This window comes from Janthinobacterium sp. GW823-FHT03B06, assembly GCF_058796955.1.
On the sequence record NZ_JBXAJE010000002.1, the window covers coordinates 1 to 97652 of the forward strand.

The following is a 97652-nucleotide window of genomic DNA, read 5'->3' on the forward strand; positions in this document are numbered from 1 at the left end:
TGGTGCGGCTGGCAGGAATTGAACCCACGACCCCTTGGTTCGTAGCCAAGTACTCTATCCAGCTGAGCTACAGCCGCGCAGGCAAACATTATAGCGTATTCATTTCGCTTTGAAAAGTTCGATTTTTCAATCGCTTAGCTGATTTTGCAGAATACCGCCCCGCATGATCGACTACCTTTTCACTGCCAAAAAGCTGACGCCTTTTTATCGCAGGGCACTTCTGCTTCCACAGTCGCGTCCAGCGAATCGAGGAGTTGCTGCCTCGAAAGAAGCGGGATTATAGGGACTGCTTTCCAGCCTGTCCAGTGCTATCTGCAGGCGGCGCGCAAGCGTGCGGTGGCGGTGCCCCGCTTGGGGCTACAATACCAGCCAGACAGGGGCGCTCTTGCCTCCCCGGATGCATGACGGCGGACATTGAGCATCATGACCTATTTAACTGAGCTTAGCGACGGCGGCCCGGCGGGACAAGCGCCCGTGCGGCAGATTCATTGTTGCAGGATTTCCGATGGCCAAGCATGACCGCGAGCAAGATCTGCTTCCCCCATCAGCGCCGCTGAGCCTATCGGACGAGCGCCTGTCCAACTTGCTGGAAGGTATTACCGACGGCTTTTGCCTGCTCGACCGCGACTGGACCATCCGCTACCTCAATACGCGCGGCGCCGCCATGCTGGCGCCGCAACACGCGCCTGGCACCTGCCTGGCGGGGAAGAACCTGTGGCATGCCTGCCCCGCCCTGCATGGCACGGAACTCGAAACCCAGTACCGGCGCGCCATGGCGCAGCAGCTCAGCTGCAGTTTCGAACTGCCGTATCCGCCGCTGGGGCGCTGGCTGGAAGTGCGCATCTTCCCTTCCAGCGAAGGCTTGACCACGTATATCCAGGACATCAGCCAGCGCAAGGCGGCCGAGGAAAACTTGCGTCACAGCGAGGAAGACTTGCGCGCACTGGCCAATTCCATCCCGCAACTGGCCTGGATCGCCAGCTTCGATGGCACCATTGCCTGGTACAACCAGCGCTGGCACGACTACACGGGCACCACTGCCGAACAGATGGCGGGCGACGGCTGGAGCATCGCCTATGACGCGCAGCACCTGCCTTCCATGCTGCAAGCCTGGAAGGCCGCCTTGCGCGAGGGCACGCCCTTCGAAATGGAGTTCCCCATCCGCGGTGCCGACGGCCAGTACCGCTGGTTCCTGACGCGCGCCAATCCCGTGCGCGACCGGGGCGGCCAGCTGCTGCGCTGGTTTGGCACGAGCACCGACGTCGACCAGGTCAAGCGGGCGCAGGAAGCCTTGCGCGATGAAACGCGCGTACTCGAGCTGCTCAACAATACGGGCGCGGCCCTGGCCAGCACCCTCGACTTGCCGGCCCTGCTGCAGGAAACCGTCGATGCGGCCACGCGCATCAGCGGCGCGCGCTTCGGCGCCTTTTACTATGATGATGCGGGCGATATCCACGACGATCCCGACGCCCTGCCCGCGGCACGCGCCGTCAACGGCATCAGCCTGCGCCAGGCCGATGCCATCGCCACGGAACTGCGCCAGGGAGCGGCCATGCGCCAGAACGACTTGCTGGCCGCGCCCGACGCCAGCGCCGGCGGCGCGCCGCCGCTGCGCAGCTGCCTGAGCCTGCCCGTCAGCTCGCGCTCGGGCCTGCTGCTGGGGCGCTTGCTGCTCGGCCATCCGCAAGCGGGCATGTTCAGCGCGCGCAGCGAACGCATCGTCTCGGCCATCGCGGCCCAGGCCGCCGTCGCGCTCGACAATACGCGCCTGTACGCGGCCGCCACGCGCGCCGCCGAAGAGCGCAAGGTGCTGCTCGACAGCGAACGCGAGGCACGCGCCGACGCCGAGCGCACGAACCAGCTGAAAGACGATTTTCTCGCCACGCTGTCGCACGAACTGCGCACGCCGCTGTCGGCCATCCTGGGCTGGGCGCAAGTGCTGCGGCGCGGCACGCGCGACCAGGCCGACCTGCATCGCGGCCTGCAAAGCATCGAACGCAATGCGCGCGCGCAGGCGCAACTGATCGAAGACTTGCTCGACATGAGCCGCATCACTTCCGGCAAGGTGCTGCTGGACCTGCAAACCATCGTGCCCGCCAGCATCATCGCCTCGGCCATCGAAACCCTGCGCCCGGCGGCCGACGCCAAGCACATCGCCATCCACAGCAACATCGCCAGCGATGCGGGCAGGATCACGGGCGACCCCAGCCGTATCCAGCAAGTGATCTGGAACCTGCTGTCGAATGCCCTGAAGTTCACACCGCAAGGCGGCCGGGTCGAGATCGGTGTGCGCCGCGAGGCAAGCCGCCTGGCCATCACGGTGAGCGACAACGGCGTCGGCATCAAGAAAGACTTCCTGCCCCACGTGTTCGACCGTTTCCGCCAGGCCGACGCCTCCACCACGCGCCGGCATGGCGGCCTGGGGCTGGGACTGGCGATCGTCAAGCACCTGGTGGAGCAGCATGGCGGCACGGTCACGGTCAGCAGCGCCGGCGACATGCAGGGCGCCAGCTTTACCGTGCGCCTGCCCCTGGGGACGCGGACCGCGCCGGCGCGGCCAACGGGCGGCGACTTGCCCGCCAGCCATGACTTGCGCGGCGTCACCGTCCTGCTGGTCGATGACGAGGCCGATGCGCGCGAACTGACGGCGCGCATCCTGCGCGACAGCAACGCTGAAGTGCATGGCGCCGGCAACGTGGCGCAAGCGCTGCAACTGCTGGACCAGGTACACCCGCATGTGCTGGTCAGCGACATCGGCATGCCCGACGCCGACGGTTTCGACCTGCTGGCGCAAATCCGCGCGCACGCTTCCCCTGATGCGGCCCGGCTGCCCGCGCTGGCACTGACGGCGTTCGCGCAACCGCAGGACCGCCAGCGGGCACTGGCCAGCGGCTTCCAGGCCTGGGTCTCGAAACCGCTCGACCCGGCCGAACTGCTGGCGGCCGTGGCGCAACTGGCCGCAACGCGCTCCCTCGCGCAGCGTCCTGAAGAGGGCAGCAATACGCCGCCCTAAAAAGATGATGCAAAGAAATACATGATGCAGTACAAAATGACTATTTTCATGGGCTAGCCTTCCTACTTTCAGACGCGGCTCTGTCCTACAAGCAACTAAGCTAAAGTTTGCTACACTGAAATGCAGAAACGCACCTGCACGGCAGGCTGGAGATGGCGGCCTGGGCCGGCGAGAACGTCAGAAGCGAGCTCAAGCGCTGTTGTGCGCCCTAACTTGTTGCAAGGCGCTACTATCTTCCCCACTGCCGTCAGCCCATCATCTGCGGTGGAAGCCAGCGTTGCATAGACCGTATAACCGAGACCTTACATGCCCAGCCAAGATGAGATTTTGAAAGCCAAAATTTTGGTCGTCGACGATTCACCCGACAATGTTGACCTGATGCTGGAAATCCTGCGCGATGCCGGCTACACCAATGTGACGGCCACCATGCGTCCGGCCCAGGTTTGCCCCCTGCACCGGGAGCATTGCTACGACCTGATCTTGCTGGATCTGCAAATGCCGGAACTCAATGGTTTCCAGGTCATGAAAGGCTTGAAGGAAATCGAGCATGGCGGCTACCTGCCCGTGCTGGCCCTGACGGCACAGCCGAGTTTCAAGATCGCCGCCCTGGAAGCGGGCGCGCGCGACTTCATCAGCAAGCCCTTCGACCTGATGGAAGTGCACAAGCGCATCCACAACATGCTGGAAGTGCGCCTGCTGTACAAGGAACTGGCGCAATACAGCAAGCAGCAGCAGGAACTGGCGCTGCACGATCCGCTGACGGGCTTGCCGAACCGGCGCCTGCTGGAAGACCGCATCGAGCATACCTTGCAGCAATCGGCCCGCAGCCGCGGCAAGTCGGCCATCCTGTACCTGGACCTGGACGGCTTCAAGGCCATCAACGACAGTTACGGCCACGGCTATGGCGATGAAATCCTGAAAATGGTGGCGGCCCGCCTGGTGAGCGCATCGCGCAAGGAAGACACTGTGGCGCGCATCGGCGGCGACGAATTCGTCATCGTGCTGGGCAACCTGGCCGGCAAGGGCGACGCACGCGAACCGGCCGCCAAGCTGATCGAAGTCATTTCCGAGCCGTATTTCATCAACGACCTGACCCTGCGCCTGTCGACCAGCATCGGCATCGCCATCTACCCGGACGACGCCAGCACCGTCGAATCCCTGCTGGGCGCGGCCGACACGGCCCTGTACGAAGCCAAGCGTGCCGGCAAGAACCGCTTTTGCTGCATCCCGCACGAGGTGATCGCCTCGCAGGTGAATATGCAAAAAAACAACATTCCGTCGATCGCCTGAGTTTTTACGCGCACCGCACATGAAAAAAACCGGCAAGCCACGTTGATGGCTTGCCGGTTTTTTTCATGAGCACGATGTTTTATTTCTTGCCAGCTGTCACTTCATGCTGGCCCGCATGCTGGTGGTCCGTTTGTGCATCGACGGTTTCCGGCGGTACTTCGATGCGCGTGATGCCGGCATCAACGGAGATCGGGTCGCTGGCGGGGAAGGTCATTTCCACGGCGTCGTCAAGCAACTCTTCCTTGGCCCGCTCTTCGCCGCTCATGCCTTCTTCATCGGCCAGGATGGCCAGCGCGCTGGCCCATTTCACGAAATTAAGGTTGGACAACTCGCGTACGGTGGTCACGCCAAACGCTTGCTGCAAGGCCTTCGCATCCTTCGCGCTGACGCCGCGCAAGGCGCTGATGGGGGCATTGACGATGTCGCGGAAGCTTTTGTCGAGGTATTCCTTGTCGACGATGGTTTCGATATTCATGGCATGTCCTTTCGTTTCGGTAAACGGGCCTGTACTGCACCCTGCGCCGCGGGGCGGCTATGCTGCATGGAAAAATGCACAACCCCACTATGGCAGCGTGTGGCGTCCCGGTATGTGCGCAGCCGTACGTAAAGACGGGAACAACTTCCTGCTGGCGCAAACAGAAATATTGCCTATCATATAAAAATGATGGGAGGAGATTAAAATTGCCGAAAAGACAGAAATTTTCCATCCATGCGCCCCGCGATGAAATCCTCATGTATGATCCACAACTTGAATTTGGTCCACCTTTCACCATTCACGGGGCGCTATGTCCGCACAAACAGATCCGAACAAGGAAGCGGCCCAGGCCGATGCGGAACGCGCCGCCGATCTCAGCGAGTTGCTCGGTCATGTCAACACCAGCTGGGACAATGAACGGCGCGCCCTGTCGCGCCAGCTGCACGACAGCCTCGGCTCGTCGCTGACGGCGCTGACCATGCACCTGTCGCTGCTGACGCAAAAAATGCCGCAGGAAGCGGCCTTGCTCGACCGCGCCGCGACCATGAAGCAATTGCTGCTGAATGTCATCGAGACCAACCGGCAAATGCAGATGAAGCTGTGGAACGACAAGCTGGAGTTTCTCGGTGTGAATGTGGCGCTGGGCGAGCTGGCTGCGCAATTTGCGGAACAGCACAAGATCACCGTGCGCTGCAGCCTGCCCGAAGATGAACTGATCTGCCCGCGCAACGTGGGCGTGGCCCTGCTGCGCACCCTGGAAGAGGCGCTCAGCAATATCGCCGCGCACGCGCAGGCAAGCGAAGTGGATATCATCATCGACGACAACGACGAGGCGCTGATGATGACCGTCAAGGACAACGGCAGCGGCTTGCCGGCCAGCGTGCCCGTCGAAATGAGCAAGCATGGCCTGCGCGCCGTGCGCGAGCGCGTGCATTACCTTGGCGGCAGCCTGAGCCTGACGGCGAATCCGCAAGGCGGCATGGCCCTGACTGCCGTCTTGCCGCGCATTAGCCCGAAAGAATAATCCCTGCCAGACAGCATCGGGCCGGAACATCGCCGGGCGCCCTGCCCCGCTCAACGATACAACGAGGAAACCGCATGCAACGACTGATCCCCACCCTGCTGGCAGCGCTGCTGGCCATGGGAGCCGCCCAGGCCGCCGACAAGACCGTGCCGCCGCCGGAAACCGTGGACAAGCTGGCCTGGCTGGCCGGATGCTGGAACGTCGACGGCGCCGAACCCGGTTCCGGGGAACAATGGAGCACGGCCGCCGGCGGCACCATCCTCGGCACCAGCCGCACCGTCAAGGGCGGCAAGACGACGGCCTTTGAATTCGTGCAGATCCGCCTCACCGAACCGGGCCAGCTGGCCTACATCGTGCAGCCGTCGGGCGAGCCGCCCGTGATTTTCAACCTGCTGCGCCAGGACAAGCCGAATGAATTCATCTTCGCCAACCTGGACAATGACTTTCCGAGCCGCATCACCTACCGCCATGACAGCGAGCGCATCTTACACGCCAGCATCACCGGCACCTTGAAGGGCAAGCTCACCACCATCGCCTTCCCCATGACGCGGGGCCGCTGCGAAGCGGCGCCCGTCGCGCGCGGCAAATAAAAAGGGGCCGCAAGGCCCCTTGTTTTGTTACGGCGCAAACTGCTTAATGCAGCTTGACCTGCGGCGAGCTGCGCTTGATCAGGAAACGGCCCATGGCCATGACGGCCGTGCGCACGGTGCCCAGCACGGCGTTGTGGTGCATCAGGTGCAGGCTCACATACATCATGCGCGCGACAAAGCCTTCGACGAACCAGCTCAGGCCCTTCAGCGACCCCATCAGGGTGCCGACCGAGGTGGTGCGGCCAAACGACACCAGCGAACCGTAGTCCAGATATTCGTACGGCCTGGTTTGCGGCGGCTTGCCCTTCGCCTGCAGCAGGAACGTTTTCAGCAGGTAATCGGCTTGCTGGTGGGCAGCCTGGGCGCGCGGCGGCACCAGCTTGCCGTCGGGACCCGTACAGGCGGCGCAATCGCCCAGCGCGAAGATATTCGCATGGCCCTGCACATTGAGCATGCCCGTCACTTCCAGCTGGCCAGCGCGGTTGGTAGGCAAGCCCAAAGTGGACAGGAATTCCGGCGCGCGGATGCCGGCTGCCCACACGCAGATGTCGGCCGCATAGCTGGTGCCGCTGGCCACCGTCACCTTGTCGGCTTCGATCGTGGTGACGCGCGTATCGGTCACCACCGTGATGCCATGCTGGTGCAGCAGTTTCGAGGCGGCGATGGAAACGCGCTCGGGCAGCGGCGCCAGGATGCGCGGCGCCCCTTCGAGCAGGGTGATGCGCACATCCTTGATGGCGTTGAGATTCTGGAAACCATACGCGGCATACACGCCGCTCGCTTCGCGCAATTCGGCCGCCAGTTCCACGCCCGTCGCGCCGCCGCCGATGATGACGATGTCGACACCGGGATGGCCCGCGTCGCCCTGGCGCTGTTCAGCCATGGCCAGCAGTTTCAGCAGCGTCAGACGGAAACGTTCGGCGTCTTCCGTGGCATTGAGGGAAATCGTGTTTTCCTGGGCGCCGGGTACGCCAAAGTAATTCGAGGTGCTGCCCACGGCCAGCACCAGCTGGTCGTAGCTGACCTGGCGCTGCGGCAAGAGCTGCTCATCCTTGTCCGTGGCGATGGCGCCCACGGTGAGGCTGTTCGACGCTGCGTCGAGCCCGATCAGGGGACCATAGACATAGGTAAAACCATTGTCATGCGCCAGCATCTGGTACGACAGGCCCTCTTGATGAATGTCCAGGGTGCCGGCCGCCACTTCATGCAGTGACGGCTTCCAGATATGGTACAGGCGGCTGTCGACCAGGGTGACCTGGCCTGGGCCGAGCTTGCGGCTGAGTTTGCAAGCCAGCTCCAGGCCGCCTGCACCTCCTCCTACGATAACGATTTTACTATGCAAAGATCCTCCTGCTTGTTAATCCCTGTGCCCGTTGCCGTTGCCGTTGCCGTTGCCGTTGCCACGACCATTGCCATTGCCATGGCCTTTGCCCGGCTTGTCATCATGCTTGTCGCGCTTGTCATAGTGCTTGTCATGCTTGTCGTCATGACGGTCGCGGTCGCCGTAATCGGGACGGCCATGGTCGCCATGCTGCTGGCGGTAGCGGGGCACATATTGGTTGTTATACCAACCATCTTGGACGAAATATACCTCTTGGTTACAGGCATTATACTTGCGGCAGTGCTTGGACCAGTGTTTCGCATGGCCGGGCGGTACGCGCAGGTAGATCGGGGCGGCCGAATAGTATTGCGGGCGCTGCACGATGACGGGTTGGGCGTAGATCAATTGCGGCGCGGGATAGTCGCCTATGTCGATGCGGCCGTAAAAGCCTGGCTGGCCAACGGTGACGGAAACCTGGGCAACGGCGGCGGTACCTGCCGACAGCAGGACGGCGGCGAGAATGAGGGTTTTCATGAGGACACTCCTTTTATCAGTTATGCCGCAATTGTAGACCTTGTGTGACTAACTGTTTGTTCGCAAGGACACATAAGGAATCCCGTCGCAATCTCACCACAGTTTGCCCAAAGGCACTACCAAGCCGCTGAACAGCGACCAGTCCGGCGACGCCGCCGTCAAGCCACGCGCCATGCCGATATCGATGGCCAACCGCGGCGTGGGGCTGTAGGTGGCAGCCAGCAGCAGCTGCGCCGTGGCTGGCGCGCCGCGCAGGCGCGTGCCCGACACTTCCGCCGTGGCGCCCCAGCGGTCGCTGACGGGCGTGGAAAAGGAGGCCGCCCAGCCCGTTTGCACCCTGCCCGTGCCAGGGTCGGAAGCCCCCAGGCGCGTGGCGTTCAGGTTGGCGTCCATGTGCACGGCGCCCAGGTCGCGGCTGAAAATACCGTTCAACGAGACGTCGCTCTTGCCGCTGCCGATGCTGTCCTTGGCAGTGGGCAACTTCCAGCCCAGTTCCAGGCCCAGCGCCGTGGCGCTGTCGAGCAAAAAGGCGCCTTTGAGCACGACCGTCGTGTCGCCCACGCCCGTCTCGCGCCGGCCCGTGTCATCGCGCGCGCGCACGAAGCCCTCACCTTCGAGCAGCACGCCCCATTCGGGCGTGAACGCCAGCTTGAACGTGTACGGCAAGCTGGCGCGGCGCGCGTCGTCCGTTTTCGACAGCAGGCCGCCCGCCTCGAATTCCAGCTGGCCCGGCACGGGCAGCTGGGCGGGACTGGCCACCGATGGACGATAAGGCAGGACGGGATCGCCCTCCTGCGCCTGCGCCAGGGGCGCCAGCGACAGCAGCAACAGGGAAAAACTGAAGGAGGACAGGAAAGAAGATGGCATGGGGAACCCGGAAGTGGCAAACGCGCAATAGCGACAGCCTACCACCGCCGCGCCGATCGCGCCCAGTCCAGCCGCCGTCAGGCCAGGCGCCGCACGCCCGGCCTGGCCGCCGGCGCGGGCCGGCGCAGCGGCGTGACGTTGCTGGCCGCCGGCACGGCGATGCGTTCGGCCTGGGCATGCAGACGGAACACGCCCACCAGTTCCGTCAGGGTCTGCGCCTGGTCCTGCAGCGATTCGGCGGCGGCTGCCGCCTCTTCCACCAGGGCCGCATTCTGCTGCGTCACCTGGTCCATCTGCAGCACGGCCTGGTTGACTTGCTCGATGCCGGCGCTTTGCTCGGCGCTGGCGGCCGTGATTTCCTGCATGATATCGGCCACCTGGCGCACGCTGGTCACCACCTCATCCATCGTCCTGCCCGCGTCATGCACGAGTTTGGAGCCGATTTCCACCTGTTCGACGGAGTCGCCGATCAGGGTCTTGATTTCCTTGGCGGCACTGGCAGAACGCTGGGCCAGGCTGCGCACTTCGGATGCCACGACGGCAAATCCCCGCCCTTCCTCGCCCGCCCGGGCCGCTTCCACGGCCGCGTTCAAGGCCAGGATATTCGTCTGGAAGGCGATGCCATCGATGACGCTGATGATGTCGACGATCTTGCGCGACGACGCATTGATCGATTCCATGGTCTGCACCACCTGCCCCACCACGGCGCCGCCCTTGCCGGCCACATCGGACGCGGCGCCGGCCAGCGCATTGGCCTGGCGCGCATTGTCCGCGTTCTGCCGCACGGCCGAGGTCAGCTGTTCCATCGATGACGCCGTTTCTTCCAGCGAACTGGCCTGCTCTTCCGTGCGCGACGACAAGTCGAGGTTGCCCTGGGCGATTTCGCTCGAGGCCGTGTTGATGGTATCCGTACCCGAGCGCACCTGGCTGACGATGCCCACCAGCTTGTCGCGCATGGCTTTCATGGCGAACAGCAGGCTGGCATTGTCATGGCTGGCCGTGCGGATATCGATGGTGAGGTCGCCCTCGGCGATGGCGCCGGCGATCCTGACGGCGTACGCCGGTTCGCCGCCGAGCTGGCGCGTCAGTCCGCGCGTGATCAGCGCCCCCAGCGCCAGGCCGGCCGCCATGCTGCCCAGCACCAGAGCGATCATGAAGCTGCGGCTGGCCTGGTACACGCCCGAGGCCTGCTCGGAAGCCGCCTTGGCGCGCTCTTCCTTCTGCAGCGAAAGTTTATCCAGCATACCGTCGAGTTCATCGGCATGCTGGCGCGTCTTGTTGAGCAGTTCGACCAGTTGCGCGCTGCGCTGCGCCAGCGGCTCGGCCGCCGCCAGCGCCAGGGCTTGCTGCATGGTGGCAATGTACTCCGCTTCGACAGCGGCGAAGCGGGCAAACAATTCCTTGGCGGCCGACGTGACGAACAGCGGCTGGGCCTTGGCCAGATAGCTTTTATTTAACTCGAGGAATTTGCCGATGTCGGCCTGGCGCGTGGCGCGCTCCTCGGCGGTCGTGGCCAGCAAGAAATTGCTGCGCGCGCGACCCACCTTGATCAGGGCGATATTGGCTTCCTTGATGTACGACAGCCCCAGCAATTCATGGTTGTACATCTGCCCCGCCATGGTATCGATCTTGCCCATGTTGAAGATGCCGATGCCGGCCACGATGGCCCCCATCAGCGCGACGCAAAAGAAGGCAGCGAGCAGGCGCGTCCCCACTTTCATTTTACTCAACATGTTTCCTCCCAGACAAGACGGTAGCCAATAATTTAAGCTATGACTTGAATATAAGGAAAAAACTGTCACTAAAATGCTCGGATTGTCACTAACCAACAATTCCTTGATACAAAGCAACATGCCCCGGGGCGTGCCATGTTAGCAATCCCCGGGAGAGCGTCAATGGCCGCTGTGCCCGCCTGGCTTGCGCACCGTCATTTCCACGCCGCTTTTTGCCGCCGGCTTGCCCGCGCCCTGGCCCCGCACCGGTTCCGGCACGGCGCCCGTCCATTCATAGGCCACGCTGCCGGCCGGGTGCTTGTACCAGCCCGGGTCGCGGTAATCGCCCGGTTTCTGATCCTTGCGCACCTTGACCGTGGTAAACATGCCGCCCATGCCGATGGCACCGAAGGGACCGTCGCCGGCCATCATCGGCAAGGTATTGTCGGGGATCGGCATCTGCATCTCGCCCATGTCGGCCATGCCCCGCTCGCCCATCACCATGTAGCCGGGCACGAGCTGGTTGATCTTCGCCGCCACGCCCTGATGGTCGACGCCGATCATGGTGGGCACGTCGTGTCCCATGGCATTCATCGTGTGGTGCGACTTGTGGCAGTGGAAAGCCCAGTCGCCGAGGTCCGTTGCCGTGAACTCGACGGCGCGCATCTGGCCCACGGCGATATCGGTCGTCACTTCGGGCCAGCGCGATTCGGGGCGCGTCCAGCCGCCATCGGTGCCCGTCACCTCGAATTCATGGCCATGCATGTGGATCGGGTGGTTGGTCATGGTCAGGTTGCCCACGCGCACGCGCACCTTGTCGCCCTGGCGCACGACCATGGGGTCGATGCCGGGGAAGACGCGGCTGTTGAAGGTGAACAAATTAAAATCCGTCATGGTCATGATCTTCGGCGTGTAGCTGCCCGGGTCGATGTCGTAGTTGCTGAGCAAGAAGACGAAATCGCGGTCCACCTTCATGAAGTTCGGGTCTTTCGGGTGCGTGACCCAGAAACCCATCATGCCCATGGCCATCTGCGTCATTTCGTCCGCATGCGGGTGGTACATAAAGGTGCCGGGCCGCCTGGCGACGAATTCATACACGAAAGTCTTGCCAGGAGGAATGCCCGGCTGGGTCAGGCCCGTGACGCCATCCATGCCGTTGGGCAAGCGCTGGCCATGCCAGTGCACGCTCGTGTGTTCCGGCAACTTGTTGGTGACGAAGATGCGCACGCGGTCGCCCTCCACCACTTCGATGGTGGGACCGGGCGACTGGCCGTTGTAGCCCCACAGGTTCGCTTGCATGCCGGGCGCCAGTTCGCGCACGACGGGCTCGGCCACCAGATGGAATTCCTTGACGTTGTTGTTCATGCGCCAGGGCAAGGACCAGCCATTCAGGGTGACGACGGGGTTGTACGGACGCCCGTTCGGTGGCGGTGGCGGCGCTTTCGTGTCCGCGCCAGCCATGCTGACGGCTTCCGGCAGGGACGCCGCACCGACTCTGCTCACCGCTGCCGCACTGAGGGCGACGGCGCCCGCATTCATGAAAAAATTTCTACGTGTAATCATCATTATTCCTTGTTGGCTGGGCCGCTGCCATTGATGGCGCCTTGCAGTTCGGTTTGCGCGATCCAGAAATCGCGCTGGGTTTCGATGGCGCTGTTCACGCTGGCGACTTGCTCGCGCGCATCGGCCAGCAGTTCGAACACGCTGGCCAGCATGCCGTTGTAGCGCAGCAATACTTCATGCGAGATCGTCTTGCGCAGCGGTACCACTTCATCGCGGTAATGGCGCGCCAGGTCGTAGGCCGTGCGGTAGCTCGAATACGCTTCGCGCACTTCCGAGCGGGCCTTCACCGCCGTGCCCGCCGTGCGCTGCAGCGACTGCTCGTACAGCGCTTGTGCCTTGGTGTTGCGCGCCGCGCCCCAGTCGAACAGCGGCAGTTCCAGCGATACCTCATAGCCGTTTTCGCGCGGCGCCCCGCTCGTGCTCTTGTTGGTATAAGCCACGTCGAGCACATTGATGAAACCCGTCACCTTGGACAGGCCCAGTGCACTGGCCGTGGCATGGGCGTCAAGTTTGCTCATCTGCACGTCGAGGCGCTGCTCCATCGCCTGCGCCTCGATATTGCCAGGCTCCGCCGCCTGGGCCGGCAAGTCGGGCAGGCGCGACGGCAAAGTAAAGCTGGTCTGCTTGCCCCACAGGCCCAGCAAGCGCGTCAGGTGTTCGCGCGTCACCAATGCCTGGTGGCGGGCGCGGGCCAGGTCGCCGACGGCGTCCGCATAAAACACTTGCTGGCGCGCCTGGTCGAGGCGGCTCCAGTTGCCCGCCTGCCGCAGGCGCGTGGCCAGTTCGGCGCCCGCCTCGGCCGACAACAGCGCCCGCTGCATGAACGCTTCCGTCTGCACGGCGGCCACGGCATTGAAGTAGGCGCGGCGCGTCTCAAGCGCCAGCTGCACGGCGCTGCTGGCCGCCTGCAGCTTGGCTTGCTCGAAGCGGCCCCGCTCGATATTCACGCGCATCGGCATGGTCAGCAAGCCCGCCAGGTCGAAGCTGACGCCCCGGTCGATTTCATTGCCGTGGCTGCCGTGCGAGCGGCCGAACGACAGGCCCGGGTTGCGCAAGCGCCCCGCCTGCACCAGGTCCGATTCGGACGCGCCCAGTTCGGCCAGCGCCACTTTCATGCCGTGGTTGTTCATCAGGGCGATGCGCACGGCGCTGTCGGCGTCCAGGGGCTGGGCCAGCAGGGAAGCCAGCTTTTCCTCGCCGCCCTTGTCCGTCAATGCCGCAGGGGCGCCCGTGCGGGCGTCTGCCAGCGCGGACACGGCCTGCATGCCGCCATCGGGGCTGAAGCTGGCGCAGCCGCTGAGCAGCAAGGCGGCCGCCAGGGCCAGCGGCGTGAGGCAAGTTGATTTTGTAAAACGTGCCATCTCAGTGTCCCTCATGCTGGTGTTGCGGGGCGGGCTGGGCGGCCGGCTTGGGGCCGGGCTTCTCCATCGGCATCTTGTGGCCGTCCATCTTGTGGCCGTCCATTTTCATCATGCCCATGTGGCCGCCGGCCTTGCCGACTTTCTCGTTGACGGCGCGCCAGGTCTGATCGGGCGTGGCGTCGTCCTCGGCGGCGGGACGGTAGCCGGCAAAGGCGGAGCGGTAGGTGGCGGCCGGCACGGGCGCTTGCGCCTCTTGCGGGGCGGATGGGGGCCGCGATTGCGCGGCGGCGTCCAGCGGCAGCGAGGCAAGCGTAACGCCGGCGGCCAGCGCGAGGCTGAATAATTGCTTCATGGTATTCCTTGAATGACGGGGTATGGCGCGGCGGGCGCGCGACGGGAACGCTGGCGCGACCGGTACAAGCTGCAAAATCAAGATGCAGGGACGTGCGACGGCGGCACCGCCAGGTTCAACGGGCGGTCAGGCGGAGCGCGTGCTTCTCGGGGGACGTTCAGGGCCGGAGGGGATATGCCCGGCGAACAGGGAATCGGGCGCCAGCGCCGGGGGTGGCGCGCGCAGGGTCAAGGCGTGTACGGCAGGCATGCCGGGCGGCGCCGTGGCGCCCACCGTGCAGGCGCCATGGTTGCTGCAATCGTGGCCAGGGTGGCCGGCGCCGCCATCGTCCATGGCCATGTGCAGCGGCTGGCCTTGCATCTGCATGTCGCCCATGTCATGGCACTGGGGCACCTGCATGGCCTCGACAGCGACCGTGACCGCTGCCGCCCGCTCGTCCACGCAGCAGCTGCGCATGGCCGACGCAAAGCCCTGCAAGGGCAAGGTGACGGCAAGCAGCCAGAGCAGCGAGCGGGCGAGAAAGCGGAAAAAGGCACGGTTCATGGCACGACTATAAACCTTCCCACATGAGGAAGGTCAAGTGCCTATTTGATCTCGCCGGCCATGCGTCAGCCAGATGACGTAGACGCCGTAATAGCCCTGCCCTTCCAGGATGAGCTGGCCATCGGCAAAATAGATTTTCTCCACTTTATTGACGGTAAAGTACGCGCGGCCATCGGCCGCCTCCACGTCGCCCAAGCAACGGGCGCGGGGCCGGCGGTAGCCGCTGGCGCGCCCGATGGCCCACATCAGGTCGCCGATCATGAAGTCGTCAATCATTTCGGTCAGCAGCGGCCGGTGACCCGCCAGCATGGCCGTGATGTCGGGGTAACCGGCGTCCCTGAGCTCGGGCAAGTCGCTTTCCTCGTACTGCAGATCGTCTTCGCGGCAATCCTGCACGAAACTGTTGAACTGTTCGTCGAGCAGTCCCGCCAGCGCCGCTTCCGGCACGCTCAGGCGGAACGGGTGCAGCGGCAGCACGCTGTGCTGGCCGTAATTGAGTTCGCGGCAGTCGAGCAAGGCCAGCGGGTGGGGCTGATCACGGACCTCGCAGCGGATGCCAAGTTCTTGCTCAAACGTCATCAATATTCACCGTTGCCATGCACATTGTCCCCGTTGTACACCATCAGGGCCATATGGTAAGCGCTGTCGGGCAAACGGGACAGGCTCAGATGCAACAGAAAACAACGGATCAGTTCATCCCGCGCGGCACGCCTGTCAGGCGGGTTCCGTGATGCCCACGCAATTGCGCCCGTTTTCCTTGGCCACGTACAGGGCCGCGTCGGCGGCCAGCAGCACGGCGTCCGTGCTGCGCTCGCCGTGCGACGATGCCACCACGCCCAGCGAGACCGTGATGGCGCCCGCGCCGGGAATCACGGCGGCGGCCACCTTGGCGCGCAGGCGCTCGGCCACCTGCATGGCCACGTCCAGGTCGGCATCGGGCAGCAGCATGATGAACTCGTCGCCGCCATTGCGGCACAGAACGTCGGCATCGCGCGAACAGGCGCGCATCAGCTGCGCCAGGCGCAGGATGACTTCATCGCCCACGGCATGGCCCCATTTATCGTTGACTTGCTTGAAATGGTCGATATCGATGGCGATGACGGAAAACGGCCGCGCCTGCGCCTGCCAGACGTCGAGCGCCGCCGCCATGCCGCGCCGGTTCGAGAGGCCCGTCAGCGGGTCCGTCTCCACGTCGGTCTTCAACTTGCCGATCCTGTTCTGCAACAACGCCAGGCCCTTCAACAAGGCTTTCTTGATCTGCGCCGCCTCCACATACCAGGCACGGATGGAGGCGATGTGCTCGCTCGTACCGGGCACATCCATGCGCCGCGCCCCCTCGGCCAGTTGCATCAGGGGCCGCGAAATCAGGCTGGCCAGCCACCAGATGAATGGCAAACTCAGCAAGGCGATCGGCAGGGAATGCCATACGGTATTGGCCATCAGCTGGTTCAGCGGGGCCAGGGTCATGGCCGTGGGACGCTGCGCCACGATGCCCCAGCCCGTCGACGGCATGACGGCGTAGCCGGCCAGCATGTCCACGCCCAGGCTGTTATGCATGCGCCGGTTGCCGCCGCCCCGCTGCGCGATGATGGTGTCGATGACGTCATTGCTGCCGGCCACGTGGCCCAGGCGCTCAGGATCCGGGTGGTACAGCAGGCGCCGGTTCTGGTCGACCACGTACAGGTAAGAGCCGTCGCGGTAGTAATGCTGGCCCAGCATGGTGTACAGGATGTTTTTCTGTTTCAGGTAGATGCTGCCGCCCACATAACCGAGGTAGCGGCCATCCTTGCCAAGGATGGGATGCGAGATGAACACCACCAGATTGCCGACCGAAGATATGTACGGCTGCGTGACCAGCGGGCGCCGTTCGCGCAGCGCCTGCGCGGCGCCGGCCGAGTCGAGCGTGCGGTTTTTCAGGGCCAAGGTTTCCGGCGACACGCCCAGCACCTTGCCCTGGGCATCGACGATGAGCACGGAATTGAAACTGTTCGTCTGCAGGCGCAGGCGCTGTGCCTCGTCCGTCAGCCATTGCTCGTCGTCCATGCGCGCGGGCAGGCTGCCGGCGCTGTAGGCCAGCTGCTGGCGCGCCGACTGCAGGAAATCCTCAGCCGTGCTGGCCAGCTTGCTCGCGTAGGCGTGGTTCGCTTCCAGGGTGGTATCGATCAGCAGCTGGCGCTGCACGCTATAGCTGGCATAAAAGGTGTTGGCCAGGGACACCAGGGCGCTGGCAAAGGCCACGAGCACGATCAAACGGCGCAAGTTCATGCGCGGAACAGGTTTAGTCCACATGGAGTCGGCAGGAAATTGGAAAGTATTGCGCTACAGAAAGGGCGCATTATACCGAGACAGCCGTGCCAATATTGAAATCCTGGCATCGTTGGTCAAAGAATGTGAACAAGCGGCAACGCTGAGCGCTGCCGCCTTGACTTGCATCAAGCGTGGAATCAAGCGTGGATGGCGTGCTTGCGGACCCAGTCCACGTAGCGCTGCATCCAGCCCTGGAAGAAACCGAGGCTGGCCGGACCGATGCCGCCGTGCTCGTCAAACAGGCCGTCCTTGGCCTGGATAAACATTTCAGGCTGCCCCAGCAGCGGCACGTCCAGGTAGGCGAGCACATTGCGCAAATGCTGCTGCGCCAGCGCCGTACCGGTGGCGCCCACGGACACGCCGAGCACGGCACCGGGCTTGCCGCCCCACACGCTCTGGCCATACGGACGCGAGCCGTGGTCGAGGGCGTTTTTCAGCACGCCGGGGATAGAGCGGTTGTATTCGGGGGTGAGGAAGAGCAAGGCTTGCGATGCGGAAATGTCGGATTTGAGGCGCAGCACCTGCTCGGCCTGCGCGCCATCGTCATCCTGGTTGTACAGCGGCAAGTCGCCGATTTCAATGTGCTTGAAGGAAAACTCGGGCGGCGCCAGCTTGATGATGGCGTCGGCCAGCTTGCGGTTGAAGGAATCCTTGCGCAGGCTGCCGACGATGATAGCAACGTTATATTGACTCATAGAAATCCCCGATGATGGTTAAAAAAAGCCCTGAGGTGCGATGCACGTCAGGGCTATCTTGCCACACAATCATCGGTTTCGCGCTGCTTAGCGTGCGAAACCAGCGCACCTGAAAAAATGCTCAGGGCTAGGCGCCTTGCCGAAGACATTACGAATGTACGGCAAGGCAAGGCAACAACGCCATGGGCGTTTTGGCAGGTGCGCTAACGTGCCAGGCCCCGGTACTCGCGGTAGTAGCGCCCGCCCAGGTTCGTCAATACCTCGTAGCCGATGGTATTGGCCATGGCCGCCACGGCATCGACCGGATGTTCGGCGCAGATCAGGTCGACCAGGCTGCCCGGCGCGACGCGTTCCTCGGCGATGGCGCTCACGTCCAGGGTGATGGAATCCATCGAGATGGCGCCGATCTGCGGCACTTTCACGCCATCGACAATGGCCAGGCCCTGGTTGCTCATGCTGCGCAGCCAGCCATCGGCGTAGCCGACGGAAACCGTGGCCACCTGGCGCGGCTCGCTGGCCGTGTAGCGGCGGCTGTAGCCCACGTGGTCGCCGGCGGCGATCGTGCGTGTCTGCAAGACCTTGCCTTGCAGCCGCACCACGGAGCGCAGCGGATTCGGTTCGCCGCCCTGCGGTCCGATGCCGTACAGGGCCGCGCCGGGGCGCACCAGGTCGAAGTGGTAATCGGGCGACAAAAAGATGCCCGAGGAATTGGCCAGGCTGGCGCGGTACTGCGGCAAACGGGCGCGAATGGCGATGAAACGGGCCAGTTGCTCGCCATTCATCGGGTTGGCGCGCTCGTCGGCGCAAGCCAGGTGGCTCATGACATAGCGCACATTGATGCCGTCGAGAAAGTGCGGGTCCAGCAGCCAGCCGTCGATTTCCTGCGGCGACAAGCCCATGCGCGACATGCCCGTGTCCACCTGCACGATCGCGTCCAGGGTGGTGCCCAGCGCTGCTGCGTGCCGGCGCCAGCCCGCCACCTGCGGCTCGCTGTTGAGCACGGGCGTCAGGCCATGGGCCGTGAATTCGCCTTCCGTGTCGACGGGTGGGCCGTGCAGCACGAAGATGGCCGCGTCCGGCGCCACGTGCGGGCGCAGGCTGATGCCCTCTTCCAGGTGGGCCACGAAGAAATGGCGGCACCCTTCTTCATACAGGGCCGCGCCCACTTGCGCGGCGCCCAGGCCATACGCGTCGGATTTCACGACGGCTGAGCAGGCGGCCGGGTGCGCCTTGTCGCGCAGCAAGCGGTAGTTGGCGCGCACGGCATCGAGGTCCACCGTCAGGATGGCGCCGCTACGTTCCTTTGGAGGCATGCTTCCCGCCATCTCAGGCTCCCGCGTATTGCAACTTGCCGCCGCGCTGCGCGCCGCTGTAGCGGCTGACGGACAGGTCGTCGGCCAGAATCGCCGGCTTTTTCGACGACATCAGGTCGGCCAGCAATTGCGCCGAACCGCAGGACATGGTCCAGCCCAGGGTACCGTGGCCCGTGTTCAGGAACAGGTTGCGCAGCGGCGTGCGGCCGACGATCGGCGTGCCGTCCGGCGTCATCGGGCGCAAGCCCGTCCAGAACGTCGCCTCGGCCGTGTTGCCGCCGCCGGGGAACAGGTCGTTGACGACCATTTCCAGGGTTTCGCGGCGGCGCGGATTCAGGTTCAGGTTGTAGCCGGCGATTTCCGCCATGCCGCCCACGCGGATGCGGTCGTCGAAACGCGTCACGGCGATTTTATAGGTTTCATCAAGGATGGTCGACACGGGCGCCTTGGCCGCGTTGACGATGGGCACGGTGATCGAATACCCCTTCAATGGATACACGGGGATGTCGAGCAGCGGCTTCATGAAGCCCGTCGAGTAGGAACCGAGCGCCACGACATAGGAATCGGCCTTGACGATTTCCGCGCCGCATTGCACGCCGGCGATTTCATCGCCCTGCGTCAGCAATGCATCGATGGAGACGCCATAGCGGAACTTCACGCCCAGCGCCTCGGCCATCTCGGACAGGCGCGTGGTAAACAGCTGGCAATCGCCCGTTTCATCGTTGGGCAGGCGCAAACCGCCGAACAGCTTGTCCTTGACGGCTTCGAGGGCCGGCTCGGCGCGCGACAACTCATTGCGCTGCAGCACTTCGTACGGCACGCCCGCGTCTTTCAACACTTCGATATCCTTGGCGGCGTCGTTGTATTGCTTTTCCGTGCGGAACAATTGCATCGTGCCTTGCTGGCGGCCTTCATACGTGATGCCGGCCTCGGCGCGCAGCACCTTGAAGCAGTCGCGGCTGTACTCGGCCAGGCGCACCATGCGTTCCTTGTTCACGGCATACGCTTCCGGCGTGCAATTACGCAACATCTGCCACATCCATTTGAGCTGGGCGGCGCTGCCGTCGAGCGAGATGGCCAGCGGCGCGTGGCGCTGCATCATCCATTTCACGGCTTTCAGGGGAATGCCGGGCGCCGCCCATGGCGAAGCGTAGCCGGGCGAGATTTGCCCCGCATTCGCGAAGCTGGTTTCCAGTGCGGGGCCCGGCTGGCGGTCGATGACGGTCACTTCATGTCCTGCCTTGGCCAGATAGTAAGCACTGGTGACGCCGATGACGCCGCTACCCAGAATCACGATACGCATAGTTTCCTCATTATATTTTTTTAGGCTGACGCCAGATTAACCGCTATCATATTGGGAAAGAGCCAGTATTTGTTCACGTATAAATCGAGATATTCAGCAATAAATCATGAGAATCCTTAAAGAATCGGCACGTGGCCTCGACAAGCTGGACCGCCACATCCTGCGCATCCTGCAACAGGATGGCCGCATCTCGATGAAAGACCTCGGTGAACAGGTGGGGCTGTCCATCACGCCCTGCATCGAGCGGGTCAAGCGCATGGAGCGCGACGGCGTCATCACGGGCTACCACGCCAAGGTGAACCCGGCCGCGCTGGGCGCCAAGCTGCTCGTCTTTGTAGAGATTACTCTCAATCAAAAGTCGGCGTCCGCCTTCGAGCAATTCCGCCGCGAAGTGCTGCAGATTCCCGAAGTGCAGGAATGCCACCTGGTGTCGGGCGACTTCGATTACCTGATCAAGGCGCGCATCCATGAAATGGCCGAATACCGCAAGCTGCTGGGCGACATGCTGCTGCAGCTGCCGGGCGCCGCGCAATCGAAAAGCTATGTGGTGATGGAAGAAATCAAGGAAACCCTGGCACTGTCGACCGACGTGCTGCAGAACCGGTAAAAGTACCGTCAGCCGGCACCGCCGGCATCATTTTTTGCGCCTTTGTATAATCTTGTAGCACATTCGCGGCGACGCAAGCACACTCCCGGCATGACATCACGCCCGTCCCCTCTGAGATTGGAAGCAGTGATGCACACCGGGAGTCCCTATGAACACATTGATCAAACTGGCAGCTTCCTGCCTCGCGGGCCTGGCCGTGGCCATGTGCACCGCCAGTGAATACAAGGTCAACCGCGCGCCCGACAACGGCGCCATCTATCAAAACATCAAGGTCGGCAAGACCACCCGCCTCGACCTCGACGCGGCTCTGGGCAACGCCACCGTCGTCAGCTTCGATCCCGGCTATGAAGTCTGGGTCTACAAGAACCAGCTGCAAGCGCCCAAGGTGACGCGGCTGATCCCCCTGCTGGGCGAAAAAGGCACGCGCGAAGTGGCCGTCATGTTCGACCAGGCAGGCGTCGTGAAGAAATTCCGCATTCACGAGCCGCGCAAGTAGGCGCACAGCGAACGGGCGCCGCCTGCCACGCTGGCTGGCTATACTGGCTGCTGGCTCCCGCCGCCCACCGCTCACCTACCCAGCAAGGAGTTCCCATGCGCCTGCCCCTGATCGCTCCGCAAGACCTGACGCCCGAACAGCAGCCGCTGTACGACGATATGCGCAAAGGCATCACCAGCAATTTCAACGATTTCATCGCCGTGCGCGAAGACGGCGCCCTGATGGGACCATGGAATCCGTGGCTGCACGAACCGGCCATCGGCAAGGCCATCTGGGACCTGACCCTGGCCATGACGGCCAACGCCACGCTGCCCGATAACGTGCGCCAGATTGCCATCCTGGTGGTCGGCGCGCGCTACAACGCCGCCTATGAAATCTATGCCCACATCGCCGTCGCGGAGCGCGAAGGCATGTCGGACGAGCGCCTGGCCACGCTGGTGGCCAACGTCAAGCCCGTCGACCTGGACCAGCATGAGAGCATCGCCTACGATCTGGCCTACGCGCTCAGCGGCGGCGGCACGCTGCCGGAGCCGCTGTACCGCCTGGCGCTGGCCACCTTTGGCCAGCACGGCACCAACGAGCTGATCTACCTGGTGGGCCTGTACGCGCTGGTCTCGACCACCTTGAACGGCTTCAACGTGCCGGTGCCGGAACGCGACTGAAGGGCCTGCCCCCTCACTTGCCCGCTGCGATGGGAAACGCCGGCGGATGCGCTCTTGCTCTACACTGGCGTTTTATCCTCTGCAACCTCCATGCAACTACCTGCAAACCTCGCCCACATCTCCGTCGAACAAAACTGGCAACACACGACAGCGTATCCACCGCTCGGCTTCACCCCGTTCGCCGAAGGCGCGCTGGGCAATGGCGATACGTTCGGCCTGTACTGGCCCATCGGCCGCGAAGCGTACGAACCGATCGTCGTCGAAACGTGGCACGACGAGTGGCGATTGCAGCCGCACTTTTCCAGCCTGGCGGCGTTTCTGTCAGCCTACGCAACGGCAGAAGACGAGTACGTCCCCACGCCATCGCTGGCCGACGACCCCGCCTCGCCCCGCGCCGCCTATCTCGAGGCCAAGGAATTGATTGCGCAGCGCAACCCGGACGCGGCCATCGCGCTGCTGGAAGCGGCGCTGGCCATCGTTCCCGAATATACGGACGCGCTGTTGCTGCTGCATGGCCAGTATGTGCGCGCGGGAAGAATCGATGACGCCGTCAAGGTGGCCATCCAGGCCATCATCTCTCCACCGTCGTTTGGCGGCCCGCCATTGAAGGCTTTGCAATGGCTGCGCACGCAGCCGGTACCGGATGGGGAACCAGACCCCATCTGGCGTGCCTGCGGGCAATTGTCGTTCAACTTCGGCGGCAGCAAGGAAAATGCCGATTACCCCGTGCTGCTGGCCGCCATCGACACCTATCTGGAGCAAGGCAACTACCTTTCCGCCTCGACCCTGATGCAGACGTATGCCGAACTGATGAGCGCAGAAACCGTCTCGTTCCAGGAACGCTACGCCTTCGATCCTGCCGCCTTCATCGCGCGGCAAATCGCCGTCAGCGCGCAACTGCCCAACGGCAGCCGGGACCCAGCGATGATGCTATTCGAAGGTCAGTGACTGGAAGAATCGCTGTCGGGATGCGAACGACTGCGCGTCATGCTCCTTGTCGGCAATGACGCTCAACATATACGTTCCACCAGGCACGCGGAACCACAGTCCATGCGTGATCTTTGCGCCATTGCTTTCAGGTAAAGTCCCCTGCGTGATGACGGCATCGGCGCCCTTGAACCTGGTGACATTGGCATTCGGCTTGAAATATGCCTCGTCAAACGTTGCGCCCATGCTCGATCCCGGACCGGACCGTTCAAACACAGCCATGAACGTGGAGCCATGATGATCGGTTCCACGCAGCATGAACGCCGCTTGCCCGCCACTGCCCTTCGTCATATCGGAAAAAGGGCCGGGCATGTCCACTGAAAAACCGCCATCTGCCGAGTGTGCCCGGGTCCAGCCCTGCGCATCGAACGGCGCAGCGATAGGCAGCTGTTTTTTATCCGTATATTCCTTGCGCACCACGGCAATGGCAGGCATGGCCGGGGCGACGGCTTGCACGAAGAAAAAACGGCGTCCCCCGCCTGCAGTCAGTTTTGTGCCATAAAAGCGCATGCGCTTGCCGACGAGCTGACTGGCGGCGGCCTTACCCCGCACGGGTATTGCGCTTTCGCTTTCTGAAAAACACGCATCGGCGATCAGCATGGCACTGAAGAAACGGGGCGAACGCTCAAGCTCGTATTCAACCTTGGCATTGTCAATGCTGACATGAAGGCGCTCAGGGTCCGAATGCATGCGCACGACATCGACGACATCGCCATCGATCACCCAGTCAGCCCTGTCTGCCGCGTCTTGCGCGGACCGGACGATGGCGGTGCAGTCCTTGCCGGTCTGGGCAAGCGCCGTGTTTGAGAACAGGAAGAAGGCCAGTGCAGTGATGGGAAATAGGTTTTTCAAGCGCGTCTCTTTCGGCTGGGTGATGTCAATATATAAAATCCGCGTGAATATTATCCCAGCACAACTAGAAATGCACTTCATTAATTAACAACAAGAAGGGCCGTGTCCGGACTCAGGCCACGCCATCGGCCAAGCGCTGCCGGAACAGCTTGCGATACGCCGACGGCGACGTCTGCAAGCTGGCCCGGAAATGCTGGCGCAGCGACAGGGCCGTGCCGAAACCGGCTTCTTGCGCCACGACATCGATCGAGGCCGCGCTTTTTTCCAGCAGGCTTTGCGCATGCGCCAGACGCTGGTTCAATAGCCACTGCTTGAACGAGGTGCCCGTGGCCTGGCGGAAGTGGCGCGTGAAATTGCGCCGGCTCATGGCGGCCCGCTCGGCCAGCGCATCGATGCTGTGCGCCTGGCCCAGGCTGGCCGTCACGCAGGCAAGCACTTCGGCAAAGCGCCCTTCGCTGCCGGACACGGGCAGCGGGCGTTCGATGAACTGGGCCTGCCCGCCCTGGCGGTGCGGCGCCACCAGCAGCCGGCGCGCCACGCGGTTGGCCACCTCGGCGCCCGCCAGCTGGCGCAGCAGATACAGGCAGCAATCGAGGCCGGCCGCCACGCCCGCCGACGTCAGCACGGCGCCATCGTCCACGTACAGCACTTCCCGGTCTACCCTGACCCTGGGATAGCGGGCCGCCAGCCGGTCCGCCATGCCCCAGTGCGTGGCCGCGCTCTTGCCATCCAACAAGCCCGCCTGCGCCAGGGGAAACGCGCCCAGGCACAGGCCCACCATGCGCGCGCCGCGCCCGCTGGCCGCCTGCAGTGCCGCGACCAGTGACGCCGCCGCGTCGCGGCAATCGTCGTGCCAGGCCGGCATGATGACGATGTCGGCGCCCTCCAGTCCTTCCAGGCCGAACTCGGGCGTGATGCAGAAGCCGGCCGCCGTGCGCAAGGGCGCGGGGTCGGCGGCACAGACGCGCACGTGGAAAGGCGGCAGATCGGCCTCGTCCGTCTGGGCGCCAAACACGAGACAAGGCACGGACAAGTGGAAAGGCGTCATGCCGTCGAAGGCGATCACGGCCACGCTCAAGGGCGAAGAAGAAGAAATGGCAGGCATGGCCCGATTTTATCGCAGATAGGCCTTCGGGCCACTTTTTGTTTTCAACGTGCAGCTTGAAAATGGCTGTATCGGGGAAGTCCTTCCTCTTTCAAACATTCAGGAGTCAAGCATGTCCACCACTACCGCACCACGCCGCGCCCTGCTCGTCATCGACGTGCAAAATGAATACTTCACGGGCGACATGCCGATCGAATATCCATCCGTCGACATTTCCCTGCCCAACATCGTCACCGCCATGGCCGCCGCCCGCGCCGCCGGCGTGCCCGTCATCGTCGTCCAGCACGATGCGCCGGAAGCCTCACCCATCTTTGCAAAAGGCAGCGACGGCTGGCAGCTGCACCCGCAAGTGGCCGCCTTTGCCGCCGACCACCGCATCAACAAGAGCATGGGCAGCGCGTTTGCGGGCACGGACTTGCGCGCCTGGCTGGAGAGCCGTGGCATCGACACCCTGACGGTGATCGGCTACATGACGCACAACTGCGACGCCGCCACCATCTACCAGGCCGCGCACGACGGCTTGCAAGTCGAGTTCCTGCAGGACGCCACCGGCACCCTGCCCTACGCCAATGCGGGCGGCACGGCCAGCGCCGAGGAAATCCACCGCGTCTTCAGCACGGTGTTCCACTCGAATTTCGCCGCCGTCGTCAGCACGCAGGACTGGCTCGATGCCGTGCGCGCAGGCAAGCCGCTGGACAAGGACAATATTTATCTGTCGAGCCAGCGCGCACGCAAGGCGCAGGCGAACTGACGCCGGCGGGAATGGACGGGTATCATGCGTCCATTCCCAACTTGATGATGAACGATGCGAAAAATAACTGTGCTGGGCTTAAGTACTGCCGGTGCTTTCCTGCTGGCCACGGCGGCCCTGGTCCTCGATGGACTCAACGACAAGCCGGCCCCCGCCGACGTGATCGTCGTGCCCGGCAATACGATCCTGCCCGACGGCACGCCCAGCCCCCGCCTGCAGGCGCGGCTCGACGCGGCGCTGACACAGTTCCAGGAACGCAGGGCGCCGCGCATCCTCGTCAGCGGGGCGACGGGAAAGGAAGGATTTGACGAGGCCGCATCGATGGCCCGCTACCTGCTCAAGCGCGGCGTGCCGGCCGGCGCCATCATTGAGGATAATCAAGGCTGGACCACGGACGCCACGGCCCGCAACGCGGCGCTTCTCATGCGCGCACACGGCTGGAAGACAGCCATGGTCGCCACACAATATTTTCACGTGCCCCGCTTCCGGCTGGCTTTGGAGCGGGCCGGCATCGCCGTCAGCGGCAACGTGCATGCGCCCTATTTCGAGTTGCGCGACCTGTATTCCGTACCCAGGGAAACCGTGGGCTATCTTGTGTATTACGTGAAATCCTGAACATGAAGATACTTGCCTTTGCCGCCAGTTTTGGCCTGGTGGCCGCATGCGCCGTGCCGTCGATGGCCGCCGCCGATGCGGAGCCGATCGGCGCCGCTGCAAGCCTGTACCTGTTTGGCGCGCTGATGCTGGGGGTGTGCATCACCGCCTTTGGCGCGCTGGCGCGGCGTGTGGACGTGGCGCATGGCCACTGGCTGTCGGCCTGCGTGGGCGCGCTGTGCGGCGCGGTGCTGTATGGCAGTTTCGCGCTGGCATTTGCAACGCAATCGATCACGGCGAGCTTTGCCTATGCCGCCAGCGCCCTGTGCGCCGCAAGCGCGGCCCTGTTGCTGCCGAGCCTGCTAAAGCGCGTGGCAAGGCCAGGCCTGTGAGCAGTCACTCGCTCCAGTCGCGCGAGCGTTCCACCGCGCGCTGCCATTTATGCAAGCGCGTCAGCCGTTCGTCGGCCGCCATCTTTGGCTCGAATCGGCGCCCCACCTGCCACTGGGCGGCGATCTCGTCCTGCGAGGCCCAGAAGCCCACGGCCAGGCCCGCCAGGTAGGCGGCGCCCAGGGCCGTCGTTTCCGTCACCACGGGGCGCACCACGGGGACATTGAGTATGTCGGCCTGGAACTGCATCAGCATGTCGTTGCGGGCCGCGCCGCCATCCACGCGCAACTCGGATAGCGCAATGCCCGCGTCGTCCTGCATGGCGGATAACACATCGACGTTCTGGTAGGCCACGCCCTCCAATGCGGCGCGCGCGATGTGGGCCTTGCCCGTGCCGCGCGTGATGCCGATCAGGGTGCCCCGTGCATACGGGTCCCAGTACGGTGCGCCGAGCCCCGCGAAGGCGGGCACGAAGACGAGGCCGCCCGAATCGGGCACGCTGGTGGCCAAGGCTTCCACTTCGGACGAGTCGCGGATGATGCCGATGCCGTCGCGCATCCATTGCACGGCCGCGCCCGCGATAAAGGCGCTGCCTTCAAGCAAGTAATCAGTCTTGTCGCTGCCGGCGCCCAGGCTCCAGCCCACCGTCGTCAGCAGCCGGTTTTTCGACGGCAGCGGGCGCTTGCCCACGTTCATCAGCATGAAGCAGCCCGTGCCGTAGGTATTTTTCGCCATGCCCGGTTTCAGACAGGCCTGGCCGAACGTGGCCGCCTGCTGGTCGCCCGCGATGCCGGCGATGGGCACGGAGATGCCCAACAATGCCGCGTGCGTATGCGCGGCCACGCCGCTCGAGGGCACGACGTCGGGCAGCAGGGAGGCGGGAATGTCCAGCAGCGCCAGCAAATCCGTGTCCCATTGCAGGGTGTGTATATTGAACAGCATGGTGCGCGCCGCGTTGCTCGTGTCCGTCAAATGGGCGCCGCTCATCTTGTAGATCAGCCAGCTGTCGACGGTGCCGAAGGCCAGTTCGCCCCGTTCGGCGCGCACGCGGGCGCCGGGGACGTTGTCGAGCAGCCATTTGAGCTTGGTGGCGGAAAAATAGGCGTCCAGCACGAGGCCCGTTTTTTGCTGGATCACGTCCGCCTTGCCCTGCTCCACCAGCAGCTCGCAGAACGCGGCATTGCGGCGGTCTTGCCAGACGATGGCGTTGGCGACGGGTTCGCCCGTGGCGCGGTCCCACAGCACCGTCGTTTCGCGCTGGTTGGTCACGCCGATGGCGGCCACGTCGCTTGCCGCCACGCCGCTGTCGCGCAGCACCTGCTGCAGCACGCCCTCTTGCGAGGCCCAGATGTCGCCCGCGTCATGCTCGACCCAGCCGGGCTGGGGGAAAATCTGGCGAAATTCGCGCTGCGCGCTGGCGTGCGGCCGGCCCGCATGGTCGAACAGGATGGCGCGCGAACTGGTGGTGCCCTGGTCTAAAGCAAGTATGTATTTGGTCATGGTCGCTACTACGGCTATACAGTGAAAAAAGGGCACGGACATGCGCCCGTGCCCCGGGAAAGCGGCGGCAGAAGTCTACACGACTACCTTACCTTGCCCTCTTTCCAAGCCTGCAATAATTTATCGTAGGCAATTGTTTCACCCTTCGGCTTTTCATTCGCCAGCTTTTTCCATGGCGCGTGCTGGTCCGACAGATACTGGTTCGGATCGACCTTGGGATTGAGCTTGGGCGCGCACGCCTTCATGCCGGCCCGCTGCAGGCGCGCCATGACCTGGTCCATTTCCTCGGCCAGGTTATCCATGGCGGCCTGCGGCGTTTTTTCCGCCGTGATGGCCGTGGCCACGTTCTTCCACCACAGCTGGGCCAGCTTCGGATAGTCGGGCACGTTGTTGCCCGTCGGCGTCCACGCCACGCGGGCGGGGCTGCGGTAGAACTCGATCAAGCCGCCGTACTCGTTCGCGTGCTTCGTAAAATAATCGTGGCGGATGTCGGAATCGCGGATGAAGGTCAGGCCGACGATGGATTTCTTCAGCGACACGGTTTTCGACGTGACGAATTGCGCGTACAGCCAGGCGGCGGCCTTGCGGTCATCGGGCGTGGACTTGAACAGGAACCAGGAACCGACGTCTTGATAGCCGTTCTGCATGCCCTCTTTCCAGTACGGGCCGTGCGGCGACGGCGCCATGCGCCATTTCGGTGTGCCGTCCTTGTTGACCACTGGCAAGCCCGGTTTCGTCATGCCGGCCGTAAATGCCGTGTACCAGAAGATTTGCTGGGCGATTTCGCCCTGGGCCGGCACGGGGCCCGATTCCGAGAAATTCATGCCGTTCGCCTGCGGCGGCGCGTATTTCTTCATCCAGTCGATATATTTCGTCAGCGCAAACACGGCCGCCGGCGAATTGGTGGCGCCGCCGCGCGACATCGACGCGCCCACGGGCGTGCACTTGTCGGCCGCCACCTTGATGCCCCACTCGTCGACCGGCATGCCGTTCGGAATGCCCTTGTCGGCCGCGCCAGCCATCGACAGCCACGCATCGGTGAAGCGCCAGCCCAGGGACGGATCTTTCTTGCCGTAATCCATGTGGCCATAGACTTTCTTGCCGTCCAGTTCCTTCACGTCATTGGTGAAGAAATCGGCGATGTCTTCATAGGCGGACCAGTTCTGCGGCACGCCCAGTTCGTAGCCATACTTGGCCTTGAACTTGGCCTGCAAATCCTTGCGCGCGAACCAGTCGGCGCGGAACCAGTACAGGTTGGCGAATTGCTGGTCAGGCAACTGGTACACCTTGCCGTCCGGCGCCGTGGTAAAGCTGATGCCGATGAAATCTTTCAGGTCCAGGCCCGGATTCGTGAATTCCTTGCCCTTGGCGGCCATGTAGTCGGACAGCGGTTCCACGGCGCCATAGCGGTAATGCGTGCCGATCAGGTCGGAATCGGAAATCCAGCCGTCATAGATGCTCTTGCCCGACTGCATCGACGTCTGCAGCTTTTCCACCACGTCGCCTTCCTGGATGATGTCGTGGCGCACCTTGATGCCCGTGATTTCCTCGAAGGCCTTGGCCAGGGTCTTCGATTCGTAGACGTGGGTGTCGATGGTTTCCGAGACCACGGAAATTTCCTTGATGCCCTTGGCTTTGAGCTTGGCCGCCGCATCGATGAACCATTTCATTTCAGCAAGCTGTTGCTGCTTGCTCAGGCTGGATGGCTGGAATTCCTTGTCGATCCAGGTTTGCGCCTGCTTGGCGTCGGCCAGGGCCGCGTTCGACACGAGCATGGCCGCAGCCGCGAAGACCGTGAACTTCAATTTCATCGTGAATCTCCTTTTATTTTATTGCCGGCCGCCTGCTGACGGTCCGGCCTCCATCAACACCGGCAAGCCGGTCATCCCCAACGCATTACCACTAATAAAATGACAAAACTGATGGCGGCGCCTATCGCCTGCTGCATTTCCGTGAACCCCGCCCAGGCCAGATTCACGTAGGCCGCCGTGAGCAAGCCGATGAACAGGCGGTCGCCGCGCGTCGTCGGCATGGGCAGGAAGCCCTTGCGTTCGATGCTGGGCGAGCGGATTTGCCACACCGTCATGCCAGCCAGCATCAAGCCGATGCAGATAAAGAAGATGGCCACTTCCGGCGTCCACGCCATCCAGCCGAACAGGCTGGCTGTGCTATCGGTATTATTTTCCATATCACACCCTCCCCATCGCGAAACCCTTGGCTATGTAATGCCGCACGAACCAGATCACCAGCGCGCCGGGCACGATGGTCAGCACGCCGGCCGCCGCCAGCACGCCCCAGTCCATGCCGGCCGCCGACACGGTGCGCGTCATGGTGGCAGCAATGGGCTTGGCATTGACGGAGGTCAAGGTGCGCGCCAGCAGCAATTCCACCCAGCTGAACATGAAGCAGAAGAACGCCGTCACGCCCACGCCCGATTTAATCATCGGCAAGAAAATGCGGATGAAGAAGCGGGGAAAGCTGTAGCCGTCGATATACGCCGTCTCGTCGATTTCCTTCGGCACGCCGGACATGAAACCTTCCAGTATCCACACGGCCAGCGGCACGTTGAACACCATGTGCGCCAGCGCCACGGCCAGGTGCGTATCCATCAGACCCACCGTCGAATACAGCTGGAAGAACGGCACGAGGAAAACGGCGGGCGGCGTCATGCGGTTGGTCAAGAGCCAGAAGAATAAATGCTTGTCGCCGACAAAGTTATAGCGGGAAAAAGCGTAGGCTGCCGGCAAGGCGACGGTGACGGACATGACCATGTTCAAGGCCACGTAAATCATGGAATTGATGTAGCCGCTGTACCAGGAACGGTCGGTAAAAATCGTGTGGTAGTTGGCGAACGTCCATTGCTGCGGCCACAGGCTCAGCACGCCCACGATTTCCTCGTTGGTCTTGAGCGACATATTGAGCATCCAGTAGATGGGCAACAGGGACGCGAGCAAGAAGACGACGAGGATGGTGCTGCTCATTTTCTTGTGCATCATTTCTGGTCTCCCGTGCCGACTCTCTGCATCCACGTGTACAGCACAAAGCAGAACAGCAGGATGATGAGGAAATAGATCAGTGAGAAGGCCGAGGCCGGCCCCAGGTCGAACTGGCCCACGGCCTTTTGCGTCAGGTATTGCGACAGGAACGTGGTGGCATTGCCCGGTCCGCCGCCCGTCAGCACGAACGGTTCCGTGTAGATCATGAAACTGTCCATGAAGCGCAGCAAGACGGCGATCATCAGCACATTGCGCAGTTTCGGCAGCTGGATGTAGCGGAACACGGCCAGGCGCGAGGCGCCGTCGATGCGTGCCGCCTGGTAATACGCGTCGGGAATGGCGCGCAAACCCGCATAGCACAGCAGCACAACGAGCGGTGTCCAGTGCCAGATATCCATCACCATCACGGTCAGCCAGGCGTCGAGCGAATTGCCGTTGTAGTTGTAGTCGAATCCCAATTGATTCAGGGTATAGCCCATCAGGCCGATGTCGCCGCGGCCGAAGATTTGCCAGATGGTGCCCACCACGTTCCAGGGAATGAGCAAGGGCAGCGCGATCAGCACCAGCGCCAGCGATGCCTTCCAGCCATCGGCCGGCATGCACAGGGCAATCAAGATGCCGAGCGGAATCTGGATGGCCAGCACGGAGCCGGAAAACAGCAGCTGGCGCAGCAAGGCGCTGTGCAGGTCGCCGTCGAGCATGACCATGCGGAACCACTCGGTGCCCACGAAGACCTTTTGCGTGGGGCTCAGAATATCCTGCACGGAATAATTGACCACCGTCATCAGAGGCAGGATGGCGGAAAAGGCCACGCACAGCAGCACGGGCAGGATCAGCAGCCAGGCGCGGCGGTTATTATCGGTTTTACCGTTATGTATCATCAGGCCACCCGCTTATCGTTGACATAGAAAAGGGTGCGTTGCGGCGGAAAATGCAGCCGCACAGCATCACCGGCGACGGCATCGATGGTGCGCAGCTTGGCCGCCACCGTCGCGCCGCCCAGCTGGAATTCCGCCAGGTAATGCGTACCCATATTGCGCACGGCAGTCACCGTGGCGTCCAGGCAATGATCGCTACCCGCACCGCTCTCGCCCGCCTTCAGGCATGCGACGAATTCCGGCCGCACGCCCAGCGAGATTTTCCCTTGCGCGCCAGCCAGGGCCGCGCGGGCGGAAGCGGACACGGCGAGTAGCTGCCCCGCCACGCGCACGCCGCCATCGTCCAGGGTGCAATCGAGCAAGTTCATGCCCGGGTTGCCGATGAAATAGCCGACAAAGGTGTGCTCGGGTTCCTCGAACAGCGCCTGCGCGCTGCCCGTCTGCACCACTTCGCCCTGCGTCATGACGACCACCTGGTCGGCAAAGGTCAGCGCTTCCACCTGGTCGTGCGTGACGTAGATCAGGGACAATTTCAGTTCGTGGTGGATCTCCTTCAACTTTCTGCGCAACAGCCATTTCAAATGCGGGTCGATCACCGTCAGCGGTTCGTCGAACAGCACGGCCGCCACGTCGGGGCGCACAAGCCCCCGTCCCAGCGAAATCTTTTGCTTGGCATCCACGGACAAGCCGCTGGCGCGCAGTTTCAAGTCGCCCGTCAATTCCAGCATCTGCGCCACCTGCTGCACGCGCTTTTTCACCTCGCTCTCTTTCCAGCCGCGATTACGCAGCGGGAACGCCAGGTTGTCGTGCACGGTCATGGTGTCGTAGATGACGGGAAACTGGAACACTTGCGCGATATTGCGTGCTTCCGTCGGCAGCTGCGTCACATCCTTGCCGTCGAACAGCACCTTGCCATGCGACGGTTTCACGAGACCGGAGATAATATTGAGCAAGGTCGTCTTGCCGCAGCCGGACGGCCCCAGCAAGGCATAGGCGCCGCCGTCATGCCATTCCATGCTCATGGGCCGCAGCGCATAGTCGGCGGGTGCCGTCGGGTTCGGTTTGTAGGCGTGAGCCAGGTCCACCAGTTCGATGCGCGCCATGTCACACCCCTCCTTGCACAGGAGCGAACAATAGCCCGCCATCGTCGGCGAAGATCAGCAAGGCATGCGGCTGGCAATACACGGTGCAGGCGCTGCCGATCTCCAGATTGTGCACGCCGCCGAGCTGGGCCACCAGCGCCAGCTCGCCGCGGCGCGCATGCACATAGGTTTCCGAGCCGCTGATTTCCGCCAGGTCCACCGTAGCTGCGATGGCCACGTCGCCTTCGGACTGGGGAGACAGATGCAGACTGTGCGCGCGCACGCCGAGGATCACGTCGCGCCGCTCGCCGAGGCGGGCGCGCTGTGCGCCGCTCAGGTGGATGGCCAGGCCGTCGGCTGCCTGCGCCACGCCATCGGCGCTCACGCGGGCGGGAATCAGGTTGATGGGCGGGTCGCTGAAGGTGCGCGCCACATCGATGGAATTGGGGGCGTTGAAGACGTCCAGGGTCGGTCCCTGCTGCAGCAGCCGTCCCTCGTGCAGCACGGCCACGTGGCCGCCCAGTTGCAGCGCTTCCAGCGGTTCCGTGGTCGCGTACACGACCGTCGTGCTGCCGCTGGAAAACAGTTCCGTCAATTCGCGGCGCAATTCCTCGCGCAGTTTGTAATCGAGGTTGACCAGGGGCTCGTCGAGCAGCAGCAGGGACGCATCCTTGATCAGCGCGCGCCCCAGCGCCGTGCGCTGCTGCTGCCCGCCCGACAATTCTCCGGGCGTGCGCTGCAGGTAGGGCGTGATGTGCAGGCGCTCGGCCAGCGCCAGCACTTTCGCGCGGATCTGCTCTTCGGGCACCTTGCGCAAACGCAAGGGCGAAGCGATATTGTCGTAGACGGTGAAGGCCGGATAGTTGATGAATTGCTGGTACACCATGGCCAGGTTACGTTTGCTGACGGGCACGCCCGTCACGTCGACGCCGTCGGCCGTGACGGTGCCCCCGCTGGGCTTGTCCAGCCCCGCCATCACGCGCATCAGGGTCGTCTTGCCGGCACGCGTGGTGCCCAGCAAGACGTTGATGGCGCCCGGCACCAACGCCAGCGACATCGGATATAAAAAATCGTCAGCCCCCTGCTTCCTGCTGATCTTGTCCAGTACCAGTTGCACGCGCTTCTCCTCCAGTGATGGTTTCTTATTCTTCGCCGCACCCTCTGCGGGGCGCGGTCGCTTACGTGTGCTGCCTACAACGACAACGGGTGCTGCAACAGCCAGGCGTCGAGCGTGTCCGCCGTTTCGCGCGGCAGGTGCAAGCCCAGCTTGGAGCGCCGCCACAGCATGTCGGCCGCGCTGACGGCCCATTCGTGGCGCCGCAAATAGTCCACTTCCGCCGCGTACAGGCCGGCGGCGATTTCCTCGCCCATGGCCGCCACATCCGTCCGCCCGGCGAGCAGCACGTGGATGCGCGTGCCGTAGGCGCGTGCATAGCGCGCCACCAGCGCCGCCGGCAGCCACGCATAGTCGCGCTGCAAGTCCTGCACGAACTGGCCGAACTCGCGCACGGACCGGTTCTGCGGCGTGCTGCCGAACACGTCGCCACCGGGCAGGCAGGCGTTGGCCGTCCAGGCCGGCCGCGCATTGCCCGGCACCGGCGCCAACAACGGTGCGAGCACATCGAGCGCTTCCTCCGCCAGCTTGCGAAACGTGGTGATCTTGCCGCCGAAAATACTGAGCAGCGGCGCCCCTTCCCGGTCCAGTTCGAAGCGGTAATCGCGCGTGACGGCCTTGGCGTCGGCCGCCGCGTCTTCCACCAGCGGGCGCACGCCCGCATACGTCCACACCACGTCGGCCGGCACAATGGGCTTGCTGAAATAGTAACTGGAAAGCTCGCACAAGTAACGAATTTCCTCGTCGTCGATTTCCACCTTGCCGCTGTCGCCGTGGTAGTCGAGATCGGTGGTGCCGATCAGGGTGAAATCGTGCTCATACGGAATGGCAAACACGATGCGCCCGTCCGGATGCTGGAAGATGTAGGCATGATCGTGCTCGAACAATCGCTTGACGACGATGTGGCTGCCCTTGATCAGGCGCAAATGCCGGCCCTGTCCGCCCGGCGCCGCCTGCTGCAGAAATTCGGCCGTCCACGGCCCGGCCGCATTGACGACGCTGCGCGCACGCACGGACAGCTCACGTCCGTCGCCTTGCAGCAGGGTCGCCTGCCAGCAAGCGTCCGCACCCGCGCCGTCGCGCCGCAGGGCCGTGCAGCGCGTCTGCGTGAGGATGGTCGCGCCCTTGTCCGCCGCGTCGATGGCGTTCAAGACCACCAGCCGCGCATCGTCGACCCAGCCGTCGGAATACACGAAGCCCCGCTTGAATTCGGGTTTTAACGGCGCGCCGGCCGCGTGGCGCGTCAGGTCGATGCCCTGCGAGCCAGGCAGGATTTCCCGCTTTGCCAGCATGTCGTACAGAAACAGGCCGGCGCGTATCAGCCAGGCGGGGCGCTGGCCCTGGGCGTGCGGCATGACGAAGCGCAAGGGCCACATGATGTGCGGCGCCGAGCGCAGCAGCACTTCGCGCTCGATCAGCGCCTTGCGCACGAGGCCGAATTCATAGTATTCGAGGTAGCGCAGGCCGCCGTGTATCAGCTTGGTGGAGGCCGACGAGGTGTGGGCAGCGAGGTCATCCTTTTCGCACAGCACCACGGACAAGCCCCGCCCGGCCGCGTCGCGCGCGATGCCGGCGCCATTGATGCCGCCGCCCACCACCAGCACGTCGCATGCCATCGTTGTCTCCACACCTTGCTGTGCTGCCGCCATCGGGACTCCGTGTCTGTCGGGGAAAGGCCGGCGAGGAAAGACTAGGCATCGCCGGCGACTGTCGTTAAGATCAATACAGCTGTAATTCGAATGCAATATGGATAAGATACGCCAGATTGCGAATCGATAGCAACATATTTTTATCACTATTTGTTCGTTTTTGTTCGTTTGTGTTTTTTAAAGAGACAAGCCCATGATTTTGAATCCCCGCCAGCGCCGCTTGCTCGAAGTGGTGCGCCAGAAGGTCACCATGTCCGTCGAGGAGCTGGCCCAGCAGCTGGACGTGACGCCGCAGACCGTGCGCCGCGACGTCAAGCAGATGGAAGAAGCGCGCCTGCTGGCCCGCTACCACGGCGGCGTGGGCTTGCCCTCGTCCGTGGAAAACATCGATTACAGCCAGCGGCAAGTGTTCAACAGCGACGCCAAGCGGCGCATCGCCGCCGCCGTCGCCGCGCAGGTGCCGCACGGCTGTTCGCTCTTGATCAATATCGGCACAACGACCGAGGAAGTGGCGCGCGCGCTGGGCCGCCATACGGGCTTGCACGTGGTGACGAACAACCTCAATGTGGCCGCCATCCTGGCCGACAACGCCGCCTGCGAAGTCATCGTGGCCGGCGGCGTGGTGCGCGGGCGCGACCGCGGCATCGTCGGCGAAGCCACCATCGACTTCATCCGCCAGTTCAAGGTCGACATCGGCATCATCGGCATTTCCAGCATCGACGAAGACGGCAGCCTGCGCGACTTCGACGCGCGCGAAGTGAAAGTGGCGCAAGCGATCATCGAGCAGTCGCGCGAAGTGTGGCTGGTGGCCGACCAGCATAAATTCGGCCGCAAGGCGCTGGTGCGCCTGGCCGACCTGGCGCAAGTGGACATCCTGTTTACGGACGCGCCGCCGCCGCCCCGCTTTGCCGAGGTGCTGCGCGACGCGAACGTGAAAGTGCACGTCGCCGCCTGACGGCAACAGTGTCCCGGCCGGCTCAGTGCGCGATGGCAAGCTTGCCGAAATGGCGGCCGCCGGCAGCCAGCTGCGCATACGCTTCGGCCGTGTCGCCGAGGCCGAACACGCGGTCGATGACGGGCACGATGCCATGCGCGGCGATGGCCTGTGCCGCCTGCGCCAGGTCCGCCACGGAGCCGGTGTTGTTGCCGACGATGCGCAAAGCCTTGACGATGACGGGCAGCAAGTCGATGCTGGCGGCCGTGCCGCCGACAAAACCCACCGTGAAGACCGTGCCGCCCACCGCCGCCGCGTTGAGCGAGCGCACGATGGTGGCGCCGCCCACCGTCTCGACCACCAGGTCGGCGCCCCGCCCGCCCGTCAGTTTCAGCACTTCCGCATCCCAGGCCGGCGTGGCCCGGTAGTTGATCAGGTGATCGGCGCCCAGCTGGCGCGCCCGTTCCAGCTTGTCATCGCTGGACGACGCGAGGATCACCGTGGCGCCCGACGCCTTGGCGAACTGCAAGGCAAACAGGCTGACGCCGCCCGTCCCCAACAGCAACACCACCGATCCGGGGCGCACTTGCGCCGAACGCACGGCATTCCACGCCGTCGTGGCCGCGATGGGCAGCGCCGCGCCTTGGATAAAATCGAGGTGGGCCGGCAAGGCGACCAGGCTGGCGGCGGGGACGGCCACGTATTCGGCCAGCGAACCCGGCAAGGTGACGCCGCGCATCGCGCCCACGTTGTGCGGCGCGATGGCACCGCCCTGCCAGCGCGGCATGAAGTGCGGGATGACGCGGTCGCCGACGGCCAGCCCGCTGACGCCCTCGCCCAGCGCCGCCACTTCGCCCGCGCCGTCGGCGACGGGAATCAGCGGAAAGGCCGCGCCGGCAAAGTTGCCGGTCGCAATGGCCACGTCGAGAAAGTTCAGCGTGGCGGCGCGCAGGCGCAGCAGCACCTCGCCCCGCCCGGCCTGCGGCTCGGGCAGCTCGGTCTGGTGAAACGCGGTGAGGGAAGGAGCGGTCAGTTGGATGGCTTGCATGGTCTGTTCTCGGGCAATGGGTCAGGGTGGCCGCGCGCTGGCGGGACAAACAGCAGTGTCATTTAAAATCATTAATAGATAAACTATGGTTTGATTCAATGATTTGACAGCAGGGATTGCCAATGGATTTGCTAGACAGCATGAAGGTGTATGTACTGGCCGTGGAAAAAGGCAGCTTGAGCGCCGCCGCGGCCGCCTGCGGGATCTCCGCGACGATGGCCGGCAACCACCTGCGGACGCTGGAAAAGCGCCTGGGCATGCAGTTGCTCCAGCGCACCACCCGGCGCCAGCACCTGACGGCCTTCGGCGAGGATTACTATGCGCGCTGCAAGGAAATCCTCAGGCTGGTGGCCGAAACCGATGTCCAGGCGCAAAACCTGCAACTGGCGCCCGCCGGCAAGCTGCGCATCACGGCGCCCCTCACCTTCGGCGCGGAAGCGCTGATGCCCGCCATGGCCGCATACCTGGAGCGCTATCCCGACGTGAGCATCGATGTGTCGCTGAGCGACCGCGTGGCCGACCTGGTGGAGGAAGGTTTCGAGGCCGCCATCCGCATCGGCCAGTTGCCCGATTCCTTGCTGATCGCCAGACCGCTGGCGCCCTACCGGCTGATGATCTGCGCCGCTCCCGACTATCTGGCGCGCAGGGGAACGCCGCGCCACCCGGCCGAGCTGAGCCGGCACGAATGCCTGTCCTTCTCGCCCGCCGCCCTGGCGCATTGGCGCCTGACAGGCGAGGACGGCGTCTGCAGCGTGCCCGTCTCGGGCCGCCTGCAAGTCAACCACGGCCAGGCGCTGCGCGTTGCTGCACTGCATGGCATGGGCATCGTGCTGCAACCGGCCTTCCTGCTGGAAACGGACGTGCAGGCGGGCCGCCTGGTCCAGCTGTTTCCCGCGCATGCGCTGCCCAGCCGCCCCTTGAACGTGGTCTACCTGCCGGACCGCTATCGCTCGCCCAAGCTGCGCAGCTTCGTCGATTTTCTCGTGGAACGGTTCAGCTAAGAGCCTATCCCAGTAGGGAGCGTCTTTTGCAAGCAGCACATCAGGAGCGCGGACAAGGCGCGAGGAGGACGCGTGGCGAACCACGCGACGACTCCCCGCTTCTGAGGGGCGCTTGCAAGAGATGTATTCATCTACTGGGATAGGCTCTAAGTAGCGCCGGCAACACACCTGTGCCATGCGGCAGTGATCGCGCTTGAAATATTTATCAATTCGGCAAAATTCATGTTACCATTGATACAACATGAGTTATTTTTTTAATCTTCCTCTCTAGCAATACGATTATTTGCTTGATATTGCTTTTTATATATTTAGAGCAAGAGAAAAAGGAAAAACTTTTTGCCGCTAAATGATTTCCTGTGAAAACAGTGTTAGAAATACCTCAAGCACGACGATTGTTCCCAAACAAACCACTCGACAGCAAGCGTGAAGGCCTTAACCATGCCGGCAACGCCGCCCAGTGAAGGAAGAGAAATGAGCCATAATTTTGAATCGGCCGCCACGCAAGCCGCCCGTCCCAACAGCGTTCCCGTCAGCGAACTGGAAGCCCATCTCGGTTACTGGCTGCGTTTCGTTTCCAACCATGTGTCCCACAGCTTCCAGAAGAAAGCCGAAGCCAATGGCGTGACGGTGTCCGAATGGGTGGTGCTGCGCGAAATGTTCCGCCTGGGCTGCACCTCGCCCACGGTGCTGGCGCAGGTGTCCGGCATGAGCAAGGGCGCCGTGTCGAAACTGATCGACCGCCTGGAAAGCAAGGGCATGGTCAGCAAATCCATCCTGCTGGCCGACCGCCGCCAGCATTCGATCGAACTGACCACGGAAGGCGAGGCGCTGGTGCCGGTGCTAGCCGAAATGGCCGACCAGAACGACGAGGAATTCTTCGGCAAGCTGCCGCGCCAGCTGCGCGACGATCTGCTCGAAGCGATGAAGGAAGTGGCGCGCACGCACCACCTCAAAAGCGTCCCGCTGAACTGACAGCCAGCGCACTGCCGGCAAGGATGACACGGTGGCGCGGGCGCTTCGGCTATGATGCTGGCCTGACTGTTTACCAGGAACACGCATGGCCCTGCACATCGAAACTCCCTTGCTCAACTCGCGCGCCCTGAGCCTGCACAGCGAACGCGCCATCTGGCTCAAGCTCGAAGCCTTGCAGCCACCCGGCTCCTTCAAGATCCGCGGCATCGGCCTCGCCTGCGAAGAATACGCGCGGCGCGGCGCCAGCCGCTTCATTTCCTCTTCCGGCGGCAATGCCGGCATCGCCGTCGCCTATGCGGGCCGCCAGCTCGGCATTCCCGTCATCGTCGTCGTGCCGGAAACGACGAGCGAACGGGCCAAGGCCCTGATCGCCCAGGAAGGCGCCGAAGTCATCGTGCACGGCGCCGCCTGGCAGGAAGCGAACGCGCTGGCCCAATCGATGCTCACGCCACAAGACGCTTTTTTGCACCCGTTCGACGACCCGCTGCTGTGGCAGGGCCATGCCGGCATGATCGATGAAGTAGCGCGCGCGGGCCTGAGACCGGACGCGGTGGTGCTGTCGGTGGGCGGCGGCGGCCTGCTGGCCGGCGTGGCCGAAGGCTTGCAGCGCAACGGCTGGGATGACGTGGCCATCGTGGCCGTGGAAACGCAAGGCGCCGCCTCGCTGGCGGCGGCCGTGTCCGCGCGCGAACACGTGGCCCTGCCGGCCGTGAGCAGCATCGCCACGTCGCTGGCCGCGCGCCAGGTGTGCGCGCAGGCATACGCCATCAGCCAGACGCGCCCGCTGCACAGCGTGGTGGTGTCGGACCGCGCCGCCGTCGACGCCTGCCAGCGCTTTATCGCCGACCAGCGCCTGGTGGTGGAACCGGCCTGCGGCGCGGCGCTGGCGGCCGTCTACGGCAAAGTACCGGAACTGGCGCCCTACCGCAATGTGCTCGTCATCGTGTGCGGCGGCGTGACGGCCACCACGCAGCAGCTCGACCACTGGAGCGCCACCCTGTAGTGGCTACGGCGCCGCCTCGCGCAGCGCCACGCCGTCGCGGCCCTGCCCCTTGGCGGCGTACAGGGCCTGGTCGGCCAGGTCCAGCAACTGCGCCGGCGTCAGCGCGCCTTCGCGGAAAATGGCCATGCCGACGCTGGTCGTCACCGGCAGCGGACCGCCGGCCAGCGCAAACGGCTGGCGGATGGCCTCGACGATCTTGGCGCCGACCTGGCGCACTTCGGCCGCGCCGTTCACCCCTTCGAGAATGATCACGAATTCATCGCCGGCCAGGCGCGCCACCAGGTCGCTGGCGCGCACGCTGCGCACCAGGCGCGCGGCGAACTCCTTGAGCACCTCGTCGCCCGCCTTGTGTCCCAGGCTGTCGTTGATGGCCTTGAAACGGTCGATATCGAGATAGGCCAGCGCCATCGGCGCGCGCGCGGCCCGCGTGCGCTGCATGCTCAATTCCAGCTGTTCGTCGAAACGGCGCCGGTTGGCGATGCCCGTCAGGATATCCGTGGCGGCGGCGAACTGCAGCGCCGTATGCACGGCCCTGGTCTTGGTGATTTCGTGGATCAGGCCATACACGCCTTCCACCGCGCCGCTCTCGCCCACGTCGGGCACGTAACTGGTCTGGAAGGCGCGCTGGCCGGCGTCTCCGTCGCCGCCGATGGTGAACTCATATTCAACCTCCTCGCCCGAGAAGGCGCGCCGCAGGTATTGTTCGCGCAACTGGTAGGCTTCCTCGCCCAGCACCTCGCGGATCGATTGCATCATGCTTTCCTGCTGCGACCTGCCGAACCATTTTTCAAACGTCGCGTTGATGAACTGGTAGCGGTGCTCGCGGTCGATGTAGACGATCACCACGGGTACGTGGTCCGTCAGCAGTTTCAAACGCCGCTCGCTGTCGCGCGTCTGCGCCACGGCGATTTCGCGCTCGGCCATCAGCGAGTAAAAATCGCGGCTCAAGTCGCCGATCTCGTCGCGCCGCTCGATTTGCAGCGCCTCGATGCCCAGGCGCTGGCGGCGGATTTCATGCACATGGTGGCGCAGCCGCGCCAAAGGCAGCAGCAGGCGCAGCACCACGCGCCAGCCGGCCAGCCCCGCCAGCGCCGCCAGCAGCACGGCGGCCAGCAATATCTTGCTGCGGATGGCGTGCAGCGGCGCGAACGCGTCACGCATGGGATACACCGATGCCAGTATCCAGCCCGTCGACGCGATGCGGTGGTAGGCAAACAGGGCATCGACACCTTGCGTGGTGGTGCCCGTCAGCCAGCCCTCGAAACCCTGCAAGGCGCGCCGCGCGGACATGCTGATGGGACCATGCGCCTCGATATGCTGCATGATGCGCGACTTGTCGGGATGCTCGACGATGATGCCTTCGCCGGTCATGATGTACAGGTAGCCGCCCGTGCCCGGCTTGAGCGCGCCCAGGCGCCCCAGGAAATCGGGCTGGCGCAGGTTGACGCTGGCCGCCAGCACATAACGCACGGCGCCCTGCGCGTCGAACACGGGTTGCGTGACCACGACGATGGGCATGCCGGAAATGCTGCCGTTGAGGGGCGCGGAAATCACCGAGCGCCGGGTCGCCAGCGTCTGTTCAAAGTAAGGGCGGCCCTTCACGTTCAGCCCCGCCTGCGGCTTGAAGGGACTCACGCTGGCCAGCACGGCCCCGTCGATACCGACCACGCCGGCCGAATAAAATTCCTTGCGCAGCACCGTTTGCGCAGCCAGGTAACGCTGCAGGCTGGCGCCGTCGTGCGCGCCGCCGGCAGGCAGGCTGTCGGCAATGGCGCGCAGCACGTTGCGCTTCGCGTCGAGTTCCTCATCGATGAAGACGGCGGCGCTGGACAGCGATACGTACTGCTGGCGCCCCGTCACGTCGCGCATGCCGCGCTCGGCCACGGACAGGGTGGCCAGCGCCAGCGAAGCCACGGCAGCGAGCACGAGCAGGAAGACGACCACGCTCATGCGCGCCTTCAGGCTGGCGGGCAGGCGCCGGCGCAATCGTTTGCGCCAGGTCGTCACGGCCGCTGCCGCAGGTAGCGGCAAATGCGCTCGACCGACTCGTCCAGCGCCAGGGTGCCCGTGTCCAGGGTCAGCGCGGCGGCCAGCGGCGCTTCATAGGGTGCGGAAACGCCCGTGAATTGCGCCAGCTGCCCTGCCCGCGCCTTTTCATACAGGCCCTTCGGGTCGCGCGCCTCGCACACGGCCAGCGGCGTGCTGACGTGGACTTCAATGAAATGCGGCGCGCCGATGATGGCGGCGGCCATGGCCCGGTCTGCGCGGTAGGGAGAAATGAAGGCGGCGATGACGGTCAAGCCCGCCCCGTTCATCAGGCGCGCCACTTCGGCCGTGCGGCGGATGTTTTCATGCCGGTCTTGGGGCGTAAAACCCAGGTCGCGGTTCAAGCCATGGCGCAGCTGGTCGCCATCGAGTACTGCCACGGCGCACCCCTGCTCCTTGAGCTGGCGCGCCAGCGCGTCGGCGATGCTGGACTTGCCGGCGCCGCTCAAGCCCGTCAGCCAGACCGTGTCGTATTGTCCTGCCGTCATCACATTGCCTCTCCCCTTGTAGAGCTGGCAATATAGCAAAGCCGCGCGCGAAAGGACAGATGATCAGGCCGCGCTGCGCGCTTCAAGCAGCAACTGTCGTATCTCCGGCACGCAGGAGCCGCAATTGCCGCCCGCCTTGACGCAGGCCGTCACCTGCGCCGTCGTCTCCAGTTTTTGCCCGGCGATGGCCGCGCAAATGGTGTTGCGCCCCACGCCAAAGCACGAGCACACGATGGGACCGGCGTCCACGCCCTTGCCGATGGGCTGGCCCAGCAGCACGCCGGCGCGATCAAGCGCATCCATTTGCGCATGCGCAAACAGGCCGGCCAGCCAGCTGCGCGACGGCAGGTCGGGACGGGGCGAGACATACACGCATTGCGCGATGCGTCCCTCGTCCAGGTGCACGGCGCGGTACACGCCGGCGCTGGCATCCGCGTAATCGAGCCAGTCGGCGTTGTCGTCCGTGACGCCGAGCAGCGCGCGCGCCCAGGCGCCGAGATCCTCGATGCGCTGGCGGCCCGCCAGTTCGTAGCGCAGGAACTGCTCGCCCTGGATGCGCGTCCAGTGCGCCACGCCGTCCAGGGCCAAGGGCGTGCGGCTCAGGACAAACGCATGCCAGTGCACGCGGAATTGTTCGATGCGCACGGGCGTGTGCTTGAATTCCGGCTCGCCCGAGACGGGGTCGACGACCGGATTGACGACGGCGCCCACGCGCGCGTCGGACGCATTCGCGTCGCTCCAGTGGATGGGCACGAAGACCTGGCCGCGCGCGATGCCGCCGCCATGCACGACGCGCGCCACCATCGCGCCCCAGGCGCTGGAAATGCGCGCCAGCTCGCCCTCGCGCACGCCGTACAGCAGCGCATCCTGCGGGTGGAGGTCGATGAACGCTTCGGCGACGTGGCCCGACAGTTTGGCCGCCTTGCCCGTGCGCGTCATCGTATGCCACTGGTCGCGCACCCGGCCCGTGTTCAGGATCAGCGGATAGTCCTCGCCGGGCATGTTGTGCGGCGCGCGCGGCGCCATGGGCACGAAGCGCGCGCGCCCGTCCGCATGGGCGAAGCGGCCGTCGCCGAACAGGCGCGCCCGGCCCTGCGGCCACTGCTGCGGCGCCAGGGCGTCGTACTGCGCCGCATCCAGATTGTCCAGGCCCGCCAGATTGAACAGGCGCGCCGTTTCCGCCCCGTTGCGGAAGGTCGACAGCCGTGCGTGTTCGGCAAAAATGGCTTGCGGCGCCGCGAAATCGAAGCCGTCATAACCCATGCGGCGCGCCACGTCGCACAGCACGTCCCAGTCGGCGCGCGCCTCGCCCGGCGCCGGCAGAAACGCGCGCTGGCGCGAGATGCGCCGCTCCGAGTTCGTCACCGTGCCGTCCTTCTCGCCCCAGCCCAGGGCCGGCAGCAGCACGTCGGCATGGACGTTCGTGTCCGACTGCGCGCTGATGTCCGACACCACCACCAGCTCGCACCTGGCCAGCGCGCGGCGCACCTGGTCGGCGTCCGGCATGCTGACCAGGGGATTGGTGGCGATGATCCACACGGCTTTGACCTTGCCCGCTTCGATCGCGTGGAACAGGTCCACGGCTTTCAAGCCCGGCTTGTTCGCCATGCGCGGCGAGTCCCAGAAGGTTTGCACGGTGTCGCGGTGCAGCGGATTGTCGAGATCGAGATGCGCCGCCAGCATGTTGGCCAGCCCGCCCACTTCGCGCCCGCCCATCGCGTTCGGCTGGCCCGTGAGCGAAAACGGTCCCATGCCGGGCTGGCCGATGCGCCCCGTCGCCAGGTGGCAGTTGATGATGCTGTTGACCTTGTCCGTACCGGAGGACGACTGGTTCACGCCCTGCGAAAAGGCCGTGACGACCTTGCGCGTGGCGGCAAACGCCTGGTAAAACGCCAGCAGGGCTTGCGGGTCGACCTTGCAGATGCGCGCCACCTGCAGCGGGTCGCCGCAGTCCGCGTGGGCGGCCGCCAGCGCTGCGTCGAGGCCACGGCTGTGCTGCGTGACGAACTCGCCGGCGATCACGCCCTCCTTCGCCAGATAGCACAGCAAGCCGTTGAACAGCCACACGTCGGTGCCCGGTTTCACGGGCAAATGCAGGTCGGCCAGTTCGCAGGTGGCCGTGCGGCGCGGATCGATCACCACCAGTTTCATCTCCGGCCGGGTTTCGCGGATGCGGGCGATGCGCTGGAATAAAATCGGATGGCACCAGGCCGTGTTCGAGCCCACCAGCACGACCATGTCGGCCAGCTCCAGGTCTTCATAGCAGCCGGGCACGATGTCTTCGCCGAACGCGCGCTTGTGGCCGGCGACGGCCGAGGACATGCACAGGCGCGAATTGGTGTCGATATTCGCGCTGCCCACATAGCCCTTCATGAATTTGTTGGCGATGTAATAGTCTTCCGTCAGCAGCTGGCCCGAGACATACAGGGCCACGGCGTCGGGACCGTGCTCGTCGATGATGGCGCGCAGGCCGCCGGCCACCTGGTCCAGCGCGCCATCCCAGGAAGCGCGCCGCAGCACGCCGTCGGCGCGCACCTGCGGGTAGAGCAGGCGCTGGTTGAGGTCCAGGGTGTCGCCCAGGGCCGAACCTTTCACGCACAGGCGGCCCTGGTTGGCCGGGTGCGTTGTATCGCCGGCGATGCGGATGGCGCCGTCGGGCAGGCGTGTCGCTTCCACGCCGCAGCCGACGCCGCAGTACGGGCAAGTGGTTTTCACGGGCGTGCAGCTGGTCATGGGCGTATCCTGTTGGTCGCTGTCAGGCGGCCTGGGCGCACAGCGCCTGGCCAAACAATAAATGGGCGCGCAGCTTGCTGATGTCGCGGCGCTGCTGGATCAGGTCGAAATACCACGGACCGTCCTGCACGTCGCCATACAGCACGGCGCCGGCCAGGCGGCTGCCCTGCACCACGAGCCGTTTGTAGACGCCACGCCTCGGATCGCGCAGCACCAGGTCTTCGCTGCCCTCGCCGCCGATGATGTCGCCGGCCGAATACAGGTCGATGCCTGTCACTTTCAATTTGGTGGCGCTGGCTTGCTGCACGTAGCGGCGGTGCCCGGCGCCGGCCAGATGCGCGCCGCACACGCGCGCCTGTTCCCAGATGGGCGCGACCAGACCGAAGGTGGCGCACCGGTGCTGCACGCATTCGCCCACGGCGTACACGCGCGGGTCGTAGCTTTGCAGGCAGTCGTCGACGACGATGGCCCGTTCGCAGTGCAGGCCGGCCGCTTGCGCCAGCGCGATGTTGGGGCGCACGCCGGCCGTCATCACCACCAGGTCGGCGGGAATGCTGCTGCCGTCCGCAAACTGCACGCCTTCCACGCGGGTCCTGCCCATGATGGCGGAGGTTTGCGCCTGCATCAAAAACCGCAGGCCGCGCGCTTCCAGCGCCGATTTCAGCAGCATCGACGCGGGTGCGTCGAGCTGCTGGTTCATCAGCGCGCCGCTCATGTGCACCACCGTCACATCCATGCCCTGGCGCTGCAGGCCGTTGGCCGCTTCCAGCCCCAGCAAGCCGCCGCCGATGACGACCGCGTGGCGGTGCTGGCGCGCCGCCCGCAGCATGGTGTCGACATCGTCGATGTCGCGAAAACCGATCACGCCGGGCAACTCATGGCCCGGCACGGGCACGATGAAGGGCGTCGAACCGGTGGCCAGCAGCAGGCGGTCATAGCGTACCTCGATGCCCGACAGCGCCTGCACCGTGCGCGCCTGGCGGTCGATGCGCACCACGGGGTCGCCCGCGTGCAGGGTGATGCCGTGCTGCGCATACCAGTCGCGCGTGTGCAGCATGATGTCGTCCACCGTCTTTTCGCCGGCCAGCACGGGAGACAGCAGGATGCGGTTGTAATTGCCGTGCGGTTCGGCGCCGAACACGGTGATGTCGTACAGGTCCGGGGCGAGTTTCAACAGTTCCTCGACCGTGCGCATGCCGGCCATGCCGTTGCCGACCACGACTAAAGACGGCCGTGCGGCGGTGTTCATATGGCCACCCACACCATGCCGCCGAACACGCGCGCGGGCCAGGCGGCCACCGAGTGCTCGGGCGCTTCGATGCACTCGCCGCTGGCCAGGTCGAAGTGCTGCTTGTAGATCGGCGACGCCACGACGACGCGCTCGCCGATGCTGCCCACCAGGCCCCGCGAGAGCACAGAAGCACCCGCGTTCGGGTCGACATTGTCGATGGCGTACACGCGCGGCGCGGCATCGCCGACGCGGAACACGGCCACGTGCCGGCCGCCCAGCAGCGCACACACGCCCGTGTCGGGCACGATGTCCGTCAGGGGGCAGATGGCCACCCAGTTGTCGGCGCTGGCGCTGTTCAATTCATTCATCGCATTCATGGCTCACGCCTCCACGGGAAGGATGGGGATCACGGTGTTGCGGCGTTCAAGGGGCGTGGCGGGCCGGATCTGGCCCCGCTCTTCCACGAACACGACGTTTTCATCGTTCTTCCCGCTGTTGACGAAATGGCGGAAACGCTGGCGCACGGCGGGGTTGGCGACGGCTTCCTTCCACTCGCAGGCATAGGTGTCGACCACGTGCTGCATGTCCGCTTCCAGCTCGTGGGCGATGCCCAGGCGGTCGGCCACGACGACGGCTTTCAGGTAGTCGAGCCCGCCTTCCAGGTTGTCGCGCCACACGCTGGTGCGCTGCAGGCGGTCGGCCGTGCGCACGTAAAACATCAAAAAACGGTCGACATAGCGCACCAGGGTCGCTTCATCGAGATCGGATGCCAGCAGTTCCGCGTGGCGCGGCTTCATGCCGCCGTTGCCGCACACGTACAAATTCCAGCCTTTTTCCGTGGCGATCAGGCCGATGTCCTTGCCCTGCGCCTCGGCGCATTCGCGCGTGCAGCCGGAGACGCCGAACTTGATCTTGTGCGGCGTGCGCAAGCCCTTGTAGCGGTTTTCCAGTTGAATCGCGAAGCCCACGCTGTCGGCCACGCCATAGCGGCACCAGGTGGAGCCGACGCACGATTTCACCGTGCGCAGCGACTTGCCGTAGGCGTGGCCCGACTCGAAGCCGGCCGCGATCAGCTCTTCCCAGATGGCCGGCAACTGGTCCACGCGCGCGCCGAACAGGTCGACCCGCTGTCCGCCCGTGATCTTCGTATAGAGACCGTATTTTTTCGCCACCATGCCCACGGCGATCAAGCCGTCGGCCGTCACTTCGCCGCCCGGCATGCGGGGCACGACGGAATACGTGCCATCCTTCTGTATATTACCGAGAAAATAATCGTTACTGTCCTGCAGGCTGGCGTGCACGGGCGACAGCACGAAATCGTTCCAGCAAGACGCCAGGATATTCGCCGCCACGGGCTTGCACACGTCGCAGCCGAGACCCTTTCCATGCGCGGACAGCAGCGCGCCGAAGCTGCGGATTTTTCCCACGCGCACCAGATGGTGCAATTCCTGGCGCGAGTACGCAAAGTGTTCGCACACGTGGTTGTTGACGGCCAGGCCCTGCTTCTGCATTTCCGCCTTCATGATCTGCGTGACCAAAGGCACGCAGCCGCCGCAGGCCGTGCCGGCTTTCGTGCAGGATTTTAATGCGCCGATGCTGGTGGCGCCATCGGCCACGGCCGCGCACAGCGCGCCTTTCGACACGTCGTTGCACGAGCAGATTTGCGCAGCATCGGGCAAGGCGTCCACACCGAGTCCCGTCTTTTGCTGGCCGTCCGCCTGCGGCAGGATCAGGAACTCGGGGAACTCGGGCAGCTCGATCTTGTTGAGCATCATCTGCAAGAGCGTGCCGTACTCGCTGGCGTCGCCCACCATCACGCCGCCCAGCAGATATTTACCGCAATCGGAAACGACGATCTTCTTGTAGATCTGCTTGCGCTCGTCCATGAACTGGTAGGAGCGGCTGCCCGGCGCATTGCCGTGCGGGTCGCCCAGGCTGGCCACGTCCACGCCCATCAGTTTGAGCTTGGTGCTCATGTCGGCGCCCTTGAACGAGGCTTCGCCCGCTTCTCCTTCTTCCTCCTGCAGCAGCTGGCGGGCAGCGATGCGGGCCATTTCGTAGCCGGGCGCCACCAGGCCGAACACCAGGCCGCCCCACAGCGCGCATTCGCCGATGGCATAGATGTCCGGGTCGGACGTGACGCAGCTGTCGTCGATGGCGATGCCGCCGCGCGGTCCCACGTCCAGGCCGCAGGCGCGCGCCAGCTCATCGCGCGGGCGGATGCCGGCCGAAAAGACGATCATGTCCGCTTCCAGGTGGCTGCCGTCGGCGAACTGCATGCGGTGCGTGGCTGATTCGCCGTCAACGATGGCCAGCGTGTTCTTTTGCGTGTGCACGGTCACGCCCAGTTCCTCGATCTTGCGGCGCAAGACACGCGCGCCGCCCTCGTCCACCTGCACGGCCATCAGGCGCGGCGCGAATTCCACCACGTGGGTGTCGAGCTGCAAATCGCGCAAGGCTTTCGCGCATTCGAGGCCCAGCAGCCCGCCGCCGATCACCACGCCCGTGGTGGACTTGGCGCCCCAGGCCAGCATGGCTTCCAGGTCTTCGATGGTGCGGTAGACGAAGCAGCCGTCCCTTTCCTTGCCCGGCAGCGGCGGCACGAACGGCGTCGAGCCGGTGGCGAACACGAGTTTGTCGTAGCTCAAGACCTCGCCCGTGCTGGCCGTAACGGTCTTCGCCGCGCGGTCGATGGACACGGCGCGCGCATTGAGCTTCAACACGACGTTGTCCTTGTCGAAGAAGCCGGGCGCCACCAGCGACAGGTCGTCGGCCGACTTGCCGCTGAAAAATTCGGACAGGTGCACGCGGTCATAGGCGGGGCGCGGTTCTTCGCACAAGACGGTGACGTGCAGGTGCGGCGCGTTTTCCAGGGCCAGGCGTTCGAGGAATTTATGCCCGACCATGCCATGGCCAAGGACGACGATCTTCAGGGGGTGGTTCATGCTTGTCTCCTCAGGCCGCGGCCATGTTCGGTTCAGCCGCCAGCCCCGTGAAACGGGCGGCGATGGCGCACAGGGCCGAGACCACCACCAAGGCGCTGAGGATGGTCAAGGTCTGGCGGATGTCGCCCGTGCCCTTCATCAGGAAACCGGCCGCCACGGCGCCCACGTTGCCGCCCGCGCCGATGATGCCGGCCACGCCGCCCAGGGCGCGGCTGTCGATGAAGGGCACCAGCGCGTAGGTGGCGCCGCACGCCATGTGGGTGAACAGGCCGAAGACCAGCATGGCGATGACGGCATACGTGACGCTGTCGACCTTGGCAAACCACAGCAAGCCCACGCCTTCGCCTATCATCAGCATGAACAGCAGGGTCACGCGGCTGTTCAGGTTGCCGCGCAGGGCCAGCTTGTCGGACAGCCAGCCGCCCAGGGCGCGGGCGAACAGGGCCAGCAGGCCGAAGCTGCCAGCGGCCAGGCCGGCCGATTTCAACGACAGGCCGAAATGGTCGACGTAATAGACGGCGGCGATGTTGTGGATGAAGATCTCGATGCCGAAGCAGGCGCCGTAGGTGACGAACAGCAGCCACACGCGGTAATTGCCGCTGGCGGCCTTGAAACTGTCCCAGCCTCCCTTTTTTTTCCCTTCGATGGCCACGCCGGCGGCGCGCAAGTCCGAGTAATTGCCTTCAGGGCAATCCTGCGTATAGCGCCAGTAGAGGACCGCCATCACCAGCATCAGCACGCCCGGCACCAGCAGGGCGATGCGCCAGCCCAGCGATTCGGACACGCCCAGCATCAGCACGGCACCGAGCAGCAGCGGCATCAGCGCCTGCGCCGCGCCGCCGCCCGCATTGCCCCAGCCGGCGGCAGCGGCATTCGCCGTGCCGACGACTCTGGGGGCGAACATCACGGAGGTGTGATATTGCGTAATGACAAAGCTGGCACCCACGGCGCCGATGCCCAGGCGGAAGAACAGGAAACTTTCATAGCTTTGCGACGCGGCCACGCCCAGCACGGGAATGGCGCCCAGCAGCAGCAAGCCCGTGTACGTCTTGCGGGGGCCGTAGCGGTCGCACAATGGCCCCACGATCAGGCGCACGAGGATGGTGATGGCGACGGCGGCGATATTGATGTTCGCCACTTGCGCCAGGGAAAGGCCGAACTCGCCTTTGATGACCGGCATCAGCGGCGCGCAGGCGAACCAGGCGAAGAAACACACGAAAAAGGCCATCCACGTCAGGTGGAATGCCCGCATGGGCGGCGTGGCGAGGGAGAAGAGCGCGATGCGCGTTGCTTTTTGGCTGGCCATGATAGGTTCCCGAAGTATCCCGAAAATAACAAAGATGCAAACAAAAACGGCGCCCGCCCCCGCCGATGAAAAAAATCAGCCAGAGCGGACGCCGTTGTCCAGGTGGTCCGTCGTTGGACCGTTGTGCGTTTATTCAGGGGATCGCCGTTGATCCGTATCTCCTGTTTAGCAAGCGCCGTGCCAGGCCCGCCTCAGGGGGCAGCCGTCTTATTTGTACGGACTTTGCGCCAGGTCATGGCACCTGGCGGTGCAGGCACGCCTCTTCTTGGTGCGTCGGGGAACTCGAAAGTGCAATGTTTGTCTAATTGATATTGAGTTCATGAAGCGGAGGCCGGCATGTTCGGGCAACTGCGGCAATGGCAGCCACGGCGCGGCGTGGCGCGCGCGCTGGCATGCGTCTGCGTGGGTGCGCTCTTGATCGCCTGGAGTAACACCGCCGCAGCGCAAGATGGCTCTCCCGAACCGAGGGAGCACAGCGAGCTGGACGCGACCGTGTTCGCACCGTTCCACGCGGCGCGCGGCGAACGGGTCACGCAGGCGCGCACATTCGTCGTGCGGCTCAGCTATCCGGACGAAGGCCGCGCCCATGCCGTGCGCTGGACCCTGACCTTGTCCGGTCCCGGCCCGCAAGGCGCCGTGCTGCGGCGCTGGTCGGGCACGGAACAGGTGGGCGCCGGCGGCAAGCGCGTCAACTTGCCCTGGGATGGCCGCGCCGATGCCGATGCGCGCGAACGGCGCGTGATGGCGCCGGACGGCTTGTACGAGCTGCGCCTGCTGGCCGTGGCCAATGCCGGCACGCCGCGCGAAGCGCAGGTGGAACAGCAATGGCAAATCGCGGTGCAGCGGGGCGCCAGCACGGCGCCCCGGGTGCCCGCCTTCCAGGCCGGCCTGCAACAACTGCCCCGCCTGGATGAGGAGCCCGGCTACCGCATCGTCTACGCCAACCTGCACAGCCAGACGCGCCACAGCGACGGCGGCGCGGCGCTCGACGCCTGCCATGGCGCGCAGGAGCCCCAAACGGCGCCGTTCGGCCCCATCGACGCCTATAAATATGCGCAGGATCACGGCCTGGACGCCCTACTGACATCCGAGCACAACCATATGTATGACGGTTCGGACGGAACCAATCCCGCAGCCACGCCTGCCGAAGCGAAGGCCTTGTACCAGACGGGGCTGGCCGAAGCGGCCGCCTATACAAACGCCCACCCCGGTTTCCTGGCCCTGTACGGCATGGAATGGGGCGTCATCAACAAGGGCGGCCACCTGAACATCTTCAATAGCGACCAATTGCTGGGCTGGGAAAGGAATGCCCGGGGCGAATTGCTGGCCGACCTGGAAACGCCGAAAAACGACTACGCCGCCCTGTATGCGCTGATGCGCGAACGGGGCTGGATAGGCCAGTTCAACCACCCTGCCTATGCGGGCCAGTTTCTCGTCGATGGCCAGCCGCTCGGCTACACGCCGGACGGCGATGCGGCCATGGTGCTGTGCGAAGTGATGAATACATCCGCGTTTTCCACCAACGACCAGGAAACGGAAACGCGGCGCAGCAATTACGAGGCGGCCTGCAACCGTGCCCTGGCGGCCGGCTACCACGTGGCCTTCAGCAGCAACCAGGACAACCACTGCGCCAACTGGGGCGCGTCGTACGGCAACCGCACGGCCGTGCTGGTGGCCAGCCCGGCCGCCGGCATGCCCGTGTCACGCGACAGCTTCCTCGACGCGCTGCGCGCGCGCCGCGTCTTTGCCACCATGGATAAGCACGCGCAGCTGCTGTTCACGGCCAATGGCAAGCTGATGGGCGAGCGTTTCGACAACCACGGGCCCTTGCAACTGTCTACCAGTTTCAGCAACAGCGCGGGCCGGCAAGCGGCGGCCGTCGCCATTTTCCACGGCGTACCGGGCGGCAACGGCTCCGTCACGCAACTGTCGGACCAGGCCGAGCTCACCGTCACGCCCGCGCCCGGCCCCCATGTCTATTACGCGCGCCTGACGCAGGACGACGGCAACATCGTCTGGTCGGCGCCTGTGTGGGTCAATCAGCTGCCGTGACCGGCCACGCGCCAATAGCCGCAGGTTTTCCCTCGCACGATTGCCCGTCGCGGCTGTTACGCACACTAATCTATGGCAACATGGCAACGCCGTTTTCACAGCAAGGCGGCGCAACCGTCAATGCCAGGGAACAGGATGAAACCAAAAGCACTGATCATCGCCAATATTGAAGAGTTCTTGCTGGAGCCGCTGACCGCAGCGGGCTTCAAGTTCTCGGCAGGCCAGCTCACCTTCAAGCGCGCGCAGAACGAATTCGTCCAGACCATCCATTTCCAGGCCAACCGCCATAACGAAGAGCGTCTCTGCGTGCAGTTCTGGAGCCACTATCAGGTTTCCTCCAGATCCTATACAACATGGCACAAGGCACGCTACGGCCGTGAACCTGTCAACAATATCGTTGGCGGCGTGGCGGACTGGAATATCACAAACTGGCAATTCCCTGTCATCGATGGGAAACAGGACAAAGAACACCAGCTCGTCGATCCGGCCCATCGGGCAACCTTCATGGCCTGCTTGCGGGACAATCTGCTGGCGTTGGCCATTCCCTGGCTAGAGCACCGGTCCAACTGGGAAAATGCGGCCCAGGCCCTGGTTGACACGCAAGACTCGCATGCCAGGGCCTGCGATTTTTATCTCATGGCCGGCAAGCAGGAAAAAGCCTTGTGGGCCTTGAACGAAGGCATTGCCTACTGGAAAAGAAATCCCAAGGCATCTGATCCACAAGAAAAAGAGGAGATCGCTTTGCGTATGGAACACTACTTCAATGCCACACCAATCTGACCCATGACAGAGATCACTTGCCCCTACCACGACGCCTGCGGCCATCATTTTGACAGCAGCGCTCTCGATGCAGCCGATGGCGCTTTTCTGGAATCGGCTCTCGGCAAGAACATGACCTTCATGTTCCTGCACTGCCCCGCATGCTCAAGGATGTTCCAGTTCAATCCCGTCGCATGGATCGCGCAGTCTTGCGAGACAGCCGCACCCAAGCCTGCAAAGGCGGCGAAGAAAACCGCCAAACAGCTGGAGAAGCTGCTGACCAGGGAAAAAGTGGCCATCCCCCAGCCGTATCTCGATTACCTCAACAGCGGAAAATCACGGCGCGAGGTGGCGGTTTGCCAGGATGGGAACCGTTTCAAGCTGTACAGCCTGGAGGAGCTTTGCGCACACATCGACGTGGACGGCTGCAGGTATCTGGCAGCTGCGCAGCTGGCCGGCTTTGCGCAAACCCTGGCACAGGTGGCGGGCACGGATTCGATGCAGGCAGCACCGTTCAGCCTGGCCGAGTTGGCAGCATGCCCGGCCATTGGCGAGGAAAACATGCGCATCCTGTTCGTCGACAGCCGCGACAACGAAAGCGTGTGGATTTATCATCCTGACGGCGGCGACGTTGAAAAAACGGCGCTTACCGTCACGTCCCTGGTGGCGTCAAGCGGCTACTGAACGTGGCACCCCGCCGCAGAATCTGCGGCCTAGCTTGATTCCAGCAAACAATATTGGAAAAGCATGGTTTTTCCCCGCTCGGCGCCTTCAGCCTCTGGTTCCAGCTAGCAATCCATGGCAACATGGTTGCGCCGTTTTGACAGCAACGCGGCATAACCGACCATTGTCAAGGAACTCTGTCCATGTCTTTTTATCGCAAGTTTGCCGGCAGCATGCTGCTCGGCATGGCCGCAGCGGGCGTCTCCCACGCGCAAGCCCCCGCCCCTGCCGCCGCCAACACCGATCCCCACCTGTGGCTGGAAGAAGTCCTCGGCGACAAGCCGCTGGCCTGGGTCAAGCAGCACAATGCCGTCACCACCAAAGAGCTGGAAGCGCAGCCCGGCTTCCCTGCCCTGCAGACGCGCCTGAAAACCATCCTCAACTCGAAGGAACGCATTCCCTACGTCAGCAAGGAAGGCGCGTTTTACTACAATTTCTGGCGCGATGCCCAGCACGTGCGCGGCATCTGGCGCCGCACCACGCTGGCGCAGTACCAGCTGGCCGAACCCGCGTGGGAAACCGTGATCGACCTCGACCAGCTGGCCGCCGGCGAGCATGAAAACTGGGTTTGGGGCGGTGCCTCCTGCCTGTATCCGAAGGGCGAACGCTGCCTCATTTCCCTGTCGCGCGGTGGCGGCGACGCCAAGGTGGTGCGCGAATATGACGTGGTCAAGCGCGCCTTTGTCGACGGCGGCTTCACCCTGCCCGAAGCGAAGGGCAGCGCCAGCTGGATTGACCAGGACACCTTGTTCGTGTCCACCGATTTCGGCCCCGGCTCGATGACCAGCTCGGGCTACCCGCGCATCATCAAAGAGTGGCAGCGCGGCACGCCGCTGGCGCAGGCACACACCTTGTATGAAGCCAAACCCGACGACCTGAGCGCGGGCGCCTACAAGGACTTCACGCCCGGCCACGAACACCAGTTCATCGAGCGGCAAATCGATTTCTACAGCGGCGAAATGTTCCTGCGCGAAGGCGCCGATCTGAAAAAAGTGCCGAAGCCGGACGACGCGACGGCCTTCACCGTACGCGATCAATTGATCATCACCCTGCGCTCGGACTGGAAAGTGAACGGCAAGACCTACGTGCAAGGCTCGCTGCTGGCGTCCGACTTCAAGGCCTTCATGCAGGGCAAGCAGGAGCTGGAATTGCTGTACGCGCCCACGGCCACCTCGTCGCTGGACAATGTCACGGCCACCAAATCGGCCATCCTCGTCACCACCCTGGACAAGGTCAAGAACCGTCTGACGGAACTGCGCCACGTGAACGGCAAGTGGCAGCGCCGCGCCGTCGACGCGCCGAAGCTGGGCACCCTGGCCGTCAGCGCGCTCGACCCGGTCGATTCGGACCAGTACTTCCTGACGGTGACCGACTTCCTCAATCCGACCACCCTGTATCTGGCCACGGCGCAAAGCGACCAGCGCACGAAAATCAAGTCGCTGCCCGCCTACTACGATGCGGCGCCGTACAAGGTGGAGCAGTTCGAATCGACGTCGAAGGACGGCACCAGGGTGCCCTATTTCGCCATCATGAACAAGAAGACGAAGTTCGACGGCAGCAACCCCACCGTGCTGTATGGCTATGGCGGCTTTGAAGTGTCGCTCAAACCGAGCTACAGCGGCACCACGGGCGTGGCGTGGCTGGAAAAGGGCGGCGTGTACGTGCTGGCGAATATCCGCGGCGGCGGCGAATTCGGCCCCCGCTGGCACCAGGCGGCGCTGAAGGAAAACCGCCAGCGCGCGTATGACGATTTCATCTCGGTGGCGCAGGACCTGATCAAGCGCAAGGTCACCAGCCCACGCCACCTGGGCATCATGGGCGGCAGCAATGGCGGCCTGCTGACGGGCGCCGTGCTGGTGCAGCGCCCCGATTTGTTCAACGCCGTCGTCAGCCAGGTGCCGCTGCTCGACATGCGCCGCTATAACAAGATGCTGGCGGGCGCTTCGTGGATGGGAGAGTACGGCGACCCGGACGTGCCGGAGCAATGGGCTTACATCAGCAAGTACTCGCCGTACCAGAACGTCTTCAAGGACAAGAAATATCCGCGCGTGCTGTTTACCACCTCGACACGCGACGACCGCGTCCACCCAGGCCATGCGCGCAAGATGGTGGCGAAGATGGAAGAGCAAGGCCACGACGTGCTGTACTGGGAAAACACGGAAGGCGGCCATGCGGGTGCCGCCAACAACGACCAGCAGGCGCTGATGTGGGCGCTGACCTACACCTTCCTGCACGAGCAGCTGAAGTAAATGGTGATGTCGGATGACGCGTTCCGCTAATCCGACCTACCGGGCTGTCGGTAAACGCAGGCCGGCGTAGGTCGGCGTAGGTCGGCTTAGCCCAACGGGCGTAAGCCGACAACATTGTTGGCCCGCCCGCGATGATGTTGGATTACGCGTCCCGCTAATCCAACCTACGGGGCGTAGGTCGGCTTAGCCCAACGGGCGTAAGCCGACAACATAGTTGAAGCGGCCCGCACGCATGGCCTACTTCGCCTGCGCGCTGGGCCGCTCGGCGATGCGGTCGCGGTAAGCCTGCAGGTTGGACAACCCTTCCGCGCCCGGCCGGTACTTCATCAGCCCGCGCACAAATTCCAGCGCGCAGAAGGCCGTGATGTCGGCAATCGTAAAGCGTTCGCCGGCGATGTAGGGCTGGTGGGCCAGCACCTGGTCCAGCCATTGCGCCGTCTCGCGCAGCTTGCCCGCCTGCGCCGCGGCGAAATCGGGAAACTGCGGGTTTTCCAGCGCCACCAGGGCCGGATGGCCGTGGCGCACCCAGTTGGCGGCGGCGCTGAACAGGTGCAGCTCCACGCGGCGGTCGGCCATTTCAATGAAGGCGCGCTCCTCGAATCCCTCGCCCATCAGGTTCGGCTGCGGCTGCAAGCCTTCCAGGTAGGTGCAGATGGCGCGCGTCTCGGTCAGCACGCGTCCGTCGTCCAGTTCCAGCACGGGCACGCGGCCCAGCGGGTTTTTCGCCAGGAAGGCGGGATCGCGGTGATGGCCGGCCATCAGGTCGAGCGCCACTTCCTCGATGCCGGTGATGCCCTTCTCGGCGATGAACATGGTGACGCGGCGCGGATTGGGCGTGCGGGGGCTGATAGTGAGTTTCATGTGCAGGTCTCGTCTCGTTATGGTGGTGGCCAATCAGGCGCGGCACCAGCCTGTGGCAATGCAGTCAGACGCCCATCATACCAGCGCACCGGCATGGTGCGGCGCCCCTGGCGCGTTGACTTTGCCCCCGTTTCGCCTTAGATTGCTGTACGGGAACGCTGGCCGCCAGTTCCAGCGATGTCCCCCACACGTCATCAACGCCCGCAGCCTATCCGGCTGGCGGGCGTTTTATCCATGAACCAAGGGCATACCATGCATCGCACACCGACTCCGCGCTTCCGGCGCAGCCAACTGGCCGCCGCCGTCCTGGCACTGGCTTCCATCACCGCAGCCCATGCGGACAATGCCGCTCCCGCCGCCAGGTACGTCTCGGCCAGCCATGCGCCCGGCACCACCACGCAGCTGCCGCGCGGCGTCACGCCCCTGCACTATATCGTGTCGATCACGCCGGACGCTGCCGCCTCTACCTTCAAGGGCGAGGTGGCCATCAAGGTGGCGGTCGACGCGCCGACCGCCAGCATCACCTTCAATGCCTTGAACCTGACGTTTGCGGCCGCCGCCATCGAAGGCAAGGGCGGCAGCAAGCAGGTGACGCGCAAGATCGCGTTCGATGCGGACAAGCAGACGGCCACCGTGCATTTCGCCGAACCCGTGGCGAAGGGCGAGTACCTGCTGCGCATCGATTACAGCGGCAAGATCGGCACGCAGGCCACGGGCCTGTTTTCGCTCGACTACGACACGCCGCAAGGCCGCCAGCGCGCGCTGTACACGCAGTTCGAAAATTCGGACGCGCGCAGCATGCTGCCATCGTGGGATGAACCGGACTACAAGGCTACCTTCGATCTCAACGTGGTCGTGCCGAGCAACCAGATGGCCGTCGGCAACATGCCGATCGCCAGCAGCGAAGAACTGGGCAATGGCATGAAGCATGTGTACTTCGCCACCACGCCGCGCATGTCGACGTATCTGCTGTTCTTCGGCCTGGGCGACTTCGAGCGGGCCACAACGATGGCCGACGGTACGGAGATCGGCGTCATCACGAAGAAAGGCGCGCTGGCGCAAAGCCGCTTCGCGCTCGACGAGTCAAGCGCCCTGCTGCGCGAATACAACGATTATTTCGGCGTGCGCTACCCGCTGCCCAAGCTCGACAACATCGCCGCGCCGGGCCGCAGCCAGTTCTTCGGCGCCATGGAAAACTGGGGCGCCGTCTTCACTTTCGAATATGGCCTGCTGCTTGACCCGGCCATCTCGACCCAGGCCGACAAGGAAAACATCTACACCACCCTGTCGCATGAAATGGCGCACCAGTGGTTCGGCGACCTGGTCACCATGCGCTGGTGGGATGACCTGTGGCTCAACGAAGGTTTTGCGTCGTGGATGGAAAGCCGCACCACGGAGCGTCTGCACCCCGAGTGGAACACGGCCCTGTCCAGCGTGGGCGGGCGCGAGTCGGCCATGAGCCAGGACGCGCTGCGCACCACGCATCCGGTGGTGCAGCGCATCGCCACCGTGGAGCAGGCCAGCCAGGCCTTCGACGGCATCACCTATCAAAAGGGCGAGGCGGTGATCCGCATGCTCGAAGCGTATGTCGGCGCCGACACGTGGCGCACGGCCGTGCGCAGCTACATGCGCAAGCATGCGTATGGCAATACGGTGTCCGACGACCTGTGGCGCGAAGTCGATGCGGCCGCCGGCAAGCCGGTCAGCGCCATCGCCCATGATTTCACGTTGCAGCCGGGCGTGCCGATGATCACGGTGGACAACGCCGTGTGCCGGAACGGCAATACGCGCGTGCGCCTGACGCAGACGGAATTTTCCAAGGACCAGCCGAACAAGAAACCGCTGTCGTGGAAAGTGCCCGTCATCGCCTCTACGGTCGGCAACGGCAAGCTGGCCACGGTGCTGGTCAGGAATGGCAAAGCGAGCTTGAACGTGCCCGGCTGCGGCGCCCTGCTGGTGAACGCGGGCCAGAGCGGCTACTACCGCACCGTGTACGCGCCCGCCAACACGCGCGCGCTGGCGCGCAGCTTCGCGCGCCTGGCGCCGATCGACCAACTGGGCTTGCTGGCGGACAGCCAGTCGCTGGGCCTGGCGGGCGCGCAAAACCTGGCCGACTTCCTGGAACTGGTGAAAGCGACGCCGCTGTCTGCCGATCCGCAGGTACTGGGCAAGGTGGCCGCCTCCCTGGGCAGCCTGTACGAACAATATGCGGGCGATAGCGCGGAAAGCAAAGCGCGCCAGCAGGCCTTCGGCCGCTTCGCCATGGCGCGCCTGGCGCCGATGATGGCGCAGACGGGCTGGGAAGCGCGCGCGGGCGAAGCGTCGAGCGTGGCGACCCTGCGCGGCCAGCTGATCGCCATCCTCGGCGACATGGGCGAACCGGGCGTGCTGGCCGAGGCGCGCCGTCGCCATGCGGCCAGCGAGCAAGATCCCGCCGCCATGCCCGCACCGCTGCGCCGCACCATCCTGGGCGTGGTGGCCCAGCATGCGGACGCCGCCACCTGGGAGCAGCTGCACGCCCGCGCGCAGCAGGAAAAGACGCCGCTGGTGAAAAACCAGCTGTATGACCTGCTGGCCTCGAGCAACGATCCCGCCCTGGCGCGGCGCGCATTGGCGCTGGCGCTGACGGATGAACCGGGCGTGACCAACAGCCCGGCCATGATCTCGCGCGTGTCGCGCACGCATCCGGAACTGGCCTTCGACTTTGCGCTGGCGCACCTGGAGCAAGTCAATGCGCGCATCGACGCCAGCTCGCGCAGCCGCTACTTCCCGCGCCTGGCCGCCGCGTCGGCGCAGCCGGACATGATCGCCAAGCTGGAAGCGTACGCGCAGGCGCACCTGCCGGCCGGCGCGCGCGGCGACGCCGACAGTTCCGTGGCCGGCATCAAGTACCGCATCAAGCTGCGCGCCGAACGGCTGCCGGCCGTCGATGCATGGCTGGCGAAACAGGCGGGCTAATCGGCTTTCCCGGCGCCGCGGCGCCGGGAACGAATGAAAACGCAGGCAAAAAAAAACCGGCTTCGCAAAGTGCGGTAGCCGGTTGAAACGCTGTTTCAGAGCGCAGGGATAAAACGGGAAAAACACATGAAGAAGTGGAAATCGTGCCGGTCATTGAGGTGTCCGGCAACCTTGCGCCCGGGGTCTCCGTGCGCCATGTATCCACTATGCCAGTCCTTCCCTCGGGCAGGCTTAGGACTTCATTAAAGCCCCGGCCGATTCCTGCATTTCCCCTGCCCCACCCTGCAAATACTGCCATAAAACAATTTTTACATGTCTGGTGCCGATGGTTGAGCTCACCGGCTAAGCTGTTGAGTCATGCCTGCATCCTATCGCTCCCGGAGCGTAGTGATCTGCGCAATGCATGCTGTGTGCCAACAAAAGCATCATAACAGCGGCATATGACCGCCTTATGACGCAGGCTAAACTTTCATACTTTCATCGGCATTTCCAGCGCCGCCGGCATCATGCGCGAAACTGCTGCCGCTGTCCCGCGCCGCGCACGGCGTCCACCAGCGCCAGCACGGCCGGCGTATTGTTGCGTGGAAAGGCATAAAAACGGGCATCGGGTAATGGCGGCAAGCCCTCTTCCGCTCCCAGGATACGCAAACCGTCGCGCAACTGGCTGCGCGCCACGGGCGTCACGGCAAAGCCGGCCAGCGCCGCCGCCACGCAGCCGGCCATGCTGCCGCTGTCAAACGCCAGCCGCCAGGCACGGCCCGCCTGCGCCAAAGCGGCCAGCGCCGCTTCGCGGTACACGCACGGCGAGGGAAACAGCGCCAGCGGCACGGGCAGTTGCGCATCGGGCAGGCGGCCGGCCGCATACGCCCATACCAGCGGTTCGGCCCACAGCAATTCGCCCGCCCCTTCCGTGCGGCTGCATTGCTTGCCGAAAATGACATCGATCTGCTCGTGCGCCTGACGCCGCAGGAGGTCGGCCGTGATGCCCACCTTCAACTCGATCGACGCTTGCGGATGCCAGCGCTGGAACGTCTGCAGCACTTGCGGCAGCCACGTGCCCGCGAAATCTTCCGACGCGCCCAGGACCAGCCGCCCCTGCACCGATGCACCGCTGAGCCTGGCCCGCGCCTCGCGTTCCAGGTCGACGATATTGCGCGCATACATGTACAGCAGTTCGCCGGCCGCCGTCAACTCCAGGCTGCGCGTCGTGCGCGCCAGCAACTGTTTGCCGGCGCTGTGTTCCAGGCGCTTGATATGCCCGCTGACAGCCGACGGCGTCAGCGCCAGGTTTTGCGCGGCCAGCGCGAAGCCGCCCGTATCGACCACTTCCAGCAGGCTGCGCAAGAGGACGATGTCCAGGGTCATTGCCGGCAAGGCGTGCATGGTACGCTCCAATTCATCAAGATATGATCATAATATCGATGAATTGCTCACGAATCAAATTAATTGCCGGCGCTACCATGACGTTCTCCCCTCACCTTCGTCAGGAATGCCATGCAAGACTATCACTACATCGCCACCCCGCTGCTGGACGTGGCCTACCTGGAATGGAACCCGTCCGGCAGCCGCTGCGCCGTGCTGGTACACGGCTGGCCCGACAGCCCGGAAAGCTGGGCCAAAACGGCGGCGGCGCTGGCCGCCGCTGGCTACCGCGTGCTGGCGCCCGCCCTGCGCGGCTTCGCGCCCACGCGCTTTCGCCATGCGGACACGCCGCGCAGCGGCCAGCTGGCCGCGCTGGGGCGCGACTTGCTCGACTTTATCGATGCGATGCAACTGGATCAGCCCTTGCTGGTGGGCCATGACTGGGGCGCGCGCGCCGTCGCCAATGCCTGCGGCTTGCGCCACGATGCGGCATCTGGCCTCGTCATGCTGTCGGTAGGCTATGGCACGAATGACCCACGGCAAGAACTGTCTTACCAGCAGGCGCGCAACTACTGGTACCACTGGCTCATGGCCACGCCGCGGGGCCAGCATGCGGTCGAGCATGACCGCCACGCGTTTGCCCGCATGATGTGGGACAGCTGGTCGCCCGCCGGCTGGTATGGCGAAGCCGATTTCGCGCAGGCCAGCCGCGCTTTCGACGGTCCCGACTGGGCCGAGGTGGTGCTGCATTCCTACCGTCATCGCTGGGCGTTTGCCGAGGGCGACCCCGCGTACGCGGCCGACGAAGCGCTGCTGCACCCGGCGCCCGTCTTGCCGGTGCCCACCCTGGTGCTGCATGGCGCGGCCGACACCTGCAACCATCCGGACAGCTCGGCCGGACGCGAACGCCATTTCAGCGGCGCCTACCAGCGCGTGCTGCTCGAAGGCATCGGCCACTTCCCGCAGCGCGAGGCGCCGCAGGTGGTCGCCAGCGCCATCCTCCTGTTTGTCGACGGACAGGCGCGGTAAACGCTATCCCTGTACTCCGTCCTTGCGCGGCCGCCTGCGAAGGGGCTAGCGCCGGGCAGGCTGGATCGCGTACTATCGCCCCATCGCCCCATCGCGCCTTGCGCCTCTGCACGCGCAGTCCATGTCCAGCCAGGAGTTTTCATCAATGCACACTGTTCACCGCCGCATGCTGCTGGCCGGCGCCTGCGCCTTGCTGGCATCCTGCACGCCCTTGCCGCCCGCGCCGGCCCCCGCTTCCGCGCCGGCCGCCCCTGCCGCCGTGCCGGCGCCCGCGTGGCAGCGGCAAGGCATGCAGCTGCTGCACATCGCGCCCGCAGAATCGCTGCTGACCATCACCGTGCGCCGTGGCGGCGCGCTGGCGCGGCTCGGGCATGATCACGTGGTGGCCAGCCGCAGCCTGCAGGGCATCGTGGCGCCCGCGCCGGGGCGCGCGCAGTTGCGCTTCCGGCTCGACGAGATGACTGTGGATGAAGAAAGCTTGCGGCGGGAGGCCGGCTTGACGACGACGCCGTCGGCCGATGCCATCGCCGGCACGCGCCACAACATGCTGGTGCGCGTGCTCGAGGCGGAACGCTATCCGTGGGTCAGCATCGAGGCGCGCCGCACGGGCGACAAGCAGGTGTTTGATGCGGACATCACCCTGCATGGCGTGACGCGCACGGTGCGGCTGCCCGTGCGGATCGAGCAAGCGGCCGACGGGCGCAGCCTGCAGGCCAGCGGCAGCCTGCTGCTGAAACAAAGCGACTTCGGCATCGTGCCGTTCGCCATCCTGGGCGGCGCCATGGCCGTGCAGGACCAGATGGAACTGGCGTTCCGCATCACCGCCCGGCAAGAGGTCAGCGCGCCAGGATCAGGCGCAAGCCCAGGCCGATGAAGATGGTGCCGGCCACGCGGTCGAGCCACAGGCCGGCGCGCGGGCGGCGGTTCAGCCACAGGCCGACGGCGCCGGAAAAATAGCCGAGCAGGCCGAACAGCACGCACGCCTGCGCCGTGAAGACCAGGCCCAGCTGCGCCGTCTGCCAGCTGGCATTGCCCTGGCCCGCGACGATGAACTGCGGCAGGAACGAGAGGAAAAACAATACGACTTTCGGATTGATACTGTTGGCAAACAGTCCCTTGCCGAACAAACGCAGCAAGGATTCGTCGGGCAAGGCGGCCGCACCATCGACTCTGGCGCCGCCACGGCTGCGCAAGGCGCCGATGCCCAGCCACACCAGATAGAGCCCGCCGGCCACTTTCAGCGCCGTAAAGGCCGTGGGCGAGGCGGCCAGCAGGGCCGACACGCCGATGGTCGCCAGCACGGTGTGCGTGAGGCAGCCAAGGGCGCAGCCCAGGCCGAACGCCATGCCCTGGCGGCGCCCGCGCGACATGCCCACGCCCAGCACCATCAGGTTGTCGGGGCCGGGACTGGCGGTGATCAAGACGGCGGCGGCCAGGAAGGCCAGGAACTGGTCGGGACTGAGCATGAATATCTCGCGGGCAAAAGCGCCATGATACCGGAGCGGGCGCCAGGCGGACAGGACATGAATTTGCCCGTGTGTCACCGAGAGTCGATTAAAATGGACACTCCACAGCAAACGGCGTTGCCGCCAATTCCCGCGCGACCATCACCCACTCCATCGATGCCAGCCCACTCGCCCCCTCCCTGCCACCGCGCTTCCAGCTCCCGCGTCAGCGCCTGGCTATGCGGCTGGCCGCTCGTGCTCAGCCTGCTGTTCGGCCTGCTGGGTCTGGCGGGCGCGGCGCAGGCGACGCCCTTGCCTCTGAGCAAACAAGGCATCGCTCATCTGGGCAAGGGCGGACAACTATTTCTTGCCGAAAATGAAGCCGCGCCTGCCGATGCCGCCGCCCTGCCCGCCTGGCTGGCGCGCCAGCGCCCGGCCGACCAGGTCGACCTGTTCGGCGGCGCCTACTGGCTGCATGCGCAGGTGCGCAACGACAGCAGCGAAGCGGCCTGGGTCATCGACCCGAACGACACCCTGATCGACTTGGTCGACGTCTACGTGTATGGCCCGGGGCCGCACACGGCGCCGCGTACCTTGCTCACGGGCTACCAGCGGCCGCACGACTATTTGCTGCACTACGGCATGAACGTGCAGCTGGCGCCGGGTGCCACGTACGACATCCTGATCCGCTTTTCCAGCCCCTACTACGCGCGCGCGCCCCTGTTCGGCGTGAAGACGCAGCACGACTACCGCAAGCTGGTGGGCAAGGAAAACTTCCTGATGGTGGCCTCCATCGGCGCCCTGCTGGCGCTGGGCCTGTTCAATTTCTTCATCTTTTCCATCACCCTGGAAAAGGCGTCGGCGTATTACGCGCTGTACGTGCTGACGTACGGCCTGGCCTGGGCCATGACCTTCCACGTGTTTGCCGACCTGTTCGACTGGCACCAGCTGCAGCTGCATTACGTGCCGTTTTTCCTGCTGCCCGTCTTCAGCACCCTGTTCTACATGCATTTCCTGCGCCTGCGCGACTACTCACTGCTGCTGTACCGTCTCAGCAAGGTCAACCTGGCATTGCCCTTGCTGCTCCTGCCCAGCTGCTTTTTCGCCCTGTCGTATGCGCACACGCTGGCCACCATCGCCATCAGTATCTGGATGCTGCTGGCGCTGGTCTGCGGCATCGTCGTCTGGCGCCGCGGCTACCAGCCGGCGCGCTTCTTCGTGCTGGCCTTCGTCGCGCTGATGCTGCCCGGCTTTCTGATCCTGCCGGCCAACCTGGGGCTGATGCCGGCCATGGTGGCCAACGCCCAGCTGGTGACCCTGCTCGGCGGCACCTTCGACGGCTTGCTGCTGGCTTTTGCCCTGGCCGACCAGATCCGCCTGCTGCGCAACAACCTGGAACAGCGGGTGCAGGAACGCACCCTGGCCCTCACCCTCAGCAACGACGCCCTGCTGAAGGCCAAGGAGCATGCGGAAGTGGTCAGCCGCCACCGCATCGATTTTCTGTCCGCCATGAGCCACGACATCCGCACGCCGCTGGCCGGCGTGATCGGCATGCTGAAATTCGCCCTGCGCGACCAGTCCGTCAAGGGCCGCACGCAGGAATACCTGCGCATCGGCCTGCACAATGGCGTGTCGCTCCTGACCATCCTCAATGACATCCTCGACTTTTCCAAGATCGACGCGGGCAAGCTGACCCTGGAAACGGTGGACTTCGACCTGCTGGCGCTGATCGGCGACGCGGCCGGCATCGTGCAGGGACAGGCCGACGCCAAGAGCCTGCTGCTGCGCCGCGAACTGGCGTTGGACCTGCCGCGCTACGTGCGCGCCGACCCCACGCGCCTGCGGCAGATCCTCATCAACCTGCTGGGCAACGCGCTGAAATTCACGGCCAATGGCGAAGTGCTGCTGGAAGTGCGGCGCGCCCGCACGCCGCCGCGCCGCGATGGCCGCAGCGAAATCGAATTCATCATCAGCGATACGGGTCCCGGCATCGACGCGGACACCTTGCCGCGCCTGTTCCAGAAATTCGAGCAGGCCGACCATTCCACCACGCGCCGCTACGGCGGCACGGGCCTGGGCCTGGCCATTTGCAAGGAACTGGTCGAACTGATGGGTGGCACGATCGGCGTGGAAAGCCGGGTCGGCATCGGTTCGCGCTTCCACTTCACCTTGCCGCTGGAAGACGGCAGCGCGCCGGCGGCCGACGCGCGCCGGCCGGTGCGCCAGGCGCGCCACGCCTGCCGCCTGCGCATCCTGTGCGCCGAAGACGTGCGCACCAACCAGATCATCATCGGCACCCTGCTCGAAAGCATGGGCCATGAGGTCACCATCGTGGAAAACGGCGAACAGGCGCTGCGCGCGCTGGGATCCGGCCCCTACGACTGTGTGCTGATGGATGGCCGCATGCCGGAGATGGATGGCGAACAGGCCGCGCGCCTGATCCGCGACGGCGGCAATGCCCAGTTCCCCATTCCCGACGCGCAGATTCCCATCCTCGCGCTGACGGCCAACGCCAGCGAACATGACCGGCAACGCTATCTGGCCGCCGGCATGGACGACTTCCTCAGCAAGCCCGTCGACGAAGCGCTGCTGTTCGAGAAAATCGACGCCATCATCGACCTGCTGCTGGCGCGCGGCCACGCGCTGCCGCAGGCCGCACCCATCGACGACGACACCCTGGCGCGCCAGTTCGGCCTGGACGATGCCGACGACGCGCAGGCGCAAACGCCGGCGCCGGCCGATCCCATGACAGCGCCCGTGCACATCCTGCCGCTGGCAGGCTTGTCGCCCCAGCACTTGCAGCGCATCGCGCAAGCGTTCCTGACGGAAGCGCCGCGGCGCCTGGACCTGGCTTGCCATGCCGTGCGCGACGGCAATGCCAGCGCGGCGGCGGCCGCTTTCCACGCCTTGAAAGGCAGCGCCGGCTACTTGAGCCGCCCCACCCTGCACGGCCTGTGCCACCAGATGGAAACCCTGGCCTCGAACGGCCAGCTCGATAACGTGGAACAGTTCCTGCCGCAGCTGCGGGCGGCGCTGGACGTGGCGCGGCGGGACCTGGAAACTCAGCCCGAAGGCTGAGGCATCCAGCCCCGCGATTGCAGCCACGCCAGCAGCAGTTGCGGCCACGCGGCCGGTTCGCTGCCCGGCTTGCCCAGGCCCCAGCCATGGCCGCCGTGCCGGAACTGGTGCAGCTCCACAGGCACGCCGGCGCGGAGCAGGGCCGCCGCCATCAATGTACTGTTTTCAGGCGGCGACACGCGGTCATCGAGCGCCTGCGCGATGAACATCGGCGGCGTGCGCGCATCGACGTGGCGTTCCACCGACAGCGCATCGCGCGCCGCCTGCGTGGGGTGGCTTCCCAGCAGCTCTTTCTTCGCATGCGTCGTGTCGAACGGCGGCTGCATGGTCAGCACGGGGTATAGCAGCACGACGAAATCGGGCCGCGCGGAGACGCCATCGATCGCATCGACGGACGCATACAGGGCGGCGTCCGGCTGGACGGCCGTCATGCCGGCCAGGTGCGCGCCGGCGGAAAAACCCAGCATGCCGATGCGCGCCGGGTCGATGCCCCACTCGGCCGCACGCGCCCGGATCACGTGCATGGCCCGCTGGCCGTCCTGCAACGGCGCGCTGGCGCCACCGCCTTCCTGCGGCAGACGGTACACGAGTTCAAACGCCGTGACGCCCTGCGCTTGCAGCCAGGCGGCGGTGGGGCCGCTTTCCTTGCCCGCCTCGATATGCGCATAGCCGCCGCCGCTGACCAGCATGACGGCCGTGCCGTCCGGCCGCGCCGGGCGGTGTGCGATCAGATAAGGCTGCGCCACCTGCGTGATGGAGCCCTTGGCGCTGTCGCGCTGCGGACCCGGCGCCGCGCCGCCGGGCGGCGCGCCGGGCCACAGCACGATGGCGCCCGGCGGCGCGGCGCCCGCGTGCAGGTGGAACAGGACCAGACACAGCAGCATCAGACCTTGCATGCCTAGAAATCCGTCTCGCCCTGGATCACGGCCGGATAGCCCGTCATGGCGCGCGAAGTCTGCATGCCGGCCATCACGGCCGCCTCGACGCAGCCCGCGTTCAGGCCCGTCCTGATCCAGTCGCCCGTGAGGAACAGGTTGCTGAAGCCCGACTGGTCGGTCGCCAGCCGGTACTGCGTGCTGCCCACCACCGACATCACGTAGCGCTCGGACGGGTCGACGTTGGCGCGCCAGTACTGGCTGTCGAAGCGCGCCGGTCCCGTACCGGCCTTCGCATCGACCAGCCATTGCCACGGAAACGCGCCCGGCCCGCCCGCCTCGGGCCACAGCGCGCCGATCTCGCGTTCCAGCTGGTGCAGCGCGCCCTGTTTCGCCTTGGCCGCGCAGCGGGCGGGAAAGCCCGTGTCGGTGACGGGCGGGTAGCTGTCGACGGGGAAGGCGCTGCAAAAGTACGAAACGTTTTTCGGTTCCAGCCCCACCGGCCAGTCCTCGTGCGCCAATAACTGGTCCATCGGCGCCCACGTGTCGTACGGCTCCGTGAAGGCCGACAGCACCGGTTGCTGGCCCTTCGGCTGCGTGGTCCAGCCCATCTGAGACAAATCCTTGTTGAGCCACACCTGGTAAGCCTGCGTGGCCACCGTTTTCACCTTGTCGGCCGCCAATTGCAGGGCCGGGCTTTGCGCCAGCAGTTGCGGGCACAGGGCCGTCAGCGAGCCGATGGAAATGCCGAACACCACCTTGTCAAAATCGACGCCCTTCTTCAATACCGTGGCGGGCAGCGCGCGGCCGAACGCCTGCGCATACTGCTGCGGCCAGTCGCTCCAGTACGATTCCAGGTTGACTTCCTGCGCCTGCAGCAGCGCCGCCTGGGCCGGTGCGATCTGCCCATAATCGGGCGCGCTGGGCCAGCACGGCAAGCCTTTCACGTCCACCAGCGGCGCATAGCCGGCGGCGGGGTCCTTCAATTGCACCTGCTGCGTGATGCGGATGCTGTCGATGTCGCCCGCGCCCGGTACCAGTTCTTCCACGCGCTGGAAGAACTTGAATTCCACGCCGCGCTTGCGCAGCACCTCGTACAGCGGTGTAAAAATCGTGTCGCCCATGCCGGCCTGCATCTTGAACATGATACTGCCCTTGTAGGCCAGGCCGATGCGCGCCATCGAGCGCAGCAAGGTGCCCGCCTCGATGTTCGGCTTGGAAAAATCGCCGCCCTCGTAGGCAAACACCAGGTCGTAAAAGCCGCGCACGGGCGCCGAATTGACGCTGAACTGCTCGTCGCCGCCATGCTTGCGCAGCCAGGCGCGGAAATCGATGTCGTTGATGACGTCAAAGCCGTTCTTGAACACGCCATCCTCGAACATGCCCTTCATGACCGTGATGCCCAGGTCCAGGCAGGTGAACAGGCGGCGCAACTCGTCGTCGCCATCGATCAGCGCGCGGTAGCGCAGGCGCAGCCAGGCGCGGATGCCGTTCAGGGTGCTGGCCAGCAGCTGGTGGCGGGCCTGGTCGTGGCGCGTGGAGTCCGGCGCCAGGTCGGCCACCAGCGCCGCCAGCGCGCCCACGGACAGGCCCACGTCGAGCCCCAGTTCATCGGCCTGCCCCACCACTTCGTCGGCCAGGCGGCGCAACCAGCCCGGCCACACGCCTTCGCCCTGCGATGCGCTGGCGCGCACGATGCGCGCGTCGGCGTCCGCCACCTGGCGGATCTGGCGTATCCACTGCTCGATCCAGCCCACCATGGCGATGGCCATCTGCCACAGGGTGACGTCTTCGCCGCCCTCGCCCGGCTCGCCCGGCAAGGTGGGAAAGACAATGGACCAGTTGCGCCATTGTCCCTTGACGTCTTCCGACAGGGCCACGTAATCGTGTTGTTTAAAAGCGTCGCGCCAGGTGGCCAGCGGCGCGCCGGGCGGGCGTTCCAGGCTGGCATAGGCTTCCTTGATCATCCTGAAGGCGTTCGCGTAGAAGCCGAACCAGATGTGCAGGCCGTGCTCCTCGATGCGCTGGCCCGCCTGTGCATTGCGCCCGCTGGCGCCCTTGCCGCCCAGGCGCCAGCCCAGCTGGTAGACGGTGATGGCATGCCGGTTTTGCCAGCCCGGCTGGTTCGTCAAATAATACGCGGTGGTCATGGCCGCCACGCCGCCGCCGAGGATGGCGATCTTTTCCGGCGCGATGCGGGAATTGTCGACCAGTTCCTCGCCCGGCATGGCCGTGAAGTCGAAATTTACATTGAAGGGCAAAATCGCCGCCTGCGGTCCCAGCTGCAAACCCAGGGTCTGGTCCAGCGGGAAGCTGTCGAAGGCGTGCACCGTGCATTCGTATTCATAGCCGAGCAGGCGCGCGCTGTGCAGGCGGTTGATTTCGGCCGGCGCAGCCACCAGGGCCTGATACACGGCTTTCACGCCCGCGCTGTCGGGGAATTGCTTGAGGAAAATCTGATCGATGCGCGGGTTGCGCAGTAAGGACAAAATATCGGCCCAGCCAGCCTGGTCCATGTCGAAGAAATCGGGAATGGAGAGAAAAATCTCGAATGCCTGCTCGATGAGTTCCAGGAAACTGTTGACGGGTTTGTGCGGCCCCGTCTGCACGGTGGCATTGACTTCCAGCAGCGGGTGCAGGGCCAGCTTCGTTTCCGGCGAAAAATGCTGGAAGCCCTTGGCGGCGACGGAGCAGCGCAGCGGCTCGCTGCCGGCGGCGGGAATTTCGTAGTCGCACAGGTATTTCGGATAGCCGAACAGTTCGCGCCCGTTGATCAGGGCCATGGCGTCATCCACAAAAATGTGGCACGGATACCAGTAGATATGCGCGAGCTTGCCGCGTTCATCCATCTGGCCGACCATGATCCAGGTGACGATGTCGACTTCCGTGATCCAGCCCTTGGCCTGGTCAACGGGGTTGGCCGAGTCCGCATGGTTGACGCGCGTAAACGTCAGCATCACATACGGCGACAGGGCTTTCAGAGTCATCTTGCTGCCGGCCACCTGGTTCAAGGTGGTATTCACGGTGGCCTGCAGCTTGGCCAGGTCGCCCCTGACGAAATAGCCGTACATTTCCGACTGTTTCAATTGCAGCGGCGAGTGCATCATCACCGAACCGCCCTGATAGATATACGAAGGTCTTGCCGAAGGTATCGCCGTCATTGCCCTGCCCCTAAATGAAGTTTCAGACAAACAAGATTGCTATAGTGTATTTGAGAAAGAACAATGAATGATATGAAATAAATTAAAGGCTTTGCCAAGATGCATAGGCTCAGCAGCCCGACGCCTGTGCACCGCAGCCGGGGCAAGCCCATGCCATCGGGTGTACGATGAAGCATCTTGAGCGTTCCGAGCACCGTGCCATGGCAATGATTACCACCGACTACGTTTCCACTTATTCAGGCAACCGTTTTTATCCCTTGCGCCCGCATATCGACAAGGTAGCCATCGAGGACATTGCCCACGGCCTCGCCTACCAGTGCCGCTTCAATGGACAGACGCAAGTGTTTTACTCGGTCGCCCAGCACAGCTTGATCGTTGCCGAACTGGTGCCGCCCCATTTGCGCCTGGCCGCCCTGCTGCACGACGCGGCCGAAGCCTACCTGGGCGACATGGTGAAACCCTTGAAAGTATTGCTGCCCGAGTTTGCCGTGCTGGAAGACAAGGTCAGCGCCATCATCGCCGCCACGTATGGGCTGGATTTTTCCGATTACGCACCGATCAAGCGGGCCGACCTGATCGCGCTGGCCACGGAAAAGCGCGACCTGATGCCGCACTCGGCCGAACGCTGGGCTTACCTTGACGGCATCGCCCCCTTGCCCGGTATAATCGACGCCATGGGTCCCGCCGAAGCCAAGCAGCGCTTCCTGCACGCCTTTGCCCAGCTGGGCGGGCTTGGACTGGCCGCATGAAATGCTGCCACCTTGCCGCATGAACGGGCGCTAAGCCCCGGTTTTTGCACAGTTTTTTTAGATATCCACAGCAACTGTGGATAAAGTTGTTGATAAGCCCCTCTTGACAAGCCGCAACACCAGTATTGATGCGGGTTTCAACAATTTGCTGATTTCACAGGCAATTTTTTACCCCAATGAAATCAATGACTTGCAATCACGAATTTGCGCTCGAACAAAGTTACTTTGCCACAATGAAAATATATTTTGCTGTGCATAAGCAACCCTGGCCCATACCGTCTTGCTTGAACAGCATTGTTTTGACAAACCCCGTAGACTGGCATAGTGTGGAGTAGCAAGCACGATCAACGGTGGATAAACGCATGAACATGGATAGCGACAACGCCGCCAAGGGAGCGGACGAACCGGACTGGCTGGTCGACGAACCGCTGGAACGGGCAGGCGCGGCGGCAGAGCCTGCCACCGCGGCACCATGGCGCGTGCTGATCGTCGATGACGATGTCGACGTGCACGTGGTGACCAAGTTCGCCCTCAGCCAGGCCAGCTTCCAGGGCCGCAGGCTGAGCTTTTTGCACGCGTACTCGGGCGCCGAGGCGCTCACCTTGCTGCGCGGCACTTCCGATATCGCCGTGGTGCTGCTCGATGTGATCATGGAAACCCAGGATGCCGGACTGCAAGTGGCACGCCAGATCCGCGAAGAGCTGCACAACAGCGCCGTGCGCATCATCCTGCGCACGGGCCAGCCCGGCCAGGCGCTGGAACACCGCATCATCATCGATTACGACATCAACGATTTCTGGTGCAAGACGGACCTGACCACGCGCAAGTTGTTTACCACTGTGATCGCCTCGCTGCGCACCTATGCCACCTTGCGCGAAGCGGAGCAGCAAGTCGCCGAACTGGCTGCCGCCCTGGCCCAGTGCGGCGACACACCAGCGGCGCCGGCCGGCGGCACGCCCTGAACGTGGCCGCTACTTTCAGTCATAAAAACAAGAGCACTGGATAGGCATACAGGCTTGTGGCATGCCCCATTTTGGCCCATCTCGCGCGCCGAAAGCAGGCGCTGGCCCGCCCCTTTTTCCTAAGTGGCGGATTGTTAAGCGCTTTTTCAGATATCCACACGGACTGTGGATATCTTTGTGGATAAGGGCCTATTGACAGCCTTCAAAGCCACAGCCCGTGCGGCTTTCAATAAACTGCTCAATCAAACAGCAAAAATAAAATCCATTAAAATCAAACACTTAGAAAGTCACACATAATCACAAGAAAATTATTTCGCCAATTTCGTTAGCCCATCATTTGTGCATAACTGAGCCGTAATGATCAATCCGACAACACCGGACTGACGCTGCCGGCAATACAGTTGCCGCGAGGATACTCAGTGCACGGTCTGGCGGCGCTGCTCCGGATGCAGCAGCACGCGCTCGATCAGGTCGGGGGCGACATTGTATGACTTCAGGTATTCCAGCGCGCACAAGGTGCTGAAGGCTGCCTGCACGGCGATGCCCAGATTGACGATATCGGACATCTTCTGGTCGACGCGGGCATGCAGCACCACGGTTTTGGCGGGCATATGCAGCGTTTCTGTGGAATGAGGCATGATCGATGACTCCTGAAGAAAGCGACGGTGGCGGGATGCAGCAGCGGGGACCGGCACCAGCATGGCCAGCGCGGAAGGCGACAGCGAAAGTATTGCTGAAAAACGCGCGATGTCAATGCCAGCCAGCTATTGCAATGCAGTTTTTTTCGGGGATGCAAGGCCGCGCACCTTAAGGCAGGTCAAACGCCTCACGCGGCGCCGGCCTACCATGGGATTTGGCCGCCATCGCGCAGCTCCCGCCCTGCATGCAAAGGAGACACGACATGAATACAACACCGGATTCTGAGCAACATCCTGGCGACATCGCCCCGCCCGGCACGCCCGGCACGGGAGAAAACGTCTGCACGCATTGCATGGGCAGGGGCAACACGGACAATGGCCAGCCTTGCGTCATGTGCGGCGGCACCGGCGTGGTCATCGCCGGCGTGGGCGGCGGCTAGACGGCATGGAGATAGGCATGGACAAGGCGGAGCAGGCACGGCCATAATCGTGCATGCCCGCCGCCTCATCCACTCCCCAACCCGACCAGCCCCGTCCGGAACCGGCCTCGCTTGCCGACCTGTTCTTTTCGTTCACCTGGCTGGCCCTGCAAGGCTTTGGCGGCGTGCTGGCCGTGATCCAGCGCGAGATGGTCGAGCGCAAGCGCTGGCTGACGCAGGAGGAATTCCTCGAGGACTGGGCCGTGGCGCAGATCATGCCCGGGCCGAATGTCGTCAACCTGTCGCTGATGGTGGGCGGGCGCTATTTCGGTTTGAAAGGCGCGCTGACGGCGCTGGCCGGCATGCTGACCGCCCCGCTCGTCATCGTGCTTGTGCTGGGCGTGCTGTACACGCGCTTTGGCGACAATCCGCAGATGGCGGGCGCACTGCGCGGCATGGCCGCCGTCTCGGCCGGCATGATCGCCGCCACGGGCGTGAAGCTGGCGACTGCGCTGGCCAGGCATCCGCTGCCCCTGTGGCTGACCTTGTCCATCACCGTGCTGGGCGTGCTGATGGTGGCCGTGCTGCGCTGGCCCCTGCTGTACATCCTGCTGGGTCTGGGCGGCATCGGCTGCCTGCTCACCTATCGAAAGCTGTCCACATGAATCCGCCCCTGCAACTGGTGTTAAGCGCGGGCGACTGGCTGAACCTGTTCGGCCACTACCTGATGCTGTCGCTGATGTCGATCGGCGGCGCCATTTCCACCACTTCCGAAATGCACCGCTTCCTCGTCGAACAGCATGGCTGGCTGACGCAGGCGCAATTCAACGAGTCGATCGCCATCGCCCAGGCCGCTCCCGGCCCCAATGTGCTGTTCGTCGCCCTGATGGGCTGGAACGTGGGCATGAATGCGGGCAGCTACACGGCCGCCTATCTCGGCGTGTTCATCACGATGGTGGGCATCATGCTGCCCAGCACCACCCTCACCTACGTGGCGGCCCAGTGGGGCTACCGCAACCGCGACCTGCGCCCCGTGCGCGCCTTCAAGCAAGGCATGGCGCCCATCGTCGTCGCCCTCCTGATTTCCACGGGCATGATCCTGGGCGGCGCCAACCATGACATCCGCACCGACTGGCCCCTGTGGAGCCTGTCCATCGTGGCCGGCCTGATCATCTGGCGCACGAAGATCCATTTATTGTGGCTGCTGGCGGCCGGCGCCGTGCTGGGCTGGTTCCAGCTCGTCTGACCTTACACGGCCAGGTGCCGCTTCACCTCATCGCCATCCATCTGCGCCGCCACTCCGCTGGCCACCACGCTGCCGCGCGACAGCACGATGAACTCGTCGGCCAGTTCGCGGGCGAAATCGAAATACTGTTCGCACAGCACGATGGCCATGTCGCCCCGCTGTTTCAACAAGGAAATGACCCTGCCGATATCCTTGATGACGGAGGGCTGGATACCCTCCGTCGGCTCGTCAAAGATGATCAATTGCGGCTCGGCCAACAGGGCGCGGGCGATGGCCAGTTGCTGCTGTTGCCCGCCGGACAAATCGCCGCCGCGTCGCTCCAGCATCTCCTTGAGCACGGGAAACAGCTCATACACGTGGGGATCAATGCGCGAGGCCAGCCTGCCCCGCTTCACCGCCATGCCCATCAGCAAGTTTTCCTCGACCGTCAGGCGCGCAAAGATGTCGCGCCCCTGCGGCACGTAGGCCATGCCCAGCCTGGCGCGCGCATGCGGCGCCAGCTTCGTGATATCGCGCCCCTGGAACACCACCGTGCCCTGCGCCACGGGCAGCACGCCCATCAGGCATTTGAGCAAGGTCGTCTTGCCCACGCCATTACGCCCTAGCAAGGCCAGGCATTCGCCCTTGCGCGCCGACAGGTCGATGCCGCGCAATGTGTGCGAGGAGCCATAGTATTGATTTAATTGTTGCACTTCGAGCATGGCCTGCGATCTCCCCTTATTATCTTCCCAGATAGACTTCGATGACTCTCTCGTCGGCTTGCACTTCGTCCATGCGCCCCTGCGCCAGCACGGCACCTTCATGCAGCACGGTAACGATGCCTTGCTGAGCGATCTCCGTGACGAAACCCATGTCGTGCTCGACGACCATGATCGAATGCTTGCCGCGCAATTCATTGAGGAGTTCCGCCGTGCGCGCCGTTTCCGCATCCGACATGCCGGCCACGGGTTCATCCAATAAAATCAGCTGCGGCTCCTGCATCAGGAGCATGCCGATTTCCAGCCATTGCTTTTGCCCGTGCGACAGCAAGCCGGCCGGCCGCGCTTCGTGGCCGTTCAAGCGGATCAGGCGCAAGACCGATTCGATCCTGCCCGCCTGCTCGGACGTCAGGCGCGCAAACAGGGTGGGCGCCACGCGCTTGTCCATCTTCATCGCCAGTTCCAGGTTGTCGAACACCGTGTGCTGCTCGAATACGGTGGGGCGCTGGAACTTGCGGCCGATGCCCGCATGGGCGATTTGCGCTTCCGTCATGGTGGCCAGGTTCATGGTCTGGCCAAACCAGGCCGTGCCGGACGTGGGCCGCGTCTTGCCCGTGATGACATCCATCATCGTCGTCTTGCCCGCGCCATTCGGGCCGATAATGCAGCGCAGCTCGCCCACGGAAATATCGAGGCTCAGTTTATTAATGGCCTTGAAGCCGTCGAACGACACGCTGATGTCTTCCAGATACAAAATGGCGCCATGCGTCGTATCGACGCCCTCGCCTTTTACGCGCGCATACGTGGGGCCAGCCTCGGTGCCGGCCATGCCGGGCAACATGCGGATGCTCATGCGGCCTCCTCTGCCACGATGGCGACTTTTTTACGTTTGAGCTTGTTCAACACACCGAGCATGCCCTGCTGCATGAACAGCGTCACGCCGATGAACAGCAAACCCAGCGCGAACAGCCACAATTCCGGCAGGACGGCCGTGAACCAGCTTTTCAAGCCGTTCACGGTAAACGCACCCAGAATCGGACCGAGCAAGGTGCCGCGCCCGCCCACCGCCACCCACACGACCATCTCGATGGAGTTCGCGGGCGACATTTCGGACGGGTTGATGATGCCCACCTGCGGCACATACAGGGCGCCGGCGATGCCGCACAGCACGGCCGACAAGGTCCAGACGAACAGCTTGAACCACAGCGGGTTGTAGCCGAGGAACATCAGTCGCGCTTCGCTGTCGCGCACGCCCTGCAGCACCCTGCCCAGTTTCGAGCGGACGATGGCGCGCGCGCCGATCATGGCCGCCAGCAGGAAGGCCAGGGTCAGCAGGAACAGCACGGCCCGGGTGGCGGGTGCCGTGATGTTATGGCCCAATATCGTCTTGAAATCCGTGAAACCGTTGTTGCCGCCAAAGCCGGTGTCATTGCGGAAGAACAAGAGCATGAAGGCATACGTCATCGCTTGCGTGATGATGGAAAAATACACGCCCTTGATGCGCGAGCGAAAGGCAAAGTAACCAAACACGAAGGCCAGCACGCCCGGCACCAGCACGACGAGGGCCATGCAGTACCAGAAGTGTTCCGTGAAGGCCCAGTACCAGGGATAGGTTTTCCAGTCGAGAAAGACCATGAAGTCGGGCAAGCTGCTGCGGTACTGCCCCTGGTCGCCGATGGCGCGCATCAGATACATGCCGTGCGCATACGCGCCCAGGGCAAAGAACACGCCGTGGCCCAGGGACAGGATACCCGTGTAGCCCCAGACGAGATCCAGCGCCAGCGCGGCCAGCGCATAGCACATGAACTTGCCCACCAGCGCCACCGTGTAGGCGGAGACGTGCAAGGCATGGCCTTCGGCAAACGCCAGATTAAAGATCGGCAGCAGCGCCGCAAGCACGCTGCAGGCGGCAATCGCCAGCCAGACGGGCCGCGTGAACAGGCCCTGTTTGATCGGGTAGGAGGTAGTCATTCGACGCTGCGTCCCTTCATGGCAAACAGGCCCTGCGGCCGGCGCTGGATGAAAATGATGATGAACACGAGAATGGCGATCTTCGCCAGCACGGCGCCCGCCACCGGTTCGAGGAATTTGTTCACTTCGCCCAGGCCCAGCGCGGCGATCACGGTGCCGGCCAGCTGGCCCACGCCACCGAGCACCACCACCATGAAGGAATCGACGATGTAGCTTTGGCCCAGGTCCGGCCCCACGTTGCCCAGCTGCGACAGGGCCACGCCGCCGAGCCCGGCGATGCCGGAGCCGAGGCCGAAAGTCAGCATGTCGACCTTGCCCGTGGCCACGCCCACGCAATCGGCCATTCGGCGGTTTTGCGTAACGGCCCGCACGAACAGGCCCAGGCGCGTCTTGTTGAGGATCAGCCACACGGCCACGACGACGACGACGGCGAAGCCGATGATGGCCAGCCGGTTGTACGGCAACACGAGGCCGCCCAGTACCGTCACGCCGCCCGACATCCAGGCCGGGTTGGCCACTTCCACGTTTTGCGCGCCGAAGATCGTGCGGACCAGCTGCATGAGGATCAGGCTGATGCCCCAGGTGGCCAGCAGGGTTTCCAGCGGCCGCCCGTACAGCCAGCGGATCACCGTGCGTTCCAGTGCCACGCCCACCAGGCCGGCAACAAAAAACGCGGCCGGCAAGGCGGCCAGCAGGTAGGCATCCTGCAAGCCCGGCAGGTAGGCGCGGAAGAACAGCTGGCATAAATACGTCGTGTAAGCGCCTATCATCAGCAATTCGCCATGCGCCATGTTGATGATGCCCATCAGGCCGAAGGTGATGGCCAGGCCCAGCGCGGCCAGCAGCAGCACGCTGCCCAGCGAGATGCCGTAAAACACATTGCCGGCCAATTCCATGCGCGACACTCGTCCCTTGATCTGGCGCATGGTGTCGATGGCGGCCAGCTGCACGGCTTCGTCGGGTTCGCCGCCCTGCTCCAGCATGGCTTGCAGCACCGGCAGCAGGCGCGCATCGCTGCTGCCCGCCAGCGCCTGCACGGCGGCCTTGCGCGTGGCGGCGTCGGGTGCATGCAGGTTGGCGCTGGCGATCAGCACTTGCAATAGTTGTTGAATTTCAGCGTCGCTTTCCCGCGCCAGCGCGGTGCGGATCAGGGGGAGCTGCGCGGGGTCGACCGCCTTTTGCAAGGCTTGCGCGGCGGCCAGGCGGGCGCTGCGCTCCGGCGCCAGCAGCTGCAAACCCGACAAGGCGCCTGCCACAGCCGCGCGCAAGCGGTTGTTGACCATCACGCCGTCGATGCCGTCGGGCATCGGCACGTTCCGGCCAATTGCCGGGTCAACCGCCTGCTCGCCGTCAACGATGTACACCTTGCCGTCGGGCGCGGCGTACAAGGCGTCGTCCTGCAGCGCTTGCAGCACCTTGGCAGCCTCGGGCGTGGCCAGGGCGGCGATCTGCGCCACGGCGGCGACCCTGGCGTCGGGATCGTCGCCGGCCAGCGGCTTGAGCAGGTCGGGAGGGATGGCGGCCTGCGCCAGCGAGGATAGCAACAGGCAGGCGAGGACCAGCAGTTTGGGGAGAAGCTGCATGTGCATGGATTCCATGTAGTAAAGCCGATGTCTTGATAGGTATCCTTCCCCCAAGACAAGGACAGGGGTCAGACCCGCCGGGTCTGACCCCAGCTCTTTGCCTGGGGTTGCGGCGACGAATCGAGGCGCAAGCTTTTTACAGCTTCTGCTTGCCCTCATTGCCCTTGATATACGGGCTCCACGGCTGGGCGCGTATCGGTTCCTTGGTTTTCCACACGACATTGAATTGCCCATCGGCCTTGATCTCGCCGATCATCACGGGCTTGTGCAAGTGGTGGTTCGTTGCATCCATGGTCAGGGTGAAGCCCGATGGCGCCTTGACGCTCTGGCCCGCCATGGCGGCAATCACCTTGTCCGTGTCCGTCGATTTCGCTTTTTCCACGGCTTGCGCCCACATGTGGATGCCAACATAGGTCGCTTCCATCGGGTCGTTCGTCACCACCGAACCCGCGTTCGGCAGCTTTTGCGCCACGGCGTACGCCTTCCACTGCTTGATGAAAGCGGTATTCACGGGGTTCTTGACGGATTCAAAGTAATTCCACGCCGCCAGGTGACCGAGCAAGGGTTTGGTATCGATGCCGCGCAGCTCTTCCTCGCCCACGGAAAACGCGACGACGGGCACGTCCGTCGCTTTCAGGCCCGCATTGCCCAGTTCCTTGTAGAAAGGCACGTTGGAATCGCCATTGATGGTGGAAATGACGGCCGTCTTGCCGCCGGTGGAAAACTTCTTGATATTGGCGACGATGGTTTGATAGTCGGCGTGGCCGAACGGCGTGTAGACCTCGCTGATATCGCTATCCTTGACTCCCTTGCTTTTCAGGAAGGCGCGCAGGATCTTGTTGGTGGTGCGCGGGTATACATAATCCGTGCCCAGCAGCACGAAGCGCTTGGCGCCGCCGCCATCTGTGCTCATCAGGTATTCGACGGCGGGAATCGCCTGCTGGTTGGGCGCGGCGCCCGTATAAAACACATTCTTTTCCAGCTCCTCGCCCTCGTATTGCACCGGGTAAAACAGCAGGCTGTTGAGTTCCTTGAAGACGGGCAAAACCGACTTGCGCGACACGGACGTCCAGCAGCCGAATACCACGGCCACCTTGTCTTGCGCTACCAGTTGTCTCGCTTTTTCCGCGAACAAAGGCCAGTTCGACGCGGGGTCGACGACGACGGCTTCCAGCTTCTTGCCCAGCACGCCACCCTTGGCATTGATCTCGGCAATCGTCATCAGCGCCACATCCTTGAGCGATGTTTCGGAGATGGCCATGGTGCCCGACAGGGAGTGCAAGATGCCGACCTTGATCGTATCGGCGGCCAGGGCTGCCTGCATATAAGTGGACGTGGCCAGGGCGAATGCGCCGGCGGCGGCCGCTTTCAGGATGATGCGTCGTGACATGGGGACTCCTGTGATGGGTTCGTGGGGTCGAGCTGGGCCTGCCATGTTGTTAAAGCAGAATGCGTGCCAGCGCCTACAGCTGTCCGCCATGGTGCACGCGGCGCTCGCCGCACGAAAAAAAACCTGGCTGCACAAGGACTGTGCAGCCAGGTTTCAAATTGCCGTAAAACGGTGCGCCGGAGGCTTTAATCCTTGCGCGGCAAGCCTCTCAAGCGGCGCCAGCCCTTGCGGCCCAGCGGGAACAGCAGCACGAAAGCGATCAGCCACGGCAGGATGTAAGCCATGGCCGTGATGGCGTTGGCCACGCCTTCCGACAGGTTGTCCGTGAAATTGCCCAGCGCACGCTTGACGGGCCGCCAGAACGATTGCTTGCCTTCAGCGCTGATCATTACGTTCAGCAAGTCCGTGTCGATGCGCTGCATTAATAGCGCATTGGCCGCCGTCGCCTGCTCCAGCTCCACTTGCACGGTGGCCAGCTCCTTCGTCACCTTGATCAGCGCATCGACATTCGCGCCAGAGCGCTTTTCCAGGTCTTGCAGCTGCGCCTGGTACTGTTTCAGCATCTCCAGGCGCTTCTTGCTGTCGAGCACAGGACGGCCCAGGTCTTCCACCTTGGTGCCCTGGCTGGTGACGTCGCCTTCGGCCGCGACCAGCGCGACGAGCTTTTTGATGCCGGCCGGCTTGGCGCGCATGCTGATGCGCGCATGCACGTAGCGGCCGCTGTCGAGGCTGGAATCGAGCAGCAAACAGCCGTTTTCCGTATCGGCCTTGCAGGCGGCGACCACTTTTTCATACAGAGGCCGCACTTGCGCCTCGCTCGTATCGACGCTGACATTGTGTTCATAGGCAAGAAACTCGCTGCCTTTTTCCTTGCCATCGAGACGCGCGGCGCTCGATTGCCCGCCGCTCTCGCCCTTGCCGCCGCAACCGGCCAGCAGCAACAGGCCGAACAGACCAAGAGACACTTTTTTCATGATTTCTTTCTTGAAATTATTTTTTCAGCGGCAACAATTCGATATCGGGCAAGTGCGCCGCCACATCCTGCACGGTCGCATGGCCGGTCAGCGAGGCGATCACCTGGGGCAGCGGTGCCGGCCAGATTTCCGGCAAATCGCGCTCTTCCGGCGCCAGCACGGGAAAGGCCAGCTGTTCCTGCGGCGGCGTGAAGGCGGCCGCGACACCAGGCTTGTTGCCGCGCGCATCGATGCGGTACCAGCCAACATCCTGCAGATACACGGCGTTCAAGCCATGCAGGCAAAACGGCGGGCCCGCTTCCCCCACGGCCAGGCGCTGGTAGCACAGGCCGGCGGGAATGCCGTTGGCGCGCAGCAGCGCGGCCAGCAGATGGCTCTTCGCATAACAGTAGCCCGTGCCATGCTGCAACACGTCGGAAGCGCGGCAGGTGACGGGATTGCGCTGGTAGTCCCAGCTGTGGGCGACTTCGTCGCGCACGAAGGCAAAGCAGCGGGCCGCGATGGCGGCGTCGCCTACGGCGCCTGCCGCCAGTTCGGCCGCCTTGGCGCGCACGGCCGGATGATCGCTATTGATATACAGGCTGCTGGCTAGATATACGGAAAAGTCGGGGGAAAAGTCGGTAGACATGGCATAAAGGCAATGCGAAAAGATAATGCGCGATTTTAGTCGAAGCGGCGCAACATTCAGCGTTTCTTTGCGCAGGAACAAAGAAAATCCACGCCTCAGGCTCGCTGCGCGGGGGCCGGTGACTTTGGCGCCGGCCCGGTAGCTGGTATCATGCGGGCAAACGCAGCCGGCCCTGTTGGCCCCGCACATGGCACTACCTTGCGAAGCGGCCCCCGCCGCCGACGCCACCCTACAGATCAGAGAAACGAGTTCCTATGAGCACACCATCGTCCCACCCATCGTTCTGGCGCCGTGTCCCGCTGGCCTTCGGCGCCTTCTTCAACACCCTGTCGGACGCCGCCTATGCGGCCCGCGTGGAAAAGCTGTCGCTGCCCGAGGCCGCCCCCGTGGCACCCGTGGCCCCTGCTCCGGCGCCCGTGCCGACGCCGGCAGCCGCCCCCGTCATTTTGAAAGAAGCGACACCGGACGCGGCCCTGCAATTGCTGGCCCTGCTGCAACGCGAAGCGCGCTTGATCGACTTCACCCAGGAAAACCTGGGCAGCCATGCCGATGCCGACATCGGCGCGGCCGCCCGCGTCGTGCATGAAGGCTGCGCCAAGGTCATGCGTGAATACTTCACCATCGACGCCGTGCGCCAGGAAGCCGAGGGCAGCCGCATCGTGCTGCAGGAAGGTTTTGATTCCGCGCAAGTACGCCTGACGGGCAACGTGATCGGCTCGGCGCCGTTTACGGGCACCCTGAGCCACCGCGGCTGGCGCGCCTCCAGCGTGCGCCTGCCGAAGCTGAGCGAGCAACACGATGCCGCCATCCTGGCACCGGCCGAGGTGGAACTGTGAGCGATCAAGCCAACAACACCCCGCGCTACGCCATCGGCATCGACCTGGGCACCACCCACAGCGCCCTGTCATATGTGAACCTGGTCGAGAGCGACGGCGAGCAATCCAGCCACGGCGTGCTGAAAGTGCCGCAACTGTCGGCACCGGGCACCGTCGAAGAATTGCCGCTGCTGCCGTCCTTCGTTTACCTGCCGCACGCCGACGAAGTGGCGGCGGGCGACCTGGCCCTGCCCTGGGTCACCGAGGAAGCCGAAGCGCCGTTCGTCGTGGGCGAAATGGCCCGCAGCCGCGGCGCCACCACGCCCATCCGTCTGGTGTCGAGTGCGAAAAGCTGGCTGTGCCACCCGGGCGTGGACCGCCGCGCGGCGATCCTGCCGAACGACGCGCCGGCGGAAGTGGCGCGCATCTCCCCGATCACGGCCGCCACGCGCTACCTGACGCACTTGCGCCAGGCCTGGGACAACGCCCACCCGCAAGCGCCGTTCGCCGAGCAGGAAATCACGGTGACGATACCCGCCTCGTTCGACCCGGCCGCGCGCGAGCTGACGATGGAAGCGGCACAGGCGGCCGGCTACACCTCGCTGACCCTGCTGGAAGAGCCGCAGGCGGCACTGTACAGCTGGATACAGACCAGCGAAGGCCGCTGGCGCAAGGAAGTCAAGCCGGGCGACATCATTTTAGTGGTCGACGTGGGCGGCGGCACCAGCGACTTTTCGCTGATCGCCGTGCTCGAGCGCGACGGCGTGCTGGAACCGCACCGCGTGGCCGTCGGCGAACACATCCTGCTCGGCGGCGACAATATGGACCTGGCCCTGGCCCACTTGGTGGCGCGCAAGCTGGCCGCCAATGGCACCCAGCTGGACGCCTGGCAAATGCGCGCACTCACTTATGGCTGCCGCAGCGCCAAGGAAAGCCTGCTGGCCGACAGCGGCCTCGATGTGGCACCGATCGTCGTGCCGAGCCGCGGCTCGAAACTGATCGGCGGCTCCATCCGCACGGAACTGACGCGCGCGGAAGTGTCCACCTTCATTCTCGACGGCTTCTTCCCGCAGGTGGAAGCGTCGAGCCGCCCTGCCGTGCGCACGCGCGCCGGCCTGACGCAACTGGGCTTGCCGTATGCGCAGGACGCGGCCATCACGCGCCACCTGGCCGCCTTCCTGGGCCGCCAAGTGGCGGCGACCAGCGAACTGGAAGGTTTTGCGGGCCGCCAGGCGGAAGGCGCCAGCTTCTTGCATCCGACGGCCGTGCTGTTCAACGGCGGCGTCTTCAAGTCCGACTTGCTGGTGCAGCGCATCATGGCCACCGTCAACGACTGGCTGTACATGGAAGGCGCGGAGCCGGCGCGCATGCTGGCCGGGGCCGACCTGGACCTGGCCGTCGCCCGTGGCGCGGCCTACTACAGCTACGTACGGCGCGGCCACGGCGTGCGCATCCGCGGCGGCACGGCCAGCGCCTTTTATGTGGCCATCGAATCGGCCATGCCCGCCATCCCCGGCATGGAACCGCCGATCCAGGCCCTGTGCGTGGCGCCGTTCGGCATGGAAGAAGGCAGCGAGCTGGAACTGCCGGGCCAGCAATTCGGCCTCGTCGTGGGCGAACCCGTGCATTTCCGCTTCTTCGCCTCGTCCACGCGCCGCAACGACCAGATCGGCGACTTGCTCGACTTCTGGGGTCCCGATGAATTGCAGGAGCTGAGCGAAATCCAGGCGACCCTGTCCGCCGAAGGCCGTCAGGCCGGCGACGTGGTGCAAGTCAAGCTGCACGCCAGAGTGACGGAAGCGGGCACCCTGGAGCTGCTGGCCGTTTCCCCTGACGGCGCCGAGCGCTGGAAGGTGGAATTCGACGTGCGCGGCGCGCCGCAGCAATAAACATGGGCAACGCTGCGGGCAAGCCGGCCTTCCTGGTCGGCATCGACCTGGGCACCACCAACACGGTGGTGGCGTACGCCAATGCGGCCAAAGCGGCAGATGGGCAGGCGGACATCGAGCTGTTCGCCATCGAGCAGCTGGTCGCGCCCGGCGAAGTGGGCGCACGCCCCCTGCTGCCGTCCTTGCGCTACCACCCCGCCGCCGGCGAACTGGCGGCGGGCGATTTGCAGCTGCCATGGCCGCAGCAGGACGTTGAGCATGCCGTGCTGGGCGCCTTCGCGCGCCAGCTCGGCGCCCAGGTGCCGGGCCGGCTGGTCACCAGCGCGAAGAGCTGGCTGTCGCATGCGAACGTGGACCGCCAGGCGCCGATTTTGCCGTGGGGCGCCGATGCCGACGTGGCCAAGGTCTCGCCCGTGGCGGCCAGTGCCAGCTACCTCGCCTACGTGCGCGCCGCGTGGAATCACCGCTTCCCGCACGCTCCCCTGGAACAGCAGGAACTGGTGCTGACCATTCCCGCCTCGTTCGACGAGGGTGCGCGCGCACTCACATTGGCAGCGGCGCGCATGGCGGGCTTGCCCACCTTACGGCTGGTGGAAGAGCCGCAGGCCGCCTTTTATGACTACCTGCACCGCCGGCGCGCCACCCTGCGTGCTGACCTGGCACAGACGCGCCGCATTCTGGTGTGCGACGTGGGCGGCGGCACCACCGATTTCAGCCTGATCGACGTGGCCTTCGATGACGACGGCGCACCGCAGCTCACGCGCAGCAGCGTGGGCAACCACCTGATCCTCGGCGGCGACAATATGGACCTGGCGCTGGCCCACCTGGTGGAAACGCGCATGGCGGCAGGCAGCGAAGGCGGCATGAAACTGTCTGCCGCACGCTTGTCACAACTGATGGAGCGCTGCCGCGCCGCCAAGGAATTGCTGCTGTCGAGCGACGCGCCCGACAGCGTCACCGTGACCCTGCTGGGCGCGGGATCGCGTTTGATCGGCGGCAGCCGTTCCGCCGACGTCACGCGCGAGGAAGTGGCAGCCCTGGTGGTCGACGGCTTCTTCCCGAAGGTGGAACTGGGCGACACGGCGAAAAAGGGCCGCGCCGGCATCGTCGAATTCGGCCTGCCGTATGCGCAGGACGCGGCCATCACGCGCCACCTGGCCAGCTTTTTGCAACAGCACCAAGGGCCACTGCCCGACACCCTGCTGCTCAATGGCGGCGTGTTCCGCGCCGACGCGCTGGCGCGCCGCTTGGCCGAGACGCTGGCGCACTGGCGGGGCCAGCCCCTCACCATCCTGCACAACGATAACCCCGACGTGGCCGTGGCCCGTGGCGCCGTCGCCTACGCGCTGGCGCGACGGGGCCAGGCGCCGCGCATCGGCGGTGGCTCGCCGCGCAGCTATTTCCTCGTGCTGGGCGAGGCGGGCAAGGACCATCGCGCCGTCTGCATCCTGCCCCGCGGCAGTGCCAGCGGCGAGGAAATCCGCCTGACGGAGCGCCTGTTCGCGCTGCGCCTGGGCCGGCCCGTGCGCTTCCACCTGGCCACTTCCCTCTTTGAGTCGGGCACGCCGCCCAAGTTGGGCGAGATCGTCGACCTGAACGCCGGAGAATACTTGCGCCTGCCGCCGCTGGCCAGCGTGCTGCACGCCAGCGACGGCAATGACAAGCGCGAGATCACCGTGCAGCTGGCCACCGTGATGACGGAAGTGGGCACCTTGGAAGTGCACTGCGTGGCCGAAGCCGATGCCGACCAGCGGTGGCTGCTGGAATTCCAGTTGCGTGGCGAGGAGGAAACGCAGGCCGACACGTCCAGCGTGCCGCCGCGCGTGAAGGAAGCGGCCGAGAAGATCGAGCGCATCTTCGGCGGCAAGGCGCAAAAGGTCGAGACCAAGGAAGTGCGCCAGCTGCGCCAGCACCTGGAACGGGGACTGGGCGGGCGCGAAAGCTGGGATACGCCCTTGCTGCGCCAGCTGTTCGACGCCCTGATGCTGCGCGCCCGTGGCCGGCGCCGCTCCGCCGAGCATGAGCGGGTGTGGCTGAATCTGGCCGGCTACTGTCTGCGGCCCGGTTATGGCGATGCGCTCGACCCGTGGCGTATCGAGCAGCTGTGGGCCCTGTTCGACGCGGGCGTCCAGCATCACAAGGACAACCAGGTGTGCGCCGAATGGTGGACCCTGTGGCGCAGGGTCGCCGGCGGCTTGAGTTCGGAGCAGCAGCTGCGCCTGCTCGACGACTTCGCCTTCAACCTGCAAGCCGATGCGGCCCAGCGCGGCAGCCGCCCCGTCACCCTCGTCAACGGCAGCGACGACGACATGCTGCGCCTGGGCGCATCGCTCGAGCGCATCCCCGGCGCCTACAAGGCCGAAGTGGGCGCCTGGCTGATCAAGCGCCTGCAAAAGGCTGATAAAAGGGGCGAAGCGGCGGACACAAATACCCTGTGGGCGCTGGCCAGGGTCGGCGCGCGCCAGCCCTTCCACGGCAGCGCGCACGAAGTGGTCGACAGCGACACCGTGGCCGACTGGCTGCACGTGCTGCTGGCGCTGGACTGGAAAAAAGTGGAACCGGCGGCGTTTGCCGCCGCCCACCTGGCGCGCATGACGGGCGACCGCTCACGCGACATCGCCGACGACCTGCGGGCCACCATCCTCGCCCGCCTGAAAGCGGTGGGCGCACCGCCCCTGTGGCAAACGATGGTCAGCGAAGTGACACAGCTGGATGAAACAGCTACCCGGCGCATGCTGGGCGAGGCGCTGCCGCCGGGCTTGAAGCTGATCGGCTGAAACCATGGCTCACGTAGGTCGGATTAGCGTAGCGTAATCCGACAATGCCACTATCATCCAAAAATAGGGCAATGGCGCGGCAGTGCGCTCGCCGACAGAATGCCGCGTCCTTGAGCGGCAACGACACGTCGGATTACGCCCGCCGGGCTAATCCGACCTGCTCGCCTTCCCTCCAGGCTCCTCCTCCTCGCTGCGCGAGCCCCGATAGCGCGGCAAGCCATCGGCCAGCTTCACCCACTCCAGCTGCGTGCCCGTATAGATATGGCTGTGCGGCGGCAGCTGTTCGGGATTGTCCAGGCTGCAGGTAGTCACGTCGACTTCATCGGGATAGGCACTGTCTTCAAAGGTCAGCTGCGTGCCGCAGCGGGGACAAAAGCTGCGCGTGCCATGGACGCTGGACGCATACGACATGGCTTGCCCCTGCCGCCAGCGAAAGTTCGCCCGTGGCACGCTGAACCAGGCGACAAACGGCGCGCCCGACGCGCGGCGGCACACGGAACAGTGGCAGGCGCTTTGATGAAAGCTGTCCGCGCCAGCGTCATAGCGGACCTCGCCGCACAAACATCCTCCCGTCAGCATGGCATCCTCCTGCAATATGAAAAAGGCGCCCAGTTTAGCGCCGCCGCGGCGCCACGGTTTGCGCTAGATCACGGCGACGATCAACAGCAGCAGCGCCAGCGGCGCCTGCACCAGCACGATGCCCGGATGCGTGCGGCGCAGCTGGGCCCATACGGACAGGCCCGGCACTTCCTCGTACGGGTGGTGGGCTTCGTCGCGCAGCGACATCGCGTGCAGGAACATGCCGGCGATCAGGGGCCCGGGATTGACCCACCAACCCTGCTCAAGCAAGCCGCGCGACAGGTAGATGGCCAGCGCGCCGATGGCGAACGGCGAAGCCCACACCAGCGCCAGCATCAGGCGGATGCCATAGAATTCCGCCACGGTGCCCACGCGGTGCAGGCGGCTGAAATCGTGGTCTTCCATGCGCTTGTCGATGGCCAGCTCGGCGCGGCCGTACAGGGTCCACAGGCCGCCGAACAGGCAGCCCAGCAGCACGCCGATGACGATGTCGGCCGCGAACACCACGTATTTATTCACGTCGGCCGTGCCGATGCCCAGCGACGTGTGGGCAGCCGCGTGCAGGTGCAGGCCGGCCTGCTCGCCTTCGGCCGTCGTGTAGCGGTCGCGCACGTCATAGGTGCTGCCGATATACACGACGTTCTTGCGTAGTGCATTCGCCGCTACGCCGGCCTGCCCATCGATCAGTTGTACGCGCGTGCGCGTGGAATTCAGGAAGGCCGGCGCCACGGCGGCCGGGTGAAACGGCGCGGTGACGGCGTTCTGTTCCGCCGCCGCCCTGGCGTCGCCGTGGATGACGGGTTCGAACGCCCAGCGCGCCAATTCCTTTTCGCTGCCCGTGCGCCGCGCCAGCTGGCACACGCGGCCGGCCAGCGCCACCACTTCCTTTTGCTCGGACAGGACGGCCGGCATGGGCTGCTGTTGCTCCTGCTCGTCGGCGCCGTGCGCCAGCTCGAAGGCCACTGCCGCCAGCACGGGACTTTTCAGTTCGATACGCGTGACGGCGCCCATGCGCTCGCGGATCCGCGGGCTGGCGAAGTGGATGCCGGCCGCGCAGCGCGCGCGTATCCACGCCAGGTTCGCATTCTGATCCGATTGTTCGGGCAGGATCAGCACCAGTTTCCGGCCCTCGGCGGCCAGCCGGTCGAGCAGGCGGTCGAGCGGCCGCTCGCCATCCTTGTGTTGTTCATACACGGCCGGCGCCAGGTCCAGGTCGATGGCCAGCACCTTGCTGCCGCGCGCTGCGGCGCTGGCGATCACTTGTTCCAGGCGCGTGCGTTCCAGCGGTTCGCGCTCGTCGAACACCTGTTCGAACGCGGGCTGGTCTATTTCGATGATGCCGGGCCGGTAGGCGGCGCCCGGGTCCTTGCCCCGGTTCAGCAGTTGCCCCTGTTCCGCGCTGGCGCGCAGCATGGCCGCATCGAGCCATTCGAGCACGTGAAAACCTTCCAGCACCAGCATCAGCGCGGCGATCAGGCTGGCGCCGATCACGTGATGCAGCAGATGCGTGCCCGTCAGCTTGAAGGCCGAGCCCAGCTGGGCGACCGGCCACAGCAAGCGCCGCCACAGCGGGGGGCGCGGTTGGTCCGGCTGGCTGCTTTCCACGGTGCGTTCCCCTTGCGTGCGCTGCATGAATTATCATTCAAGCAACAAATGATGACGAAAGGATAGTATATTGCAGTTGTGCCCGTTCAGCCGCACTGCTGGCGACCTACTGCGGCTTGGCCAGCAGCAACTTGCCCAGCGCTTCGAAGGCCGGCGTGGTGGTCGGGTCGTTCGCCGCATTGGCCGCCGTCGGCGTCGAGGCGAAACGCACGATCACCATTTCCGCCTTCGGATCGACATAGATGCGCTGGCCGTACACGCCGCGCGCCATGTAGGCGCCATGGTCGTTATGCGTGACCCACCACATGTCGCGGTAGCTCCAGCCCTTGAGCAAATCGTAGCCGCCCTTGGCGAACAGCTGCTTGTCGCCGCCGCGGCGGATATCGTCGACGGCTGCCTTGGGCAGAATCTGCTGGCCGTTGTAGCGGCCATCGTTGCGCAGCATTTCGCCGAAGCGGGCCAGGTCGCGCAAGCCCGCATTCAGGCCGCCGCCGGCAAACGGCGTGCCCGTCGAATCGACCGTCATGTAGGCATCCTGCTCGGCGCCCAGCTTTTGCCAGACATGCTCGGACAGGTAGTCGTTGACGTTCTGCCCCGTGACACGGGCGATGATCCAGCCCAGCACGTCGGAATTGACCGTGCGGTAGCCGAACGCCTCGCCATGCCGGCCCTCGTGCTGCACCGTTTGCAGGTACTCGAAATAGCTGCGCGGCCCCGTGTAATCCTTGGGCTTGGGCAGCGGGCTGCCGGCCGCCGCGTGCTGCCACACTTCCGCTTTCGGGTCCGCATAATCTTCGCTGAATTTCAGGCCCGTGGTCATGTCGAGCACCTGGCGCACGGTGGCGTCGCCAAAGGCGGACTTGGCCAGTTCCGGCACGTAATCGGCCACTTTTTTGCCCGGATCGAGCTTGCCTTCGGCCACCAGCGCCGCGCCCAGGGTGCCCATGACGGACTTCGTCACGGACATGGCGCCGTGCTGACCGCTTTCCTTGAGCACGCCGAGGTAACGCTCATACACGATGCGGCCCCGGTGCAGCACCACGATGCCGTCCGTGTAGTTGGCGCCCAGCGACTGCTCCCAGGTCATCGTTTCCTTCGCCCCCAGAGGCGTGAAGCGCAGGCTGTCGATATCCGTGCGCAGCGCGCGTTTCAAGGGCACGGGTGCCTTCAAGCCGCGCGAGACGTCCACCGTCGGCATCAGCTGGCGGAAGTGCGACACGCTCCAGCGCAGCTGCGGGAAATTGAAATAGCTGCCATCGTCGAAACGGATGATCTTGTCGGCCGGCGGCGGCGCGCCCACCATCCATTGCAATGCGGCCGGATCGCTGGCGGCGGCCGACAGCGGCGCCGTCGCCTCGGCCGCGTGGGCGCCGGCGGACAGCGCCAGGCAGGCGGCGGCCAGGGCCAAGCGTTTCATGCTGGGAAAATCGTTCATGCGATGCTCTCCTTGATAGACAGAATATTTAATAAACCCATACCACGTTCGCCAGCCATCCCGTCCAGGTCCTGGCCTGACCATTCACCAGCTGGTTCACGCCCGACTGCGCGAACGAGGCGCTGAAGCCCAGGGTCAGGTAGGTATTCGGGTTCACCACGCGCACGTATTTGACGAAGACATCGTTGGCCAGCATCGGGCGCAGCACGCCGGCGATCACCACGGGCGCGCCGCCCGGCACATCGAGGCGCGTGGCCTGGCCGAACTGCAGCGGGCTGCCCATCTGGTTGGCCCGCACCTGGGCCAGGTAGGCGGTCACGGTGTCCTTCGGCGTCGGGTGCAGCTCGATGGTGGCCTGCAGCGCATTCACGTTGGCATTGACGAAGACCCAGGTCGCCTTGCTGCCCGAAGCCCAGGCGCCCGGCGTGCCTTCGAAGAACAGCGGATCGAAGCGCTCATTGCGCGCCGTGCGCGGATCGTCACCGGAAAAGCTCTGGTAGCCAAGCGTGAACTTCGGCGTCCACGCCACGTCGGGCAGCGAAAAGCCCCCTTCCGTGCGCCAGCCCCAGGCCCGCATCGGCTCGCGCGTATTCCACTCGCGCGCGGCATCGACGCCGAACCAGCCTTTCGACAGCACGGTGGGCAGCACGGGAACGCGCGCGTAGCCATACACGAACTGCAAGTCCTTGCGGCCGTCAGGCACGGCCAGCGGTGCGCCGATGCCGCCTGGCGCCGCCAGCGGATACGCCGCATGCGAACGGGGCACCTTGCCATACGCGACGCCGGCCTTGCGGTCGTTCGCGGGCGCGTAGCTGACGTCAACGCCGACGACGCGCGTGCCGCTATCGTTGTCGGGATTTTCATTCGGGTCGAGATAAAACGCCTGGGCGCTGAACGCGTCCTGGCTTATTCTGGCCACCACGGAATTCTGGAAAGCCTTGCGCGGCCCCAGTTTCAGCGCGCCGCGGTCAAAGCCGTTCGAGCCGCCATTGGCGATCAGCATGCCGGTACCCAGCGTGAAATTCTGCGCGCCGGCCGACACATCGACCATGGCGCGCGTGCCGCCGAGCGGCATGCGGATGCCGGCGACGAATTCCTCGATCGAGATGCGGCCCGTGTCGCCCGCGCCAAACGGATCGTGGCGCAAGGTGCCCGAGCCGACGGCGGACACGCGCGCATACAGCTGCTTGCCGTCGCCCAGGTTGCGCTTGAAACCGAGCGCCGGCTTGACATAGAACTCGTACCAGTAGGGATTGAAATCGAAGCCGGGATTGCGCGCCGGCGTATTCGACAGCTTCCAGAACAGATTGCTCTCGCCGGCCACCTGCACGCCCGCTTCCACGGAACGCGTCATTTGCCAGCCGGCGGCCATGGCCGGTTCAACGGCGGCGCGCCGGGCTACCTCTTTTTCCATGCTGCTCTGGCCATCGGGATCGAGCTGGCCGGCGGCGGCGCAGGCGGCGCTCCAGCCCAGCAGGGCCAGGATGAGTGAGCTGCGCACGGGGAACATCGCTTGCGTTGTCATAGGTATCCCTTGCGATAGCTGACCTCAGATTTGAACGGATGTTATCAGAGATGCTCTTTTTTATTGTTGTAAAGCATCCTACTGTGCGGCGCCAGGCGTTGAGACGAACGTCTCACGGCAGCCCATGCTGCAGCGCAGGATGCGCCATCCGGGGCTTCGTGCTACAAACGAAATACCATAAAGCAGATACCGAGACACCGGAGAGCGCCATGCCCTACGTCCGCCAGACCAGCCATATCGAGCGCGTGCGCGACCTGATCGCCGGCCGCGTCGTCAATCCTGGCGCCGATACGGCCAGACTGGCGTCGTCGTACCGGCGCTCGCTGGACGACTACCGGCTCGATCCCGCGTCCACCACGGGGCCGCGCATCCTGACGGGCGCCGAACTGCGCGCCATCCAGCAGTCCGAGGAAAATTTTCTGCGCTCCACCGGCCAGTGCCTGCCGCGCCTGCACGCCATGGTGCGCGAAGCGGGCTACTGCGTCATCCTCGCCAACGCGCGCGGCGTGACGATCGACTACGCGGTCGACACGGACCAGCGCAAGGAATTCAAGAAGGCGGGCCTGTACCCGGGCTCGTGCTGGTCGGAGGAGGAAGAAGGCACGTGCGGCATCGCCTCCGTGCTGCTCGACCAGGAAGCCATCACCGTGCACAAGACCGACCACTTCCGCGCCGCCTTCACGGGCCTGACCTGCAGCGCCGCACCGATCTTTTCACCGCACGGCGACTTGATCGGCGTGCTCGATGCCTCGGCCTTGAATTCGCCCGATGCGCGCGACAGCCAGCGCCTGGTCAAACAGCTGGTGCGCCAGGGCGCGACCCTGATCGAGGACGGCTTTTTTCTCACCTCCTATGGCCATTGCTGCATCCTGCTGGCGCACCGCAACCGCCACTTCGTGGAAGTGCAGCCGGAGATGCTGCTCGCCATCGACGAGCATGGCGACATCGTCGCCGCCAACCGCTGCGCGCGCGACGTCATCGGGGGCCTGGACGCCCTTCCCCGCCCCGTCGCCGAGGTGCTGGAAGTGCGCGCCGAACGGCTGTTCGATGCGCGTACGGGACACAATCTGCTGTCGCTGCGCCTGGCCGGCGGCAGCACCTGGCTGCACGCGCGCGTGCGCGCGCCGCTGCGCCAGGCCAGCGCGCGGGTACGCATCAAGAACGCGGCCCCCGTGACGCAGGACGCGCCGGCCTGCACGCCGCCGGAGCTGGCCGAGCGCACGCGCATCGTCAACGCCATGAACGCCGCCAAGTGGCGCCCGCTGCAGGCGGCCGCCATGCTGGGCGTCTCGCGCGCCACCCTGTACCGGCGCATCAAGCAGTTGCACATCGTGCCGCCGCACCGCCAGTAAGGCATCCGGCAAGCTGAGATTTCCGTCTCATATTCCGCCATGCTGCGCTGCGGAATGCGGGGCCGGAACGCCAGTGTTACAACATCGTCAGCGGCAACACAGCCGCATCCCATCATAAAGTCAGCAGACTTGGAGGAGACACGATGCAAACCGAAATCAACCCGCACGACCTGGCCGTGGCCGGCATCCTGGAGCAGCTCGAAGGCTGTCTTCGCGCCAGCGACGGCACGGGTGCCGCACAGCTGTTCGAACAGGATGGCTACTGGCGCGACCTGGTGCTGTTTACCTGGAACCTGAAAACCCTGGAAGGCTGCGGGCAGATCGCCGCCATGCTGACCGCCCAGCTGGGCGCCGTGCAGCCGGTTGCCATCCGCATCGCCGACGGCGAACATGCGGTGGAAGCGGGCGGCGTGCTGCAAAGCTGGATCACGGTGGAAACGAACGTGGCGCGCGGCGTGGGCTTCATCCGCATCCGCGACGGCAAGATCTGGACCCTGCTCACCACCATGAGCGAATTGAAGGGTTTTGAGGAAGCCAAGGGCGGCCGGCGGCCCATGGGCGCCGAACACGGGGCGCGCACCAACCGCAGCAGCTGGCTGGAGCACCGCGAACAGGAAAAGGCCGAACTGGGCTACGCGCGCCAGCCCTACTGCGTCATCATCGGCGGCGGCCAGGGCGGCATCGCGCTGGGCGCGCGCCTGCGGCAATTGAACGTCCCCACCATCATCATCGAGAAAAACGCCCGTCCCGGCGACAGCTGGCGCAAGCGCTACAAATCGCTGTGCCTGCACGACCCCGTCTGGTACGACCACATGCCGTACATCCCTTTCCCCGACAACTGGCCCGTCTTCACGCCGAAGGACAAGGTCGGCGACTGGCTGGAAATGTACACCAAGGTGATGGAGCTGAACTACTGGGGCTCGACGTCATGCGAATCGGCCAGCTTCAACGAAGCCAGCGGCGAGTGGACGGTGCAGGTGCTGCGCGATGGCCAGCCCGTCACCCTGAAGCCGCAGCAGCTGGTGCTGGCGACGGGCATGTCGGGCAAGGCGAACATGCCGAAGTTCAAGGGCATGGACGTGTTCCAGGGCGAGCAGCAGCACTCGTCGCAGCATCCGGGACCGGACGCGTATGCCGGCAAGAAGGTGGTCGTCATCGGCGCGAACAATTCCGCGCACGATATCTGCGCCGCCCTGTGGGAAGCGGGCGTGGACGTGACCATGGTGCAGCGCTCGTCGACGCACATCGTCAAGTCCGATTCCTTGATGGACCTGGCGCTGGGCGACCTGTATTCGGAACGGGCGCTGGCGGCTGGCATGACGACGGCCAAGGCGGACCTGACGTTCGCCTCGATTCCGTACAAGATCCTTGCCGACTTCCAGAAGCCCGTCTTCAAGGCCATCCGCGAACGCGACGCGGACTTTTATGCGCGCCTGGAAGAACGCGGCTTCATGCTCGATTTCGGCGACGACGATTCGGGCCTGTTCATGAAATACCTGCGCCGCGGCTCCGGCTACTACATCGACGTGGGCGCCTCCGAGCTGGTCGCCGAGGGCAAGATCAAGCTGAAAAGCGGGGTCGGCGTGCAGGAACTGAAAGCCCATTCCATCGTGCTGTCCGACGGCACGGAGCTGCCCGCCGACCTCGTGGTGTACGCCACCGGCTACGGCTCCATGAACGGCTGGGCGGCCGACCTGATCTCGCCCGAGGTGGCGAATAAAGTGGGCAAGGTGTGGGGCCTCGGTTCGGCCACGACGAAGGACCCGGGCCCGTGGGAGGGAGAACAGCGCAATATGTGGAAACCCACGCAGCAGCAAGCGCTGTGGTTCCACGGCGGTAACCTGCACCAGTCGCGCCATTATTCGCAATACCTGTCGCTGCAGCTGAAGGCGCGCATGGAAGGGTTGAACACGCCCGTGTATGGGCAGCAGGAAGTGCATCACCTGGCGTAAAGGCGATGCAACCCATGTAGGTCGGATTAGCGCGGGAAGCGCGTAATCCGACACCTTGTTGGCGGCTCATGTCGGATTACGCGCGGCGTTGCCGCGCTAATCCGACCTACCACCATCCAAAATATGGGCAGGAGGCACATCACCTGGCGTGAAAGCCCGCGTAGGTCGGATGAGCGGCACGCCGCGTAATCCGACACATTGCAGGCGGCTCATGTCGGATTACGCGCGGCGTTGCCGCGCTAATCCGACCTACCACCATCCAAAATATGGGCAGGAGGCA

General features: G+C 64.5%; 82 protein-coding genes and 1 tRNA gene. 33 read left to right on the forward strand and 50 right to left on the reverse strand.

The window, feature by feature from the left end:
• Positions 1-77: transfer RNA gene (locus AC1RBA_RS05880), tRNA-Arg, on the reverse strand.
• 428 nt (positions 78-505) lie between these two features.
• Here AC1RBA_RS05880 and AC1RBA_RS05885 point away from each other — a divergent pair.
• Positions 506-3013 (forward strand): hybrid sensor histidine kinase/response regulator, encoded by a 2508-nt coding sequence (locus AC1RBA_RS05885; protein ID WP_492417193.1) that lies wholly within the window; start codon positions 506-508, stop codon positions 3011-3013.
• Between the two features lie 306 nt (positions 3014-3319).
• The gene (locus AC1RBA_RS05890; protein ID WP_070219228.1) at positions 3320-4303 is read left to right on the forward strand and encodes a GGDEF domain-containing response regulator; all 984 of its coding nucleotides are present in this window, start codon (positions 3320-3322) and stop codon (positions 4301-4303) included.
• 79 nt (positions 4304-4382) lie between these two features.
• On the opposite strand, the gene AC1RBA_RS05895 is transcribed toward AC1RBA_RS05890, so the two are convergent.
• Positions 4383-4778: a hypothetical protein gene (locus AC1RBA_RS05895; protein ID WP_070219229.1), complete on the reverse strand. Its 396-nt coding sequence runs from the start codon at positions 4776-4778 to the stop codon at positions 4383-4385.
• Between the two features lie 310 nt (positions 4779-5088).
• On the opposite strand from AC1RBA_RS05895, the gene AC1RBA_RS05900 reads away from it, so the two are divergent.
• Complete coding sequence (locus AC1RBA_RS05900; RefSeq protein ID WP_070219230.1) at positions 5089-5802, forward strand: sensor histidine kinase; 714 nt, start codon at positions 5089-5091, stop codon at positions 5800-5802.
• Between the two features lie 74 nt (positions 5803-5876).
• Entirely contained in the window at positions 5877-6392 is a 516-nt protein-coding gene (locus tag AC1RBA_RS05905; protein ID WP_070290681.1) for a DUF6265 family protein, read from the forward strand.
• Between the two features lie 43 nt (positions 6393-6435).
• Here the strand turns inward: AC1RBA_RS05905 and AC1RBA_RS05910 are convergent, their stop codons facing one another.
• The 13 genes from AC1RBA_RS05910 to AC1RBA_RS05970 form a co-directional block, all read right to left on the reverse strand.
• Entirely contained in the window at positions 6436-7734 is a 1299-nt protein-coding gene (locus AC1RBA_RS05910) for an NAD(P)/FAD-dependent oxidoreductase (RefSeq protein ID WP_070290682.1), read from the reverse strand.
• 15 nt (positions 7735-7749) lie between these two features.
• Entirely contained in the window at positions 7750-8247 is a 498-nt protein-coding gene (locus tag AC1RBA_RS05915; RefSeq protein ID WP_070290683.1) for a hypothetical protein, read from the reverse strand.
• Positions 8248-8340: 93 nt separating this feature from the next.
• Entirely contained in the window at positions 8341-9114 is a 774-nt protein-coding gene (locus tag AC1RBA_RS05920) for a transporter (RefSeq protein ID WP_254679534.1), read from the reverse strand.
• Between the two features lie 77 nt (positions 9115-9191).
• Entirely contained in the window at positions 9192-10847 is a 1656-nt protein-coding gene (locus AC1RBA_RS05925) for a methyl-accepting chemotaxis protein (protein ID WP_071654425.1), read from the reverse strand.
• 159 nt (positions 10848-11006) lie between these two features.
• Positions 11007-12389 (reverse strand): multicopper oxidase family protein, encoded by a 1383-nt coding sequence (locus AC1RBA_RS05930; RefSeq protein ID WP_070290685.1) that lies wholly within the window; start codon positions 12387-12389, stop codon positions 11007-11009.
• A 2-nt stretch (positions 12390-12391) separates the two neighbouring features.
• Positions 12392-13750 (reverse strand): TolC family protein, encoded by a 1359-nt coding sequence (locus AC1RBA_RS05935; protein ID WP_070290686.1) that lies wholly within the window; start codon positions 13748-13750, stop codon positions 12392-12394.
• A gap of 1 nt (position 13751) precedes the next feature.
• Positions 13752-14102 carry a hypothetical protein gene (locus AC1RBA_RS05940; protein WP_070222177.1) on the reverse strand — a complete coding sequence of 117 codons (351 nt, stop codon included), beginning with the start codon at positions 14100-14102 and terminating at the stop codon, positions 13752-13754.
• Between the two features lie 126 nt (positions 14103-14228).
• Complete coding sequence (locus tag AC1RBA_RS05945) at positions 14229-14645, reverse strand: hypothetical protein (RefSeq protein WP_099411489.1); 417 nt, start codon at positions 14643-14645, stop codon at positions 14229-14231.
• Positions 14646-14678: 33 nt separating this feature from the next.
• A complete protein-coding gene (locus tag AC1RBA_RS05950) occupies positions 14679-15224 on the reverse strand; it encodes a hypothetical protein (protein WP_070222181.1) in 546 nt (181 codons plus the stop codon).
• Positions 15225-15359: 135 nt separating this feature from the next.
• Positions 15360-16934: a sensor domain-containing diguanylate cyclase gene (locus tag AC1RBA_RS05955; RefSeq protein ID WP_492417197.1), complete on the reverse strand. Its 1575-nt coding sequence runs from the start codon at positions 16932-16934 to the stop codon at positions 15360-15362.
• A 155-nt stretch (positions 16935-17089) separates the two neighbouring features.
• The gene (locus tag AC1RBA_RS05960; protein WP_070222187.1) at positions 17090-17647 is read right to left on the reverse strand and encodes an NADPH-dependent FMN reductase; all 558 of its coding nucleotides are present in this window, start codon (positions 17645-17647) and stop codon (positions 17090-17092) included.
• A gap of 203 nt (positions 17648-17850) precedes the next feature.
• Positions 17851-18960 carry an alanine racemase gene (alr, locus tag AC1RBA_RS05965; protein WP_227742002.1) on the reverse strand — a complete coding sequence of 370 codons (1110 nt, stop codon included), beginning with the start codon at positions 18958-18960 and terminating at the stop codon, positions 17851-17853.
• A 13-nt stretch (positions 18961-18973) separates the two neighbouring features.
• Entirely contained in the window at positions 18974-20263 is a 1290-nt protein-coding gene (locus AC1RBA_RS05970) for a D-amino acid dehydrogenase (RefSeq protein ID WP_070222191.1), read from the reverse strand.
• Positions 20264-20369: 106 nt separating this feature from the next.
• Here AC1RBA_RS05970 and AC1RBA_RS05975 point away from each other — a divergent pair, with 106 nt between their 5' ends.
• The 4 genes from AC1RBA_RS05975 to AC1RBA_RS05990 all read left to right on the forward strand — a co-directional run bounded on the left by AC1RBA_RS05975 (position 20370) and on the right by AC1RBA_RS05990 (position 22976).
• Complete coding sequence (locus tag AC1RBA_RS05975; RefSeq protein WP_070222192.1) at positions 20370-20870, forward strand: Lrp/AsnC ligand binding domain-containing protein; 501 nt, start codon at positions 20370-20372, stop codon at positions 20868-20870.
• Between the two features lie 148 nt (positions 20871-21018).
• A complete protein-coding gene (locus AC1RBA_RS05980; protein ID WP_070222194.1) occupies positions 21019-21366 on the forward strand; it encodes a hypothetical protein in 348 nt (115 codons plus the stop codon).
• A gap of 95 nt (positions 21367-21461) precedes the next feature.
• Entirely contained in the window at positions 21462-22028 is a 567-nt protein-coding gene (locus AC1RBA_RS05985) for a carboxymuconolactone decarboxylase family protein (RefSeq protein ID WP_492417200.1), read from the forward strand.
• Between the two features lie 90 nt (positions 22029-22118).
• Entirely contained in the window at positions 22119-22976 is an 858-nt protein-coding gene (locus AC1RBA_RS05990) for a tetratricopeptide repeat protein (protein WP_492417202.1), read from the forward strand.
• Here the strand turns inward: AC1RBA_RS05990 and AC1RBA_RS05995 are convergent.
• Together AC1RBA_RS05995 and AC1RBA_RS06000 are read right to left on the reverse strand one after the other, a co-directional pair.
• Positions 22959-23867 carry a hypothetical protein gene (locus AC1RBA_RS05995; RefSeq protein ID WP_492417203.1) on the reverse strand — a complete coding sequence of 303 codons (909 nt, stop codon included), beginning with the start codon at positions 23865-23867 and terminating at the stop codon, positions 22959-22961. The two genes, AC1RBA_RS05990 and AC1RBA_RS05995, sit on opposite strands and share 18 nt — an antisense overlap.
• Positions 23868-23979: 112 nt before the next feature.
• Positions 23980-24945, reverse strand: coding sequence for a GlxA family transcriptional regulator (locus AC1RBA_RS06000; RefSeq protein WP_492418120.1), 966 nt, complete (start codon positions 24943-24945; stop codon positions 23980-23982).
• 139 nt (positions 24946-25084) lie between these two features.
• On the opposite strand from AC1RBA_RS06000, the gene AC1RBA_RS06005 reads away from it, so the two are divergent.
• From AC1RBA_RS06005 to AC1RBA_RS06015, 3 genes are read left to right on the forward strand one after another with little or no spacing between them, the layout of a single operon-like run.
• Positions 25085-25723, forward strand: a complete 639-nt coding sequence (locus tag AC1RBA_RS06005; protein WP_492417205.1) for a cysteine hydrolase family protein — start codon at positions 25085-25087, stop codon at positions 25721-25723.
• Between the two features lie 54 nt (positions 25724-25777).
• The gene (locus AC1RBA_RS06010; protein ID WP_492417206.1) at positions 25778-26338 is read left to right on the forward strand and encodes a YdcF family protein; all 561 of its coding nucleotides are present in this window, start codon (positions 25778-25780) and stop codon (positions 26336-26338) included.
• 2 nt (positions 26339-26340) lie between these two features.
• Complete coding sequence (locus AC1RBA_RS06015) at positions 26341-26709, forward strand: hypothetical protein (RefSeq protein ID WP_492417208.1); 369 nt, start codon at positions 26341-26343, stop codon at positions 26707-26709.
• A 4-nt stretch (positions 26710-26713) separates the two neighbouring features.
• On the opposite strand, the gene glpK is transcribed toward AC1RBA_RS06015, so the two are convergent.
• The 8 genes from glpK to glpD form a co-directional block, all read right to left on the reverse strand.
• Positions 26714-28207 carry a glycerol kinase GlpK gene (gene glpK / locus AC1RBA_RS06020; RefSeq protein ID WP_492417210.1) on the reverse strand — a complete coding sequence of 498 codons (1494 nt, stop codon included), beginning with the start codon at positions 28205-28207 and terminating at the stop codon, positions 26714-26716.
• A gap of 83 nt (positions 28208-28290) precedes the next feature.
• A complete protein-coding gene (locus tag AC1RBA_RS06025) occupies positions 28291-30018 on the reverse strand; it encodes an ABC transporter substrate-binding protein (RefSeq protein WP_034779106.1) in 1728 nt (575 codons plus the stop codon).
• Between the two features lie 71 nt (positions 30019-30089).
• A complete protein-coding gene (locus AC1RBA_RS06030; RefSeq protein WP_070222334.1) occupies positions 30090-30365 on the reverse strand; it encodes a DUF2160 domain-containing protein in 276 nt (91 codons plus the stop codon).
• A gap of 31 nt (positions 30366-30396) precedes the next feature.
• Positions 30397-31203 (reverse strand): carbohydrate ABC transporter permease, encoded by an 807-nt coding sequence (locus AC1RBA_RS06035; RefSeq protein WP_414654679.1) that lies wholly within the window; start codon positions 31201-31203, stop codon positions 30397-30399.
• Positions 31200-32084 carry a carbohydrate ABC transporter permease gene (locus AC1RBA_RS06040; RefSeq protein ID WP_034754965.1) on the reverse strand — a complete coding sequence of 295 codons (885 nt, stop codon included), beginning with the start codon at positions 32082-32084 and terminating at the stop codon, positions 31200-31202. The genes AC1RBA_RS06035 and AC1RBA_RS06040 overlap by 4 nt, the downstream gene beginning before the upstream one ends.
• Positions 32084-33184, reverse strand: a complete 1101-nt coding sequence (locus AC1RBA_RS06045) for an ABC transporter ATP-binding protein (RefSeq protein WP_492417212.1) — start codon at positions 33182-33184, stop codon at positions 32084-32086. Before AC1RBA_RS06045 ends, AC1RBA_RS06040 begins: the two co-directional genes overlap by 1 nt.
• 1 nt (position 33185) lies before the next feature.
• Positions 33186-34280, reverse strand: coding sequence for an ABC transporter ATP-binding protein (locus tag AC1RBA_RS06050; protein WP_121669955.1), 1095 nt, complete (start codon positions 34278-34280; stop codon positions 33186-33188).
• Positions 34281-34354: 74 nt separating this feature from the next.
• Positions 34355-35893: a glycerol-3-phosphate dehydrogenase gene (gene glpD / locus AC1RBA_RS06055; protein WP_492417214.1), complete on the reverse strand. Its 1539-nt coding sequence runs from the start codon at positions 35891-35893 to the stop codon at positions 34355-34357.
• Between the two features lie 226 nt (positions 35894-36119).
• On the opposite strand from glpD, the gene AC1RBA_RS06060 reads away from it, so the two are divergent.
• A complete protein-coding gene (locus AC1RBA_RS06060; protein WP_175444698.1) occupies positions 36120-36881 on the forward strand; it encodes a DeoR/GlpR family DNA-binding transcription regulator in 762 nt (253 codons plus the stop codon).
• 22 nt (positions 36882-36903) lie between these two features.
• Here the strand turns inward: AC1RBA_RS06060 and AC1RBA_RS06065 are convergent, their stop codons facing one another.
• Entirely contained in the window at positions 36904-37908 is a 1005-nt protein-coding gene (locus AC1RBA_RS06065; RefSeq protein ID WP_492417215.1) for a zinc-dependent alcohol dehydrogenase family protein, read from the reverse strand.
• A gap of 122 nt (positions 37909-38030) precedes the next feature.
• On the opposite strand from AC1RBA_RS06065, the gene AC1RBA_RS06070 reads away from it, so the two are divergent.
• The 3 genes from AC1RBA_RS06070 (at position 38031) to AC1RBA_RS06080 (ending at position 40884) form a co-directional block, all read left to right on the forward strand.
• Positions 38031-38909 carry a LysR family transcriptional regulator gene (locus AC1RBA_RS06070; RefSeq protein ID WP_121669958.1) on the forward strand — a complete coding sequence of 293 codons (879 nt, stop codon included), beginning with the start codon at positions 38031-38033 and terminating at the stop codon, positions 38907-38909.
• A gap of 471 nt (positions 38910-39380) precedes the next feature.
• On the forward strand, positions 39381-39881 hold the full coding sequence (locus AC1RBA_RS06075) for a MarR family winged helix-turn-helix transcriptional regulator (protein WP_070290701.1): 501 nt from the start codon (positions 39381-39383) through the stop codon (positions 39879-39881).
• A gap of 85 nt (positions 39882-39966) precedes the next feature.
• Positions 39967-40884 carry a pyridoxal-phosphate dependent enzyme gene (locus AC1RBA_RS06080; RefSeq protein WP_492417217.1) on the forward strand — a complete coding sequence of 306 codons (918 nt, stop codon included), beginning with the start codon at positions 39967-39969 and terminating at the stop codon, positions 40882-40884.
• A gap of 3 nt (positions 40885-40887) precedes the next feature.
• Here the strand turns inward: AC1RBA_RS06080 and AC1RBA_RS06085 are convergent, their stop codons facing one another.
• From AC1RBA_RS06085 to AC1RBA_RS06115, 7 genes are read right to left on the reverse strand one after another with little or no spacing between them, the layout of a single operon-like run.
• Positions 40888-42891 carry a diguanylate cyclase domain-containing protein gene (locus AC1RBA_RS06085; RefSeq protein WP_162995735.1) on the reverse strand — a complete coding sequence of 668 codons (2004 nt, stop codon included), beginning with the start codon at positions 42889-42891 and terminating at the stop codon, positions 40888-40890.
• Positions 42888-43457: an adenylyl-sulfate kinase gene (gene cysC / locus AC1RBA_RS06090; RefSeq protein ID WP_492417219.1), complete on the reverse strand. Its 570-nt coding sequence runs from the start codon at positions 43455-43457 to the stop codon at positions 42888-42890. The genes AC1RBA_RS06085 and cysC overlap by 4 nt, the downstream gene beginning before the upstream one ends.
• A 24-nt stretch (positions 43458-43481) precedes the next feature.
• The gene (locus AC1RBA_RS06095; RefSeq protein WP_492417221.1) at positions 43482-46151 is read right to left on the reverse strand and encodes a molybdopterin-dependent oxidoreductase; all 2670 of its coding nucleotides are present in this window, start codon (positions 46149-46151) and stop codon (positions 43482-43484) included.
• Positions 46152-46173: 22 nt separating this feature from the next.
• Entirely contained in the window at positions 46174-47400 is a 1227-nt protein-coding gene (locus AC1RBA_RS06100; protein ID WP_492417223.1) for an NAD(P)/FAD-dependent oxidoreductase, read from the reverse strand.
• On the reverse strand, positions 47397-47759 hold the full coding sequence (gene nirD, locus AC1RBA_RS06105; protein ID WP_409028308.1) for a nitrite reductase small subunit NirD: 363 nt from the start codon (positions 47757-47759) through the stop codon (positions 47397-47399). Before nirD ends, AC1RBA_RS06100 begins: the two co-directional genes overlap by 4 nt.
• A gap of 3 nt (positions 47760-47762) precedes the next feature.
• On the reverse strand, positions 47763-50327 hold the full coding sequence (nirB, locus tag AC1RBA_RS06110) for a nitrite reductase large subunit NirB (protein ID WP_492417226.1): 2565 nt from the start codon (positions 50325-50327) through the stop codon (positions 47763-47765).
• Positions 50328-50337: 10 nt separating this feature from the next.
• The gene (locus AC1RBA_RS06115; RefSeq protein ID WP_492417228.1) at positions 50338-51633 is read right to left on the reverse strand and encodes an MFS transporter; all 1296 of its coding nucleotides are present in this window, start codon (positions 51631-51633) and stop codon (positions 50338-50340) included.
• A 336-nt stretch (positions 51634-51969) separates the two neighbouring features.
• On the opposite strand from AC1RBA_RS06115, the gene AC1RBA_RS06120 reads away from it, so the two are divergent.
• The 4 genes from AC1RBA_RS06120 to AC1RBA_RS06135 all read left to right on the forward strand — a co-directional run bounded on the left by AC1RBA_RS06120 (position 51970) and on the right by AC1RBA_RS06135 (position 57416).
• Entirely contained in the window at positions 51970-53685 is a 1716-nt protein-coding gene (locus tag AC1RBA_RS06120) for a CehA/McbA family metallohydrolase (protein ID WP_492417230.1), read from the forward strand.
• A 135-nt stretch (positions 53686-53820) separates the two neighbouring features.
• Positions 53821-54465: a DUF4304 domain-containing protein gene (locus AC1RBA_RS06125; protein ID WP_492417232.1), complete on the forward strand. Its 645-nt coding sequence runs from the start codon at positions 53821-53823 to the stop codon at positions 54463-54465.
• 3 nt (positions 54466-54468) lie between these two features.
• On the forward strand, positions 54469-55128 hold the full coding sequence (locus AC1RBA_RS06130) for a hypothetical protein (RefSeq protein WP_492417234.1): 660 nt from the start codon (positions 54469-54471) through the stop codon (positions 55126-55128).
• A 182-nt stretch (positions 55129-55310) separates the two neighbouring features.
• Positions 55311-57416, forward strand: a complete 2106-nt coding sequence (locus AC1RBA_RS06135) for a prolyl oligopeptidase family serine peptidase (protein WP_492417236.1) — start codon at positions 55311-55313, stop codon at positions 57414-57416.
• Between the two features lie 237 nt (positions 57417-57653).
• Here AC1RBA_RS06135 and AC1RBA_RS06140 read toward each other — a convergent pair whose 3' ends face one another.
• On the reverse strand, positions 57654-58277 hold the full coding sequence (locus tag AC1RBA_RS06140) for a glutathione S-transferase family protein (protein ID WP_492417238.1): 624 nt from the start codon (positions 58275-58277) through the stop codon (positions 57654-57656).
• Between the two features lie 252 nt (positions 58278-58529).
• On the opposite strand from AC1RBA_RS06140, the gene AC1RBA_RS06145 reads away from it, so the two are divergent.
• Positions 58530-61235 (forward strand): M1 family metallopeptidase, encoded by a 2706-nt coding sequence (locus tag AC1RBA_RS06145; RefSeq protein WP_492417240.1) that lies wholly within the window; start codon positions 58530-58532, stop codon positions 61233-61235.
• A gap of 504 nt (positions 61236-61739) precedes the next feature.
• Here the strand turns inward: AC1RBA_RS06145 and AC1RBA_RS06150 are convergent.
• Entirely contained in the window at positions 61740-62618 is an 879-nt protein-coding gene (locus AC1RBA_RS06150; RefSeq protein WP_492417242.1) for a LysR substrate-binding domain-containing protein, read from the reverse strand.
• A gap of 111 nt (positions 62619-62729) precedes the next feature.
• Here AC1RBA_RS06150 and AC1RBA_RS06155 point away from each other — a divergent pair, with 111 nt between their 5' ends.
• Entirely contained in the window at positions 62730-63626 is an 897-nt protein-coding gene (locus tag AC1RBA_RS06155; protein WP_492417245.1) for an alpha/beta fold hydrolase, read from the forward strand.
• Positions 63627-63771: 145 nt separating this feature from the next.
• Entirely contained in the window at positions 63772-64500 is a 729-nt protein-coding gene (locus AC1RBA_RS06160) for a YceI family protein (RefSeq protein ID WP_492417247.1), read from the forward strand.
• On the opposite strand, the gene AC1RBA_RS06165 is transcribed toward AC1RBA_RS06160, so the two are convergent.
• Positions 64463-65092, reverse strand: coding sequence for a LysE family translocator (locus tag AC1RBA_RS06165; RefSeq protein WP_034754929.1), 630 nt, complete (start codon positions 65090-65092; stop codon positions 64463-64465). The genes AC1RBA_RS06160 and AC1RBA_RS06165 overlap by 38 nt on opposite strands.
• A 156-nt stretch (positions 65093-65248) precedes the next feature.
• Between AC1RBA_RS06165 and AC1RBA_RS06170 the strand changes: the two genes are divergently transcribed.
• Positions 65249-68149 carry a hybrid sensor histidine kinase/response regulator gene (locus AC1RBA_RS06170; protein ID WP_492417250.1) on the forward strand — a complete coding sequence of 967 codons (2901 nt, stop codon included), beginning with the start codon at positions 65249-65251 and terminating at the stop codon, positions 68147-68149.
• Here the strand turns inward: AC1RBA_RS06170 and AC1RBA_RS06175 are convergent.
• Positions 68134-69045 (reverse strand): alpha/beta hydrolase, encoded by a 912-nt coding sequence (locus AC1RBA_RS06175; RefSeq protein WP_492417252.1) that lies wholly within the window; start codon positions 69043-69045, stop codon positions 68134-68136. The two genes, AC1RBA_RS06170 and AC1RBA_RS06175, sit on opposite strands and share 16 nt — an antisense overlap.
• Before the next feature lie 2 nt (positions 69046-69047).
• Positions 69048-72185, reverse strand: coding sequence for an NAD(P)-binding protein (locus AC1RBA_RS06180; RefSeq protein ID WP_492417254.1), 3138 nt, complete (start codon positions 72183-72185; stop codon positions 69048-69050).
• A gap of 200 nt (positions 72186-72385) precedes the next feature.
• Between AC1RBA_RS06180 and AC1RBA_RS06185 the strand changes: the two genes are divergently transcribed.
• Both AC1RBA_RS06185 and AC1RBA_RS06190 read left to right on the forward strand, forming a co-directional pair.
• Complete coding sequence (locus AC1RBA_RS06185) at positions 72386-72934, forward strand: phosphohydrolase (RefSeq protein WP_083293695.1); 549 nt, start codon at positions 72386-72388, stop codon at positions 72932-72934.
• Between the two features lie 362 nt (positions 72935-73296).
• Positions 73297-73896: a response regulator gene (locus AC1RBA_RS06190; protein ID WP_492417256.1), complete on the forward strand. Its 600-nt coding sequence runs from the start codon at positions 73297-73299 to the stop codon at positions 73894-73896.
• 416 nt (positions 73897-74312) lie between these two features.
• Here the strand turns inward: AC1RBA_RS06190 and AC1RBA_RS06195 are convergent, their stop codons facing one another.
• A complete protein-coding gene (locus AC1RBA_RS06195; protein ID WP_070222254.1) occupies positions 74313-74534 on the reverse strand; it encodes a hypothetical protein in 222 nt (73 codons plus the stop codon).
• A gap of 263 nt (positions 74535-74797) precedes the next feature.
• Between AC1RBA_RS06195 and AC1RBA_RS06200 the strand changes: the two genes are divergently transcribed.
• From AC1RBA_RS06200 to AC1RBA_RS06210, 3 genes are read left to right on the forward strand one after another with little or no spacing between them, the layout of a single operon-like run.
• Positions 74798-74974: a hypothetical protein gene (locus AC1RBA_RS06200; protein ID WP_175444697.1), complete on the forward strand. Its 177-nt coding sequence runs from the start codon at positions 74798-74800 to the stop codon at positions 74972-74974.
• Positions 74975-75027: 53 nt separating this feature from the next.
• Complete coding sequence (locus tag AC1RBA_RS06205; protein ID WP_409028296.1) at positions 75028-75618, forward strand: chromate transporter; 591 nt, start codon at positions 75028-75030, stop codon at positions 75616-75618.
• Positions 75615-76199, forward strand: coding sequence for a chromate transporter (locus AC1RBA_RS06210; RefSeq protein ID WP_070222258.1), 585 nt, complete (start codon positions 75615-75617; stop codon positions 76197-76199). Before AC1RBA_RS06205 ends, AC1RBA_RS06210 begins: the two co-directional genes overlap by 4 nt.
• 2 nt (positions 76200-76201) lie before the next feature.
• On the opposite strand, the gene urtE is transcribed toward AC1RBA_RS06210, so the two are convergent.
• From urtE to AC1RBA_RS06245, 7 genes are all read right to left on the reverse strand, one after another.
• The gene (urtE, locus tag AC1RBA_RS06215; protein ID WP_492417259.1) at positions 76202-76900 is read right to left on the reverse strand and encodes an urea ABC transporter ATP-binding subunit UrtE; all 699 of its coding nucleotides are present in this window, start codon (positions 76898-76900) and stop codon (positions 76202-76204) included.
• A gap of 19 nt (positions 76901-76919) precedes the next feature.
• The gene (gene urtD / locus AC1RBA_RS06220; protein WP_492417261.1) at positions 76920-77750 is read right to left on the reverse strand and encodes an urea ABC transporter ATP-binding protein UrtD; all 831 of its coding nucleotides are present in this window, start codon (positions 77748-77750) and stop codon (positions 76920-76922) included.
• A complete protein-coding gene (urtC, locus tag AC1RBA_RS06225) occupies positions 77747-78868 on the reverse strand; it encodes an urea ABC transporter permease subunit UrtC (RefSeq protein ID WP_492417263.1) in 1122 nt (373 codons plus the stop codon). The genes urtD and urtC overlap by 4 nt, the downstream gene beginning before the upstream one ends.
• A complete protein-coding gene (urtB, locus tag AC1RBA_RS06230) occupies positions 78865-80451 on the reverse strand; it encodes an urea ABC transporter permease subunit UrtB (protein ID WP_492417265.1) in 1587 nt (528 codons plus the stop codon). Before urtB ends, urtC begins: the two co-directional genes overlap by 4 nt.
• A gap of 136 nt (positions 80452-80587) precedes the next feature.
• Positions 80588-81841 carry an urea ABC transporter substrate-binding protein gene (gene urtA, locus AC1RBA_RS06235; RefSeq protein WP_070313200.1) on the reverse strand — a complete coding sequence of 418 codons (1254 nt, stop codon included), beginning with the start codon at positions 81839-81841 and terminating at the stop codon, positions 80588-80590.
• Positions 81842-82026: 185 nt separating this feature from the next.
• A complete protein-coding gene (locus AC1RBA_RS06240) occupies positions 82027-82815 on the reverse strand; it encodes a DUF4349 domain-containing protein (RefSeq protein ID WP_492417268.1) in 789 nt (262 codons plus the stop codon).
• A gap of 16 nt (positions 82816-82831) precedes the next feature.
• Positions 82832-83443 (reverse strand): transglutaminase-like domain-containing protein, encoded by a 612-nt coding sequence (locus AC1RBA_RS06245; protein ID WP_492417270.1) that lies wholly within the window; start codon positions 83441-83443, stop codon positions 82832-82834.
• Between the two features lie 254 nt (positions 83444-83697).
• On the opposite strand from AC1RBA_RS06245, the gene AC1RBA_RS06250 reads away from it, so the two are divergent.
• Genes AC1RBA_RS06250 through AC1RBA_RS06260 form a run of 3 tightly spaced genes read left to right on the forward strand, consistent with a single transcriptional unit; the run spans position 83698 to position 88924 of the window.
• Positions 83698-84279, forward strand: a complete 582-nt coding sequence (locus AC1RBA_RS06250; RefSeq protein ID WP_492417272.1) for a DUF2760 domain-containing protein — start codon at positions 83698-83700, stop codon at positions 84277-84279.
• Positions 84276-86147, forward strand: coding sequence for an Hsp70 family protein (locus AC1RBA_RS06255; protein WP_492417274.1), 1872 nt, complete (start codon positions 84276-84278; stop codon positions 86145-86147). The genes AC1RBA_RS06250 and AC1RBA_RS06255 overlap by 4 nt, the downstream gene beginning before the upstream one ends.
• 2 nt (positions 86148-86149) lie before the next feature.
• On the forward strand, positions 86150-88924 hold the full coding sequence (locus AC1RBA_RS06260) for an Hsp70 family protein (protein WP_492417276.1): 2775 nt from the start codon (positions 86150-86152) through the stop codon (positions 88922-88924).
• A 147-nt stretch (positions 88925-89071) separates the two neighbouring features.
• Here the strand turns inward: AC1RBA_RS06260 and AC1RBA_RS06265 are convergent, their stop codons facing one another.
• From AC1RBA_RS06265 to AC1RBA_RS06280, 4 genes are all read right to left on the reverse strand, one after another.
• Complete coding sequence (locus AC1RBA_RS06265; protein WP_070290728.1) at positions 89072-89503, reverse strand: GFA family protein; 432 nt, start codon at positions 89501-89503, stop codon at positions 89072-89074.
• Positions 89504-89566: 63 nt separating this feature from the next.
• Positions 89567-91135 carry a CHASE2 domain-containing protein gene (locus tag AC1RBA_RS06270; protein ID WP_492417278.1) on the reverse strand — a complete coding sequence of 523 codons (1569 nt, stop codon included), beginning with the start codon at positions 91133-91135 and terminating at the stop codon, positions 89567-89569.
• Positions 91136-91214: 79 nt separating this feature from the next.
• Complete coding sequence (locus tag AC1RBA_RS06275) at positions 91215-92543, reverse strand: serine hydrolase domain-containing protein (protein ID WP_492417280.1); 1329 nt, start codon at positions 92541-92543, stop codon at positions 91215-91217.
• A gap of 28 nt (positions 92544-92571) precedes the next feature.
• On the reverse strand, positions 92572-94068 hold the full coding sequence (locus tag AC1RBA_RS06280; protein WP_492417282.1) for an alginate export family protein: 1497 nt from the start codon (positions 94066-94068) through the stop codon (positions 92572-92574).
• Between the two features lie 209 nt (positions 94069-94277).
• Here AC1RBA_RS06280 and AC1RBA_RS06285 point away from each other — a divergent pair, with 209 nt between their 5' ends.
• Positions 94278-95420 carry a sigma-54-dependent Fis family transcriptional regulator gene (locus tag AC1RBA_RS06285; RefSeq protein ID WP_492417284.1) on the forward strand — a complete coding sequence of 381 codons (1143 nt, stop codon included), beginning with the start codon at positions 94278-94280 and terminating at the stop codon, positions 95418-95420.
• A 143-nt stretch (positions 95421-95563) separates the two neighbouring features.
• On the forward strand, positions 95564-97372 hold the full coding sequence (locus tag AC1RBA_RS06290) for an NAD(P)-binding domain-containing protein (RefSeq protein ID WP_492417286.1): 1809 nt from the start codon (positions 95564-95566) through the stop codon (positions 97370-97372).
• Positions 97373-97652: the final 280 nt, after the last annotated feature.

Excerpts from the sequence above, each read along its gene's own strand:
- urtB (WP_492417265.1), bottom strand. The coding sequence starts at position 80,451 with ATGCAGCTTCTCCCCAAACTGCTGGTCCTCGCCTGCCTGTTGCTATCC.
- nirB (WP_492417226.1), bottom strand. The coding sequence starts at position 50,327 with ATGAACCACCCCCTGAAGATCGTCGTCCTTGGCCATGGCATGGTCGGG.
- AC1RBA_RS06180 (WP_492417254.1), bottom strand. The coding sequence starts at position 72,185 with ATGACGGCGATACCTTCGGCAAGACCTTCGTATATCTATCAGGGCGGT.
- AC1RBA_RS06160 (WP_492417247.1), top strand. The coding sequence starts at position 63,772 with ATGCACACTGTTCACCGCCGCATGCTGCTGGCCGGCGCCTGCGCCTTG.
- AC1RBA_RS06010 (WP_492417206.1), top strand. The coding sequence starts at position 25,778 with ATGCGAAAAATAACTGTGCTGGGCTTAAGTACTGCCGGTGCTTTCCTG.
- AC1RBA_RS05980 (WP_070222194.1), top strand. The coding sequence starts at position 21,019 with ATGAACACATTGATCAAACTGGCAGCTTCCTGCCTCGCGGGCCTGGCC.
- AC1RBA_RS06185 (WP_083293695.1), top strand. The coding sequence starts at position 72,386 with ATGGCAATGATTACCACCGACTACGTTTCCACTTATTCAGGCAACCGT.
- AC1RBA_RS05985 (WP_492417200.1), top strand. The coding sequence starts at position 21,462 with ATGCGCCTGCCCCTGATCGCTCCGCAAGACCTGACGCCCGAACAGCAG.
- AC1RBA_RS05890 (WP_070219228.1), top strand. The coding sequence starts at position 3,320 with ATGCCCAGCCAAGATGAGATTTTGAAAGCCAAAATTTTGGTCGTCGAC.
- AC1RBA_RS06200 (WP_175444697.1), top strand. The coding sequence starts at position 74,798 with ATGAATACAACACCGGATTCTGAGCAACATCCTGGCGACATCGCCCCG.
- AC1RBA_RS06275 (WP_492417280.1), bottom strand. The coding sequence starts at position 92,543 with ATGAACGATTTTCCCAGCATGAAACGCTTGGCCCTGGCCGCCGCCTGC.
- AC1RBA_RS05970 (WP_070222191.1), bottom strand. The coding sequence starts at position 20,263 with ATGCGTATCGTGATTCTGGGTAGCGGCGTCATCGGCGTCACCAGTGCT.
- AC1RBA_RS06165 (WP_034754929.1), bottom strand. The coding sequence starts at position 65,092 with ATGCTCAGTCCCGACCAGTTCCTGGCCTTCCTGGCCGCCGCCGTCTTG.
- AC1RBA_RS06265 (WP_070290728.1), bottom strand. The coding sequence starts at position 89,503 with ATGCTGACGGGAGGATGTTTGTGCGGCGAGGTCCGCTATGACGCTGGC.
- AC1RBA_RS05955 (WP_492417197.1), bottom strand. The coding sequence starts at position 16,934 with ATGTGGACTAAACCTGTTCCGCGCATGAACTTGCGCCGTTTGATCGTG.
- urtC (WP_492417263.1), bottom strand. The coding sequence starts at position 78,868 with ATGACTACCTCCTACCCGATCAAACAGGGCCTGTTCACGCGGCCCGTC.
- AC1RBA_RS06175 (WP_492417252.1), bottom strand. The coding sequence starts at position 69,045 with ATGCAAGGTCTGATGCTGCTGTGTCTGGTCCTGTTCCACCTGCACGCG.
- AC1RBA_RS06100 (WP_492417223.1), bottom strand. The coding sequence starts at position 47,400 with ATGAACACCGCCGCACGGCCGTCTTTAGTCGTGGTCGGCAACGGCATG.
- urtA (WP_070313200.1), bottom strand. The coding sequence starts at position 81,841 with ATGTCACGACGCATCATCCTGAAAGCGGCCGCCGCCGGCGCATTCGCC.
- AC1RBA_RS06195 (WP_070222254.1), bottom strand. The coding sequence starts at position 74,534 with ATGCCTCATTCCACAGAAACGCTGCATATGCCCGCCAAAACCGTGGTG.
- AC1RBA_RS06035 (WP_414654679.1), bottom strand. The coding sequence starts at position 31,203 with ATGATGCACAAGAAAATGAGCAGCACCATCCTCGTCGTCTTCTTGCTC.
- glpD (WP_492417214.1), bottom strand. The coding sequence starts at position 35,893 with ATGGCATGCGACGTGCTGGTGGTGGGCGGCGGCATCAATGGCGCCGGC.
- AC1RBA_RS06060 (WP_175444698.1), top strand. The coding sequence starts at position 36,120 with ATGATTTTGAATCCCCGCCAGCGCCGCTTGCTCGAAGTGGTGCGCCAG.
- AC1RBA_RS05950 (WP_070222181.1), bottom strand. The coding sequence starts at position 15,224 with ATGACGTTTGAGCAAGAACTTGGCATCCGCTGCGAGGTCCGTGATCAG.
- AC1RBA_RS06245 (WP_492417270.1), bottom strand. The coding sequence starts at position 83,443 with ATGTCTACCGACTTTTCCCCCGACTTTTCCGTATATCTAGCCAGCAGC.
- AC1RBA_RS06285 (WP_492417284.1), top strand. The coding sequence starts at position 94,278 with ATGCCCTACGTCCGCCAGACCAGCCATATCGAGCGCGTGCGCGACCTG.
- AC1RBA_RS05990 (WP_492417202.1), top strand. The coding sequence starts at position 22,119 with ATGCAACTACCTGCAAACCTCGCCCACATCTCCGTCGAACAAAACTGG.
- AC1RBA_RS06140 (WP_492417238.1), bottom strand. The coding sequence starts at position 58,277 with ATGAAACTCACTATCAGCCCCCGCACGCCCAATCCGCGCCGCGTCACC.
- AC1RBA_RS05885 (WP_492417193.1), top strand. The coding sequence starts at position 506 with ATGGCCAAGCATGACCGCGAGCAAGATCTGCTTCCCCCATCAGCGCCG.
- AC1RBA_RS06045 (WP_492417212.1), bottom strand. The coding sequence starts at position 33,184 with ATGGCGCGCATCGAACTGGTGGACCTGGCTCACGCCTACAAACCGAAC.
- AC1RBA_RS06155 (WP_492417245.1), top strand. The coding sequence starts at position 62,730 with ATGCAAGACTATCACTACATCGCCACCCCGCTGCTGGACGTGGCCTAC.
- AC1RBA_RS06135 (WP_492417236.1), top strand. The coding sequence starts at position 55,311 with ATGTCTTTTTATCGCAAGTTTGCCGGCAGCATGCTGCTCGGCATGGCC.
- AC1RBA_RS06040 (WP_034754965.1), bottom strand. The coding sequence starts at position 32,084 with ATGATACATAACGGTAAAACCGATAATAACCGCCGCGCCTGGCTGCTG.
- AC1RBA_RS05975 (WP_070222192.1), top strand. The coding sequence starts at position 20,370 with ATGAGAATCCTTAAAGAATCGGCACGTGGCCTCGACAAGCTGGACCGC.
- AC1RBA_RS06290 (WP_492417286.1), top strand. The coding sequence starts at position 95,564 with ATGCAAACCGAAATCAACCCGCACGACCTGGCCGTGGCCGGCATCCTG.
- urtE (WP_492417259.1), bottom strand. The coding sequence starts at position 76,900 with ATGCTCGAAGTGCAACAATTAAATCAATACTATGGCTCCTCGCACACA.
- AC1RBA_RS05895 (WP_070219229.1), bottom strand. The coding sequence starts at position 4,778 with ATGAATATCGAAACCATCGTCGACAAGGAATACCTCGACAAAAGCTTC.
- AC1RBA_RS06270 (WP_492417278.1), bottom strand. The coding sequence starts at position 91,135 with ATGCAGCGCACGCAAGGGGAACGCACCGTGGAAAGCAGCCAGCCGGAC.
- AC1RBA_RS06095 (WP_492417221.1), bottom strand. The coding sequence starts at position 46,151 with ATGACCAGCTGCACGCCCGTGAAAACCACTTGCCCGTACTGCGGCGTC.
- AC1RBA_RS06125 (WP_492417232.1), top strand. The coding sequence starts at position 53,821 with ATGAAACCAAAAGCACTGATCATCGCCAATATTGAAGAGTTCTTGCTG.
- AC1RBA_RS06280 (WP_492417282.1), bottom strand. The coding sequence starts at position 94,068 with ATGACAACGCAAGCGATGTTCCCCGTGCGCAGCTCACTCATCCTGGCC.
- AC1RBA_RS06065 (WP_492417215.1), bottom strand. The coding sequence starts at position 37,908 with ATGCAAGCCATCCAACTGACCGCTCCTTCCCTCACCGCGTTTCACCAG.
- alr (WP_227742002.1), bottom strand. The coding sequence starts at position 18,960 with ATGCCTCCAAAGGAACGTAGCGGCGCCATCCTGACGGTGGACCTCGAT.
- AC1RBA_RS06150 (WP_492417242.1), bottom strand. The coding sequence starts at position 62,618 with ATGCACGCCTTGCCGGCAATGACCCTGGACATCGTCCTCTTGCGCAGC.
- AC1RBA_RS06205 (WP_409028296.1), top strand. The coding sequence starts at position 75,028 with ATGCCCGCCGCCTCATCCACTCCCCAACCCGACCAGCCCCGTCCGGAA.
- AC1RBA_RS06240 (WP_492417268.1), bottom strand. The coding sequence starts at position 82,815 with ATGAAAAAAGTGTCTCTTGGTCTGTTCGGCCTGTTGCTGCTGGCCGGT.
- AC1RBA_RS06120 (WP_492417230.1), top strand. The coding sequence starts at position 51,970 with ATGTTCGGGCAACTGCGGCAATGGCAGCCACGGCGCGGCGTGGCGCGC.
- AC1RBA_RS05940 (WP_070222177.1), bottom strand. The coding sequence starts at position 14,102 with ATGAAGCAATTATTCAGCCTCGCGCTGGCCGCCGGCGTTACGCTTGCC.
- AC1RBA_RS05905 (WP_070290681.1), top strand. The coding sequence starts at position 5,877 with ATGCAACGACTGATCCCCACCCTGCTGGCAGCGCTGCTGGCCATGGGA.
- AC1RBA_RS06210 (WP_070222258.1), top strand. The coding sequence starts at position 75,615 with ATGAATCCGCCCCTGCAACTGGTGTTAAGCGCGGGCGACTGGCTGAAC.
- AC1RBA_RS05915 (WP_070290683.1), bottom strand. The coding sequence starts at position 8,247 with ATGAAAACCCTCATTCTCGCCGCCGTCCTGCTGTCGGCAGGTACCGCC.
- nirD (WP_409028308.1), bottom strand. The coding sequence starts at position 47,759 with ATGAATGCGATGAATGAATTGAACAGCGCCAGCGCCGACAACTGGGTG.
- glpK (WP_492417210.1), bottom strand. The coding sequence starts at position 28,207 with ATGACCAAATACATACTTGCTTTAGACCAGGGCACCACCAGTTCGCGC.
- AC1RBA_RS06025 (WP_034779106.1), bottom strand. The coding sequence starts at position 30,018 with ATGAAATTGAAGTTCACGGTCTTCGCGGCTGCGGCCATGCTCGTGTCG.
- AC1RBA_RS06145 (WP_492417240.1), top strand. The coding sequence starts at position 58,530 with ATGCATCGCACACCGACTCCGCGCTTCCGGCGCAGCCAACTGGCCGCC.
- urtD (WP_492417261.1), bottom strand. The coding sequence starts at position 77,750 with ATGAGCATCCGCATGTTGCCCGGCATGGCCGGCACCGAGGCTGGCCCC.
- AC1RBA_RS05930 (WP_070290685.1), bottom strand. The coding sequence starts at position 12,389 with ATGATTACACGTAGAAATTTTTTCATGAATGCGGGCGCCGTCGCCCTC.
- AC1RBA_RS06250 (WP_492417272.1), top strand. The coding sequence starts at position 83,698 with ATGAGCACACCATCGTCCCACCCATCGTTCTGGCGCCGTGTCCCGCTG.
- AC1RBA_RS06005 (WP_492417205.1), top strand. The coding sequence starts at position 25,085 with ATGTCCACCACTACCGCACCACGCCGCGCCCTGCTCGTCATCGACGTG.
- AC1RBA_RS06015 (WP_492417208.1), top strand. The coding sequence starts at position 26,341 with ATGAAGATACTTGCCTTTGCCGCCAGTTTTGGCCTGGTGGCCGCATGC.
- AC1RBA_RS05900 (WP_070219230.1), top strand. The coding sequence starts at position 5,089 with ATGTCCGCACAAACAGATCCGAACAAGGAAGCGGCCCAGGCCGATGCG.
- AC1RBA_RS06130 (WP_492417234.1), top strand. The coding sequence starts at position 54,469 with ATGACAGAGATCACTTGCCCCTACCACGACGCCTGCGGCCATCATTTT.
- AC1RBA_RS06080 (WP_492417217.1), top strand. The coding sequence starts at position 39,967 with ATGGCCCTGCACATCGAAACTCCCTTGCTCAACTCGCGCGCCCTGAGC.
- AC1RBA_RS05920 (WP_254679534.1), bottom strand. The coding sequence starts at position 9,114 with ATGCCATCTTCTTTCCTGTCCTCCTTCAGTTTTTCCCTGTTGCTGCTG.
- AC1RBA_RS06190 (WP_492417256.1), top strand. The coding sequence starts at position 73,297 with ATGAACATGGATAGCGACAACGCCGCCAAGGGAGCGGACGAACCGGAC.
- AC1RBA_RS06115 (WP_492417228.1), bottom strand. The coding sequence starts at position 51,633 with ATGGCCAGCCAAAAAGCAACGCGCATCGCGCTCTTCTCCCTCGCCACG.
- AC1RBA_RS05960 (WP_070222187.1), bottom strand. The coding sequence starts at position 17,647 with ATGAGTCAATATAACGTTGCTATCATCGTCGGCAGCCTGCGCAAGGAT.
- AC1RBA_RS06170 (WP_492417250.1), top strand. The coding sequence starts at position 65,249 with ATGCCAGCCCACTCGCCCCCTCCCTGCCACCGCGCTTCCAGCTCCCGC.
- AC1RBA_RS06075 (WP_070290701.1), top strand. The coding sequence starts at position 39,381 with ATGAGCCATAATTTTGAATCGGCCGCCACGCAAGCCGCCCGTCCCAAC.
- AC1RBA_RS05925 (WP_071654425.1), bottom strand. The coding sequence starts at position 10,847 with ATGTTGAGTAAAATGAAAGTGGGGACGCGCCTGCTCGCTGCCTTCTTT.
- AC1RBA_RS06070 (WP_121669958.1), top strand. The coding sequence starts at position 38,031 with ATGGATTTGCTAGACAGCATGAAGGTGTATGTACTGGCCGTGGAAAAA.
- AC1RBA_RS05935 (WP_070290686.1), bottom strand. The coding sequence starts at position 13,750 with ATGGCACGTTTTACAAAATCAACTTGCCTCACGCCGCTGGCCCTGGCG.
- AC1RBA_RS06260 (WP_492417276.1), top strand. The coding sequence starts at position 86,150 with ATGGGCAACGCTGCGGGCAAGCCGGCCTTCCTGGTCGGCATCGACCTG.
- AC1RBA_RS05945 (WP_099411489.1), bottom strand. The coding sequence starts at position 14,645 with ATGAACCGTGCCTTTTTCCGCTTTCTCGCCCGCTCGCTGCTCTGGCTG.